Source organism: Streptomyces sp. NPDC048257 (assembly GCF_043201855.1).
Taxonomy (GTDB): Bacteria; Actinomycetota; Actinomycetes; order Streptomycetales; family Streptomycetaceae; genus Streptomyces.
Genome location: NZ_JBICZI010000003.1, coordinates 1 through 109,585, shown reverse-complemented (window position 1 = coordinate 109,585; position 109,585 = coordinate 1). Strand labels below are relative to the sequence as shown.

General features: G+C 70.8%; 113 protein-coding genes and 6 pseudogenes (1 of these 119 cut by a window edge). 61 read left to right on the top strand and 58 right to left on the bottom strand.

Annotated features, from left to right (window positions below; translation table 11 throughout):
* Positions 1-403, bottom strand: the 5' portion of a protein-coding gene (locus tag ACGFZK_RS07955; RefSeq protein ID WP_393847998.1) for a cytidine deaminase family protein. 11 nt of this gene lie to the left of the window's left edge; only the first 403 of its 414 coding nucleotides appear in the window; its start codon is at positions 401-403; the stop codon falls past the left edge of the window.
* Between the two features lie 229 nt (positions 404-632).
* Between ACGFZK_RS07955 and ACGFZK_RS07950 the strand changes: the two genes are divergently transcribed.
* Both ACGFZK_RS07950 and ACGFZK_RS07945 read left to right on the top strand, forming a co-directional pair.
* A complete protein-coding gene (locus ACGFZK_RS07950) occupies positions 633-1,937 on the top strand; it encodes a PP2C family protein-serine/threonine phosphatase (protein WP_393847997.1) in 1,305 nt (434 codons plus the stop codon).
* On the top strand, positions 1,937-2,617 hold the full coding sequence (locus tag ACGFZK_RS07945; protein WP_393847996.1) for a M15 family metallopeptidase: 681 nt from the start codon (positions 1,937-1,939) through the stop codon (positions 2,615-2,617). Before ACGFZK_RS07950 ends, ACGFZK_RS07945 begins: the two co-directional genes overlap by 1 nt.
* A gap of 26 nt (positions 2,618-2,643) precedes the next feature.
* Here ACGFZK_RS07945 and ACGFZK_RS07940 read toward each other — a convergent pair whose 3' ends face one another.
* Together ACGFZK_RS07940 and ACGFZK_RS07935 are read right to left on the bottom strand one after the other, a co-directional pair.
* Complete coding sequence (locus tag ACGFZK_RS07940) at positions 2,644-3,870, bottom strand: cytochrome P450 (RefSeq protein WP_393847995.1); 1,227 nt, start codon at positions 3,868-3,870, stop codon at positions 2,644-2,646.
* A gap of 196 nt (positions 3,871-4,066) precedes the next feature.
* Positions 4,067-5,299, bottom strand: a complete 1,233-nt coding sequence (locus ACGFZK_RS07935; RefSeq protein WP_393847994.1) for an FAD-dependent oxidoreductase — start codon at positions 5,297-5,299, stop codon at positions 4,067-4,069.
* Between the two features lie 204 nt (positions 5,300-5,503).
* Here ACGFZK_RS07935 and ACGFZK_RS07930 point away from each other — a divergent pair, with 204 nt between their 5' ends.
* Complete coding sequence (locus ACGFZK_RS07930) at positions 5,504-5,848, top strand: hypothetical protein (protein ID WP_393847993.1); 345 nt, start codon at positions 5,504-5,506, stop codon at positions 5,846-5,848.
* A 117-nt stretch (positions 5,849-5,965) separates the two neighbouring features.
* Here the strand turns inward: ACGFZK_RS07930 and ACGFZK_RS07925 are convergent, their stop codons facing one another.
* From ACGFZK_RS07925 to ACGFZK_RS07910, 4 genes are all read right to left on the bottom strand, one after another.
* Positions 5,966-6,481, bottom strand: coding sequence for a hypothetical protein (locus ACGFZK_RS07925; protein WP_393847992.1), 516 nt, complete (start codon positions 6,479-6,481; stop codon positions 5,966-5,968).
* Positions 6,482-6,621: 140 nt separating this feature from the next.
* On the bottom strand, positions 6,622-6,798 hold the full coding sequence (locus ACGFZK_RS07920; RefSeq protein ID WP_393848483.1) for a ketopantoate reductase C-terminal domain-containing protein: 177 nt from the start codon (positions 6,796-6,798) through the stop codon (positions 6,622-6,624).
* A gap of 58 nt (positions 6,799-6,856) precedes the next feature.
* Entirely contained in the window at positions 6,857-7,798 is a 942-nt protein-coding gene (locus tag ACGFZK_RS07915; protein WP_393847991.1) for a DMT family transporter, read from the bottom strand.
* 71 nt (positions 7,799-7,869) lie between these two features.
* Entirely contained in the window at positions 7,870-8,607 is a 738-nt protein-coding gene (locus ACGFZK_RS07910) for an ArsR/SmtB family transcription factor (protein WP_393847990.1), read from the bottom strand.
* 186 nt (positions 8,608-8,793) lie between these two features.
* On the opposite strand from ACGFZK_RS07910, the gene ACGFZK_RS07905 reads away from it, so the two are divergent.
* Positions 8,794-9,633, top strand: coding sequence for a class I SAM-dependent methyltransferase (locus tag ACGFZK_RS07905; RefSeq protein WP_393847989.1), 840 nt, complete (start codon positions 8,794-8,796; stop codon positions 9,631-9,633).
* 87 nt (positions 9,634-9,720) lie between these two features.
* Positions 9,721-10,029 (top strand): hypothetical protein, encoded by a 309-nt coding sequence (locus ACGFZK_RS07900; protein WP_393847988.1) that lies wholly within the window; start codon positions 9,721-9,723, stop codon positions 10,027-10,029.
* A gap of 4 nt (positions 10,030-10,033) precedes the next feature.
* Here ACGFZK_RS07900 and ACGFZK_RS07895 read toward each other — a convergent pair whose 3' ends face one another.
* From ACGFZK_RS07895 to ACGFZK_RS07885, 3 genes are all read right to left on the bottom strand, one after another.
* Positions 10,034-10,939, bottom strand: coding sequence for an oxygenase MpaB family protein (locus ACGFZK_RS07895; protein WP_393847987.1), 906 nt, complete (start codon positions 10,937-10,939; stop codon positions 10,034-10,036).
* 98 nt (positions 10,940-11,037) lie between these two features.
* Positions 11,038-11,265, bottom strand: coding sequence for a hypothetical protein (locus tag ACGFZK_RS07890; protein ID WP_393847986.1), 228 nt, complete (start codon positions 11,263-11,265; stop codon positions 11,038-11,040).
* Between the two features lie 209 nt (positions 11,266-11,474).
* Complete coding sequence (locus ACGFZK_RS07885) at positions 11,475-11,834, bottom strand: PRC-barrel domain-containing protein (protein WP_393847985.1); 360 nt, start codon at positions 11,832-11,834, stop codon at positions 11,475-11,477.
* 155 nt (positions 11,835-11,989) lie between these two features.
* On the opposite strand from ACGFZK_RS07885, the gene ACGFZK_RS07880 reads away from it, so the two are divergent.
* On the top strand, positions 11,990-12,397 hold the full coding sequence (locus ACGFZK_RS07880; RefSeq protein ID WP_393847984.1) for a hypothetical protein: 408 nt from the start codon (positions 11,990-11,992) through the stop codon (positions 12,395-12,397).
* 45 nt (positions 12,398-12,442) lie between these two features.
* Here ACGFZK_RS07880 and ACGFZK_RS07875 read toward each other — a convergent pair whose 3' ends face one another.
* Entirely contained in the window at positions 12,443-12,628 is a 186-nt protein-coding gene (locus ACGFZK_RS07875; RefSeq protein ID WP_393847983.1) for a hypothetical protein, read from the bottom strand.
* 161 nt (positions 12,629-12,789) lie between these two features.
* Between ACGFZK_RS07875 and ACGFZK_RS07870 the strand changes: the two genes are divergently transcribed.
* Together ACGFZK_RS07870 and ACGFZK_RS07865 are read left to right on the top strand one after the other, a co-directional pair.
* Positions 12,790-13,989, top strand: coding sequence for an aromatic acid exporter family protein (locus ACGFZK_RS07870; protein WP_393847982.1), 1,200 nt, complete (start codon positions 12,790-12,792; stop codon positions 13,987-13,989).
* A 44-nt stretch (positions 13,990-14,033) separates the two neighbouring features.
* On the top strand, positions 14,034-14,420 hold the full coding sequence (locus ACGFZK_RS07865; RefSeq protein WP_393847981.1) for a VOC family protein: 387 nt from the start codon (positions 14,034-14,036) through the stop codon (positions 14,418-14,420).
* A gap of 280 nt (positions 14,421-14,700) precedes the next feature.
* On the opposite strand, the gene ACGFZK_RS07860 is transcribed toward ACGFZK_RS07865, so the two are convergent.
* From ACGFZK_RS07860 to ACGFZK_RS07850, 3 genes are all read right to left on the bottom strand, one after another.
* Complete coding sequence (locus ACGFZK_RS07860; RefSeq protein ID WP_393847980.1) at positions 14,701-15,588, bottom strand: hypothetical protein; 888 nt, start codon at positions 15,586-15,588, stop codon at positions 14,701-14,703.
* Between the two features lie 30 nt (positions 15,589-15,618).
* A complete protein-coding gene (locus ACGFZK_RS07855; RefSeq protein ID WP_393847979.1) occupies positions 15,619-17,598 on the bottom strand; it encodes a hypothetical protein in 1,980 nt (659 codons plus the stop codon).
* Positions 17,599-17,941: 343 nt separating this feature from the next.
* Positions 17,942-21,235, bottom strand: a complete 3,294-nt coding sequence (locus ACGFZK_RS07850) for a hypothetical protein (RefSeq protein ID WP_393847978.1) — start codon at positions 21,233-21,235, stop codon at positions 17,942-17,944.
* Positions 21,236-21,757: 522 nt separating this feature from the next.
* On the opposite strand from ACGFZK_RS07850, the gene ACGFZK_RS07845 reads away from it, so the two are divergent.
* The 3 genes from ACGFZK_RS07845 to ACGFZK_RS07835 all read left to right on the top strand — a co-directional run bounded on the left by ACGFZK_RS07845 (position 21,758) and on the right by ACGFZK_RS07835 (position 25,091).
* A complete protein-coding gene (locus tag ACGFZK_RS07845) occupies positions 21,758-22,270 on the top strand; it encodes a hypothetical protein (RefSeq protein WP_393847977.1) in 513 nt (170 codons plus the stop codon).
* A 121-nt stretch (positions 22,271-22,391) separates the two neighbouring features.
* The gene (locus tag ACGFZK_RS07840; protein WP_393847976.1) at positions 22,392-23,543 is read left to right on the top strand and encodes a trypsin-like serine protease; all 1,152 of its coding nucleotides are present in this window, start codon (positions 22,392-22,394) and stop codon (positions 23,541-23,543) included.
* 12 nt (positions 23,544-23,555) lie between these two features.
* Entirely contained in the window at positions 23,556-25,091 is a 1,536-nt protein-coding gene (locus ACGFZK_RS07835) for an FG-GAP-like repeat-containing protein (protein WP_393847975.1), read from the top strand.
* A 23-nt stretch (positions 25,092-25,114) separates the two neighbouring features.
* Here ACGFZK_RS07835 and ACGFZK_RS07830 read toward each other — a convergent pair whose 3' ends face one another.
* From ACGFZK_RS07830 to ACGFZK_RS07805, 6 genes are all read right to left on the bottom strand, one after another.
* Positions 25,115-25,498: a DUF4440 domain-containing protein gene (locus tag ACGFZK_RS07830; protein ID WP_393847974.1), complete on the bottom strand. Its 384-nt coding sequence runs from the start codon at positions 25,496-25,498 to the stop codon at positions 25,115-25,117.
* Positions 25,499-25,559: 61 nt separating this feature from the next.
* Positions 25,560-26,390 (bottom strand): carbohydrate ABC transporter permease, encoded by an 831-nt coding sequence (locus tag ACGFZK_RS07825; protein WP_393848482.1) that lies wholly within the window; start codon positions 26,388-26,390, stop codon positions 25,560-25,562.
* 14 nt (positions 26,391-26,404) lie between these two features.
* Positions 26,405-27,766, bottom strand: a complete 1,362-nt coding sequence (locus ACGFZK_RS07820; RefSeq protein WP_393847973.1) for an ABC transporter permease subunit — start codon at positions 27,764-27,766, stop codon at positions 26,405-26,407.
* Between the two features lie 10 nt (positions 27,767-27,776).
* Entirely contained in the window at positions 27,777-29,108 is a 1,332-nt protein-coding gene (locus tag ACGFZK_RS07815) for an ABC transporter substrate-binding protein (RefSeq protein ID WP_393847972.1), read from the bottom strand.
* Between the two features lie 87 nt (positions 29,109-29,195).
* Entirely contained in the window at positions 29,196-30,878 is a 1,683-nt protein-coding gene (locus tag ACGFZK_RS07810; protein ID WP_393847971.1) for a glycoside hydrolase family 13 protein, read from the bottom strand.
* 226 nt (positions 30,879-31,104) lie between these two features.
* The gene (locus tag ACGFZK_RS07805; RefSeq protein ID WP_393847970.1) at positions 31,105-32,379 is read right to left on the bottom strand and encodes an ABC transporter substrate-binding protein; all 1,275 of its coding nucleotides are present in this window, start codon (positions 32,377-32,379) and stop codon (positions 31,105-31,107) included.
* A 168-nt stretch (positions 32,380-32,547) separates the two neighbouring features.
* Between ACGFZK_RS07805 and ACGFZK_RS07800 the strand changes: the two genes are divergently transcribed.
* The 5 genes from ACGFZK_RS07800 to ACGFZK_RS07780 all read left to right on the top strand — a co-directional run bounded on the left by ACGFZK_RS07800 (position 32,548) and on the right by ACGFZK_RS07780 (position 36,965).
* Positions 32,548-33,054 (top strand): PadR family transcriptional regulator, encoded by a 507-nt coding sequence (locus ACGFZK_RS07800; protein ID WP_393847969.1) that lies wholly within the window; start codon positions 32,548-32,550, stop codon positions 33,052-33,054.
* Positions 33,051-33,857, top strand: a complete 807-nt coding sequence (locus tag ACGFZK_RS07795) for an ABC transporter ATP-binding protein (protein WP_393847968.1) — start codon at positions 33,051-33,053, stop codon at positions 33,855-33,857. The genes ACGFZK_RS07800 and ACGFZK_RS07795 overlap by 4 nt, the downstream gene beginning before the upstream one ends.
* 2 nt (positions 33,858-33,859) lie before the next feature.
* A complete protein-coding gene (locus tag ACGFZK_RS07790; protein ID WP_393847967.1) occupies positions 33,860-36,193 on the top strand; it encodes an FtsX-like permease family protein in 2,334 nt (777 codons plus the stop codon).
* 104 nt (positions 36,194-36,297) lie between these two features.
* Entirely contained in the window at positions 36,298-36,579 is a 282-nt protein-coding gene (locus ACGFZK_RS07785) for a hypothetical protein (protein ID WP_393847966.1), read from the top strand.
* The gene (locus tag ACGFZK_RS07780) at positions 36,576-36,965 is read left to right on the top strand and encodes a hypothetical protein (protein WP_393847965.1); all 390 of its coding nucleotides are present in this window, start codon (positions 36,576-36,578) and stop codon (positions 36,963-36,965) included. The genes ACGFZK_RS07785 and ACGFZK_RS07780 overlap by 4 nt, the downstream gene beginning before the upstream one ends.
* Positions 36,966-37,008: 43 nt before the next feature.
* Here ACGFZK_RS07780 and ACGFZK_RS07775 read toward each other — a convergent pair whose 3' ends face one another.
* The gene (locus ACGFZK_RS07775; RefSeq protein WP_393847964.1) at positions 37,009-37,869 is read right to left on the bottom strand and encodes a helix-turn-helix transcriptional regulator; all 861 of its coding nucleotides are present in this window, start codon (positions 37,867-37,869) and stop codon (positions 37,009-37,011) included.
* 115 nt (positions 37,870-37,984) lie between these two features.
* Here ACGFZK_RS07775 and ACGFZK_RS07770 point away from each other — a divergent pair, with 115 nt between their 5' ends.
* Positions 37,985-39,415: an MFS transporter gene (locus ACGFZK_RS07770; RefSeq protein WP_393848481.1), complete on the top strand. Its 1,431-nt coding sequence runs from the start codon at positions 37,985-37,987 to the stop codon at positions 39,413-39,415.
* Positions 39,416-39,499: 84 nt separating this feature from the next.
* Entirely contained in the window at positions 39,500-39,682 is a 183-nt protein-coding gene (locus ACGFZK_RS07765) for a hypothetical protein (RefSeq protein ID WP_393847963.1), read from the top strand.
* A gap of 27 nt (positions 39,683-39,709) precedes the next feature.
* On the opposite strand, the gene gap is transcribed toward ACGFZK_RS07765, so the two are convergent.
* Both gap and ACGFZK_RS07755 read right to left on the bottom strand, forming a co-directional pair.
* Positions 39,710-40,708 carry a type I glyceraldehyde-3-phosphate dehydrogenase gene (gene gap, locus ACGFZK_RS07760; RefSeq protein ID WP_393847962.1) on the bottom strand — a complete coding sequence of 333 codons (999 nt, stop codon included), beginning with the start codon at positions 40,706-40,708 and terminating at the stop codon, positions 39,710-39,712.
* A gap of 129 nt (positions 40,709-40,837) precedes the next feature.
* Complete coding sequence (locus ACGFZK_RS07755; RefSeq protein WP_393847961.1) at positions 40,838-41,794, bottom strand: GlxA family transcriptional regulator; 957 nt, start codon at positions 41,792-41,794, stop codon at positions 40,838-40,840.
* A 111-nt stretch (positions 41,795-41,905) separates the two neighbouring features.
* On the opposite strand from ACGFZK_RS07755, the gene ACGFZK_RS07750 reads away from it, so the two are divergent.
* Positions 41,906-42,799, top strand: a complete 894-nt coding sequence (locus ACGFZK_RS07750; protein WP_393847960.1) for a DUF3592 domain-containing protein — start codon at positions 41,906-41,908, stop codon at positions 42,797-42,799.
* Here the strand turns inward: ACGFZK_RS07750 and ACGFZK_RS07745 are convergent.
* Positions 42,780-44,042, bottom strand: coding sequence for a hypothetical protein (locus tag ACGFZK_RS07745; protein ID WP_393847959.1), 1,263 nt, complete (start codon positions 44,040-44,042; stop codon positions 42,780-42,782). The genes ACGFZK_RS07750 and ACGFZK_RS07745 overlap by 20 nt on opposite strands.
* Positions 44,043-44,318: 276 nt before the next feature.
* Here ACGFZK_RS07745 and ACGFZK_RS07740 point away from each other — a divergent pair, with 276 nt between their 5' ends.
* A complete protein-coding gene (locus ACGFZK_RS07740; protein ID WP_393847958.1) occupies positions 44,319-45,278 on the top strand; it encodes an MBL fold metallo-hydrolase in 960 nt (319 codons plus the stop codon).
* Positions 45,279-45,332: 54 nt separating this feature from the next.
* Here ACGFZK_RS07740 and ACGFZK_RS07735 read toward each other — a convergent pair whose 3' ends face one another.
* Together ACGFZK_RS07735 and ACGFZK_RS07730 are read right to left on the bottom strand one after the other, a co-directional pair.
* A complete protein-coding gene (locus ACGFZK_RS07735) occupies positions 45,333-46,730 on the bottom strand; it encodes a hypothetical protein (protein ID WP_393847957.1) in 1,398 nt (465 codons plus the stop codon).
* A 56-nt stretch (positions 46,731-46,786) separates the two neighbouring features.
* Complete coding sequence (locus ACGFZK_RS07730; protein ID WP_393847956.1) at positions 46,787-48,682, bottom strand: ATP-binding cassette domain-containing protein; 1,896 nt, start codon at positions 48,680-48,682, stop codon at positions 46,787-46,789.
* Between the two features lie 441 nt (positions 48,683-49,123).
* Between ACGFZK_RS07730 and ACGFZK_RS07725 the strand changes: the two genes are divergently transcribed.
* A complete protein-coding gene (locus tag ACGFZK_RS07725) occupies positions 49,124-49,720 on the top strand; it encodes a GNAT family N-acetyltransferase (RefSeq protein WP_393847955.1) in 597 nt (198 codons plus the stop codon).
* A gap of 30 nt (positions 49,721-49,750) precedes the next feature.
* Here ACGFZK_RS07725 and ACGFZK_RS07720 read toward each other — a convergent pair whose 3' ends face one another.
* Together ACGFZK_RS07720 and ACGFZK_RS07715 are read right to left on the bottom strand one after the other, a co-directional pair.
* A complete protein-coding gene (locus ACGFZK_RS07720; RefSeq protein ID WP_393847954.1) occupies positions 49,751-50,305 on the bottom strand; it encodes a flavoprotein in 555 nt (184 codons plus the stop codon).
* A gap of 145 nt (positions 50,306-50,450) precedes the next feature.
* Positions 50,451-51,044, bottom strand: coding sequence for an NAD(P)H-dependent oxidoreductase (locus tag ACGFZK_RS07715; RefSeq protein ID WP_393847953.1), 594 nt, complete (start codon positions 51,042-51,044; stop codon positions 50,451-50,453).
* 208 nt (positions 51,045-51,252) lie between these two features.
* On the opposite strand from ACGFZK_RS07715, the gene ACGFZK_RS07710 reads away from it, so the two are divergent.
* Complete coding sequence (locus tag ACGFZK_RS07710) at positions 51,253-51,741, top strand: hypothetical protein (RefSeq protein ID WP_393847952.1); 489 nt, start codon at positions 51,253-51,255, stop codon at positions 51,739-51,741.
* A gap of 12 nt (positions 51,742-51,753) precedes the next feature.
* On the opposite strand, the gene ACGFZK_RS07705 is transcribed toward ACGFZK_RS07710, so the two are convergent.
* Together ACGFZK_RS07705 and ACGFZK_RS07700 are read right to left on the bottom strand one after the other, a co-directional pair.
* On the bottom strand, positions 51,754-52,305 hold the full coding sequence (locus ACGFZK_RS07705) for a GNAT family N-acetyltransferase (protein WP_393847951.1): 552 nt from the start codon (positions 52,303-52,305) through the stop codon (positions 51,754-51,756).
* A gap of 149 nt (positions 52,306-52,454) precedes the next feature.
* Complete coding sequence (locus tag ACGFZK_RS07700; protein WP_393847950.1) at positions 52,455-52,781, bottom strand: hypothetical protein; 327 nt, start codon at positions 52,779-52,781, stop codon at positions 52,455-52,457.
* Positions 52,782-52,960: 179 nt separating this feature from the next.
* On the opposite strand from ACGFZK_RS07700, the gene ACGFZK_RS07695 reads away from it, so the two are divergent.
* The 3 genes from ACGFZK_RS07695 to ACGFZK_RS07685 all read left to right on the top strand — a co-directional run bounded on the left by ACGFZK_RS07695 (position 52,961) and on the right by ACGFZK_RS07685 (position 54,309).
* The gene (locus tag ACGFZK_RS07695; RefSeq protein ID WP_393847949.1) at positions 52,961-53,302 is read left to right on the top strand and encodes a DUF5713 family protein; all 342 of its coding nucleotides are present in this window, start codon (positions 52,961-52,963) and stop codon (positions 53,300-53,302) included.
* A 110-nt stretch (positions 53,303-53,412) separates the two neighbouring features.
* The gene (locus tag ACGFZK_RS07690) at positions 53,413-53,631 is read left to right on the top strand and encodes a hypothetical protein (RefSeq protein WP_393847948.1); all 219 of its coding nucleotides are present in this window, start codon (positions 53,413-53,415) and stop codon (positions 53,629-53,631) included.
* A gap of 15 nt (positions 53,632-53,646) precedes the next feature.
* Positions 53,647-54,309: a hypothetical protein gene (locus ACGFZK_RS07685; RefSeq protein ID WP_393847947.1), complete on the top strand. Its 663-nt coding sequence runs from the start codon at positions 53,647-53,649 to the stop codon at positions 54,307-54,309.
* A 110-nt stretch (positions 54,310-54,419) separates the two neighbouring features.
* On the opposite strand, the gene ACGFZK_RS07680 is transcribed toward ACGFZK_RS07685, so the two are convergent.
* Together ACGFZK_RS07680 and ACGFZK_RS07675 are read right to left on the bottom strand one after the other, a co-directional pair.
* Positions 54,420-54,617 (bottom strand): hypothetical protein, encoded by a 198-nt coding sequence (locus tag ACGFZK_RS07680; RefSeq protein ID WP_393847946.1) that lies wholly within the window; start codon positions 54,615-54,617, stop codon positions 54,420-54,422.
* Between the two features lie 142 nt (positions 54,618-54,759).
* Positions 54,760-54,951 (bottom strand): annotated as a pseudogene (locus ACGFZK_RS07675) (hypothetical protein); the annotation flags it as partial.
* 49 nt (positions 54,952-55,000) lie between these two features.
* Between ACGFZK_RS07675 and ACGFZK_RS07670 the strand changes: the two are divergent.
* On the top strand, positions 55,001-55,696 hold the full coding sequence (locus ACGFZK_RS07670) for a DUF6882 domain-containing protein (protein WP_393847945.1): 696 nt from the start codon (positions 55,001-55,003) through the stop codon (positions 55,694-55,696).
* Here the strand turns inward: ACGFZK_RS07670 and ACGFZK_RS07665 are convergent.
* From ACGFZK_RS07665 to ACGFZK_RS07650, 4 genes are all read right to left on the bottom strand, one after another.
* Positions 55,683-56,822, bottom strand: a complete 1,140-nt coding sequence (locus tag ACGFZK_RS07665) for a hypothetical protein (protein ID WP_393847944.1) — start codon at positions 56,820-56,822, stop codon at positions 55,683-55,685. The genes ACGFZK_RS07670 and ACGFZK_RS07665 overlap by 14 nt on opposite strands.
* Before the next feature lie 26 nt (positions 56,823-56,848).
* Positions 56,849-57,364: a GNAT family N-acetyltransferase gene (locus tag ACGFZK_RS07660; RefSeq protein ID WP_393847943.1), complete on the bottom strand. Its 516-nt coding sequence runs from the start codon at positions 57,362-57,364 to the stop codon at positions 56,849-56,851.
* A 153-nt stretch (positions 57,365-57,517) separates the two neighbouring features.
* Positions 57,518-58,279, bottom strand: coding sequence for a class I SAM-dependent methyltransferase (locus ACGFZK_RS07655; RefSeq protein WP_393847942.1), 762 nt, complete (start codon positions 58,277-58,279; stop codon positions 57,518-57,520).
* A 142-nt stretch (positions 58,280-58,421) separates the two neighbouring features.
* A complete protein-coding gene (locus ACGFZK_RS07650) occupies positions 58,422-58,850 on the bottom strand; it encodes a MarR family winged helix-turn-helix transcriptional regulator (RefSeq protein WP_393847941.1) in 429 nt (142 codons plus the stop codon).
* 135 nt (positions 58,851-58,985) lie between these two features.
* Here ACGFZK_RS07650 and ACGFZK_RS07645 point away from each other — a divergent pair, with 135 nt between their 5' ends.
* A complete protein-coding gene (locus ACGFZK_RS07645; RefSeq protein WP_393847940.1) occupies positions 58,986-59,882 on the top strand; it encodes an MBL fold metallo-hydrolase in 897 nt (298 codons plus the stop codon).
* 55 nt (positions 59,883-59,937) lie between these two features.
* On the opposite strand, the gene ligA is transcribed toward ACGFZK_RS07645, so the two are convergent.
* Both ligA and ACGFZK_RS07635 read right to left on the bottom strand, forming a co-directional pair.
* A complete protein-coding gene (gene ligA, locus ACGFZK_RS07640; RefSeq protein ID WP_393847939.1) occupies positions 59,938-62,010 on the bottom strand; it encodes an NAD-dependent DNA ligase LigA in 2,073 nt (690 codons plus the stop codon).
* A 652-nt stretch (positions 62,011-62,662) separates the two neighbouring features.
* Positions 62,663-63,379: pseudogene (locus tag ACGFZK_RS07635) on the bottom strand (TetR/AcrR family transcriptional regulator); the annotation flags it as partial.
* Here ACGFZK_RS07635 and ACGFZK_RS07630 point away from each other — a divergent pair.
* Positions 63,263-63,697 (top strand): annotated as a pseudogene (locus ACGFZK_RS07630) (saccharopine dehydrogenase NADP-binding domain-containing protein); the annotation flags it as partial. The pseudogenes ACGFZK_RS07635 and ACGFZK_RS07630 sit on opposite strands and share 117 nt — an antisense overlap.
* A gap of 38 nt (positions 63,698-63,735) precedes the next feature.
* Here ACGFZK_RS07630 and ACGFZK_RS07625 read toward each other — a convergent pair.
* The 3 genes from ACGFZK_RS07625 to ACGFZK_RS07615 are packed head-to-tail and all read right to left on the bottom strand — an operon-like array spanning position 63,736 to position 65,873.
* Entirely contained in the window at positions 63,736-64,134 is a 399-nt protein-coding gene (locus tag ACGFZK_RS07625; RefSeq protein WP_393847938.1) for a hypothetical protein, read from the bottom strand.
* Positions 64,127-65,008: a heavy metal-binding domain-containing protein gene (locus tag ACGFZK_RS07620; RefSeq protein WP_393847937.1), complete on the bottom strand. Its 882-nt coding sequence runs from the start codon at positions 65,006-65,008 to the stop codon at positions 64,127-64,129. The genes ACGFZK_RS07625 and ACGFZK_RS07620 overlap by 8 nt, the downstream gene beginning before the upstream one ends.
* A 1-nt stretch (position 65,009) precedes the next feature.
* Complete coding sequence (locus ACGFZK_RS07615; RefSeq protein WP_393847936.1) at positions 65,010-65,873, bottom strand: heavy metal-binding domain-containing protein; 864 nt, start codon at positions 65,871-65,873, stop codon at positions 65,010-65,012.
* A gap of 103 nt (positions 65,874-65,976) precedes the next feature.
* On the opposite strand from ACGFZK_RS07615, the pseudogene ACGFZK_RS07610 reads away from it, so the two are divergent.
* From ACGFZK_RS07610 to ACGFZK_RS07580, 7 genes and pseudogenes are all read left to right on the top strand, one after another.
* A pseudogene (locus ACGFZK_RS07610) lies at positions 65,977-66,153 on the top strand (IS5/IS1182 family transposase); the annotation flags it as partial.
* 291 nt (positions 66,154-66,444) lie between these two features.
* Positions 66,445-67,329, top strand: coding sequence for an NADPH-dependent F420 reductase (locus ACGFZK_RS07605; protein ID WP_393847935.1), 885 nt, complete (start codon positions 66,445-66,447; stop codon positions 67,327-67,329).
* A 944-nt stretch (positions 67,330-68,273) separates the two neighbouring features.
* The gene (locus tag ACGFZK_RS07600) at positions 68,274-68,672 is read left to right on the top strand and encodes a hypothetical protein (RefSeq protein ID WP_393847934.1); all 399 of its coding nucleotides are present in this window, start codon (positions 68,274-68,276) and stop codon (positions 68,670-68,672) included.
* Positions 68,673-69,489: 817 nt separating this feature from the next.
* Positions 69,490-70,287: pseudogene (locus ACGFZK_RS07595) on the top strand (Tn3 family transposase); the annotation flags it as partial.
* Between the two features lie 216 nt (positions 70,288-70,503).
* A complete protein-coding gene (locus ACGFZK_RS07590) occupies positions 70,504-70,953 on the top strand; it encodes a spore-associated protein (protein ID WP_393847933.1) in 450 nt (149 codons plus the stop codon).
* Between the two features lie 160 nt (positions 70,954-71,113).
* A pseudogene (locus ACGFZK_RS07585) lies at positions 71,114-72,133 on the top strand (ABC transporter ATP-binding protein).
* Positions 72,130-73,002 carry a hypothetical protein gene (locus ACGFZK_RS07580; RefSeq protein WP_393847932.1) on the top strand — a complete coding sequence of 291 codons (873 nt, stop codon included), beginning with the start codon at positions 72,130-72,132 and terminating at the stop codon, positions 73,000-73,002. The pseudogene ACGFZK_RS07585 and the gene ACGFZK_RS07580 overlap by 4 nt, the downstream one beginning before the upstream one ends.
* 954 nt (positions 73,003-73,956) lie before the next feature.
* On the opposite strand, the gene ACGFZK_RS07575 is transcribed toward ACGFZK_RS07580, so the two are convergent.
* Positions 73,957-75,402, bottom strand: coding sequence for an NF041680 family putative transposase (locus ACGFZK_RS07575; protein ID WP_393847931.1), 1,446 nt, complete (start codon positions 75,400-75,402; stop codon positions 73,957-73,959).
* 719 nt (positions 75,403-76,121) lie between these two features.
* Here ACGFZK_RS07575 and ACGFZK_RS07570 point away from each other — a divergent pair.
* The 4 genes from ACGFZK_RS07570 (at position 76,122) to ACGFZK_RS07555 (ending at position 79,291) form a co-directional block, all read left to right on the top strand.
* A complete protein-coding gene (locus ACGFZK_RS07570; protein ID WP_393847930.1) occupies positions 76,122-76,682 on the top strand; it encodes a hypothetical protein in 561 nt (186 codons plus the stop codon).
* Positions 76,683-76,724: 42 nt separating this feature from the next.
* Positions 76,725-76,922, top strand: coding sequence for a hypothetical protein (locus tag ACGFZK_RS07565; RefSeq protein WP_393847929.1), 198 nt, complete (start codon positions 76,725-76,727; stop codon positions 76,920-76,922).
* Positions 76,923-78,488: 1,566 nt separating this feature from the next.
* Positions 78,489-78,908, top strand: a complete 420-nt coding sequence (locus tag ACGFZK_RS07560; RefSeq protein WP_393847928.1) for a hypothetical protein — start codon at positions 78,489-78,491, stop codon at positions 78,906-78,908.
* A 95-nt stretch (positions 78,909-79,003) separates the two neighbouring features.
* Positions 79,004-79,291, top strand: coding sequence for a hypothetical protein (locus ACGFZK_RS07555; RefSeq protein WP_393847927.1), 288 nt, complete (start codon positions 79,004-79,006; stop codon positions 79,289-79,291).
* A 444-nt stretch (positions 79,292-79,735) separates the two neighbouring features.
* Here ACGFZK_RS07555 and ACGFZK_RS07550 read toward each other — a convergent pair whose 3' ends face one another.
* Positions 79,736-80,584, bottom strand: coding sequence for a MerR family DNA-binding transcriptional regulator (locus ACGFZK_RS07550; protein ID WP_393847926.1), 849 nt, complete (start codon positions 80,582-80,584; stop codon positions 79,736-79,738).
* A 253-nt stretch (positions 80,585-80,837) separates the two neighbouring features.
* On the opposite strand from ACGFZK_RS07550, the gene ACGFZK_RS07545 reads away from it, so the two are divergent.
* The 3 genes from ACGFZK_RS07545 to ACGFZK_RS07535 all read left to right on the top strand — a co-directional run bounded on the left by ACGFZK_RS07545 (position 80,838) and on the right by ACGFZK_RS07535 (position 82,388).
* Positions 80,838-81,344 (top strand): hypothetical protein, encoded by a 507-nt coding sequence (locus ACGFZK_RS07545; RefSeq protein WP_393847925.1) that lies wholly within the window; start codon positions 80,838-80,840, stop codon positions 81,342-81,344.
* A gap of 179 nt (positions 81,345-81,523) precedes the next feature.
* Positions 81,524-81,940: a hypothetical protein gene (locus tag ACGFZK_RS07540; RefSeq protein ID WP_393847924.1), complete on the top strand. Its 417-nt coding sequence runs from the start codon at positions 81,524-81,526 to the stop codon at positions 81,938-81,940.
* Positions 81,941-82,214: 274 nt separating this feature from the next.
* Entirely contained in the window at positions 82,215-82,388 is a 174-nt protein-coding gene (locus ACGFZK_RS07535) for a hypothetical protein (protein ID WP_393847923.1), read from the top strand.
* Positions 82,389-82,661: 273 nt separating this feature from the next.
* Here ACGFZK_RS07535 and ACGFZK_RS07530 read toward each other — a convergent pair whose 3' ends face one another.
* Positions 82,662-83,045, bottom strand: coding sequence for a hypothetical protein (locus tag ACGFZK_RS07530; protein ID WP_393847922.1), 384 nt, complete (start codon positions 83,043-83,045; stop codon positions 82,662-82,664).
* Between the two features lie 169 nt (positions 83,046-83,214).
* On the opposite strand from ACGFZK_RS07530, the gene ACGFZK_RS07525 reads away from it, so the two are divergent.
* A complete protein-coding gene (locus ACGFZK_RS07525; protein WP_393847921.1) occupies positions 83,215-83,724 on the top strand; it encodes a hypothetical protein in 510 nt (169 codons plus the stop codon).
* Between the two features lie 369 nt (positions 83,725-84,093).
* Here the strand turns inward: ACGFZK_RS07525 and ACGFZK_RS07520 are convergent, their stop codons facing one another.
* Positions 84,094-84,411: a hypothetical protein gene (locus ACGFZK_RS07520; protein ID WP_393847920.1), complete on the bottom strand. Its 318-nt coding sequence runs from the start codon at positions 84,409-84,411 to the stop codon at positions 84,094-84,096.
* 459 nt (positions 84,412-84,870) lie between these two features.
* Positions 84,871-85,224: a PRC-barrel domain-containing protein gene (locus ACGFZK_RS07515; protein WP_393847919.1), complete on the bottom strand. Its 354-nt coding sequence runs from the start codon at positions 85,222-85,224 to the stop codon at positions 84,871-84,873.
* 569 nt (positions 85,225-85,793) lie between these two features.
* Between ACGFZK_RS07515 and ACGFZK_RS07510 the strand changes: the two genes are divergently transcribed.
* The 3 genes from ACGFZK_RS07510 (at position 85,794) to ACGFZK_RS07500 (ending at position 87,966) form a co-directional block, all read left to right on the top strand.
* A complete protein-coding gene (locus ACGFZK_RS07510) occupies positions 85,794-86,231 on the top strand; it encodes a hypothetical protein (protein ID WP_393847918.1) in 438 nt (145 codons plus the stop codon).
* Positions 86,232-86,477: 246 nt separating this feature from the next.
* Entirely contained in the window at positions 86,478-86,786 is a 309-nt protein-coding gene (locus tag ACGFZK_RS07505) for a DUF6247 family protein (RefSeq protein ID WP_393847917.1), read from the top strand.
* 529 nt (positions 86,787-87,315) lie between these two features.
* The gene (locus ACGFZK_RS07500) at positions 87,316-87,966 is read left to right on the top strand and encodes an HAD family hydrolase (protein WP_393847916.1); all 651 of its coding nucleotides are present in this window, start codon (positions 87,316-87,318) and stop codon (positions 87,964-87,966) included.
* A 9-nt stretch (positions 87,967-87,975) separates the two neighbouring features.
* Here ACGFZK_RS07500 and ACGFZK_RS07495 read toward each other — a convergent pair whose 3' ends face one another.
* From ACGFZK_RS07495 to ACGFZK_RS07485, 3 genes are all read right to left on the bottom strand, one after another.
* Positions 87,976-89,403, bottom strand: coding sequence for a phosphotransferase (locus ACGFZK_RS07495; RefSeq protein WP_393847915.1), 1,428 nt, complete (start codon positions 89,401-89,403; stop codon positions 87,976-87,978).
* Entirely contained in the window at positions 89,400-89,684 is a 285-nt protein-coding gene (locus ACGFZK_RS07490; protein WP_393847914.1) for a hypothetical protein, read from the bottom strand. The genes ACGFZK_RS07495 and ACGFZK_RS07490 overlap by 4 nt, the downstream gene beginning before the upstream one ends.
* A 204-nt stretch (positions 89,685-89,888) precedes the next feature.
* The gene (locus tag ACGFZK_RS07485; RefSeq protein WP_393847913.1) at positions 89,889-90,842 is read right to left on the bottom strand and encodes a GlxA family transcriptional regulator; all 954 of its coding nucleotides are present in this window, start codon (positions 90,840-90,842) and stop codon (positions 89,889-89,891) included.
* A gap of 219 nt (positions 90,843-91,061) precedes the next feature.
* On the opposite strand from ACGFZK_RS07485, the gene ACGFZK_RS07480 reads away from it, so the two are divergent.
* The 4 genes from ACGFZK_RS07480 to ACGFZK_RS07465 are packed head-to-tail and all read left to right on the top strand — an operon-like array spanning position 91,062 to position 93,025.
* Positions 91,062-91,730 (top strand): DJ-1/PfpI family protein, encoded by a 669-nt coding sequence (locus ACGFZK_RS07480; RefSeq protein ID WP_393847912.1) that lies wholly within the window; start codon positions 91,062-91,064, stop codon positions 91,728-91,730.
* A 59-nt stretch (positions 91,731-91,789) separates the two neighbouring features.
* Positions 91,790-92,116 (top strand): hypothetical protein, encoded by a 327-nt coding sequence (locus ACGFZK_RS07475; protein WP_393847911.1) that lies wholly within the window; start codon positions 91,790-91,792, stop codon positions 92,114-92,116.
* A 17-nt stretch (positions 92,117-92,133) separates the two neighbouring features.
* Positions 92,134-92,613 carry a hypothetical protein gene (locus ACGFZK_RS07470; protein WP_393847910.1) on the top strand — a complete coding sequence of 160 codons (480 nt, stop codon included), beginning with the start codon at positions 92,134-92,136 and terminating at the stop codon, positions 92,611-92,613.
* Position 92,614: 1 nt separating this feature from the next.
* Positions 92,615-93,025, top strand: coding sequence for a hypothetical protein (locus ACGFZK_RS07465; protein ID WP_393847909.1), 411 nt, complete (start codon positions 92,615-92,617; stop codon positions 93,023-93,025).
* Here the strand turns inward: ACGFZK_RS07465 and ACGFZK_RS07460 are convergent.
* The 4 genes from ACGFZK_RS07460 to ACGFZK_RS07445 form a co-directional block, all read right to left on the bottom strand.
* Entirely contained in the window at positions 92,946-94,193 is a 1,248-nt protein-coding gene (locus tag ACGFZK_RS07460) for an NAD(P)/FAD-dependent oxidoreductase (RefSeq protein ID WP_393847908.1), read from the bottom strand. The genes ACGFZK_RS07465 and ACGFZK_RS07460 overlap by 80 nt on opposite strands.
* A gap of 372 nt (positions 94,194-94,565) precedes the next feature.
* A complete protein-coding gene (locus ACGFZK_RS07455) occupies positions 94,566-94,952 on the bottom strand; it encodes an HPP family protein (protein WP_393847907.1) in 387 nt (128 codons plus the stop codon).
* 417 nt (positions 94,953-95,369) lie between these two features.
* On the bottom strand, positions 95,370-95,612 hold the full coding sequence (locus tag ACGFZK_RS07450) for a hypothetical protein (protein WP_393847906.1): 243 nt from the start codon (positions 95,610-95,612) through the stop codon (positions 95,370-95,372).
* Positions 95,613-95,973: 361 nt separating this feature from the next.
* Entirely contained in the window at positions 95,974-96,174 is a 201-nt protein-coding gene (locus tag ACGFZK_RS07445; protein ID WP_393847905.1) for an antitoxin, read from the bottom strand.
* Positions 96,175-96,386: 212 nt separating this feature from the next.
* Between ACGFZK_RS07445 and ACGFZK_RS07440 the strand changes: the two genes are divergently transcribed.
* Positions 96,387-96,851, top strand: coding sequence for an SRPBCC domain-containing protein (locus tag ACGFZK_RS07440; protein WP_393847904.1), 465 nt, complete (start codon positions 96,387-96,389; stop codon positions 96,849-96,851).
* A gap of 137 nt (positions 96,852-96,988) precedes the next feature.
* Positions 96,989-97,831 carry a hypothetical protein gene (locus tag ACGFZK_RS07435; protein WP_393847903.1) on the top strand — a complete coding sequence of 281 codons (843 nt, stop codon included), beginning with the start codon at positions 96,989-96,991 and terminating at the stop codon, positions 97,829-97,831.
* 158 nt (positions 97,832-97,989) lie between these two features.
* Here the strand turns inward: ACGFZK_RS07435 and ACGFZK_RS07430 are convergent, their stop codons facing one another.
* Entirely contained in the window at positions 97,990-98,217 is a 228-nt protein-coding gene (locus tag ACGFZK_RS07430; RefSeq protein WP_393847902.1) for a DUF6479 family protein, read from the bottom strand.
* Between the two features lie 373 nt (positions 98,218-98,590).
* Between ACGFZK_RS07430 and ACGFZK_RS07425 the strand changes: the two genes are divergently transcribed.
* The 9 genes from ACGFZK_RS07425 to ACGFZK_RS07385 all read left to right on the top strand — a co-directional run bounded on the left by ACGFZK_RS07425 (position 98,591) and on the right by ACGFZK_RS07385 (position 106,717).
* Positions 98,591-99,775 (top strand): zinc-dependent alcohol dehydrogenase, encoded by a 1,185-nt coding sequence (locus ACGFZK_RS07425; protein ID WP_393847901.1) that lies wholly within the window; start codon positions 98,591-98,593, stop codon positions 99,773-99,775.
* A gap of 82 nt (positions 99,776-99,857) precedes the next feature.
* Positions 99,858-100,982: a YihY/virulence factor BrkB family protein gene (locus tag ACGFZK_RS07420; RefSeq protein WP_393847900.1), complete on the top strand. Its 1,125-nt coding sequence runs from the start codon at positions 99,858-99,860 to the stop codon at positions 100,980-100,982.
* 95 nt (positions 100,983-101,077) lie between these two features.
* Entirely contained in the window at positions 101,078-101,494 is a 417-nt protein-coding gene (locus ACGFZK_RS07415) for a phage holin family protein (RefSeq protein ID WP_393848480.1), read from the top strand.
* On the top strand, positions 101,491-101,853 hold the full coding sequence (locus ACGFZK_RS07410; protein ID WP_393847899.1) for a DUF3618 domain-containing protein: 363 nt from the start codon (positions 101,491-101,493) through the stop codon (positions 101,851-101,853). Before ACGFZK_RS07415 ends, ACGFZK_RS07410 begins: the two co-directional genes overlap by 4 nt.
* Positions 101,850-102,116, top strand: coding sequence for a DUF4235 domain-containing protein (locus tag ACGFZK_RS07405; RefSeq protein ID WP_393847898.1), 267 nt, complete (start codon positions 101,850-101,852; stop codon positions 102,114-102,116). The genes ACGFZK_RS07410 and ACGFZK_RS07405 overlap by 4 nt, the downstream gene beginning before the upstream one ends.
* Before the next feature lie 201 nt (positions 102,117-102,317).
* Positions 102,318-103,787 (top strand): MFS transporter, encoded by a 1,470-nt coding sequence (locus tag ACGFZK_RS07400; protein ID WP_393847897.1) that lies wholly within the window; start codon positions 102,318-102,320, stop codon positions 103,785-103,787.
* Between the two features lie 64 nt (positions 103,788-103,851).
* On the top strand, positions 103,852-104,604 hold the full coding sequence (locus tag ACGFZK_RS07395; RefSeq protein ID WP_393847896.1) for a hypothetical protein: 753 nt from the start codon (positions 103,852-103,854) through the stop codon (positions 104,602-104,604).
* 376 nt (positions 104,605-104,980) lie between these two features.
* Positions 104,981-105,415 (top strand): hypothetical protein, encoded by a 435-nt coding sequence (locus tag ACGFZK_RS07390; RefSeq protein WP_393847895.1) that lies wholly within the window; start codon positions 104,981-104,983, stop codon positions 105,413-105,415.
* A 990-nt stretch (positions 105,416-106,405) separates the two neighbouring features.
* A complete protein-coding gene (locus ACGFZK_RS07385; protein WP_393847894.1) occupies positions 106,406-106,717 on the top strand; it encodes an NUDIX hydrolase in 312 nt (103 codons plus the stop codon).
* On the opposite strand, the gene ACGFZK_RS07380 is transcribed toward ACGFZK_RS07385, so the two are convergent.
* From ACGFZK_RS07380 to ACGFZK_RS07365, 4 genes are all read right to left on the bottom strand, one after another.
* Entirely contained in the window at positions 106,688-107,077 is a 390-nt protein-coding gene (locus ACGFZK_RS07380; protein WP_393847893.1) for a hypothetical protein, read from the bottom strand. The two genes, ACGFZK_RS07385 and ACGFZK_RS07380, sit on opposite strands and share 30 nt — an antisense overlap.
* A gap of 482 nt (positions 107,078-107,559) precedes the next feature.
* Complete coding sequence (locus ACGFZK_RS07375) at positions 107,560-107,832, bottom strand: hypothetical protein (RefSeq protein WP_393847892.1); 273 nt, start codon at positions 107,830-107,832, stop codon at positions 107,560-107,562.
* A gap of 47 nt (positions 107,833-107,879) precedes the next feature.
* A complete protein-coding gene (locus ACGFZK_RS07370; RefSeq protein ID WP_393847891.1) occupies positions 107,880-108,050 on the bottom strand; it encodes a hypothetical protein in 171 nt (56 codons plus the stop codon).
* Between the two features lie 348 nt (positions 108,051-108,398).
* Complete coding sequence (locus ACGFZK_RS07365; protein WP_393847890.1) at positions 108,399-108,731, bottom strand: STAS domain-containing protein; 333 nt, start codon at positions 108,729-108,731, stop codon at positions 108,399-108,401.
* Between the last annotated feature and the right edge of the window lie 854 nt (positions 108,732-109,585).

Sequence of the window (109,585 nt, the reverse complement as noted above, 5' to 3'; positions counted from 1 at the left end):
CGAGCTGGTGGTCGGCCCAGACATAGCTTTCGGGAAGCAGGTCGGTGACCAGGACGGTTCGGATGCGATCGCCCGCGCCGACGATGATCTTGAGGGCGGGAAAGTAGTCGAGGAGGACCTGGCGGCACCGTCCGCACGGAGGGACGATCCCGCGGTCGCGATCGCCCACGGCCACCACCGTGTCCAGCTCGTAGACGCCCTGGGCGGCGGCCGTGCCGATGAGGACCAGCTCGGCACACGGCCCTCCCGTGAAGTGGTGGGCGTTCACCGCGGTGACGATCCTGCCGTCTCGGGCGCGGGCCGCAGCCGCCATGGTGTGGTGGTCGCCACGGCAACGGGTGCGGGCGACGTGCGCCGCGGCCTCCACGAGCTCATGGTCGATGGGGTGGGTCTGCGAGGTCATCTTCTCTGCCTTCGTGCGGTGTCAGGCGACGTTGGCGCGGGTGACGGACGGTGCGCAAGCGAATATCGGCGTGGTGGCGGTTCCGGATTCCGGCAGGGCGGAGCGGTCGACCCGGTGGCCCTGCCCTCGGAGCCGTGCCACGGGGCACCCCACGGGGCGCGGCGTGCGTGCCCGTGACCTGTACTCCTGCTGGAATGGCTGCTTCGGAAGTCCGGGGCGAGGAGGTCTGTTGCCGCAGCGTGACGGGGAGCCCGACGGGCCCGGCGGTGGGCGGGACGGGCTGTGGAAGCGTGTCCGGGCGGCCGAGGCCGCCGTCGGGCAGATCGGTACGGCCCTCGACGCGGCGACCACCTGCGAGGAGCTGGCCGGTTTCCTGTTCCGGAACGTGTGCGACGCGGTCGCCGTGGACCTCGTCGCCGAGGACGGCGGCTCCCTCCGCGTGGCGACCGCGGGCGCCGTCCGGCTGCTGACCGCGGGGACCGCAGCGTCGCCCTCGGTACGGGCGACGGACGGTGGACATCGGCTCTCCGAGTGGGCGACCGTCGCCGACGGCGTTCCGGTCCACGTCCTCTCGGTCCCCCTGCCGGACCGGGACCGGGACCGGGCTCACGGCGTGCTGACCGTCGTACGGGCCCGGGCGGGCTTCAGCGACCACGAGGCGGCGACGATCCACTTCTCGGCCCGGCTGGCCGCCGTGCACCTGGGGCACGCGCGGCAGCTGGCCGCCACGGAGGACACGGTCTCGCACCTCCAGCGGGCCCTCGTGGCGGAACCGGGCCGGCCGCACCCCAATCTGGAGATGGCCGGCCGCTATCTGCCGGCCGGGCCCCGGGCGCTGGTGGGAGGCGACTGGTTCGAGACCATCCGCCTCCACTACGGCCGCACCCTGCTCGTGGTCGGCGACGTGATGGGCCACGGGCTCGACGCGGCCGTGGACATGAACGCGTACCGCTCCACCCTGCGGGACGTCGCGTCCACGGACCTCGCCCCGCACCGGGTGCTGCGCCGGCTCGACGCCCTGGCAGCCGGCGACCCGGCCCGCAGGCCGGCGACCTGCCTGCTCGTACGGGTCGACCCCGCGCGCGGTGTCGCGATGTTCGCCAGCGCCGGCCACCTGCCGCCCGCGGTGTTCGGGGCCGACGGCTCGGCCGCGCTGGTCGACGTGCCGGTCGGCCCACCGCTGGGCACCGGCGTCGGCGGCTACGAAGCCGTTACGCGTGCCATCACCCCGCAGGAGACCCTGCTCATGTTCACCGACGGGCTGGTGGAACGGCGCGGCGAGGACATCGACGTCTCACTGGCCAGGCTGGCGGGGGTGCGGCTGCCGGTGGGGGCGGGGGTGACCGCGGTGGTGGACGCCGTGGTGGAGGGCCTCGACGCCGACCACGCGGAGGACGACGTGGCCGTACTCGCCGCCCGGGCCCGCCCCCGCCCGCCCGCGGACCCCGAAGCCGCCCCGGGCAGCGACCCGGCAGTGACCGGGCATGCGGACTCCGGCATGCCCGGAGGGCCGGGCGAACCTACGGTGGAGTAGTGAGCCATCGCCTCGCCTGCGTCGCCCTGGCCGGCACCCTGTGTGCGACCGCGCTGTCCTGCACGGCGGCGAAGTCCGGGTCGCGCTTCCAGGTCGGGCCCGAGCCCGCGGCGAAGTCGCTCTCCGCGCAGGTCACGGCCGTTCCCCGGGAGAAGCTGGGCGCCACCTACCATGCCGGGTGTCCCGTCCCGCCGGAGCGGCTGAGGCTCGTACGGATGAACCACTGGGGCTTCGACGGCAAGGTGCACCGTGGTGAGCTGGTGGTCCACGAGGACGTGGTGGACCCCGTACTGCAGGTCTTCGGCAAGGCCTTCGCCGCACGCTTCCCGATCCGCCGTATGCGGGTGACGGCCGCGTACGGCGGCAGCGACATCGCGGCCATGGCCGACGACAACACCTCCGCCTTCAACTGCCGGCAGGTCACCGGGGACCCGGACCGGCTGTCCCGGCACGCCTGGGGCGACGCCATCGACATCAACCCGGTGGAGAACCCGTACGTCGACGTCCAGGGCACCAGCCGTCCCCCGAACGGACGCACCCATCTCGACCGGAGCCGTGTCACCCCCGGAATGATCACCCCCGACGGCGTCCTGATCAGGGCGTTCCGGGAGGCCGGCTGGTACTGGGGTGGACGCTGGAGCCCCCCGGACTACCAGCACTTCTCCGCGGGGGGCGGCTGAACCCGCCCCGGCGGCCGGCTCCGGCTTCAGCCGCCCGGGCTGAAGGTCACCGGGAGGCTCTCGGGACCGCGCAGCCCGCCGGGGCGCCAGCGGATCCCGTCGTCCGGCTGCGCGGCGAGCGCGAGCCCGGGCAGCCGGCGCAGGGCCGTACCGATGGCGATCTGACCCTCCAGCCGGGCCAGCGGAGCCCCCAGGCAGTAGTGGATGCCGTGGCCGAAGGCGAGGTGGGCGTTGTCCGGCCGGGTGAGGTCCAGGCGGTCGGGGTCGGGGAAGCGCGCCGGGTCGCGGTCGGCGAGTGCCGCGCCGATCAGTACGGTCGCGCCGCGCGGGACGGTCACACCCGCGATCTCGACGTCCTCGCGAGCGAACCGCGCGATGCCGGGGCTGACGGGGCCGTCGTAGCGGAGGAACTCCTCGATCGCGCCCGGCAGCAGCTCGGAGTCGGAACGCAGCAGCTCGAGCTGGTCGGGGTGGGCGAGCAGCATGGCGATGCCGCCACCGATCAGGTTGACCGTCGTGATGTAGCCCGCGACCAGCAGCAGGAACACCATGGCGATCAACTCGTCCTCGCTCAGCTGCTGTTCCTCGTCACGGGCGGTGATGAGGCCGCTGAGCAGGTCCTCGCCGGGGTGGGCCCGTTTGGCGTGGATGAGCCCGGTCACGTACGCGCGCATGTGCTGCCACGCCTCGTTCACGACGGCGGGATCCGGCGCCTCCGCGCCCCGCCTGATCATCCGGTCGGCCCAGTGCTGGAAGTCGTGGCGGTCGTCGACCGGAACCCCGAGCAGTTCGCTGATCACCGTGACCGGGAGCGGCAGCGCGAAGTCCGCCACGAGATCGGCGCGGCCGGCCGGGACGACCGCATCCAGCAGCTGGTCGGTGAGGGCCTGGATGCGCGGCCGCATCCCGGCCACCCGGCGGGCGGTGAACGCCTTGGAGACCAGGCGGCGCAGGCGGGTGTGGTCGGGCGGGTCGCTGCGGAGCATGTTGCTCAGCATCGACTCGCGTTCCGTTTCGGGCAGTTGCCGCAGGAGCCGGGTGTCCGAGGCGTCGCGTACGTCGCTGCTCAGGCGGGAGTCGGACAGCGCCGCGAGCCCGTCTTCGTACCGGGTGACGAGCCAGGCGTCCAGGCCGCCCGCGATGACGACGCGGCGCACGGGGCCGTCCTCGCGCAGTTGCCGGTACAGGGGGAAGGGGTCCGCGACGAAGGCCGGATCGGCGTAGGGCAGAAGGGCCGGCTGCTGCTCACTCATGGTGCCTCCCGGAGCACGTCGTCGAAGCAGGTCGTCGAAGCGCGTCATCGATCCGCATCGTCCTTGCTGTGGAGAGTGAGGCTATATGTCCACACCTTCCGATCCGTCGCTTTCCGGCCATGCCTGCCGTTTCGTACAGCAGGGCGGGGCGGGGCGGGGCAAGGCGGGGCAGGGCAGGGCAGGGCCAGAGGTCAGGTCAGCGGAGCGATTCCCTGGGCGGCCGCTCGCGCAGGGCCCCGTAGGCGAGGAAGTACGCCGGCAGCCGGTTCAGCCAGCGCGAGTCGGTGAGGAGCTCGGTCAGCCGCTTGGCCCGCCGGGGATCGCCGAACGCGACGCGGCCGGCCAGCAGCGGCTCGATGACCTGGGTGTGGGCGAGGCGCTGGAGGCCCTGGGTCGCCACGGTCGTGGGCAGGCGGCGGCGCTGTACACGGCGTACGTCCCGGAGGCCCACGGTGCCCGTGCGCAACGGGCCCACGAGGTGACGGGCCGCGGCCACCGCGTCCTGCACGGCGAGGTTGATGCCGATGCCGAAGACCGGAGACATGGCGTGGGCGGCGTCGCCGATGCACAGCAGCCCCGGGCGGTGCCAGCGGCGCAACCGGTCGAGCCGTACGTCGAGGAGCTTGACCTCGTCCCATGAGGTGACGGCGTGCGCCCGGTCGGCCAGCCAGGGGACGGCTTCGGTGAACTGGGCCATGAAGCGCTCGAGCCCCTCGGCGCGGCGCTCGGCATCGGTTCCCTTGGGGATGAGCCCCGCGCACTGCCAGTAGTCGCCGCGGTCGATGAGGGCGGTGAAGAACCGTTCCCCGAGGCCCCCCACGAGCCCGCTGGGGTCCTCCTCGCTGCGCGGCAGCCGGAACCACCAGGCGTCCATGGGGCACGCGAAGTCCTCCAGCCCCAGCTCGGGCAGGGCCCTGGCCAGCGAGCCCCGGCCGTCACAGGCCACGGTCAACGAGGCCCTGAGTTCGCCGGTGCCGCCGTCCGCGGTGCGGTACCGCACGCCCGTGACCCTGCCGCGCTCGATCAGGAAGGAGGTCGCCTCCGTGTTCATGCGCAGCCGGAAGGAGGGCTCCCGGCGCGCTTCGTCGGCGAGCAGGTCGAGCAGGTCCCACTGCGGCACCATCGCGATGTAGTTGTACTTCCCGTGCAGTGCGCCGATGTTCCCGACCGTGACGAGGGAGCGGTCCGGCCCGATGGGCAGCTGTACCGAGGTGACCCGTCGCTGTGGCAACCGGGCGAAGCGCTCGGCCAGGCCGATGTCGTCCAGCAGCGACAGGGTGGACGGGTGCACGGTGTCCCCGCGGAAGTCGCGCAGGAAGTCGCCGTGCTTCTCCAGTACGGTCACCTCCACCCCGGCCCGGGCCAGCAGCAGGGCCAGCACCATTCCGGCGGGCCCTGCGCCCACCACACAGCAGGTGGTTCGTTCCACGGCAACCACTTCCTTCACCGGCATCGGGTAAGCCCCCATGACGTATACCGCACGTACGGCGCCGGTGGCGGTCGGGGCGACGACGCGCCCGTCCCGAAAAGAGTGGATGTGGTGAAGAGTCCCCGAACATCGGGGCGTTGTCTCCCCTGCCCGCGCCCCGGCGAGGACGATGGGAGGCAAACGGTACGAACGAGGAGGATCCACATGAGGGCACGTCACTTACGCACCTTGTTGGTCGCCGGCGCCGTGGCGCTGGTCTCACTCACCTCCACCACCCCCGCGCAGGCCCTGCCCACGTGCCCCGGTAACGCCATCTGTCTGTGGCGGTACCAGGACGGGACGGGGGAGCTCTACGTCTGGCGTGGCGGCTACGTGGACCTCCCCAGCCGGTTCGTGGACCACGTGGGGTCGTTCCGGGCCAACCGGAGCGGGGCGTTCATCGACTGGGCGAAGGGCAAGGACTGCCGGCCGGTCCGTACCGGCGACTACGCCAGCAACTACAGCGGCCGCTTCGGCTCGAAGATCGACGCGGTGGGAGACAACTGCTGACCCCTGCCGACCGCCGCGATCCGACGGCGCGGGCCGGCACACCTGGTCAGATCGAACCCCGACGGGGCTGCGGACAGCCGCAGGACGTGAGCCCTGGTCGCCCGTAGCGGCTGGGGCTCAGTAACGCAGGGCCGTACCGGTCTGCGCCGTCACCGTGCCGGACAGTTTGTGGGTGCTGCGGGCCGTCCCCTGGCCCGTGCCCTTCCCGGCGACGTCCGTGACCGTCACGACCACGGTGTCGACGAGACTGCCGCCCTCGTCCTTGAACTCCACCTGCACCGCGAAGGACTTGGTCGCGTCGTCGGTGTTCTGCACGGTCACGGGGACCGTCGTGTACCCGTCGGTGCCGGTCGCCACCGTGCCCAAGGACACCTGGCCCTTGGCATCGACCCCGCCCTTCACCTCGGCGAGCTTGTCCTTCGCGACGGCAGCCGCGGACTCGGCGGCCCGCGCGGCCTCGGCCGCGGCCGACGAGACCGCTTCGCCGGCCGATTTCACCGCCGACGCGGCGCTCGACACGGCCCCGGACGGATCGCCGTCGCCGCCGCCCGAGCAGCCCGCGGCGCCGAGCGCCACCACCGACAGCGCCACCGCACCTGCCGCACCACGCATCCACGCGACCGCCGTCACCATGCCTCCACGGGTATCTGCCGGACCTGCGACTCACCGGACCGTCCCAGTCAAAGGCCCGGCGGCCCGGATGCCCACTGGACCGGGCATCCGGGTGAGGCCGTACGGAGGGTCCGGCTCCGGCTCCGCGGGGGCGAGGCGCCTCAGCGGCCTCCGGTGGCCAGGCGGTGTTCGTGCATCCGCAGCTGCAGGGCCGCGAGGTCCAGCAGGGGAGTGGCCACGCCCAGCGCGCGGGCGCGCACGGTGAGGTCGGTCAGGACGTGGTCGGCCTCCGTCGGCGCCCCCGCGACGAGGTCCCGGTACAGGGACGGCGTGAGCAGAGGTGATGCGGGAGCGGAAACGACCGTGCGGGAGGGGCGCCGTTCGGTCAGGTCCGGGTCAGGTCCGACCGGCGCCGAGGGGACTGTCCTCGGCGGGAGTGCGCGGGGAGCGCGGTGCGTAGCGGGACACCGCCACCCCGGCCAGGCAGAGCGCCCCGCCGAGGAGCGTCAGCCATGCGGGTACCTCGCCCAGGAGACCCCAGCTGAGCAGTACGACGATGGCCGGGACGGCGTACGTCGTCGCACCCAGCTTGCCGGCGGGCATGCGGGCCAGGGCGTAGGTCCACGTGGTGAAGGCGAGGGCGGTCGGCACCACGCCCAGGTAGACCATGTTCAGGGTCGCGGACACCGGGGCCCCAGGGATCTCCGCGAGCAGCCGACCCGTGAAGGGGAGGCAGGCCACGGTCCCCGTGAGGCAGGCGAAGGCGGTGACCTGGAGGGGGGTGCCGTAGGAGAGTGCGGGCTTCTGGGCGATGACGCCGGTCGCGTAGGCCACGGCGGCGAGCAGGCAGAGGACGACCCCCAGCACCGAGGTCGAGCCGCCCTCGCCGGAGGACATCGACAGGCCCACGACCACGGCTCCGGCGAAGGAGACGGCCATGCCCACCAGGAGGCGCGGGGGCAGCGCCTCGCCGAGGAGGCGGGCCGCGAGGAGCGCCATGAGGATGGGCCCGATATTGACGAGCAGCGACGCCGTACCCGCGTCGACCAGTCGTTCACCCCAGTTCAGTGCGATCGTGTAGCCGCAGAACCACACCACACCGGACACCAGGATTCCGCGCCAGGCCTCGCGCGGTGGCAGGCCCTGCCGGCGTACCAGGAGCAGCACGGCGAGCACGAGGGAAGCGGCCAGCAGCCGGCCGAGGGCCAGGGCGCCGGGTGAGTACGCGGCCCCCGCGCTGCGGATGGAAACGAAGGCGGAGGCCCAGGCGAACACCGTGAAGGTGACGGCCCCGACCGTGAGGACGCCGGGCGGGATCGGACGAGAGCGGAACGTCATAAGCCCAGCCTACGACGCCAACATTTCGGTGTCGACCGAATTAACCACGGTGCGTTTCTCGAACCCAGGGCTCAGCTCCACGCCTCCGGCGTGATTCCCAGCAGGTCGTGGAAGGCCCGCTCCCCGGCATCGGTCACTTCCAGTCCCCGCCCGCCGCCCGCCGGACGCACCACCCACTTCTCGTCCGAGGCCCGCGCGCACAGGCGCGCCGCGGCGAGGCCGCCCAGGTGGCGACGGCGCTCGGTCCAGTCCAGGCAGGAACTCGCCAGCCGCCTGCGCCCTTCGCCGGCGAGGCTGATGCCGGCCTCCGCGCACCAGGCCCGGCCGGCGTCGGTCAGTTCGAACACGTCCTCCGTGCGCAGCAGCCCGCGCCGCTCCATCGCGTCGGTCACCGCCATGCCGAACCGCCCGGCGAAGTGGTCGTAACAGGTCCGGGCGCGGGCCAGCGGGTCCGGAGCGGAGACCACGGGCACGGCGTGCGCCGCGTCCCGGTCCGGAATCGCGTGCGAGGCGAGTGCGTCGAGCAGGCGGGCGGTCGCGGCGTCGGCGATGCGCACGTAACTGTGGCGCCCCTGCCGTTCGGTCGCGCAGATGCCCGCCTCGAGCAGTCGGGTGAGGTGGCCGCTGATGGTGGAGGGCGCCACCGAGGTGATGCGGGCCAGCTCGCCCGCGGTCCAGGCGCGCCCTTCCAGCAGCGTCATGCAGATCGCGGCCCGCGTCTCGTCGGCGAGCGCGGCGGCGAAGGCGGCCAGCAGGGCCCCGGGGGCCGGCCCGCACGTGGGCGCCGGCCCGGGATGCGTCTCGTTCATACGTCCAGGATGCCCCATGATTTCGGTAAACAGCGAACCATTCGCACGGGCTGAGGTGTGAAGGGCTGCGGGCTTCCGCCTCGACGATCGGGGTCGGGCGGGGGCGGGTCCTCTGTCGCGACCGGGGGTCCACCGGCCACACTGAGGACTTCGGGGTACAAACCCCCGTCACGAGGAGGTGGTGGGGTGTCGTCGTCGGGTGACCCCACGGAGCAGTCCGCTCCGGTCGTGCGGCCCGAGGTGTGGGAGACGTACGGGCCGGCCGATCTCAGCGCCGTTCCGGTGTTCGCCGGAGGGTTCATCAACTTCGGCTACTGGAAGGCGGTCGATCTCGAACGGCCTCTGTCGCAGGGCGACCGGATCCGCAGCGAGCAGGACCTCTACCGGCACGTCCTCGACGCGGCGGCCCCCGGGGGCGGCCGGGCCGTCGAGGTCGGCTGCGGTCTCGGCCTCGGGTGCGCCCTCGCGCTGGAGGAGTACGGGCCTTCGGTCATCACGGGGGTCGACATCCACCCCCAGCAGCTCCAGCGGGCCCGTGAAGCCAACTCCTCGCTCCTCGAAGCGCAGCCCGCCCGGCTGCGCTTCGTGCTCGGGGCCGCGGAGGACCTGCCGCTCGGCGACGCGGAATTCGACTGCCTCTACAGCGTGGAGGCGGCCCAGCACTTCCCGGACCTGCCCGCGTTCGCGCGGGAGGCGGCGAGGGTCCTGCGCCCCGGCGGCCTGGTGGCGGTCACCAGCTTCTTCACGGTCGGCGGCGCGCTCGAGCCCGCGGAACGCCTCGCGGGGCTGCTCGACTCGTTCGCCAGCGGCCTGGACATCGCCCGCCCCGTGTCGCGGCTCGAGGAGGCCCTCGCGGAAGCCGGTTTCGCCGACGTCCGGGTCGCCTCGATCGGCCCGCAGGTCTGGCCGGGCTGGGACCGCTGGCTCTCCCGCCTCTGGGCACCGGGCACCTGGCCCCGGAACTTCCTGGCCGCTTGGGAACAGCAGATCCTGGACTACTACGTCGTGACAGCCACCCGCCCCTGAGGGCCGGCCCGTACGGGCTGCACGCTCGCCCCGGCCCCGCTCGTGACGGGCAGGTCGCATGTCAGTGGCTCCGCCTATTCTTCCGGCATGTCAGTGAACATCGATCTTGCTTTCACCGTCACCAGGGTCGCCGACGAGCCGCAGGCCTGGCAGATCGTCCGCGCCCTGCAACAACTGATGGACGAGGAGGACATAGCCGACCAGGTCACCATCGGGGTGGCCGTGGACGACGACGGCTCGTCCTTCGTCTCCGGGGACTCCGACTTCCCGCTCGGCATCTCCCGCTTCTACCTCTGGCAACCGCACTTCGAGGGACTCTTCGCGTCGACGGTCGCCGACGTCGCGCCCGCGGCCAAGCCGGAGATCCGTTGGGGCTACCCCGACGAGGAGTACTGAGAGGTCACCCCCGGCCGGGCGGGAGCGAGCGCGGGGGCGGTGGGGGAGCAGGGGGCAGTGCCCAGCGGATCGCCCGGGTCACGGCGTGGCCGCCGGCGCGAGCGGCAAGGGGCGGAAGCCGGGCGGCCGCGGGCGCGTCGGCGGCCACGGCGGTCCTCGCCCAGGGCGGTAGCAGATCCACCGCTGCCGCCGCCAGCAGCGCGTACGGAAGCCGGGCGGCCCCCGGCAGCGGCGGATCGGTCAGCAGAAACCGGGCGGTGTCCCGGGAAGCCGCCGTCGGCCGCAGATCGGGCCGGTACCGCGCCATCCGCAGGGCCAGCTCGTGTCCGCTCTCCGGCGGCCGGTCCGCGCCCAGGGCGCGGGCCACGCGCGCCGTGTCGGCGAGGTACGCATCGCAGCCCGCGGAGTCCAACGGGCGCCTTCCGTACCGCTGATGGGCCCGCAGGAAGCAGTCCGCCTCGGCGATGTGCACCCAGGTCAGCAGCTCCGGGTCGTCGGCCCGGTACGGTACGCCGTCGGCCGTCCGGCCCCGGATACGCGCGTGCACCTCCCGTACGCGGGCCACGGCCGCCTCGGCGTCGTCGCTCGTGCCGAAGGTGGTGACCGCCAGGAAGGTACTGGTCCGGTGCAGGCGCCCCCAGGGGTCGCCCCGGTAACCCGAGTGCGCCGCCACGGCGGCCATCGCGACGGGATGCAGGGATTGCAGCAGCAGGGCGGCCAGCCCGCCGACGAACATCGACGCGTCCCCGTGCACCCGCCGCACCGGCCGGTCCGGCGCGAACCACCGTGGCCCCGGGGTCGTGTGGATCCGCGCCCTGTTCTCCCGCCCGTCCGGCCCGGCGACGCGCAGGAAGACCGCCTCGCCGGCCTGCCGTCTGATCCGCTGGACGGTGGCCCTCGCCCTTGCCATGCGCCCAGTATGAGCCGTGCTCGTACCGGTGCTCCAGGCCCTGGAACGCAGAGGTCCGTGCGGGGCGCGGGCCCCGCATGCCCGAAGTGCCAGGGCGTTCAGATGATGTGGATGCGCTCCAGGGCGCCGGAGGTGTCGCGGATCATCAAATCGTTGCCCTTGGCGCGCTCCTGCTCGATGAATCCGAGGAGGAGCACCGCCCGGTTGATCACGTCGGACTTGCTGACGCCGCTCGCGGCCGTCAGCTCGGAGACGACGGTGACGGCCGGCGGGCACAGGGTCACGGAGTACCGCTCGCTGTCGGGGTGAGGGGGAAGCTGATCCATGGCGAATGCCCTTCCTGTGGTCGAGAGGTGCACCATGGTTGCATCACTCGCGCGCGCTGTCGCACCAATTATGCGCACCACGATCGACGAAGAAGAGGAAGGGCCTTTGGGCAGGCGCATGGGGGCGACGGCTTCAGCCGCGCGCTCGCCGGGCCGCTGTCACGGCCCGGCGCCTCCGGTGACCGGCGAGGGGTCTCTCCGGCCCCCGATCACCGCCAGCGGGGCGGGACGAAGCCGTAGTAGCCGCCGAGCAACTGCCGGTAGTCGACGTCCTGCAGGTGCTGGTCCCGTACGAACTCGGGGGCGTCCTTGACCTGTTCCCTGGTCAGCGCGACATGGATCCTCTCGTCCTCCACATCGATGGCGGTGACGGTGCCCGCCGGGAGGAGGACCTCCTTGCCGAAGATCCACGGGCCGGTGTCCACGACCAGATAGGCGGATCCGGCCTCGTCGGAGTGCTTGTCGACCTTTCCGATGCTGCCGTCGGTCGCCTCCACCTTGTAGCCGGACAGGTCCACATCCTCAAGGCGGCCAACGGTGATGTGGTAATCCCAGACGTTCTCAGACATGGGTGAAACAGCTCCCTTCGTCGATCCGTGCTCCGTCATCGCGCGCCTGCCCCGCGGCGTCGCGGCTACACGCCCGCGCCGCCCCGATCCGGGCTGACGCCCCGTGAAGGGGAGCCGGGGCAGGGCCTGGTGGGGGCGCGGGCTACGCTCCGCAGATGGAACGCGCAGAGGTACTCAAGCGAGTGATCGGCATCCTCACCGACGCCCAGGACATCCGCCGGGCTGCCGAAGCCGGAGAGAACGGCGAGGGAGAGAACGGGGAGAACGGCGGGGCCGGGGAGGAAGGCGCCGGCCCGGAGCCGACCGCCGGTGTGGCCACGCTGCTCCTGAACGAAATGCTGCCGTCGATCAGGGTGCCGGCCGACGCCTCCCCCCAGCAGGTGGCATCCCTCGTCGCGGAGGCCCTCGGCCCCGCCCTGCACACGATGGTCTCCGGTTTCAGCCTGGCGTTCACCAGCCTCGCGATGGTGCACGACAGCGGGCGGACCGACATGTCCTCGCTCGCCGTCCTCCAGGAGCTCGCCCTGGAGATCGAGGCAGGGACCTACGACGAGGGCCCGTAGGGCCTCGTCGTAGGTCCCTGCCCCGGAACCTACGGCCGGAGGTCGTTACTCCGAGTCGTCGTCGCCCGTACGGGTCATCTTTCGCTCCTGCAGCCGCCTCAGTTCCTCCGGCGTCTTGCCGGCGACAGGCTTGCTGGCCTCGGGGTGTACGGGATCCGGACCGGGGTCCTTCTGCACCTGCTCCTCACGACCCTTTCCGGGCTTCTGACGCTTGCTCTCCATACCGCTCATGGCTGCCGCTCCCTCGCAGATCTCATGGACAGGGAATCCGGACACCCTCCGCCTACCCGCGAACGGCCCGGTCACCCTGCTCGTACGACCCATCCTGAAGTGATCGGACCCGGGCGGCCACGCGATGCGTCATCCGGCTCAGCAGCGGGAAGGCGCCCGGCATGCCGGAAACGATCACCAGCCTCGCCACCCGTGTCGCACGCCGCCGCCGCGAGCCGGTCGCCGTCCAGGCCCTGCGGTCCACCGCCGCGGCCGTCATCAGCTACGTCGTCGCGCTGCGCCTGAGCAGCGAGCCGAATCCCCTGACCGCGCCACTGACCGCCCTGCTCGTCGTCCAGGTCACCCTGTACTCCACGCTGACCACCAGCATCCGCCGGGTGAACTCCGTGGTCGTCGGAGTGCTGATCGCGATCGGCTTCAGCGCGCTGGTGGGGCTGACCTGGTGGAGCCTCGGCCTGTTGATCCTGGCGTCCCTGGTCGTCGGCCACCTCGTACGCGTGGACGAGTTCGTGCCCGAAGTCGCGATCAGCGCCATGCTCGTCCTCGGCGTCACCCAGGTCACGGACACGGCCTGGGACCGGGTGCTGGAGACGATCATCGGAGCGGTGGTCGGACTGCTGGTCAACCTCCTCCTGGCGCCACCGCTCTGGGTCGGCCCGGCGGGCGCCGCGATCACCGACCTCGCCCAGCGCATGAGCCGGCTGCTCGACCACCTCGGCGAGGAACCCTCCGCAACGGGCAGGGTCGAACAGGCCGCGGCCCGGCTGCACGAGGCACGCCGCCTCGACAACGACATCGCCCAGGTCGACGCAGCCCTCCGGCAGGCCGAGGACAGTCTCCGGCTCAATCCGCGGGTCAAGGAGGGCCTGCTCTTCCGGCTGGTGCTGCGCACCGGCCTGGACACCCTGGAGATCTGCGCGGTGGTCCTCCGGGTCGCCTGCCGGACCCTGACCGACCTGGCCAGGGCCCGCCCCGACGGCCCGCTCTTCGACCCGGGGGCCGCGGACGCGCTCCGGCAGGTGCTGCGGCACACGGCCATCGCCGTGGAAAGCTTCGCCCAGCTCATCACCGCGCAGGTCAGCGCCAACGCGGAAGAGGCGGAGGCCCGCCTGACCGGTGAGCTGGCCGTGGCCCGCGCCCACCGCGACCGGCTCGCGGACCTGCTGCAGGCCTCCGCCCGCGAGGACCCGGCGCACTGGCAGCTGTGGGGCGCGCTGCTCACCGAGATCGACCGGGTCCTCGACGAACTGGGCGTGGACAAGCGGTCCCAGCGCCTGCTGGAAGAACTCGACCAGCACACCCGCACACGGCGCACGGGCCGGCTGGGCCGACTGCGCCGGCGTCGGCAGGACCGTGCCTGACCGCGTACGGCCGCGTACGACCGCGCATGAGGAAAGGCTGAAGAATGGTGCACGTACTGGGCAGCAGAGTTCTGCTGCGCCCCACGGACCCCGAACGCTCGCGAGCCTTCTACGGAGACACCCTGGGCCTCGCCGTCTACCGCGAGTTCGGCACCGGCCCCGAGCGCGGCACGGTGTACTTCCTCGGCGGAGGCTTCCTCGAACTCTCGGGGCGAGCGGAGGCGCCGCCGGCGCCGGGCCTGCGGCTGTGGCTCCAGGTCGCGGACGTACAGGCGGCGTACGAGGAACTGCGCGGCCGGGACGCCGAGGTACTGCGGCCTCCCCAGCGCGAACCCTGGGGCCTGATCGAGATGTGGATCGCCGACCCCGACGGCGTACGCATCGTCGTGGTGGAGGTCCCGCCGGACCACCCCCTGCGCTTCCGCCCCTGATTCCGCGCCTAAGGGCTGTCCCGTAGTCCCCGGCGGGCGCACGACGCATGCGGGGGAGCCGCGTGGCCGGACTCCTCCGCAAGCGCCCAGCCGTTCTTGCGTTCCAGCGGAGCTGTCAGGCGCCGCCGCTCCCCTGGTAGGGCCTGCCCAGGGGTAGCCGACTGCGGAGGCGGAGCACCCTCGGCCGCCCGCTGCCGCACCGGACCGGCGCCGAGGGGAAGACGGCGGGCCGAGGTGCGCGTCCGTGCGGCAGCGGGAGCCGCTCAGTGCGGAGGTTGACTCACTGGATCAGGTCGGTGTGAGGATGGTCCGGCGATTCCGGGCAGACGTAGAGCTGCAGGCGGTTGCCCCGGGAAACCTGAACCTTGGGCGGGTTCGCCACACGGGCGTCGTCGAGGGAGGCGAGGGCTTGATCCTCGTACGGGACCCAACCCGTGTTGCTGCTGTCCCATTCGTTCGAGGCGATGGTCAGCAGGGGGACCATCCTGGTGCCACAGCCGGTGCAGAACCGGGCAATGGGATCGGTGAGACCCCACCGGGGCCAGCCGCCGACCTTCCAGCCCGGGGCGACGGACAGCTCGCTCCCGTAGAACGAATCCGGGTAGGGGGCCCACGAGCTGTCCACAGCGGATCCGGCTGCCTGCCAGTTGCTCCAGTCCCCCAGCTGCTGTTGCAGCTCCTTGCTCACATCCATGGGGTTGGGGTACTCGGTGATCTGCTCCGGCGCAAGCACGCACGGCTCCGGCCTGTAGCCGTCGTACTCCTCCTCGATCGGCTCGGGCGGCTCGGCGAGGATGTCGCTGACTTCGGCAGCAGAGCGCCAGAACAGCGCGGTCGGAGGCTTGTACTCCGGCTCGTGCTCGAAGGGACACCACAGGACCTGGAGCAGATCGGCCTGGCCGGGCGGTCGCAGCAGGGGTATGTCGCGCACGTACAGCTGCGCCACGGGCAGCATGGCGTTCGGGCCCTCCTCCAGCCACCCGTGCGGCTCTTCGCAGTGGGGCCACGGCTCGTCGGCGGGCCACAGCAGCGGCCCGCCGACGGAGCTGTCGTGCGGTGTCGGAGACCCGGGGCGGGGATGCAGCCGGATCGCCGGACGTGCCAGCGGGGCCAGTTGAGGAAAGACCGCGGTGACGTCGACCGGCCGCGGCGGGGTGGTACGGCTCATTCCGGCTCCCGAAGGCGCGAATCAGGTGGGTTAGTTGCCGAGGTTCAGCAGCCCGGTGTTCTTCTGCGTGTTGGTGATGTAGACGTCGGGGAACAGCGGCGCTGACGTTCCGTCCGACCGTTCGACCCTAGCGCTCATCGTGACCCCCTGCGGAATCGTGCTGTCGCTGTTCCGGTAGTCCGGCGTCACCTGGTAGAAGATCGCGTCGTTCGGCCCGAGGATGCCGCCGTCCTTCACCTCCCTCACCGCCTTTTGAGCCGCGGCCTCGTAGGTCCGCATGCTGGGCGTTCCGGTGTTCGTCCCCGACTGCCAGCAGGGGAAGAGATTGTCCGGTCCGCCGTCGTTCTTGCCACCCTTGCCGCCGAGGACGTTGGGTATCAGATGACACCGGGCGAGCCCGGCTGTGGTCGAGTTGGCTTGGCGGAACAGGTCGGCGTCCGCCCAGCCGGTGATGTCCCCCTCCGCCTCGCTACCCTTTGGCGGCACGGTACCGAGGCACGCCTGCGCCTGGGCCGCCCGAGTACCCGGCGGACCCGGTGGGGTGGTTTTGATGTTGACGTGGGGGACCGCTTCGGTGGTGTTCTTGATCCACCCATTGCCGGATGTGACCGATCCGGCGGGAGCGCGCTGACGGCAGACGGCCTGCGGCTCGGCGATCGAACCGGATATCTCGACCTTGAACTGGTCGTCTTCCACCACTCGCTGGTTCGCGAAGCCTTCGGCGAGCTGGGCCTCAGCAGCCTGCTTGTCCGCGAGCGGGACATGAGCACGCGCGCAAGGGCTGCTCGTGCCGCCGTCCAGCACATCGACGACCCAGCCCCCGCGGGTGCTGTGACGGGGGAGGATCTCGGCGCACTGAGCGCCGTCGGTTCCTCCTTCACGGGTGACCGCGAAGGGGAACTCTCCGCAGTTGTCGGTCGAAACGAGGTCCGTTCGGGCCTGGAAGGTTCCGCAGGTCCGGGCCGTCCGGCCGGCTATGTCGCCCCGTGCCCGGGTCAGCGGCTTGGCGCGTCCCCAGCCGTCGGGGAGGTTGCTCTGGGCCCACAGGTAGCCGGCCGCCGCGGCCCCCGCGCCCGCCGGGGTCGGCTGGTCGCTCATCCTGACGACCGGCATGATGCTGGGCACGACGCAGCCGGGGTCGGCCGTGCCGGTGGTGGCCGCATCCCGTACGTCGTCGTCGCAGCGGATCTTCTCGGGGTTGCTCCAGGAGGCGCTCGGGTCCGTGATCTGGGCGCCGGGAGACGTCACGAACAACTCGTACGACGTCGCAAAGTCGACCTTCGTGCCGGGAGCCGGGGTGGATTCGTAGACCACGTCGCCGGAGAGGACCTGGTCCTTGACTATGGTCTTGTTCGTCCACCGGGGAGACTTGGTGACCTTGCAACCGGCCGAGCACGCAGGCCTGAACCGCACACTCAGGGCCGTCACGGCCTGAGTCGCACCGGTCATGGTCACCCTGACGAGCTCGCTCCACGTCGTGCCCTTGGCGGGCAGCACGGCGCTGCTCGAAACGTCCAGTGTTCCGGTGCCGATCACCTTGTCGTTGCTGTCCTTGAGCGTGTACAGCACGGTCAGGCCGTGCACGCAGTAGGCAAAGCGGTTGTGGTACCACGTCCTGGGGGCTGCGAGTGCGCAGCTGCCCGAGTCGGCGGCGGCAGCGGGGGCTGCCGCCGGCGGCGCGGCGGCGAGGGACCTCGGCCCGGCCGGGGTCGCCGGGGTGGCGATCGTGGTGACGCAGCCCTTCACCGCTCCCGCCTTGCGCTCGCGGGAGCCGGCGGGCGTGGGCTCGCAGTTCTCCCCGGGAGTCACCGTGGCGGGTTGGGTCTTGCTGGGAGTGTGAACGCCGGTCAGACCGTTCGGGTCGGCGCTGCCTGCCTTACGGGCGGACGCCTGCGCCGTCGGCGCCTTGCCGGCGGCGCCCTGGCCGTCGGCGGCGGCGGTACCGGTCGCGGTGAGGCTGAAAGCGAGGAGGAGACCGGGAAGTATGCGTCTCCAGCGTGGTGAAATCATGTCTTCTCTCTGTAGGAGGTCGACCCGGGCGACATCTGGCCGAGTGTCCGATCGGTCGTGCTGAATCGCCTTCTGTCACCCAGGGCGAGAAATGCAATGGGGAGGTATCTCGGGGCAATGCGAGGCGGGTCGAAGGGGTCGTCGCGCCGAGGGATCCGGCTCCCGGAGCGGGTTCGGACACAGATCGCCGTCCAGGAGCCGGCCGGCGAGTCAAGCCCGCCGTGTCGGGTACCCCGACCAGCCGAAACGTTCCTTCGCCAGCCGGTTCGTCAGCCCCAACCTGTGACCGGAGACCGGAGGCGGAAGGTCAGCACGGCGGGGGGAGGAAGTGACGGTTCGGCTGTCAGGAGACGAGGTCGTAGAGCAATTTGGATGCGGCCCCGGCGGCCTTTTCCACGGTGCGGACGACCGGCTTGGCCACGGTGACGGCGGCACGTCCGCCGCCGCGGGTGAGCAGTCCCAGTGCTGCGCGGCCGGCGGACGATGCGAATTCGCCGCTGGTGAAGCCGTATTCGATGCCGGTGGCGATCGCGCTGACTCCGGCGGCGAGTACGGAGACGCCGAGGCAGACTGCGGCGATGCTGCCGAGAACGGGTGCTGCCGGGAAGAACACGCACGAGACGGCGAAACCTGCCGCGAGGAGTCCTGCGGCCGTGCTCACCTTGTCGGCGGTGTCAGCCCACCACTTGGCGTCGTTCCACCATTCGTCCTTGCCGGACTGGCTTCCCTTGGGGTTGACCGTGTCGTTGTGTGTCGTGTCGGAGGGGTTGCGGTTGGCGTCCCGGTCCTTCTGTGCCTGTTCGGCGGCCACGCGCGCGGCTTCGCGCACCTCGGCCGTCCGCTTGTCCGCGGCGATCTGGCGTGCTTCGGCGGCGGCGGTGGCAGCGGTCTTGGCGTCGCGGCCGGCGGCGAGCTCGGACTGGTGGGCGTTGGCGGCGGAGGCCTGGGCGTTGTAGGCGGAGGTCAGGGCGCTGCGGGCCGCGTCGACGGCGCGGTTGGCGGAGTGGTTGGCCGCGCGGGAGGCGCTCTGGGCGGTGGCGGCGGCGTCCTTGGCCTTGTTCGCCGAGGCCTGGGCATCAGCGGCTGACTTGTCCGCCGAGTCCGCGTGCTGGCGGGCCTTGGCCGCGAAGTCGTCGGCCAGTTTCGCCGAGTCCAGCGCCTTCTGCGCCCACTCCTGGGCCTTCTCGCCGGCGTCCCGGGCCAGTGCGGCGACCTCAGAGGCGAGTGCCGCCTCCTTCTGCGCCCCCTGGGCGAGCTTGGCCGCTGCGGCGATGGTCGCCTGCATGGCAGCTGCGTGGCTGAGGGAGTCGAAGTCGAGCTGGGCCGCTCGGTGCTGGACGGCTTCCACGAAATTCCGGCGCATCCACGCGGGGCCCGACATGGCGACCTCCGCGTAGGCCTTGGAGTACGCGTCGCCGCTGGCGATGACCTTCATGGTCCTGACGGCGTCGTCCTCTTCGACCGCCTTGGGCAGGTCCTCGTCGAAGAACTTCTGGAGGGCTTCGGGTGTGTTCGCGTTCAGCGCGTCGTTGGCGGCCTTGGTGACGGCATTGCCGGGCTTCTGGTGCAGGATCTTCAGGATGTTGACCCGGTTGTCCTGGGCGCGCGACTTGATCACGCCGGAGGTGTTGAAGTCGCCCACCGCGGGGGTGCCGCCGGTGAGGGCCTGGGCCGCCGCCTTCGCCACGGCCGGCTCGGCGACCTGTGCGATGAAGAGGGTGGTCTCGCGGTCGTCCTGGGCCTCGGCGAGCTGCCGGTCGAGGTCGATCCAGGAGTGGACGTCGTAGTCGGACCCGGCGAGTGCGAAGCGGGCGGCCTGACGGGTCCAGGTGCCGTGGGAGTCCAGCAGCACGACGGCTGCCTGACGGCCGAGGGTGGCGGCGACGGTGAGGTCGTCGTTGCCGAGGGCCTGCTCGGCCCTGGCGATCAGGTCCTTGGTGGCCTGGGCGGTCTGCTGCGCCTGGGTGCGCTTGTTCAGGGCGGCCGCACGCTCGCTCTTGTCCAGGAGGGCGAGTTGCGCGGCATCCTTCATGCCTTGCAGCTTGTCGGCCGCCAGCGCGGCCGCCTCGGCGGCGCGGGCGTTCTTCTCCACCGCGATGGCGTCCGCGATGGCCTGGGTCGCGTCGTTGGCGGCCTTGACCGCTTCGTTGGCGTAGGCGGTCGACTTGTTCGCGAAGTCGATGGCCTGGCCGGCGTACTTGACGGCCTCTTCCGCGGCGTCGGCGGCTTTCTCGGCATGCCCGGCCGCGGACTTGGCCGCGCTGTTGGCGGTGCGTGCGGCGCGTGCGGCGGTCGAGGCCAGCGCCTGGGCCGAGGAGGCCGCGTTGGTCGCCTGGTTGGCGGCGGAGGAGGCGATCTCGGCCTGGCGCTTGGCCTCGGCCGCCTCGCCCTGGGCGACACCGGAGGCCTCGGCCGCCTGGGAGGAGGCCCTGGCGGCGGCAGCCGCGTCACGCGCCGCGTCCGCAGCGGCCAGGCCGGCGTTCGCGGACTGCTCGGACGCGACAGCCGCATCATCGGCCGCCTTGGCCGCGGAGTAGGCCTTCGCGGCAGCGTCGCGCGCGGCGACAGCCGCGTTCTTCGCCTCGTTCGTCTTCGATGCGTCCTTCGACGCGGCGATCGCGGCGTTGTAGGCGCGCGTGGCGGCCGATCCGGCTGCGGCGGCAGCCTGGGAAGCGGCCGTCGCCGCCCAGGAAGCACGCTGCGACGCCTGGACCGCCGCGGACGAGGCACGAATCGCCGTACGGGCGGCGGACGCCGCGCCGCTCGCGGCGGTGGCGGCCTGGCGGGCGGCCTCGGCCGACCTGCGTACGTCGTCCTTGGCTGCGGCGGCTTCCGCCGCAGCCTTCTCAGCGGCTTCCTTGGCCTTGCCCGCGGCCGTCGTCGCACGCTCCGAGGCCTCGACGGCCAGATCCGTCTGCTCCCGTGCGCGCGCACTCTCGCGCTCGACGACGGCCACCAGCTGCGCGATGGTGGCGGACTCCTGGTCGCGGGCCCGCGCGATGTGCTGCCCGGTGTCGAGGTACCACTGCACGTCGTCCGCGGTCCCGCTCAAAGCCCGGTTCGCGTACTTCTTGAGCTCCGGGCCCGCCGTGGCGAGGCTGCGGACGATCTCCACCCGCATGTCCTCCAGCCGGGCGTTGAACTGGCCGGTGAGCAGGAACTGCTCCAGCGCCTGGTCCGTGCCGGCGCTCAGCGCGGCGTTGCCGTCACGCTTGACGCTCTTTCCGCTGTTGGCCATGACGCTGAGGGTCGAGACCCGCATGTCCTCGGTGACCGAGGAGCGGAAGCCGTCCTTGACGAACGTGGATATCGCCTCGTCACCACCGCTGAGGGCCGCGTTCACGTCCCTGCGGACGCTCTTGCCTCCGAAGCCCAGGTAGGTGAACGCGGCGACGCGGTTGTCGATCCGCGTGGCCTTCGGCAACTGCTCGGTGAGGAAGGTCCTGATCTCCTGGTCGGTACCGCCCAGTGCGTAGGCAGCCGCCTGCCTGACCGAACGGCCGCCCAGAATCCACGCCTTGACGACCTTGGCCCGGTCCGTGTCCGGCAGGCTCAGGGCGTCGCCGGCCGGAACGGCTGCTCCGGGGGCCGCCCGGACCGGGGTGGTGAGCAGCAGCGGGGTCGATGCAGCTGCCACGCCGGCCGCCATCGCGGTCGCGAACCGGCGCCGACTCCAAAATGTTTCCTGCACGGAAGAACCTCTCTGGTTCGTGATTCCTCGTCGAGGCCGAGGCTAAAACCCGCCCGAGATTCTTCATCGGACGGCGATGACTCGACCATATGCAGCACACACGGCCGGAACACACTCGAATAGAAGCCGACTGGCGCTGCGGCCGAAAGATGGCTGGATCTCGTCCACGGATTTTCGAAAAATCGGCACAACCATTCCGGAGGGTGGCGCAAGTCACGCCCACGGTGGCAGATATGTCCCGATGTGGGATATTTATTCCATTGGCTGGAGCGCGAATGTCTTGGTTTCATTCAGAAGATCGTCAGCCACTCGCCAGAACCGAGAAGCAATCTCGTTTCGAGTGCGCCGATCAGCCGCGCCCGGGGAAAATCGCATTCACACACGGGCTCTGAATTCAGGCTCAACGATTTCACTCGCAGCGCGCTTGCGTGCGCTCGCGAACCACCTGGATCGACACTAAGGACGAATATGAAGGCACGTAGCGCAATCCTGCGGATCGTCGGCGCAGCTCTGGCCGCCGGGGCTCTGACCTGGGTTGCTGTGGGCGGAGTGACCGGCGGAGCGGGCGCGGAGGGTCTCGCGACGAAGGCCATCGCCGATGAGGGCCCGGGCTACGCCATCGAGGACGGTGCCTACCCGAACGCCGACAAAATCCTCGCGGAGCAGAAGATCAAGCTCAAGAGCGGAGACGGCCACATTCTCCTCACCGAGTGCACGGGCGCACCCGAACAGATGGAGGTCTTCTCCCACAAGAACGAGAAGGTGTGCTTCCGCACAACCGGAAACAAGGGATACCTGAGCCTGGAGATTCCGTCGGTGTTCGGAATCAAGGGAAATGAATACGCCTCGCAGGTCAACATGACCACGGGCGCCGAGGAAAAGACCTTCAACGTCGACAAGAACGCCTGGACGGCAGTGGGCGAAACCGCGGACGAAAAGGGCCGCGATTTCATGCTTCTGGAAATCCGCACCAGCAAGTAGTACCCGGCAACGCGCCCGCACGGCGCCCTTCCTCACCACTTCCCTGGCCCCGTCGGCCGAAAGGCCGACCCGCAGCGTTCGCGATGCCATTCCCGCGCGCCCTGTCCTCGAAGGAACACACGTGTCTGCACTCCGTCCGCGCGCCGCGCGGATCTCCGGCCTGCTGGCCACCTCCGCCTTGCTGTCGACGGCCCTGATGACCGCTACCCCCGCCGTCGCGGTCTCGGGTCCGGAGGCTGCCGCCGGCTCGTACCCGTACGCCGTCCGGCTCACCATCGGCGACCAGGCCAACTTCCGCGCCTGCACCGGAACCCTGGTCGACCGCTTCTGGGTCCTGACCGCCGCCAGCTGCGTCGCCGCCACCCCGGGAACCACGGTCCCGGCCGGCAAGCCGGCCCTCAAGACCACCGCGACGCTCAGCGACGGCAAGGTGGTCGAGGTCACCGAAGTCGCGCCGCGCGCCGACCGTGACGCCGCCCTCGTACGACTGGCCGCTCCGGTCACCGGGATCACGCCTGCACCCCTCGCCGGCGCGGCCCCGGCCGTCGGCGGCGATCTGACTGCCGCCGGGTTCGGCCGTACGAAGACCGAGTGGGCGCCGGACAAGCTCCACACCGGCGCCTTCACCCTCGACTCCGCGACGTCCACCGCCCTTGCCGTCACCGGCAAGGGCACGGCCGTGATCTGCAAGGGCGACACCGGCGGCCCGCTCCTGAACGCCTCCGGCCAGATCGTCGCGGTGAACTCCCGCTCGTGGCAGGGCGGCTGCCTCGGCGCCCCCGCAGCCGAGGCCCGTACAGGCGCCATCTCCACCCGCGTCGACGGCCTCTCCGAATGGCTGCGGGAGGTGCGCCTGACGACCGCCTCGATCCAGAACGCACTGAGCAACCGCTGCGCGTACGTCGGCTGGCGGACCCCCGACAACGGGGCTCAGGCGCAGGTGGTCGATTGCGACCCGCAGTACGCAGACCAGCTCTGGAAGCTCGAGCCGGTCCAGGGGGGCTACCAGATCCGCAACCACAACAGCAACCGTTGCCTCGTGGTCTCGTGGCGCACGCCCGAGGACGGTGCGCCCGTCACGCAGTTCGACTGCCACCCGGAGTTCGCCGACCAGGTGTGGAAGCTGGAGCCGGTCGCCGGCGGCGGCTACTCCATCCGTAACTCGGTGACCGACAAGTGCATGTTCGTCTCGTGGCGCACGCCGGAGTGGGGCGCACCTCTGACCCAGATCGGCTGCGACTCACGGTACGCCGACCAGGTCTGGAAGGTCTGAAGGGTGCATCGCATGACTGAACTCCGTCCGCGCTCGGCGCGGATGACCGGGCTCGTGGCCACCGTTATCGCAGTCACCACAGGCCTCATCACCCCCGTCCATGCCCTCACCGGCCCAGAGGTCACCTCCGACCGACACGCCGCCGTCGTGAAACTGAACTTCGGCGACGAAACCTCCGGTCGGGCCTGCACCGGCACCCTCGTGGACGAGTGGTGGGTCGCCACCGCCGCCAGTTGCTTCGCCGCCGTCCCGGGCCAGCAGGTTCCCGCAGGGACGCCTGCTCTGGGGGCCACCGTCACCCTGGCCGGCGGCGAGACCCGCGAGGTCACCGAAATCGCCCCCCGCGCTGAGCGCGACGTGGTCCTGGCCCGTCTCGTACTGCCGGCCAGGGGCACGGCCACGGTCAAGGTCTCCGCCTCGGCCCCGGCCGCCGGTACGAGCCTCAACGCCGCCGGCTTCGGCCGGACGAAGGCCGAGTGGGTACCGGGCAAGGTCCATACCGGCACGTTCACCCTCGACTCCGCGGCCGCCACCACACTGGCGATCACCGGCAAGGGAACCGACGCCATCTGCAAGGGAGACACCGGCGGCCCCCTCCTCAACGCCGCGGGTGAACTCGTCGGCATCAACAGCCGATCCTGGCAGGGCGGCTGCCTGGGCGCCGATCCGGCCGAAACCCGCACGGGCGCCATCGCCGCCCGCACCGACGACCTCGCCCAGTGGATCGCCAAGACCACCGAACCGCGGCGTTCCGCCGCGGCGAACGAGGTCGGCGGCGCTGACCAGGTGCGGTGGGCCGACTGGGACGGTGACGGCAAGCCCGACTACATCAGCATCGCCGCGAACGGCAACGTCAGCGTCTGGCTGAACCGCGGCCCCAATGCCTGGGGTACCGCCCGCAAGGTCGCAAGCGGCACCACGACCGACCGTTCGCGCGTACGTCTCGCCGACTATGACGGCGACGGCAAGGCCGACTACTGGGTCATCAACCCCGACGGCTCCGTCAACGTCCACATCAACCGCGGAGGCGATGGCGGCGGGGGCTGGCAGAACCGTGGCCTCGTGGCGTCGGGCATCACCACCAATCAGGAACAGGTCCGTTTCGCCGACTGGGACGGTGACGGCCGGTCGGACTACATCACCATCCTCGACAACGGCAACGTCAGCGTCTGGCTGAACCGCGGCGACAACGCCTGGGTGGGCCTCGGCAAGGTCGCCTCCGGTACGACCACCGACCGCTCGCGGGTGCGCCTGACGGACTGGAACGGTGACGGCAAGGCCGACTACTGGGTGATCAACCCCAACGGCTCCGTCAACGTCCACGCCAATCTGGGCGGCGACGGACACGGTGGCTGGGACAACCTGGGCCAAGTCGCCTCAGGAGTCACCACCGAACACGGCCGCGTCCACTTCGCGGACTTCGACGGTGATACCCACGCCGACTTCCTCCTGCGAGGCAGTGGCACCAGCACCGCCTACAGCGCCTGGCTCGGCGACGGCAAGGTCAACGGATGGAACGGCCTCGGCCAGATCGCCAGCGGCGTCTGACCACACCAACTCGCCATCTGCCGTTAGGCACAGCTGCGTCCGTCCGGGTCCACACCGGACGGACGCAGCCGGCGTGACATCGCGTCCAGCTTCCGCCAGATCGAACTCCTGCGCGCTCGCTGTCCGTCGATCGTGGTCTCGTACGTCAGGTGCACCATGCCCGGCGCCAGCGCGGTGCCCACCATGTCGACGGGCTCATGACGCGGACCGTCCTCCGACCCGCCCTGCATGCCCGCCAACGCATCGAGCATCGCCTGCCGGTCCCACCGGCGGCCCGAAGCCCCGACTTCTGTGAAGTCGGGGTCCAGGAGCCGCCCGGCAAGAGACCTCGATGCCCGAACGTCAGGAGCCATCAGCTTCAGCTCCCCGGCCATGGCCTCGGCCACTGCGTCTGTCTCCGTGCTCATGGAGCCATTCTGACCCGTCCCGCCAACTCACCCGATGCCGGCGGCAGGAGCGGTGGGGCGGCTACTTCACCGAGCCCGCCATCACCCCCTGCACGAAGTGCCGTTGGAAGGCGAAGAAGACGATCAGCGGGACCACCAGGGACAGGAACGCACCCGGCGCGAGGACGCCGATGTTGCTGCCGAACTGCCGCATCTGGGACTGCAGCGCCACCGTGAGCGGCTGGGACTCGCTGTCCGCGAACAGCAGCGCCACGAGCATGTCGTTCCAGACCCAGAGGAACTGGAAGATGGCCAGGCTCGCGATGGCCGGGCGGCCGAGCGGCAGGACCAGCCGGGAGAAGATCCGCCACTCGCTGCCGCCGTCCATCCGCGCGGCTTCCAGCATTTCGCGCGGTATCCCGGCGAAGTAGTTGCGCAGCAGGAAGATCGCGAACGGCAGTCCGTAGGCGACGTGGAAGAGGACGACGCCCGCGACCGTGCCGAACAGCCCCACTGCGCCGAAGAGTTTGGCCACCGGCAGCAGCCCGATCTGCACGGGTACGACCAGCAGTCCGACGACCACCAGGAAGACGGCGTCCCGGCCGGGGAAGTCCAGCCACGCGAAGGCGTATCCGGCGAGTGCCGCGATGGCGACCACCAGCACGGTAGTCGGCACGGAGATCAGGACGGTGTTCCCGAAGGCCGCGGCGATGCCCGAGTCCTTCAGGAGGGCGCTGTAGTTGTCGAGGGACAGCTGGGACGGGTCCGTGAGAGAGGTCCACCAACCGTCGGAGGCGTTGTCACCCTCGGAGCGCATCGAGGAGATGAGCAGCCCCGCCAGCGGGGTGATCCATACGAGGGCGACCAGGATCAGCACGCCCTGGACGAGGGAGCTGCTCAGCAGGCGCGACATGGTGCGGTGGCCGCTCATGCTCCACTCCTTCGGAAACGCCGGATGTTGAAGATCATCGCCGGGACGACCAGCAGGAGCAGCACCACACTGAGCGCACTGCCGAGCCCCTGGTCGTTGCCACCGCCGAACGAGACGAGCCACATGCGGGTGGCCAGTACGTTCGCCTCTTCCTGGACCGGTCCGGGCGCGATGATGTAGACGAGGTCGAAGACCTTCATCACGTTGATCACCAGGGTCACGAAGACGACCGTGAGCACCGGTGCGAGCAGCGGCACGGTGATCTTGCGGAAGATCTGGCCCTCGCTGGCACCGTCCATGCGCGCGGCCTCCAGGGCGTCCCGGGGGATGGCCGCGAGGCCGGCGCCGATCAGGACCATCGAGAAGCCGGTCCACACCCACAGGTAGGCACCGATGATGGCCGGTGTCACCAGCGCCGGACCGAGCCAGTTCACCCCCGTGTACGGGGCTTCGAAGTTGGCCGCGGGCAGTCTGACGGTGTACTCGCCGTCGGCCAGCCCCGGGAAGCGGAACGACCCGTCGTCGGCGGTGCGGGCCGTTGCGGCCACGCGGCCGTCCCGTACGGCCTCGACCGTCATGCCGGGCAGTCCGTTCTCGCCCGGGTCGATGCGGCCGGGGGTGCCGGCGCCGCCGGGGGCGAAGTCGAGGTAGACGACGCCCCCGATCCCGTCCGCGCCGGGCTCGGTGGTGGCCGCGGCCTTCGTTCCGGCGGGCAGCGCGCCGGGCGCCACCCCGATGAAGCCGAGACTGACCGAGTGGCCGGGACGTACGGCCTCCGTGGTGCTGTAGGGGCCGCCCGCGCCGCCCGTCATGCCCTGGTCCTCACGGGCCCGGGCCGTCGGATAGGCGGCGGTGTCCTGGAAGCTGTCGTGGACGCCGACGACGGCGGCGTTGAGCACGCCCCGGTCCGGGTCCTGTTCGTAGGCGAGCCGGAAGATGATGCCCGCGGCGAGGAACGACACGGCCATCGGGAGGAAGAGCACCAGCTTGAACGCGGTCGCCCAGCGCACCTTCTCGGTGAGCACGGCGAGCATCAGCCCGAGCCCGGTCAGCAGGGTCGGAGCGACGACCACCCAGATGGCGCTGTTGCGGACCGCCTTGAGGGTGGCCGGGTCCTGCACGATCGCCGCGTAGTTCGCGGCTCCTACGAAGCGGTCGCCATCGGCGTCGAAGAAGCTGCGGCCGAAGGAGAAGAGGACCGGGTAGACGACCAGCGCGCCGAGCAACAGCAGTGCCGGCAGGACGAAGACGACCGCGAGGCGGCGCTTCCTTCGCCGGGCCAGGCGCCGCCCGTCGGCCGTGGCCCGAGCGGTGCCGGCGACGGCGGTGCCGGCGCGGGCGGTCACGGTGTCAGCCATGGGAGTCGCCTCAGTTCCCGTAGGCCTTGGCGGCCTCGGCCTCGAGCTTCGCGGCCGTGCCCTGCGGGTCCGACGGGTCGCGCAGGAAGTCCTGGAGGAGCTTCCACTCGCCCGCGCCCTTGGTGCCGCCGAACGCGGCCGGGGCCTGGTCCGACATGTCGAAGCGGATCGAGTCGCCCGCCGCGATGAGCGAGTCGGCCGTGCTGCGGGTGATGTCGTCGCCGTACGAGGCGATGCCGACCTCCTTGTTCGGGGACAGGAAGCCGCCCGCGCGCGCCCAGACCTCGGCCGCCTCGGAGCCGGCCAGGAATTCGAGCAGCTTCATGCCGGCCTTGCCGTTCTTTCCGTCCTTGAGGACCACGGCCGCGTCGCCGCCGCTGACGACCGGGGCCTTGCCGCCGTCGACCGCGGGGAACGGGAAGAACTTGGCGTCCGTCCCCAGCTTCTTGCCGAACTGGTCCTTGGCGACGCCGCCGACGAAGTCCCCCTCGTAGACCATGCCCGCCTTCGCCTCGGGCCCGAAGACCTGCGCGACCGACGTGGGGAAGTCGGTGCCCAGGGCGCTCTGGGCACCGCCGGCGACGAGCTGCTTGTCCTTGAACAGCTCTCCGAGGGTGGTCAGCGCCTTGACGACGCTGTCGTCGGTCCACTTGAGCCGGTGCTGGGCGAGCTGGTCGTACTTCTCCGGCCCGGCCTGGGAGAGGTAGATGTTCTCGAACCAGTCGGTGAGGGTCCAGCCGTCCTCGCCGGCTATGGCGAAGGCCGGGCGGCCGGAGTCGGCGAGGGTGCGGCCGGCCTTCAGCATGTCGGCGTAGCTCTTGGGCTCGTTGACGCCGGCCTGGGCGAAGGCCTCGGGGGCGTACCAGACGGTGGACTTGTGGGCGGCCTTGAAGTAGAGGCCGTAGTACGTGCCGTCGACGGTGCCGTAGTTGCGCCACACCGGGGAGAGGGTGGAGCCGGCCGTCTGGGCGGCCTGGCCGGACAGGGGCTGGAGCCACCCCTTCTTGGCGAACTGCTGGAGCACGCCGACCTGGGGAACCATCACCACGTCGGGCGCGTTGCCGCCCTCGATCTTGCTTCCGACGAAGGTGGAGACGTTGTCGCCGGAGGGCACGAAGACCGTCTTGGCGCCGGTCTTCTCGGTGAAGGCGTCCAGGACCTTCTTGAAGTTCTGCTGCTCGCTGCCGGTCCAGACGCCGGCCACGGTCACGGTCTGGCCGCTCAGTTCACCGCCGCCGGCAGGTCCGGTGGTGCCGCCGCAGGCGGTGGCGCCGAGGGCGAGGGCGAAGGCCGCCGATGCGGTGGCCGCGGTCCGTCGGGTCGTCTTGCTGGGTCGTCGCATGATGAGGTCCACTTCTGGGGGTGGGAGGTCGGCACGTGGGGGTCGGCAGGCGGGGAGGTCCGCGGGAGGGGTGGTCTGCGGGCGGGGTCAGGGGGCCGGGCAGTCGGCCGTCCACCAGGCGGCGGTCGCCGCGGGGAGCACACCGTCGGGACACGGGCCGCTGGCGAGCAGCGGGATGCCGGGGACCGGAGCGGGTACCGGCTCCGTACCGAAGTTCACCGCGCAGACCAGGCCGTCGCCGCGGGTGATCGCCAGTACCTGCGCAGGCGCGTCCAGCCAGCGCAGGACGCCCTCGCCGAGTTGCGGCAGGGTGCGTCGCAGCTGGAGGCCGTCGCGGTAGAGGTGCCAGAAGGAACGGGTGTCGGCCAGGGCGCGGTCGGTGGCGTGTTCGGCGAACCACTCGGGTTGCGGCAGCCACGGCTGGGCGCCGCCCGCTTCCCGGGTGAAGCCGAAGGGGGAGGCGTGCCCGGACCACGGCAGCGGCACGCGGCAGCCGTCCCGGACGTGTTTGCGGCTGCCCGTGCGGCGGAAGATCGGGTCGGTGAGGACCTCGTCGGGCAGGTCGAGGACCTCGGGGAGGCCGAGTTCCTCGCCCTGGTAGACGTAGGCGGCGCCGGGCAGCGCGAGCATCAGGAGGGCCGCGGCGCGGGCGCGGGCGGCTCCCAGTCCGCTGCCTTCCACTCCGGGCTCGCCCGCGTAGCGGGTGACCGTACGGACCTGGTCGTGATTGTTGAGGACCCAGGTGACGGTCGAGCCGGTGCCGGCGATGTCGCGCATCGCCTCGGTGATCGTGGCGCGGAAGGTGTCGGCGTCCCAGGGCGCGCTGAGCAGGTCGAAGAAGAACGCCTGGTGCAGCTCGTCGGGGCGGACGTACTCGGCGTGCTCGCGTGCGGTGGGCACGGACACCTCGCCGACCAGCAGCCGCTCGCGGCCGTCCCGGGCGGTGTACTCCTCGCAGACCGCGCGCCAGCGCCGCCACACGTCGTGCACCTCGGGCTGGTTCCAGGCCAGCTGGTTGACGGCGTCGCGGGCGCGCTCGTCGGCTCCGGGGTCGTCCGAGTCGGGCAGTTCGGGGTGCTTGAACAGTCCGGCGGCGACATCGATGCGGAAGCCGTCGACCCCGCGGTCCAGCCAGAAGCGCAGCACCCGCTCGAACTCGTCGCCCACGGCCGGGTCGCGCCAGTTCAGGTCGGGCTGCTCGGGGGTGAACAGGTGCAGGTACCACTCACCGGGGGTGCCGTCGGGCTCGGTGATCCGGCTCCAGGCGGGACCGCCGAACATGGCGCGCCAGTTGTTGGGGGGCTGCGACCCGTCCGGGCCGCGGCCGGGCGCGAAGTGGAAACGGGAGCGCGCCGCGCTGCCCGGCTCCGCGGCGAGCGCGCCCTGGAACCACGGGTGCTCGCTGGAGCAGTGGTTGGGGACGACGTCGAGCAGCAGCTTGAGCCCGAGCCGGCGGGCGTCGGCCACCAGCCGGTCGAACTCGGCGAGGTCACCGTAGACGGGGTCGACACCGCAGTAGTCGGCGACGTCGTAGCCGTGGTCGTGCTGCGGCGACGGGTAGAAGGGGCTGAGCCAGATGCCGTCGACACCGAGCTTGCGCAGGTAGGGGAGCCCGGTCCGGACGCCGGCCAGGTCGCCGATGCCGTCCCCGGTGCTGTCGAGGAAGCTGCGGACGTATACCTGGTAGATCACCGCGTCGCGCCACCAGGGGGCGGACGGGGCGGCGGTGGGGGAGGGGCGGCCGGTGTCGGCCCGAAGGGTGCTGAGCATCTCGCGTCGACCTGTCTGCTGAATGCGAGAGCGCTCCGGATCGGTGCGCTGTTATGCATGCATGTTAAGTAGCAGCGACTGGAAGGTGTCAACGATGTGTCCAGAAACAGCGAAAAGCTGGGGTGGTTTGCGGGTCAATGTCCACATGCATAACGAAGGGCCTCTACTTAACATGTAAGTAGAGGCCCTTGAGGGAGTGGAGAAAGAGAGGAACGGCGGAGTGCGATCAGCCCTTGCGGGAGAGCGGCCCGAGCTCGCGCGCGAGCCGCGCCGCAGCCTGCTCGGGTGTCTGGCGCAGCGCCATCACGTCCTGCGCCACGGCCTGCACGGCCAGGCTCACCTGGTCGTAGCGCGGGCTCTTGGGGCGCGGCACCGCCGACAGCACGCTCTGGCGCAGTGTGGGCAGGTACGGATACGCGCGGATCAGCTCGGGGTCCTCGTACAGTGCGGCGCGCACCGGCGGCAGCGAGCCCTTGGTGAGGATCTGGCGCTGGACCCGTTCGCTGGTCAGGTAGGAGATCAGATCGGCGGCCGACGCCGGATGCCGCGCATGGCTGCTCACGGCGAGGTTGGAGCCGCCCAGCACGCTGGTGCCGGGCCCGTCGGGCCCGGGCAGCGGCACGGCGCCGAACCTGCCCGCGACCTTCGACCCCTCCGCGCTCGCGTCCGCGTACACGTAGGGCCAGTTCCGCAGGAAGAGCAGCCGGCCGTCCTGGAAGGCCTGCCGGGACTCCTCCTCCTTGTACCCGAGCGCCTCGCGGGAGATCCAGCCGTCCCGCACGCCGTCCGCGAGGGACCGCAGTCCGGCGCGCGCCGCGTCGGAGTCCACCGTCACGCGGGCGCCGTCGTCGCGCAGGATCGATCCGCCCGCCGAGTGCACGGCCTCGGTGACGTTGACGGTGAGCCCCTCGTACGGCAGGAACTGCCCGGCGTAGCCGTCCAGTCCGTACCTCGGGGCGATCGTGCGCGCCTGACGGGCCAGGTCCTCCCAGGTGCGCGGGGGTTCCTCGCCCTCCCGGTCCAGGACGTCCTTGCGGTAGTAGAGCATCCCCGCGTTGGTGACGTACGGGACCGCGTACAGCCGGCCGTCGAAGGTCGCGGTGTCGACGACCGGACGCAGGAAGGCGTCGAGGGGGAAGCGGTCACGCCGGAGTGGGGAGATCCATCCGGCCGCCGCGAACTCGGAGGTCCAGGCGACGTCGATGTTCAGCACGTCGAACCGGTCGCGGCCCGATCGCAGTTCGCTGATCATCTGGGCCCGGGTCTCGTCCGCCGAGTCGGGAAGTTCGACGAGCGTGACGCGCTCGTCGGGATGCGCGTCGTTCCAGTCGTCGAGGAGCGGGGGAAGGTAGTCGGTCAGATCGCCCGCCGTCACGAGCGTCAGGGGGCCGCGGGCCCCGGAGGCCGCGCCCGCGTCGGCGCGGACGCCGAACCCGGCATAGCCCGCCAGTACGACCGCTCCGACCAGGAGAGCTCTACCCGCGGCACGCATCCACCGCATAGATTCCTCCCAGTGCACGACCCGGCTGCGCTGCCGACCATCGTGGCCTATATATACCCGTTAGGCATGGGCGATACTAGACGCCCAGGCAGACGAGACGGACGGCGGCGCAACTCGGCCCGCTGCCGAGTGAACCGTTGACTACGGAGCGGGAAGGAGGGGGAGCGAGTGCGGCTGGCGCTCCTTGCGCTCCTCACCCGTAGCCCTGCGCACGGTTACGAGCTGAAGCAGGACCTTGAGAAGCTCCTGGGCGCCGCGTACCCTCAGCCCAACGTCGGCCAGATCTACGTCACCCTCGGCCGGCTGGAGAAGAGCGGCCTGATCGAAGGCGAGGACGTCGAGCAGGCGGGGCGGCCCAACAAGCGCACGTACAGGCTGACGGACGCGGGGCGCGAGGCCGTGCTGGCCTGGTTCGAGGACACCGCCGAGGAGCCGCGGGTACGGGACGAGTTCTTCATGAAGCTCGCGCTCGCACCGCAGTCGGGTCTCGCCGATCCGGTCGCACTGATCAACAAGCAGCGGCGGCAGTACCTCAACAGCATGCGGGACCTGTCCAAGCTGGCCGCGGCGGAGGACCGCGACAACAAGATCTCCCAACTGCTGATCGAGGGCGCCATGCTGCACCTGCAGGCCGACCTCGACTGGCTGGAACGCTGCCAGGAGGAGCTGGAATGAGCGACGGCGCCACCACCGCTGCGGCCGTACCCGTCGAGCCCGCCGAGAGCGCCCCGCCCATCGTGCGGGCCGAGGGCCTGACCAAGACGCACTACGGCGAGGGCGTGCCGGTGCACGCCGTGCGCGGGGTGGACCTGGCCGTCCGGCCGGGCGAGTTCGTCGCCGTCACCGGGCCGTCGGGAGCCGGCAAGTCCACGCTGCTCCACCTGATGGGCGGCCTCCAGCGCCCCGACAGCGGCAAGCTGTGGATCGCTGGAGAGCGGGTCGACGAGTACCGCGAGGCCCGCTGGGCGGTCCTCAGGCGCCGCAGCATCGGCGTCGTCTTCCAGTTCTTCAACCTGGTCTCCAACCTCACCGTCGCCGACAACGTCGAACTGCCCGCCCTGCTCGCCGGAGCCTCCCCGAAGGCCGCCCGCGCATCGCGCGCCGAACTGCTCGCCGAACTCGGCCTCGAAGGCCGCGAGCGGTCGATGCCCGGCGAACTGTCCGGCGGCGAGCAGCAGCGGGTCGCGCTCGCCCGCGCCCTGGTCAACCACCCCGCACTGCTGCTCGCCGACGAACCGGCCGGCAGTCTCGACAGCAAGGGCACCCGCGAGGTGCTGCGACTGCTCTCCCGCTTCCACCAGCGCGGCCAGACGATCATGATGGTCACCCACGACGCCCGGATGGCCAGTGCCGCCGACCGCGTCATCAGCTTCTTCGACGGGCGCATAGCCGACGACGCGCAGCTCGGCGGCGGCCGCCGCGGACCGGCCCGCGGTGTCTCCGGCGTACTGGACCTGGAACTGGAACTGAAGGAGTGACCGTGCGGGCCACTCTGCGCTGGGCGCACGCCGACTTCCGCGCACACCGCGGCGAAGCCCTCTTCGTCGTGCTGGCCAGCGCCGGGATCATCGCCTCGCTCCTGCTGGCCGGCGCGCTGTTCGGCTACGCGGCCAACCCCTGGCAGCGGGTCTTCAACCAGTCGCGCGGCGCGCACATCTGGCTGCACACCCGCGCCGGCGCGGACATGGCCGCCCTGTCCCGCGTGGACGGGGTCGAAGCGCTTTCCGGGCCCTACCGCACGGCGGCGACGACGGCCGAATCGCGCGGCGCCCGCGTCGGGGTCACGCTGCGCGCGGCCACGGCGGCGCCCCCGCAGACCGGGCGGCCGCTCGTCACCGCCGGCAGCTGGCTGCCCCGACCCGAGGCCGACGCCGGAGCCGATGCGGACGTGGCCCTCGTCCTGGAGGCCTCGGTCGCGCGGGCGCTCTGGGCGGAGCCGGGCGACACGGTACGGGTCACCGGACCGGACGGCGCCCCGCACGCCCTGCGGGTGCGCGGAATCGCCGAGGTGGCCGAGCCCCGCTACCACCCGGGCGGCGGACCCGGCATCGGCTGGGTGCTCCCCGGCACCCTCGACGCGATCGCCCACGGCGACACCGGGCAGAGCGTGGGCCTGCGCCTGGAGGACCCGGACGACACCGACTTCGCCGTCCAGCGCGCCGTGACCGTCCTCGGCGCCGACCGGGTCGCGCAGGTCACCAAGTGGCAGCAGGCACGGGCCGAGGCGGGCGGCGACGACCGGCTGCTCGGGCAGATGTTCGCCGTCTTCGGGCTCGGTGCGCTGCTCGCGGCCGCCCTCGCCGCCGCCGGCGCGATCGGCGCCCGGGTCCGCGGCCAGCTCAGGGACATCGCGATCCTCAAGGCCGTCGGTTTCACCCCGGGCCAGGTGACCCGCGGCTTCCTCGTCCAGCACCTGGCCTTCGCGCTCCTCGGCGTGGCCCTCGGCACGGCGGCGATCGCCCTGCTGGGCGCCCGGATACCCGGGCGGATCGGGGAGGCGGCGGCGGTGTGGCAGGACCTGCCCGGCCACACCGCGCTCATGATCGGGGTCCCCTGCGGCGCGGTGCTGCTGATCGCGGCCGCCACCGGGCTCTCGGCCTGGCGGGCCGGACGGGTCCCACCGGTGCCGGTGGCCCGTGCGGCCCTGCCCTCCGCCGCGCCGATGTCCGCGCTCGGCAGGCGGGCTCTGGGCGTACGCGTACCGCCCGCGCTGGTCCTGGGCTGGCGCGCGGCCTTCCCGCGGCGCGGCCGGACGCTCGTGCCGGTGGCCCGGCTCGCCCTGCCGCTGGTGCTCATCACGGTCGCGCTCGTCGCCTGGTCGACGCTCGACCAGTTCCGCAGCCACCCCGCACAGATGGGACTGCCCGCGGCACTGACCGTACGGGCCGCGCAGCCCGCCGCCTCGTCCGAAGCGGAGGTGGAAAAGACGCTCGGGGCGGTCCCGGACATCGCCTCCGTCCACCCCGGCGCCGAGATGGCGGCCCTGGTGCCAGGGCAGACCGGCACCATCACGCTCCGCGGGCTGGGGACGGCCCGGGACCCGTATCCCGCCATGGTGGTGGAAGGCCGTGCGGTCAGCGGCCCGGACGAGGCGGTGGCCGGTCAGGGGCTGCTCGACCTCCTCGGGGTGAAGGTCGGCGCGTGGGTGCGGATGACCGTCGAGGGACGGCCGCAGATCCTGCACGTCGTCGGCCGCACCATCGAACCCGAATCCGGGGGCCGGGTGATCACCACGACCATCGACGCACTGCGGGAACGCGATCCGGAGCTGCGGCCCGACTTCCACGCCCTGGTGCTGCGCGACGGCGCCGACCCCCGGGAGGTGAGCGACGCACTCGCCGCGGCGGCGGGCGGAACGCTGGAGGTCCGGGAGACGCCGAACCCGGTCGACCGGCTGGAACCGGCGCGCGGAGTGATCGCCGCCCTGATCGCCGTCCTCGCACTGATCGGGCTGATCGAACTGCTGACGCTGATCGGTACGGGCGTACGGGACCGGGGCCGGGACCTGCTCGCACTGAAGGCCATCGGCCTGACGCCACGCCAGATCGGCTCCATGATCGTGACGGCCGCCGGACTGACCGCGCTGGCGTCCGCCCTGGTGGGCACGGCGCTGGGCGTGCTGTCCGGCCGGTGGCTGGTGGACACCCAGGGCGCATCGAGCGGCATCGGCGCGGGCATCGCCCGGCTGCCCGCGCCGCCGGTGATGTTGACGGTGATCGTCGCGGCGGTGCTGGGTGCCGTCCTGGCGGCGGTGCTGCCGGCGACACGGGCGGCGCGGCGGCGGCTCGCGGACTCGCTGAGCGAGACGCTCTGATCTCCGCGGCCAGGCCCGGCTCGCGTCACCTGGCACGCACGCGCGCCGCGTTCTGGTAGGCCCGGACCCTGACACGGCCGGTATGGCATCGGTATGGTGCTGGTATGGCGAAGAAGAAGGTCACCATCACGCTCGACACCGACAAGGTGACGGCGATCGAGGACATCCTCAAGTCCAGCCCGTCGGGATCGATCTCCGGCTGGATCGAGGACGCCGTCTCCGCGAAGCTCGACCAGGCCGAGCGGGCCGCCCGTGCGCTGGACTGGCTCGTCGAGCGAGCCCGGCAGGAGAACCCGGGGGAGTGGGAGAAGGCCCTGGCCGCGGTCGAGGACGCCGACCGCCGGCGCGGGCACACCGGTCCCGGGCAGGAGCAGAGCGCCGCGTGAACGCCGGCTACATCCTCGACCACACCGCGATCACCGCGCTGGCGCACGGCGACGTCTACATGGCCGCCCGTGTCTTCCGCTCCGCCCGGCAGGCGCAGCCCCTGTACGTGCCCGCGGCAGCATTCGCCCAGGGGCTCACCGCGGTGGTCCAGGGGGAACTCGCGCAGATGCTGCAGGACGCCCTGTCGGCCCCCTGCTTCGTCTTCCGTGCCCTCGACGAGACCGGCTGCTGGGCCGTCGCCCAGATCGCCCGCGAACGCGCCACGGACCTTCCCACCGCGCACGCCGCCCACCTGGCGCTCGGATCGGGACTCCCCGTCCTCACCCGGCAGCCCGGCACGTACAAGCAGATCGACTCCCGGATCGACGCCGAGCCCATCGGCTGAAGCAGGGCGGCCGCACCGGCCGAGCGCCCGCCCCGATCGTCCCTCAGACCGTCACGGGAACCCCGGTACCGGCCAGTTCCTCCAGCCGCTCCCGCGTCTGCGGATCCAGCGGTACGTACGTCACCAGCCTCGGCCCGGTAGACGGCCCGAGCCACAGGTTGGTGTGCTCCAGGTGCAGCAGGCCCACGTGCGCGTTGCGGACGTACTTCGACTTCGAGACCTGGCCGCCCACCACCTCGTGGCGCGCCCACACCTCCCGGAACTCCGCCGACGCGCCCTCCAGCCGGGCCAGCAGCGTCGTCCACGCGGACTCCATCAGGTGCTCCGCCATCGCCGCCCGGAACCGCGCCGCCATCAGCCGGTGCGTGGCCGGAAGATCCACCACCGCCTCCCGCCACTCCGGGTCGGTGAAGGCGAGCCACATGCAGTTGCGGTCCTCCGGCCGCTTGCCGTCCAGGTCGCAGAGCAGGCGCCCGTACGCGGCGTTGTACGCGACGATGTCGTACCGGCTGTTCTGGACGCACGCCGGGATGTGGCCCAGCTGGTCGAGCATGGCCCGCAGGGCCGGCGTCACACTGGGGCAGACCGCAGGCGGCGCCGGGTCCAGGCTTCCGGCCAGCGCGAACAGGTGCTCCCGCTCGCTCACGTCGAGCAGCAGCGCCCGCGCGACCGCGTCCAGCACCTGCGCCGACACCTGGATGTCGCGCGCCTGCTCCAGCCACGTGTACCAGGTCACGCCCACCGACGACAGGTGCGCGACCTCCTCACGGCGCAGCCCCGGGGTCCGCCGACGCGGCCCGCGCACCAGCCCGACCTGCTCGGGGGTGATCCGCTCGCGGCGGCTGCGCAGGAACTCGGCCAGCTCGTGCCGACGGACATCGCTTCCAGGGGCCACAGTGGTCATGCTCCCAGCCTGCCGCACCGCTCATCCTGTTGCCAGGTAGTGCTGGTACCCGGATCAGCACCCTCTGGTACCCGTCCGGCGGTTGCGGGACGGTCGGAGGGTGACCCAAACCCCTCTGCGCGGAACCGCTGCACACAGCGCCCCAGCACCCACCATCACCGCCGCCCCACCCCACCTGGGCGGCCTCGGCCTGTTCACCGTGCTGCTGGGCGCGGCCCTGCCCCTGATCGACTTCTTCATCGTCAACGTCGCGCTGCCGTCCATCGAGCACGACCTCTCCGCCGGCCCCGCCCTCCTGGAACTCGTCGTCGGCGGCTACGGCGTCGCGTACGCCGTCCTGCTCGTCCTCGGCGGACGCGTCGGCGACAGCCTCGGCCGCCGCCGGCTCTTCCTCATCGGCATGGCCGCGTTCGGCGTCACCTCGCTCGCCTGCGGTCTCGCCCCGAACGCCTGGAGCCTGGTCGCCGCCCGCGTCGCCCAGGGCGCGGCCTCCGCGCTCATGCTGCCGCAGGTGCTCGCGACCATCCAGGCCACCACCGAGGGCCCGCGCCGGGCCCGGGCCATGAGCCTGTACGGGGCCACCGGCGGCCTGTCCATGGTCGCCGGGCAGATCCTCGGCGGCGTCCTGGTCGCCGCCGACCTCGCCGGAACCGGCTGGCGCGCGGTGTTCCTGGTCAACGTGCCCGTGGTGCTCCTGGGGCTGGTCCTGGCGGTGCGCAGCGTCCCCGACACCCGCGCGGGCCGGCCCGCCGCCGTGGACGTACCGGGCACCCTGCTGCTCGCGCTGTCGCTGGTCTCGCTGCTGCTGCCGCTGACCGAGGGGCGGGCCGCGGGCTGGCCGCTGTGGACGTGGATCTCGCTCGGCGTGTTCCCCGTCGCCGCAGCGGCGTTCTCCTTCACCGAGCGCCGGGCCGACCGCAGGGGCCACACCCCGCTGGTGCCGCCGAGCCTGCTGAGGCTGGAGTCGCTGCGGCGCGGTCTGGCGGTCCTGATGCCGTTCTCGATCGGGTTCGGCGGCTTCATGTTCGTCCTCGCCGTCACCCTCCAACAGGGCCTGGACATGGGCCCGGTGGCAGCGGGTCTGGCGCTGGCCCCGATGGCCGTCGCCTTCTTCGGGGCCTCGCTGGCCGGACCGCGCCTGGTCGCCCGCTTCGGCAGCCGGATCGTCACCGCCGGAGGCGTCATCCAGGCGGCCGGGATCGCCCTGCTGCTGGCCACCTTGCGCTACGGCTGGCCGGACCTCGGCCCGGCGGCCCTCGCTCCGGGCATCGCCCTGGCAGGACTGGGCCAGGGCTTCCAGATGCCGGTACTGATGCGCCTGATGCTCTCGGACGTGCCCGCAGACCGGGCCGGAGCGGGCAGCGGCGTCATGATCACGGCCCAGCAGTCCGCCGTCGCGCTCGGCGTCGCCACGCTGGGAAGCCTCTTCCTCGCCCTGGTCCCGACCGCAGGTGCGCGCGACGCGGTGTCCACCACCCTGCTCGTGCAGATCGCCCTGATCGCGCTGACCGTCCTCCTCAGCCGCCGCCTTCCCCGCATGCGCTGAACGCGCCACATGAGTAGGAGGCACCGGGGCGACTGAGTACGTACGCCGAGGCGCCGCGCGCGGTCGGCCGGTTCACTGGGATCCATGACCGAGACAAACCGCACGCGGGCGCCGGGCTCGCCCGCACGACGCACGAAGCCGTGCCAGTGGTGCGGGCGCCCGGTACCGCAGCCCTTCCCGGTGGTGCGCAAGCTGCACTGCAACACCCGTCACTGGATCAGCGACGTGCGCGACAACTTCTGGCGCAGGCTCTGGGACAACCTCTGAGCCGCCCCACCGGGCGCTGCTGTCGGTTCAGCCCGCGGCGAGCAGCGTGAGCGTGTCGATCACGCGGTTCGAGAAGCCCCACTCGTTGTCGTACCAGGCGACCACCTTGACGTGGCGGCCGTCGACACGGGTGAGCTCCGAGTCGAAGATCGACGAGGCGGGGTTGCCCGTGATGTCGGAGGACACGAGCGGGTCGTCCGAGTACTCGAGCACGCCGGCCAGCGGCCCCTGCGCCGCGGCGCGGTAGGCCTCGAGGATCTCCTCGCGCGTCACCTCGCGGGCGACGGTGGTGTTGAGCTCGACGATCGAGCCCACCGGGACCGGCACGCGGATCGAGTCGCCCGACAGCTTGCCGTCGAGCTGCGGCAGCACGAGGCCGATCGCCTTCGCGGCGCCGGTCGAGGTCGGGACGATGTTCACGCCGGCGGCGCGGGCACGGCGCGGGTCGCGGTGCGGGCCGTCCTGGAGGTTCTGCTCCTGGGTGTACGCGTGCACCGTGGTCATGAAGCCGTGCTCGATGCCGGCGAGCTCGTCGAGGACGGCGGCCAGCGGGGCGAGCGCGTTGGTGGTGCAGGACGCGTTCGAGACGATCGTGTGCCGGGCCGGGTCGTAGGCGTCGGTGTTGACACCGAACGCGAGCGTGACGTCGGCGCCGTCGGACGGGGCGCTGACGAGCACCTTGCGCGCACCCGCCTTGATGTGGCCGCGGGCGGCCTCGGCCGAGGTGAAGCGGCCCGTCGCCTCCAGCACCAGGTCGACACCGAGCTCGGCCCACGGCAGCTGCTCGGGTTCGCGCTCGGCGAGCACCGTGATGCGGTGACCGTCGACGACGAGTACGTTCCCCTCGACGGTCACGGGGCGGCCGAGCCGGCCGGACGTGGTGTCGAAGGCGAGCAGCCGCGCCAGGGTGGCGGGCTCCGTCAGGTCGTTGACGGCGACGACCTCGAGGTCGGTGTCGCGCTCGAGGAGCGCGCGCAGCACGTTGCGGCCGATGCGGCCGAATCCGTTGATGGCAATGCGAGTCATGAGCGATGTCCCTTTCGTTCGCCATCAGGTTCGCGCCCGATCTCCGGCCGCGACAGCGGCGAGATCGCCACGGTTCGTAAGGATCTCGCCACGGGGGACGGGATGGGCTGATTTCGGGCCGGTGGCGGCCTATTCGCCCTGGGTGAAGGTGCGCCGGTACTCCGTCGGGGTGGTGCCGAGGATCCGGTGGAAGTGCAAGCGCAGATTGGCCCCGGTGCCGAGGCCGACATCGTCGGCGATCTGCTCGACACTCCGCTCCGAACGCTCCAGCAGCTCACGGGCCACGTCGATCCGGGCCCGCATCACCCACTGCATCGGCGTGTACCCGGTGTCCTCGGCGAAGCGCCGCGAGAACGTCCGGGGCGAGACCCCCGCGTGCTGGGCGAGGGCCTCCAGGGTGAGGGGGTCGCCGAGCCGGTGCAGCGCCCACTCGCGGGTGGCGGCGAACCGCTCGCCCAGCGGCTCGGGGACGCTGCGCGGCACGTACTGGGCCTGACCGCCGCTGCGGTAGGGGGCCGCGACCAGGCGCCGGGCCGCGTGGTTGGAGGCGGCCACACCGAGGTCGCGGCGCAGGATGTGCAGGCACAGGTCGATGCCGGAGGCGGCGCCGGCCGAGGTCAGCACGCTGCCCTCGTCGACGAACAGGACGTTCTCGTCGAGCCGGACGAGCGGATGTTTCGCGGCGAGGGCCCGCGCGTAGTGCCAGTGGGTCGTGGCGCGCTTCCCGTCGAGCAGACCGGTGGCGGCGAGGGCGAACGCACCCGTCGAGATGGCGGCGAGCCGCGCGCCCCGGTCGTGCGCGGCGACCAGCGCGTCGAGGACGGCCCGCGGCGGGTCTTCGCGGTCGGGGAAGCGGTAGCCGGGGACGAAGACGATGTCGGCCCACGCGAGCGCGTCGAGCCCGTGGGTGACGTGGTACGACAGGCCGTCCCCGCCGGTCACCAGACCCGGCGCCGCGCCGCACACCCGTACCTCGTACGGCATGCTCGCGCGGGTCGTGAACACCTGCGCGGGGATACCGACGTCGAGGGGCTTGGCGCCCTCGAGGACGAGGACGGCGACACGGTGGAGGCGGGAGGGCGGCACGGGGTTCAGGGTACGGCGGGGAGAGGCGGGGCGGGGTCGGGGTACCAGGGGGCTGGGGTGTTCGCGACGGCCGTGTTAGACCTTGCGCGACGACGACTGGGGGGTGCGGGCGTGGACTGGCACGGATTTCTGCTGCTGTGGTGCGCGGTGTGCGGTGTGTGGGCGCTGTTCGGGTACGGGCGGTCGCTGATCGGAGCGACCCCGGCGCAGCGCGCGGTGCGGGTCACCGGGCGGATCGTGGAGGTACGAACCCCCGCGCACGGCAACCCGGGCACGGACGGGATACCCGTGGTGATCGCCTTCCCCGACCCCGCGACCGGGCGGGAGCACGCCCTGCCGTACGAGGCCGAGCGCGGCATCACACTGGACACCGTCTGGTTGGGGCAGGAGGTCGCGGTGCTCCACCCGCCCGGCGAGCCGCACCGGTTCGAGGTCACGTACGACCTCCAGGACGGCCGGCACGGTCGGGGATGGCCGCACTTCGCGGTCTTCCTGCTCTACGCGGGCCTGGTCGCCGACACCGCGCTCCGCCACGGCTACCCGTGGGCACTGCTGGGCGCCGGCGGGCCCCTGGCCGTGGCCATGACGTCCGTCCTGCGCCACGACCTGGTTCTGATGCGCCGTGAGGCCGCCCGGCTGGCCACCGCCGTCCGCGTTCCCGGCCGTGTCGCAGCCGTCCTCGAGTCGGTCCACGAGGACGGCGAGGGCAGCTGGACCAGCCACACCGCAGTCCTCGTGTTCACCACCCGGGAGGGAACGGCCGTCACCGCCCGCCTCCGCTCGGGGATACCGGATCCGGCCCACGCGTACGGACGGGAACTCACCGTCCACTACGTGCCCGACGACCTCGCTCTCTTCACCCTGGATCCGGCCGCCGCCCGCCGCTCCGCCCGCTGGGACATCGCCTTCGTCGTCCTCGTCCTCCTGCTCGGAGCGGCGGCGGCCGTCGCGGGCGCGGTCCTGCTGTGGGGCCAGGGAGCCGACGTCACAGCTGCCGGGCGATGAGGTCCAGGTCGCCCCGGGTGAAACCCGGACCGTCGGGGCCGTCCGGCGCGAACGACTCGATGACGGCCTGGACGGCGGGAGCGGCGTCCGTACCGTTCACCTCGGTGAACTGCACGTTGTAGAAGACGAGCCGGCCGTCGACGTCCTCGTGGGAGATCTCGAGGACCTCGTCGAGCCAGTCGGCCGCCTTGGCCACGTTGCCCAGCGCGCGGTCCAGTTCGCGCAGACAGCTGCGGCCGATGCCCGGCAGCAGGGTCGTGGTGAGGGCCGTGGCGTCGGCGAAGGTGCGCACGTCCGGCCAGAAGGTATTGATGGGCCGCGGCCGGGACGCGTCCGTGAAGTCGAAGAACGTGAGCGTGTGGCGCACGCACACGTGGTGCACGTTCTGCTCGGCCGCGGTCAGCGTCAGGGTGACCTGCCGCCCGCTCACCGTGGTGCGGACCGTGGCGGTCGCGGCAGCGGCCGCGGAGTCGGCGTACGCCGCTATCGAGGGCGCGTTCAGCCGCGCCGCGGCGAAGAGGCGCAGACCCTGCTCGGGCGTCGGGAACGGCGTCAGCCCCTTGCGCAGGTTCTGCTTGGTCTTGGAGTCGTACACCCACTGCTCGCGCAGGGGCGGGTACAGCACCCGCTTGTCCCGGTCGACGCGTTCGGCGGCGACATGAGCGGTCTGCAGGTGCCGGTGCAGGGTGGTCCACACTGCGGCGTCGTACACGCCGCGCCCGTTGTCCGCTTCGGCCGCCCCCAGCCAGGCGGTCTCGAGGTCCTTGAGCGCGAGTGACACGGCGTCCATCCGACGGGTGCCCGGACCGCCCGGCACCGGCTCGGTGTCGGGGTCGAAGTTCATGCCCGGGTCGTTGGCCGGGCTCTGCGGGCCGAGCGAGACCATCAGCGGCAGGTTCCACAGCAGCCGGTGCGGGTTGGGGCTGCCGCCGTGACCTGCCATGGCCACGGCCTGGGCGACGCTGTCGCCGGCCACCGACCAGCACAGGTTCCAGAACGCCCGGGCCGCCCCCTGGAGCTGCGGGTTCTTCGAGTTCCAGGCCGGGGTGATCTGCTCGGCGATCGAGCTGAGACGTTCCTTGGAGATCTTGTGGTGTAACGCGCCGCTCTTCCACTCGGTGGGCAGCGCGTAGGCCGCCTTGCCGTCGTTCAAGGGCTTGACGGCCCACTTGGTCTTGTCCGGGACCTCGCGGGCACTGCTCGGGGGTGGCGCCGGCCTGCCGGCCACCGGAGACGTCGTCATGACACTCCCTTCACGGCCCACCGAGCGCGGGCCGCGCTCATCTTCAGGTCCCCGGCGAGCGGGCGTCCACCGGTTCCGGGGCATTGGGGCGGGTGGGAAGGACGGGTACCGCAAGCCATGCCGCCGGCGGCCCGTACGCCCCACCCGGCACGCTCGATGACGATCCGTGAGGCGGTGGCCCCGCGCCTCGCGCCCCCGAAATCCAGGGGCCGTGCCGGGGCGCCGCCCGCTACGATCGGGCCTTCATCCGATCATGACGGTCCCACGGAGGCACCGATGACACCGGCCCCTTCGCGGACGGCCGCCCACCCCGAACGGCTGGACCGAGGACATCCGTTCCGGCAGTGGAAGACCTGGCGCATCCCGGGCACCGAGCTCACCCTCACCGGCTACTCGCGCGCCAACGACAAGACCTTCTTCCACATCCCCGAACTGCGCTGTGCGCTCGACGCCGGACTGGCGGAAGGCCGCCAGACGGAAACCGTCTTCCTCACCCACACCCACCACGACCACTCCAAGGACCTCGACCACCTCGCGGCCCGGCCCGACGGCGTCGACATCCACGCGCCCGCCGCGGCGCTCCCGTACGTGGAGACCTTCCTGCGGGCCTCCGCCGAACTGAACCACGGGACCGCCTACGACCCCGGCCTCGCGGCGAACTGCCGACTGCACGGGGTGCGCGGCGGCGACGAGTTCACCTTCGGCCGCCGCGGCCACCACGTACGGGTCGTGGAGTGCGTCCACAAGGTGCCGTGCGTGGGCTACGCCTTCTCCGAACGCCGCAAGGCACTGCTGCCCGAGTACGAGGAACTGCGGCGCGGCCTCGCCGAACAGGGCCGGGGCGCCGAGTTCGGCCGTGTGCTCGCGCAGCGCCGCAAGGAGGGCGCCGAGGTCGAACGAGAGGTGCGCAGACCGCTGTTCGCCTTCCTCGGCGACACCCATGTGAGCGTCTTCGAGGACAACCCGTGGCTCTTCGAGTACCCGGTGATCATCACCGAGTGCACCTACCTCGACGACGCCGAACGGGAGCGCGCCGACCGGGTCGGACACACCGTCTGGAGCGGGCTGAAGCCCGTCGTCGAGGCCCACCCGGCCACCCTCTTCGTCCTCACCCACTTCAGTCTGCGCCACTCGGACCAGGACGTCCTCGCCTTCTTCGGCGACGAGCGGCCCGACAACGTACTGCTGTGGGTGCACCCGGACAGCCGGCTTCCCGAACAACACCAGCACGGCTGACGGCCGCCGACCGCCCGCCGACCGCCCGCCCGGCCGCCGACCGTCGTCCCCCGGTCAGAGTCCGGCCAGCGTGTCCCGCAGCCGCCGTGCCTCCTTGAGCAGTTGGGACGATCCCGTTCGCCCGGCGAGAGCGGATATCCCGGGCAGCTCACCGCGCGCACCCGAGAGCCGGGCGGCATCCGCGGCGACCCCCAGCAGCGCCCCGTGCGCCTGCGGCCGGGTGCAGGCCAGCAGGCCGGGGAGCGCCGTACCCAGGACGGCCCAGACCGCCCCGGCGCCCCGCGGCGTGGCGGCCGCCGCCCGCAGTGACCCGGTCAGCAGGGGCACCTTCAGCGTGCCCAGCCCGACGAGTTCGGTGAGCTCCCGGCCCAGCAGCGCTCCGTCCAGCCGGCCCCTCGAGTCCAGCCGAACCAGCGCCCGCACGGCCGCCTCCCGGTCGGGCTCGGGGACGGAGGCGAGTCCGTAGGCGACGGCCAGGTGCACGGCGGGTCCGGCCGGGCCGTCGGTCGCGGCGAGCGCCCCGAGAAAGGCGGGGGCGCCACTGCCGTCCTGGTCGGCCGCCGAGGCCACACCCGTCAGGAGCCGGGCCGCGGCTATCTCCGGGTGCCAGGGCAGGGTGGCGACCGTGTGGGCGTCCCGGTAGTCCGGCAGGGACCAGTGCGGACAGGAGAGGTGCGGCTCGAACTTCCGGAACAGCGACCAGAAGCGCCGGGGAAAGGCGCCGCGGCCCTCGATCGCCTCGTGGCCCACCAGGATCCGGCGGCCGATCCGTGCGCCCCGGCGCCTGCTGGGACGCTCGGGTTCACCGGCCTCGCGCTCCCGCCACCACGTCGGGTGGGGCAGACCGCCCTGCCGCAGCCAGGCGGCCACCCGGGCCCCCTCCGGCAGCTCCAGCTTCTCCGCGGCGCGCACGGCCTCGGGATCCACCCGGCCGCCGACGCGCAGCAGTGCCTGTCCCAGATCCGCCGGTCCCGGCCGGACGCCGAGGCGCGCGTACTGCGCGAGGCGCTCGACCAGGTCGTACGGCCCCACCGCGCCGGTCGGGCTGCTCGGCACGGACAGCAGGAACGGCACGGGATCACCAGCCCGCAACCGCGCCGTGACCTCACCGACGCGAGCCCCGGCTATGTAGTCCGGCGCCACGTGCTGGCACAGTTCGAGCCAGCCCGCCCCGGCCTTCTCCCAGGGCTCGTCCGCCCGTACCGGACCCACCGCGGCGCCGACGATGCCCGCGAGGCACCGCACCTGTGGGTCCGGCTTCATCGTGAACTTGCGCGGGACGGAGCCCAGCGCCGCGGCCAGTGCCTCCCGGTCCCGGAAACTGTGACCCACCACGGCGTTGAGCACGCGTTCGAACGTCTCCACGCCCGGGTCACGGCCGTCGGCCAGCACGGCCGCAACCTGGTCTGTGAGCGCACCCGTTGCCGGTGCGGCGAACACCCCTTCGATCATGTGATGCAGGCTAGACGGTCCCACTGACATCCCCGCCCTTGCGGGCGGGGAGGACCTCAACGGTCCTGGGAGAGCCGCACGAGCTCGGCGAAGGAGCCGTCCAGCCGCACCAGTTCCTCATACGTGCCGTGCTCCGTGATCCGTCCCGCGTCGAGGACGACGATCCGGTCGGCGAGGCGGCAGTTCTCCATCCGATGGGTGACGATCACCGTGATTCGGTCGTCCTTCATGTCCCGCAGTCCGGAGAAGACCATGTGCTCCCCGCGCGGGTCCATGGCCGACGTCGGCTCGTCCATGACGAGCAGACCCGGCCTCCGGTGGAACGCGCGCCCGCACGCCAGGCGCTGCCACTGGCCGCCGGAGGGCTCGTGTCCGCCCCAGACCGAGCGGGCCAGGAGGGTGTCCAGGCCGTTCGGGAACTCCTGGACGGTCGTCCGCATGCCGACCGCGTCCAGGGCGTCCCAGACGGCCTCCTCGCCGCGCGGGCCGGGCTGGCCGAGCGTGATGTTCTCCCGGGCGGAGAAGGGCCAGTACCCGTACGACTGGGTGACGAGGCCGACGTGCCGCCAGGCGGTGCGCTGGTCGGCGTCGGCGGTCGGCACCCCGTCCCAGGCGACGATGCCGGAGGTCGGGACCGTCAGCGAGGTGAGCAGCCGGATCAGTGTGGACTTGCCCGCGCCGTTCTCCCCGACGACGGCGATCACCTCGCCCCGGGAGAGGGTGAGGGAGACCGGCCCGAGCGAGGGGACGTCCTTGCCGGGATAGGTGTACGTGGCCTCCTCCAGGCGGATCTTCTCCGGTGCGGCCTCCATCACCTGCGGGCCGCGCGGGCCCGACTTCTCGGCGGCCTCCGCGACGAAGGCGGTGTAGTCGCCGAGGTAGAGGGCGTGCTGGAACATGGCCGCCCCGTAGACGACGAGCTGCGACAGGGCCGCGGTGGAGGTCCGCATGGCGACGATCGCCGTACCGGCGGCGGCGATCGCCATGTACCCGCCGACGACGAGGCCGGCCAGGGCCCCGTAGGTGGCGACGACGAAGACCCCCGAGGCGGTGGCGGCGATCAGGTAGACGGTGAGGTAGCGGGGCGCGGAGCTGACCATCCGGGCATCGATGCGCTCGCAGACGGCCGCGTACCATTGGTGGGCGTACGGCCGCATGCTGTTGCCGCGCAGCTCGTCGGCGAGCTTCGGCGTGGTCAGGTGCCAGCGCATCATGTGCTTGATGTTGCGGGAGGCGATCGTCTGGTTGTGGAGGCGGTAGTCGAGGCGGGCGGCGTAGACCGACCCGAGACCGCGGGGGATCACCGACAGCAGGAGCAGCGGCAGGAGCACGGGGTGGACCACGGCGAGGACGGAGGCCACGGCGACCATGTCGATCAGGCCGCCGGTGAAGCCGAGGGCGTCCTGCAGCAGCATGGCGGAGCGGGCGGATCCGGTCTCGGCGGCCTCGGAGCGCTCGGTGAAGTCGGGGGCGTTGTAGGCGGCGAGTTCGACGTCCATGTGGGCGTCGACCATGGCGAGGTCGGCGAGGGTGGCCATACCGGGATTCAGACGGCGGGCCGCGCTGCCCGATGCGATGGAGGCCAGCGCGCCGAGCGCCGTCATCGCGGCCGCGACGACCAGCGGCCAGGCCGCCGCCGAGATCCGTTCCTGGACACCGTCGCCCGTGAGGAGCGGGACCAACGCCCGCGAGATCGCCGTGAGCGCTGCGGCCGTGCAGATCCCGCCGAGGATCTGGGCGGCGACCAGCACGTGGAACGCGGTGCGGTTGACGGCGAGGGCGAGCCGCGCGGTCTGCCGGAGGGCGGAGGGGACCCGGCGGGCCATCTGCCCGAGCGACAGCGCCTCCATGGTCTCGTTGTGCTGGCCCCAGGTGTACTTGAACTCCGGCGGGGCGGGTGGTGCGGGGGGCGGTGCGCCGGTCTTCTGGTTCTCGGTCTGTGGCTCGGTCATGCTGCGTCTCCTTCAACTGGGTGGTGTCGGAGGCCGGTTCGCCCGCTCGCGACGCATGGCGGAGAAGCCCGGCTCCGCGGTGAGCGGAGGGGCGGGTGCGCGGTCGCGGGAACTGGAGGGAGTGAGTAGAGCGCAGCCCGACGGCCGGAGCAGCTGGATCTGGCCGACCTCGTGGCGGCGGCTCCCTTGCCGTGGCCGCTGATCGTGTGCGGGTGCCGCGGGGCTCCGGGGCGGAGCCGGACGACAGGTTGGCCGGAACCGGCCGGTACGGGGCCGGCTCGCCGGAAACCACTTGCGGGCCGGCGACGTGGCCGGGAGAAGGGCGGCACGTCCATCCTGCTCGACCTGCCAGTGCCGACGGGAAGGCCACCGGAAAGGACGCCGGAAGGACGCCGGTAGGTCGAACGGTGTCTCCGGTCACGTCGTGGCATCGTGGTAGCCATGGTCATCAGCGTTCGCCCGGCCTCGGTCTTCGAGGACGTCCGTCTCCTGCTCGGACCGAAGTCGGCCGGAGCCAACGTCTGCTGGTGCCTGAGCTACCGGATCCCGTCCAAGCTCAACAACGAGCTGCGCGGGCCGGCACGCGGTGAGTACGTGGCCGGGCTGTGCGGGAGCGAGCCCCCGCCCGGGGTGCTCGCGTACGACGGTGACGGTGACGGTGACGGTGACGGTGACGAACCGGTCGGCTGGGCCGCCGTGGCGCCGCGTGCGGACACCTCGTTCGCACGCAGTCACAGGATCCCGCTCGTCGACGACCTACCGGTCTGGTCGCTGTGGTGCATCCGCGTACGCCCCGGCCACCGCGGGAAGGGGATCTCGCACGCCCTCATCGCCGGTGCGGTCGACTTCGCCCGCGCCCACGGCGCACCGGTGGTCGAGGCCTACCCCCTGGACAACGGCGCCGCCAAGGTCGACCTGACGATGGCGTACGCCGGGATCCGGAAGAACTTCGAGCGCGCCGGGTTCGTCCACGCCGCGGACACCACCTCGGTGCTGGCCGGCCACCCCCGCGTCCTGATGCGGCTCGACCTGCGCTGACACACCGGCCCGTGGCCGCGGCCCCGCGCTCTACGCCAGCGGGGAGGGGCGGCTCAGGGCGTTGAGAGCGGCAAGGGCGGTCGGCCACGGGAAGTGGAGCGGGGCGTCGGGGGCGGCGGGGTCCGGCGCGTAGCCCGTTTCGCCGTGGAGGAGTTCGACCCCGGCGCTGCGCAGGGTGTTCAGGGAGGCTTCGAACTGGGGGTGCGCGGCGAGGCCGGTGTTGGTGCAGGGCATCGCGATGACGGGGGTGCGGTTGCCGGTCGCCTCGGCGGCGAGGCCGACGACGAGGTTGTGGGTGAGGCCGAGGGCCCAGGCGTTGATGGTGTTGAAGGTGGCGGGAGCGAAGAGGAGCGCGTCGGCGGCAGGCCAAACGTCGGGTTGGCCTGGGAATTTGTACTGCCAGCGGACCGGGTGGCCGGTGAGTGCGGCGAGTCCGTCGAGGCTTTCGGACAGCCAGTGGGCCGCCGTGGGGGTGAGGCCGAGGCACACGTCCCAGCCACGGGCCTGGGCGTCCTCGATGACGTGGGCAACGTCGAAGACGGGCGGGGCGGCGGAGCAGAGCAGGTGGAGAGTCCTCGTGGTCATGCCGCAATATGATCACACTGTTTGACCTTGATGGGATCTTGGGACGGTCAGCCGCCGCAGCGGAGCCGGGGCGCCGCCGCGATGTGCGGCGCCCGCCCGGCCGCTGAACTCTTCACCGTCCTCGCCGTTGACCGTCGCACCACGGTCAGGCCGAGAGCGCCGCCGCCTGCCGACGCGCCTGATCCAGCCATGCCGCCCGTTCCTCGTCGGAGGAGTCGGTGACCGTCCGGAAGACCGTGCGTCGTACGTCGGTGATCCCCGCATACGGGAGGACACATGCCGCCCAGATCCTCTGCAGCGGGTCGCCGAACTCCGCCTCCTCACGGTCGAGAGGAGTGTCCGAGGTGTTCAGGACGAGCGCCCTGGTGGCCTTCAGGAGCGGCGCCGGCTCCCCGTCCGCCGTACCCAGTTTGTACGCGACCCCCGGCGCGAGTACGCGCTGGACCCAGCCCGCCAGGACCGCGGGCGGCATACCCCACCAGTTCGGGTGGACGAACACCATGGCATCAAGGGTGGCCAGCTCCCTCTGGTGCAGCGCCACCTGTGCGTCGTGGGCCGGCGGCGCCGAATCGACCGTGCCGGTCTCCTCGGCGGACAGCAGCGCCGGGAATTGCTCGGCACAGAGGTCGTGCGCGATGACGCGACACCCCCGGCCCCGCAGCCCGTCCACAACGGCATCGAACACGGCGTGGTTGAAGCTACCCGGCCGCGGGTGTGCGAGGTACACCCCGATCTGCATATCCGTCCCCCTGGTCGGTCCGCGTGGGCCGCCCGTCCGCCGCGCCACTCGGTTCCTCCCCATTATCCGGTCAGCCGCTGGTCACGGGGCCGGAATCGCGATCACGAGGCCAGTACCGAGTGCTCCTGCGCGTGCGAGGCCCGCCCATATGGGGGAAGCTGGGCATATCCGCCGCGCCGACGGTGGGCGCACGGGCGAGGAGGGCTTCGTGGATACATCAGCAGACGGCCGACCCGTTCACGCACTCCGGTCCAGACTGCGCACCGCCACCCTGCTGTGTGCAACGGCGGCGCTCGCCGCGGCCACCGTCCCCGCCTCCGCGCAGACCCGGACCGTATCGGCGCCGGCGCCCGCGCCGGAGCAGGTCGTGGTCGTCGACTGCTTCTCACAGGGTCAGATCCGCCCGGAGGAGTACTTGCTGGCCTGTGGGGACGGCAACAACCGCCTCGTCGGCCTCCGCTGGAACACCTGGGGTCCGCAGGCCGCGAAGGCCACCGGCACGGACATGGTGAACGACTGCAAGCCCTACTGCGCGGCGGGCCGCTTCCGGTCCTACCCGGTGACGGTCACCCTGAGCAGTCCGGAGCCCTGGCCGGACCACCGGGACGTCCAGCGCTACACCGTGATCCGGCTCGTCTACACGGACACCGCGCCTGCCCCGGTCCCGAAGGACGTGACCTACAAGATCGCGTACTGACAGATCGGCGTATCAGAGCCGCAGGGGCTCCGGGTCTGTCGCCAAACGGGCGTGGAGTTCGACGTCGTATCGGCTACCGCCGTATGCGAGCTTCTGGCGCTGCAGCCCTTCCACGGCGAAGCCGGCGGCGTGAGCGACTCTGCACGAACCGGGGTTGTTCACCCGATGTCCCAGCTCCAGCCGGAACAGTTCGGCCTCGCGGAACGCCCAGAGAGCGAGAGCCCGGCAGGCACGAGAGGCCACGCCCCGGCCCCGGGCCGCCGGTGTGGTCCAGTAGGAGACCCAGCCCACGGAGTGCCGTCGACTCGCCGCGCCGACCGATACGTGTCCGAGCGCGGTGTCGTAGCCGTCGCCGTCGACGACGGAGAAGGCGAAGGCAGAGCCCGCATCCCACTCGGCGCCGCGATCGGCGATCCACCGCTCGGCGGCCTGCACTGTCGTGACCGGCTCGTTGGTCTGCTCACGCATGAGGGGATCCGCGAACGCCGTCATCACTGATGCCACATCGCGCGTGGCCCACCTACGCAGCACCAAGCCTGAGGAATCTTCGACACGTTCGCGCATACCGCGAGTCTTTCTCCCCGTCCACGGCGCTGTCACCGGGTTTATCCCCATGCTGTCGGACAGGGAGGGGCAGGAGCGACCTGGCCGAGGAAGGCCGGGTGGTCGTCCTGGCCGAGCCACTGGTGGGCCGGCCGGGCCAAGAGGTCTTTTCATGGGGTGGAGTTGGGAACGGAATCCGAGACGAGTTGAGCCAGCCGGCGCAGACGCTGGAAGTAGGCGAGATCGTCCGGTTCGTTGATCAGTGGCAGAACCTGATCCAGGTCGGCGATGCAATCGTCGAGGATCCTGTGGCGCTCTGCGTCGAGAGATCCGCCGTTGTGCAGGAAGGCGGACACGCATCCGGCGGTGTAGAAGTCGAGTTCCACCATGCCGATACCCGCCAGGTCCTTACGGCGCAGTCCATCAGGGTAAGGAGCGTACCGGTGCTCCTGCCACAGAGGCGCGACGACGGTCAGGTAGTTGCTTTCTCCATTCACGGTGTCATCTTCCCCCGAGGCAGGCCGTCGGGCTCACTCCGCATGGACCATGCAGACCTCCGGCAGCGCCGGGTCCGTCTCACCCTCCGCTGCCAGGACTGCGCGCGCCCGGTGGCGCCGTTGTCAGTGGTGCTGTGCATGATCGGCGCGCCAGCCATTCTCCGAGGTAGGGAAGCGTCATGCCGATCACAAACCAGCAGGTAGCGGGACACGCGTTCCTGCGGCAGATGTACGACGACCCGTACTTCCCTGATGACGTAGTCGACCAGGGGAGGGCGGTCCTGCTGCGGCTGTGCGAGCGCGTTGAGGCCGAGCAGCCGTCGGATCTGGAAAGCCTGTATGGGCTCACCCAGGCTGCGACGGAGGAGTTCAACCTGCTGGACAGGGAGTTCGTGGCGGCTGGGAGCGGGATCGAGACGGTCGCGCGCGAGTGGATCTGCGACGAGTTTTGTTTTGTCGCGTCGGCATACGGGTTCACGGACGCGGATGCGGAGGTGCTGACCGCCGGCCGGGACTGGTGAGCGAGGACGGGAAGGCCACCTCCATTCACTGGCGGGACGGGCCCTGAAGGTGAGCGTGCACGGCGTGGCCGGTCATGTGGGTCGGATCGGTCGACAACTGGCTGAACGTCATGCCCACCAAAGATTCCGTGTCCGTGAGCCGCGCGGGCAACGCGTATCCGGACATGGAGGTCGTGCAGGACCGGAAGCACCAGAAGCCTCGGTGGATCGCCCACGACAGCATGGCCCATACCAGCGGCTACGATGCCCGCGACGGTCTCGACGGCCTCTTCTCCGAGGACCGTGACGACCGGACGTGGGTTAATGGCACCTGTACGAAGAGCTGCTGAGATGAGGAAGCTGCCATGAGTACGGGAAGATGGCTGTGGGTCTGCCTACAGCGCTACGTCCTGAGCGCCGCTCTCGGCTGGGTGGCCGCGGCCCTGGTGCTGCCCGTTCTGGGCGACGATCCCTTCTGGGCGTCGTTCGGCGCGGGGCTGGGAGCGGGGCTGATCGTGGTGCCGCTCCTGACGGTCGTGACCATGTTCGTACTCGTCCTGCTGGCCGGTCGGCGGTTCGAGCCGCCGACCGGCGGTCCCTCGCGGATCCGGGGCGGCTGGCTGATCGTGCTGCCCCTGGTCCTGCTGCTGCCCGTGGCCCTGCTCGTGCCACTGCAGTACCTGATCGTGCTCGCCGCGCAGCTCGTGTACCTGGTGTGGGTGCTGCCCTGCCAGGACGCCCGCGACACGGCGGACGTGCTGCGCTCGCTCGCCGACCCGGCGGTCCCCGCGGAGCAGCGGGCCCGGATGGCACAGGCGGTCGCGGGACTGCAGGGCAGGCCGGTCGTCGAAGCCCTGGTGCAGACCTCGGCCGACGCGGAGCCGGAGGTCGCCGAAGCGGGTCTGGAGACCCTCTGCACCATCTGGCGGCGCGACGGAGTCGTCGGCGAGGACCTGCTGCTGAAGCTCGACCCGCAGGCCCAGGACCGCGTCCGGGCCCTCGGCGTCAGGGTGCGGAGCCCTTGGTGAGAACGGCGGCGATCGGCCGCGCATGACACGGACCCGGCCCTCCCGCGACCACTCGGGAGGGCCGGGCCCCTTTTCTCTTCCCGGGGTCGAGGACACTGTCGGCCGCGGGGTCATGCGCCCCCGCGCGCCTCCCCGAAGGCCCGTAATCGTGCGCCCCGTTCGCCGAGTCGGCGCTCCTCCAGTGCGGCGACGCCGAACCGCAGGTACCGCTCGTCGGAGGGCGTGAAGAGGGAGCCCGGGAGCACGGCCACGTCCTGTTCCCGCACCAGGGCGCGCACCACCGCCTTGTTTGCGGGCTCCGGCCGCATGCTGATGGGCTCGACAGACCGTGGAGTCGACGCTCAAGTCCCACGTGATCGCACCCTTTGCGTCGGCCAGGGACTGGCGCCGGGTGAGAATCCGCTGCCAGGTGCCGTTCCGCTGCCACCGGTGGAACAGGTCGTGGACCTGGCTCCACGGTCCGTACCCGACGGGGACATCCCGCCACGGCACACCGGTCCGGACCCGGAAGCGCTGCTGTCGATCAACCGCCGCCGAGGCCGGACGGGCGGCCGCCCCGCCCTGGCACCCGTCGGCAACAGCGGCTCCAGTGCCGCCCACTGTTCGTCCCTGAGATCTCCCCGACCCATGAACCGTGATCATTCACAGCCCAAGATCTCCTTTCGCTACAGGGCCTCATAGGGTCATGGGCATGACTATGGTGAATGAACAGTTCAGTGACGCGTTTCTCCTGGAGGCAGAACGGCACGCAGCCTGGGGCGCCGCGCAGCTCGAGGCCCTGACCGCGTTCATGCCGGAGGGCCCGTGGACGGCCGACCTGCCGTCCTGCCTGTACCGGCAGGGCGATCTGGAACTGCGGATCTCCGTCCTGGGCACTTATGACATCGGCGAGCGGTCCTGGATGTGGGGCTGGGCCAACCCGGGGCTGCGGGGCAGCGAGGCGGTGGCGTTGAGCCGCGCGGTCGAGCGGTACGGACGGGTGCACGGGATCGCCGAGTTCACCGAGGAAGTCCTGGACCTGTCCGGCTTCGCCGATCCCCGGCGCGCGGCGGAGACGCTGGCCTTCGCGGGCATGGGCGTGGCCGAGGCCCCGGGGTACCTGGGCCTTGCCGCGGGGCCGGACACGCAGGTGTACTTCCTGCCGGACGACCCCCAGGTTCCGCGGGCCGCTCTGGACACGATCGCGCTGCCGAGGGAACTGGTGACGGGGGCGGGCCTGATCGGCCACTCGGCCCGCAGGGTGGTCACCGGCTACCTGGAGTACCACGCGCTGGCCTGGTGGGAGGACGGGAACCGGATCCTCACCGACCTCCCGGGGGGCGGCACGGCGGCAGTCGAGTTCGATTCCGCGAACCGCATCGCAGGCGTGCACCTCACCGCGGTCTGACCGGCCAGCGACCGGCCAGCAGCCGCTCGGCCTCCGCGACGATGGCTCCGGCCGACAGTTCACGCCGGTCGCTCCCGGTCGTATCCGAGCCGTTGTACGCGTCGACGAGGTCGACCAGCGGCCGCAGAGTCCGAGGCTGGGCCAGGGCGTCCCAGCCTTCGTACACGATGACGTCGCCACCGGCCGCGGGAGCCGTGCTGCCGTTCACGATCAGCCGGAGCCACCAGCGCACGAGCTCCCAGCGGGCCGCTTCCCACGGGAGGCCGGTGTCATCGGCGGGAAGGCCCTCGACCAGGCCCAGTTCGGCCAGTGCCCGGTCGAACAGCGCATCGGCCTTCTCCTGCTCGGCATGCGTCAGGCCGGCGAGCAGCGCCAGGGACTCCGTCTCGACGTTGAGGACCAGCGCCGCCAGCGCGGCTTCCATCAGGTGGTGCGGGCGGTGCCGACGGCCGATCAAGCGCTCCAGCGCCAGCATCCGCAGGTACTCGACCGCCTCGTGCGCGGTGGCGGCGTACGGGGTGTGAGGCGTGGGCGCATCGACGTCGGTGCCCGGCCCGCAGTTGACGAAGTACGACCAGAAGCCGACGGTCGACCGCGGGGCGGGAAGGCTGCTCGCCCGGCCGGCGAATTCGTGCCGGACGTAGTCGGCGAGGTCGTTCCCGTAGAAGATGATGTCGGTTTGGTGCACGGACAGTACGGAGTGTCCCCATTCGCCTGCCGTGCCGGGCAGGTAGCGGTGGCTGTACACGGGAACCAGTGGGGGAGCCGTCGCCAGTTCGGCCCGTGCGAGCCGTACCGCTGCGGATGTCCCTGTGGGCCTCGGGCCCCAGGCAGGATGCCAGAAGCCGTTGCGCTCCACATCGAAGAGCACCCCTTCGACCGGCCACGAGAGTCGCTCGGCGAGGTCCGCGGGGTCGCCGTTGCGCCAGTCGGGCCAGCTCCGCGAGCCGTACGGGAGCCCAGCGGAAAGGAAGACGCGGTGGTCCACCGCGAACGTGAAACCGAACCGCTCCTCGATCCCGTCGAGTTCGCGCTCGCTGAGGCCCGGCCCGATATCGGCCGGGAGCAGCCTCTGGAGCCTGCCGGCCTCGTCGAGGGACAGGACCGGGGGACTCGATGCGGGCATGCCCGAAAGCATAGTGACCGCCACGATCACGGCTGACGGGCGGCCCTGTCCGGGGCGAGCGTGAGCTTGGCTACGCGTTCGTCGCCGACGAGTTCGCCGGTGGGGAGGAAACCGAGGCCGAGGTAGAAGGGTTCCGGGCTGTTCGCGCCCGGGTGCCAGCTCACGTACGCGTCGCGGATGCCGCGGGCGCGGATCTCTTCGGTGGCGGCGTGGATGGCGAAGCGGCCGTAGCCCTTGCCCTGGTGGCGCGCGTCGACGTTGAGGCGCCAGATGCCGCTGCGCCGGTCGCCGGCGTCGGCGGCCGGGTCCCAGACGATGTCGTGGAAGGCCATGATGAAGCCGACGACTTCGCTGCCGTCTACGATGGCCCGCGGCCAGGCGGTCGTGGGATGGACGTACGCCTCGGCGAGTGACTTCATCACGGGGGAGACCAGGTGGGTCTGGTCGGGGCGTACCCGTATCGCGCAGACCGCGTCGAAGTTGCCGGCGGTGACGGGTTCCAGGCGCAGCGGGCCCGGTGCGGGGGTGTTCAGGGCTGGCATGGCCTCAGCGTATCCCCGGCTCCGGCACTTCCTCGACGGGATTCGTTCGGCATCGGGCCTGCCCCGGTGGCGCACCGGGCCCGGACGCCGGGACGTGATGGCACATCACGTCCCGGGTCCGGCGCCGCCATCGGCAGAGCAGGCGGTGGGGCTCTACGGCTTGCGGGCGTGCAGTACGCGCATGCCCCGTTCACCGGGGGCGTCATGGGAGAGGTCCAGGCCGGCCTCGCGGCACAGGGCGGCGAGCCGGTCGGCGGGTATCCGCAGCTTGGGGTAACTGCTGGTGCGCAGGGTCCACTCGCCGTCCACGCGGGTGTGGAGGATGTCGTGGACCATCACGGTGTCCTCGTCGACGTACTCCAGGAAGCAGGTCAGCAGCCGGTTCTCGTCGCTGCGCACGGGCAGGAAGCGGTCGGTGCCCTCCAGGGGCCGGCTGAGATCGCGGTAGGTGATGACCAGGTGCCCGCCGGGAGCCAGGGCCCGCTGGACGTCGGCGAGGAGGGCCGGTACGTCGGAGAGCGCGGGCAGGTGGGGGAGGGTGTCACCCATGCAGAGGATCACAGCTGCCGTCCCGGGAGCTGCGATCCGGGGAAGGGCGGTGCGGATGTCAGCGTTCAGCGGGCGGATCGGCGCGTCCTGACCGGCGTACCGGGTGAGTTCGTCGAGGAGCTTCCCGCTCGTGTCGACGGCCGTGACGGGACCGAATCCGAGCCCGGCCAGGGCGAGGGACTGCACGCCGGGGCCGCAGCCGAGGTCGATCGCGTGCCTGTCTGCTTCCTCCTCCCCGCCGGGGAGGACGCCGAGGCTCTTCAGTAAGCCCGCCTGTGCTTCGGCGAGGGAGGCGATGTCCCCGCCGAGCATCCAGGTGTACTGGTCGGCGAGGAGGTCTTCGTAGTGGTCGGACACTGTTGCCATTGCGGTCTCCCGTGGTCGGGCGGGCGGCGCGTTCACGCGCGTTCCGCGTCACCTTCACGGCGGGGTCCGGGCAGGATCCGAAAGTGCTGACCGCCTGACACCTCGCCGCTGGGGAGCCTACTGCGCCGCTTTCGACGCCGAATCACCGGCGGGTGACGGCCTGTTCCAGCAGGCCGTGCAGCACACGCTGATCCTGGGGGGTGAGCCCGGACAGTGGTGAGTCCACGGCGAGGAGCGCGAGGAGGCGTTCGCGCAGTGCGGTGCCCTCGGCGGTGAGGACGAGGTGCTTGGCGCGCCGGTCGGTGGGGTGCGGGTGGCGCCCGATCAGGCTCTGCTTCTCCAGCTTGTCGACGACGAAGGTGGTGTTGGAGGGCTCGCAGCTCATCCGCTCGGCGAGCTCCCGCATGGTCATCGGCCCGCTCATCTCCCGCAACGCGGTCGCCTGCGCCGCGGTGAGGCCCAGAGTGGCCGCGCGCTCCCGTACGTGCTCGGCGATCCGCTGGGCCAGCCCGTTCACCAGGCCGCACAGCTGTCGCTCGGCGATGGCCTGCAGCTCCGGGGGCGTCGTCATGCCACCACTCTAACAAATCCGTCAAGCAGAAACATTTCTAGCTTGAATGATTCGAACTTGATGCTTATGGTGAGCGTCGTCGCCGAGGGAAGAGACGTGCGGCGACACCTGACGACGATTCATAGGGATGTATCCATGGCAGATGTGACGATGGCTCAGGACGTACGGCTGCGCCGACCGGCGGGAATCCGCTCCATACGACTGGGGGATACGAAGGTCTCGTACGTGCCGGACGGCGATGTACGGCTCCGGCCGCTGCAGCTGCTCCAGGACACCACCGAGGAGGTGTGGTCCGCACATCCGGAGTACCTGGACGCCACGGGCCACCTCGTCGGGAGCGTCGGCGGACTGCTCGTGGAGCACGGCGACCGGGCCCTGCTGATCGACGCGGGCTTCGGTCCGCAGACGCACGAGGCTCCGGACGGCCCGCTCGCCACGATCCGGGGCGGCGCGCTCACGCGCAGCCTGGCCGAACTCGGCCGCCGCCCCGAGGACATCGAAGCGATCGCCTTCACCCACCTGCACGCCGACCACCTCGGCTGGGCCTGCCACCGTGCGCCCGGCGGCGACCGGCCCGTGTTCGCCCACGCCGACTACCTGATCTCCGAACCCGAGTGGGAACGGCGCGACCTCCTGGAAGCACAGGGCATGAACGAGCAGGTCGCGGCCCTCGCACCGCACGTGCGTACGATCACGGACGGGCAGGAGGTCTTCCCCGGCGTACGCGCACGGATCACCCCGGGCCACACCGTCGGGCATGCCGAGTACGTGATCACCGGGGGCGGACGGCGTCTGATCGCCTTCGGCGACGCCCTGCACTCGCCGATCCAGATCGACCACCCGGAATGGTCCTCGGGCTTCGACCACGACGGCGCCCTGACCGCCGAGCACCGCCACCGCCTCGTCGCCGAGCTGGCGGAGCCCGGAACCATCGGTTTCGGCGTCCACTTCGCCGACGTGGTGTTCGGACACGTCCGCGGGGACGGGGACGGGGGCGGGGTCGGCCCGGCCTGGCAGCCTCTGGACGTCTGACCCCGTCGCCGGTCCTGACCCCGCCCCGGGGCCGGGACCCCGTCCCCCGGGCCGGTCACGCCAAGAATTCGGCGACCAGTTCGGCAAAGGCCTCCGGCGTGAGGACCTCCACGCCGAGCTCGGCGGCCTTGACCGCCTTCGAGCTCGGCTTACCGCTCGCCGACGGGGCGGAGACCAGGATGGCGGTCTTGGCGCTGACGCTGCTGCCCGCGCGCCCGCCGGCCTTCTCGATCAGTGCGTTCATCGCATCCCGGCCCTGGCCCTCCAGCGCTCCCGCCATCTTCCCGGTCACCACCACGACCTTGCCGGCGAGCGGCCCCGCGTCCAGCGCCGCCGCGGGGTCCTGGGGCTCGTTCATGTTGACGCCCGCCGCGGCGAGCTTGTCGATGACCGGGGCCAGGCCGGCGATCTGGTCCACGATCACCGGGGCCTTCTCCGGGCCGATGCCGTCCACGGCCTGCATGGCCAAGGCATCGGCCCGCCGGACGGCGTCCATCGTGCCGAAGTGCCGGGCGATGCGGCGCGAGATGCTGCGCCCGGTCCCCAGAATGCCCAGCGCACAGACGACGCGGCTAAGCGGGCGGGCCTTCGCCGCCTCGATCTGCTCCACGAGCTTCGCGGCCCGCTTGGCGCTGCCGGAGGCGCTGGTGAGCTGGTCCAGGGAGAGGACGAACAGGTCGGCGACGTCCACCACGTCACCGGCGTCGACCAGGGCCTTGACGTACGTTCTGCCCAGGCCGTCGATGTCGAGCATCTCGCGCCCGGCGGCGTACTCGATGAGGGCGGGGAGGGCGCAGGCCGCCCCCTTCGCGCAGCGCCACCGCTCCTGGGTCTTGTTGATCTCTCCGCCGCAGTGGGGGCACTCCTGCGGCAGCGGCACCTCCGTCGCACCGGCCGGGCGGAGCGGCACCACGGCGGCCTGGACGCGCGGAATGATGTCGCCCGCCTTGTACACCGTCACGGTGTCGCCCAGGTGGAGATCGCGGCGGCGGATGTCGGCGGGGTTGTGCAGCGTGGCCCGGGTGACCGTGGACCCGTCGATCAGCACCGGGGCGAGTATGGCGGTCGGGGCGAGCACTCCCGTCCGGCCGACCTCCCACACCACGTCCTCCAGCACGGTCTGCCGTTCTACCGCCGGGAGTTTGAAGGCGACCGCGAAGTAGGGGAACCGGCTCCCCAGTCCTGCCGCTTCCTGCTCGGCCGCGTCGTTCACCTTGATCACGACGCCGTCGATGCCGAACGGCAGCCCGGCCCGCATCGCGGCGATCTCGTCGACCCTCTGCTGGGCCTCGGCGAGTGTGTCGACCACGTGCAGCCCGGCCGGGGTGTCCGCGGTCGTGTGCACTCCGGCCCGGGTGACCGCGGCCAGCACCTCGGCGTGCGTGGCTCCGGCGGGCAGGAAGGCCTCCCCGTCCAGTCCGACCGCGCCGTAGGTCCAGAACGTCATCGTCAGCCGGTACGGGCGGTCCTTCGCCCGCAGCGTGCCGGCCGTGCCGTTGCGGGGGTTGGCGAAGACCTGCGCGCCGTGGGCGGTGCGGACGGCGTTCGCCGCCTCGAACTGCTCCTGGGTGAAGAGCACCTCTCCGCGGACTTCGAAGGTGGCGGGCACCGGCAGCTGCTCCGGCAGGCCCTCGATCTGCCCGATGACGTGGCTGACGTCCTCACCGCTGCTGCCGTCGCCGCGCGTGATGATCTGCACCAGCCGTCCGCCCCGGTAACGGGCCGCCACGGCCGCGCCGTCCAGCTTCGGCTCGACGGTGAACCCGCCGACCGGTGCACGGCCCAGCCGGCGCTGCAGGGACTCGCCCCACGACACCAGCCCGTCGGCATTGAAGACGTTGTCCAGGCTGAGCAGCCGGGTGGTGTGCGCGACGTCGCCGGCCGGGGCGGCGCCGTCACCGACCTGCCCGGTGGGGGAGTCGGCGGCGACGTCCTCGGGGTGCTCCGTCTCCCACGCCAGCACTGCGAGCCGGAGCTGGTCGTAGGTGGCATCGTCCATCGGGCTGTCGCCGTCGGCGTAGTACGCCCCCGAGGCCGCACGCAGGCGCTCGAGCGCGACCTCGTACGCGGAGCGGCTGGACACGATGGGCATGCTGGACAGCGCCTCGACGGCGGAAAGGTTCGTCATGAGAGTGATCCTCTCGCGAGGCACTGACAATCGCCCTCGGCCCGCAACCCACCGCGCGTTCCGCCTCGTACTGCGGGACCGGCAGGCCGGGCCCCGGTGCTTTCCGGATGCGGTGCGGGGCCCTCACAGGCGACCGGGCGCTCCGCCCAGAACACCCCGGACACCGCTCGATGGGCGAGTATCACGAGCAGTCCCACGAGGCCCGGGCCGAGGGCGATGGCCAGGGGAGGGCCGAGGCCGAACCCGGACGTTCCGTCCGAGGAGTCGGCGGGGTCCGCCATGTCCGCGACCGCCTCCTCGAGCAGCCGGACCGGCATCGCCACCCCGATCACGGGACCGGCCCCGATGAACCGGAACGCGTATGGCGATCCCCCAACCGCCCAGCCGGCCAGCCGTGGGCCCGCCGCAGTCGGGGGCGGGCCGGTTCAGGTAGTAGAAAGCGGAAGCGATGAGCAGCATCGGGGCGAAGGACGCGAGGCGTGCATGCGATCAGGAACCCGTGCGTCGCGGCCAGGGTCAATGGCGTAGGCATAAGCGCGCCCGATCAGCCGCGCCGCTCTCCGCCCAGCCCCCGGGCGGCCGGCGCGCCCCCGGACCCCTCGCCGTCGGCCCCCTCGCCCCCGGACTTCCTGCCCTCGGACCTCCTGGCCGCGTCTGCCAGCTGCCTTTCCGCCGTATCCAGCAGCATCTCCAGGGTGACCGGGTAGGCGCTGTGGGGCATGCGGGCGGCCAGCAGACCGGCCGTGGCCGCGATGTTCGGGTACTCGTCGGCCGGCAGCCGGGCGTACGTGGACTCCCACCTCTCCTCGTCCGACTCGCGCGCCTTCTCCGTCAGGGCGAGGGGCCCCGCGTCCAGCGCCGCGAAGGCCAGCGACTGGTCGATGTAGGCGTGGTAGATCCGCACGGCGTCCGCGTCCGCGAACCCCGCGCCGCGAAGGCTGCCGAGGATCGCCTCGTCGGCGGCGATCTCGCGCGGCCGGCCGGTCACCCGGCTCGCCGTCAGCAGCGCGGCCTGCGGATGGGCGAGGTAGGCGCCGTGGATGCGCAGCCCGAGTGAGCGCAGGTCGTCGCGCCACTGCCCGGTGGGGACCCACCCGTCGAGCGCGCAGCCGATCAGCTCCTCGCCGATGGCCAGGGTCAGGCCGTCCATGCCGTCGAAGTACCGGTACAGGGTGCTGGGGTCGGCCCCCAGGGCGGCGCCCAGCCGCCGGGCGGACAGGCCCGCGCTGCCGTGCTCCCGCACCATCCGCAGGTGCGTGTTCTGCTTGTGAGTGCCGGCGGTGTGGGGAGCGCGATCATCCGGATCCCCGCCCGCCGCGCCTTCTTCGACCACTTCGTCGTCGCCGACTACGACCTGGCCCGCGCCCAGGCCGCCGTAGCGGCCCTGGGCGGCGACGAACAGCGCTTCAGTGCCTGCCGCGGCGACGCCTCCGACGAGGCTGCGGTCACCCGGCTGCTCACCGAGCGCGGCTGCGACGTCCTGATGAACGCCACCGACCCGCGCTTCGTGATGCCCCTGTTCGACGCCGCGCTGGCAGCGGGCCGCCACTACCTCGACATGGCCATATCGCTCTCCCGGCCGCACCCCGACCACCCGCACACCACATGCGGGGTGAGGCTCGGCGACGAGCAGTTCGCGCGGGCCGAGGAGTGGAGAAGTCCGGCCGCCTCACCCTCGTCGGTGGCGATGAGGCAGTACCAGCGCACGGACCGCGGGGGCGGGGGTCAGGCCAGGAAGCGCTCGACGGTCTCGCGGGCACGGGCGTTCGAGGCCGCGGCTCCGGCCAGGGACCGGGCCAGGGCGCCGATCCACTCGTCCAGGCCCGCGGGACGGCGGGAAAGCACGACGCCCCGTACCTCGTGGCTGATCTCCCCGGCCACCTGCCCCCGGTCCATCCGCAGCGAGAGCCGCTGATCCCCGAGGGCCACGTCCAATTCTGCGACCGAACCCTCGCGCCCGGCCAGCCGCTCCGCGACGGAACGCCTGCGCCTGATCCGTACGGCGCCGGGTGGCAACGAGTCCGCCAGGTTCGCCGACAGCACGTTGACGTAGAGGTTCAGGTCCGTGCTGTCCCGGCGCAGCGCCGCGGCCAGCAGCTCCACTTCCCGCTCGGGCTCAGGCATCGAGGCCCAGCACCGTGGTCGGCCGGTCGATGACGTGGTCCTCGCGCAGTGGCCGCACCGCCGTCCCGATGGCGAAGAACTCGGTGGTGTGCGATCCCCAGCTGTGCGAGTGCTGCCTGAGCTGGACCGCCACGATCCCCTCGGCGTCCAGGGCCCTGCCCTCCGCCTGCATGCGGCTCATCGCCAGCCCGCGCGCGTCGTAGAGGGCCTGGGTAAACGGTTCGATCTCGACGTTGCGGCCCGCGGTGCTCAGCGCCTGGCCGAAGCGCTGGTGCGCCACGTGGTAGACGCACGAGCCCATGACCATGTCCAGCGGCGCGTACCCGGCCCGGATCAGCGTCCAGAAGTCCTGGCCGGACAGGTCCGAAGTGAACGGCTTGCCCTTGTTGTTGAGCCAGGTCCCGCCCGGTCCCGGGTCCGCGCCGTCGGCCTTGATCGCCGTACCGACCGCGATGAACTCGGCGATGTCCGAGCCGAACTCCTTGAATTCGATGTCCAGCCGCACCCCAACGATCCCGTCGGCCCCCAGCGCACTCGCCTCGGCCTCCATCCGGCTCATCGCCAGATCCCGCGCGTGGTACATGGCCTCGGAGAGCTTGGTCAGCTCCTGGTTCTTCGTCCACCTGCCGAGCTGAATGCCTACGTGGTAGACCGAGCAGCCGAGGACCAGTCCGAGCGGGCGGAAGCCGGCCTCGCGCACCAGCAGGAACTCGTTCACCGTCAGGTCCGAGGTGAAGAACGAGCCCTTCTCCCCCGGCTGGAGCTGCGCGAGCCGCCGCATCGCGTCCTCGGATATCTCCTCGGCGACCGGCTGCGCGGCTGCCCCGGCCGGTTCCCGTCCCGTTCGCCCGGTCATCCCCGTTCGCTCTGTCATGTCAGTGCTCGCGCTCCAGTCTCATGATGGTCAGTGGTTCGGGCCCGGCGGACCGCCGGGAGCGGCCGAACCGGGCGATGGAGGTGCCGACGAAGACCGCCTCCGCGATACGGTCGCGCGCATACGCGCCGCCCCCGATCCCGCCGACGCCCGGGCATTCCCTCCCGTGCACCGTCAGCTCCGCGTCGTCCACGACCACTCCGTCGGCGCCGTGCTTCGCCACGTCGATCGCCAGCTGCTTACGGGCCCCTTGACGGGCCCGGCTGATCAACTGGGTGTAGCCCTCGACCTCCTGGTTCCCGGCGGTCCAGGAGCTCTGGAGGGTGGACCAGTCGTCATGCCGAGTCTCCATCGCGATGCCGAAGGCGAGTCCGGTGGGAACCCATCCGGTGTTCAGGAGCTTGGCGAAGTCCTGGCCTCTCAGGTGCGAGGTGAAGGGCGCGCGGGGCCGGATCCTCGACCGGGCCCGGACCGCGGTGCCCAGCACGGTGAACTCCACTGTGTGTGACGCGAATCCATCGACCCGCAGGTCCACCCCGACGATCCCGTCGCCGCCGAGCGCGCGGCACTCGGCCACGGCTCGGGCCAGCGCCAGCCGACGGGCCGCGTAGAGCGTCCCCACCAGCGGGGCGAAGGATGAACCCATCGGCGGGGAAGGCTCCTTGACCCCGTCCGTGACCGTCCAGGCGCCCGGACAGCCCCAGAGGCCCTCGTACCCGATGTTGAAGACGGCCGTACCGAGCACCTGCCCGACCGGCTCGAACCCGACCCCCTTGACCGCGGCGAACTCCCCGGCCGACAAGGTCGAGTCCCAGGTACGACCGGCAGCGCCCCCCGGCGACCCGGCGTCCCGTCGGTGTGTCATCGGCTCCTGTGCCATCGACCTCTCGGCTCCCCCGTGCGGATCATGCCGCTCCTTGCGGCAGCGTATGTCATCGCAGGGATCATCAGCGACCGGCGACCCCGAGCGAGGCGGCCGCCCACCGGGCTTCGACCGGGAGGTCTACAAGCGGCGGAACACCGTCGAGCGGTGCATCAACCGGCTCAAGCACTGGCGCGGCCTGGCCACACGAACCGACGAGCTCGCCATCGCCGACCAGGCCGCACTCCACCTCGCCGGCATCCTCATCTGGACCCGACGTTGACCAAGGAGACAGAACCCAGTCCCGTGCTGTCGGCACCGGCGCAGCGGGCAGGGATGGCGAAGCCCTTGCCCTGACGTGAGGAGATCGTCGTGCTGGAGCGCACCCGGCGCAAGAACCGGACCGAGATCACGTGTGTCCTGCCCGCCGGACATCCGGCCGGTGAGGTCAGCGTCGTCGGCGACTTCAACGACCGGCGGCTGCCCAGCTCAGCCCTGCGACATCACAAGATCCCCGACAGCGCCCGTAATTCCCCAGCCGCCGCGTCGCTCATGCGATCACCTGCCCGGCCCGATGCACACCATGTGGTGTGCATCGGCGCGCCTAGCGTCCTTTCCGTCACACCTCGCACATCTCGCCGACAGGAGCAAGCACATGCGCATCGGCATTCTTGGTACAGGGGCGATGGCCACGGCCCTCGGCGCGGCCTGGGTACGCGCCGGCCATAACGTTCGGGTGGGCGGTAGGGACACCGTGGCGGCCTCCCACACCGCCCTGCTCACCGGCGCCTCCGAGCACGGCAGCCTCGCCGCGGCCGCGGCCCACGGGGACGTGGTACTCATCGCAGTACCGGCGGACGCCGCCCCGCAGTTGTCCAAGGAACTGGCCCCCCTGCTAGCCGGGCGGACGGTGATCGACTGCACCGTTCCCATGTCGCCAGGCGAGGACGGCCCTGCCCTGACCACGGGCGGCACCACCTCCGTCGCCCGGCTCATCGCGGACGCCGCCCCCGGCGCCCATGTGGTCAAGGCGTTCGGGGTGTGCCACGAGAGCATCTGGACCCTGGACCGGCCGGCCTTCGAAGGGGCCCTGCTGGCGGTGCCGTTCTGCACCGACCAGCCGGGCGCCGCCGAACGGGTGACGGAGATCATCACCTCCATGGACTGCTCGTCTCTGCCCTGCGGCGGGCTCGATCGCGCTGCCCTGCTGGAGGCCACTGCCGTCTTCGCCGTCGGCGTCTGGTGGTCGGGCGCCGTGGCCCGCTTCGCGTTTCCGGTCCCGGGCCCTGGCCCCGGGGGCCGTGGACGACTAGCCAGGACTTGTCCGGCCGATCCCGCGTGGGGCTGTGGGTCGAGTGGGTCCTGCCAAGGCCGTTGCGGTGCGCACGTGAGCACAACCACGGTCCCGAAGCAAGCACCGAGGTGTTCTCGGGATTCGGCGACATCCCTTTCCGGATGAGGCGAGTGTTCCTGCTGCCGGACAACAGACGTTCTCTGAACCCGGCTACAAAGCCAGGCTACGGCCGAAGTCTGTGAGGTCGAGCATCCGGGTCTCGTTGCGCCGCAGCCCGTAGGCGTACGCGGTCTTGAACAAGGTGGCATCCCGAAAGGCCGCCGGCAGCCAGCCCTTGCGACCCTTACCGTAACGCGCAGAACCTCTGCGTCGGCGTGGTCGAAGAACACCTCCAGTTCAGGCCGAGTGAAGGCCCGTCGTTCCGGCTCGCCCTCCACTTCATCCGCGTGCGCGGCCGCGTTCCACTCGTAAACCACCTGAACCGGATGCGTCGAAATGCCGCAGGCACTCGTCGGTCCATCCGTAGGCCGGGTTCGTCAGGAAGTCGCAGAACTGCCTCACGGCGCCCTGATAGTTGCGCAGGGTTGAGCGGACGCAGCCGGGCACGGCTCGCAGGTCGGCCGACCACTCGTCGACGGGCTGCGGCGTTCATTGCCACGGCATCGCATCAGCGTGGCGAGTGAAGGCCCGTACCGTACGCTCCTGATCGCCGATGTACCCCGGCGAGAGATTCCGGGCGACCTGCTCCTCCGGCCGCAACAGCGGCGGACCGTCGACCAAGTGCAGTCGAGCAGACCCCGGTACAGGACCGTCCCCATGCATCCGCCATCACCCTCCGTCTATCGCATCTGACGCGAGAATTTCGCATCAGACGGAACCCGGGGGCGTCTTCGCAGCTCAATCGCCCGATGGAGAAGCGCCCATCAAGAGATCGTGGCCACCGCTACCGTTGTTGGGTGCCAGGCCGAGGTCAACGTCCCTGGTAGAGCAGCTCCATCTCGATTCCGGGCCGGCCTCCAGGACAGGCGTCACCTATTCGCATCCGATGCAATTGGCGTCGGTAGGAGGATCGGAACGGCCAGTAGCGACATGACCCGGCAGTGCAAGGCGTGGGCCTTGAACTGGCAGGCCAGCGCGAGCGCGTCGGCGTGCCCGCGTACATCACCGTCGAGGGCGGGAGAACGCAGCCCTCGGAGTGCACGGTGTTGGTGACGGCTGACCTCATGGAGCCGATGTGGACGGTGAACTACCCCGAGGTCCCGTCGCACCGGCTTCCCGCCGAGCCGCTCCCGGAACAGCCGGGCTGGAAGCTCCAGCTCCCGGAGACCGGCGCGGAGCCGTCGTCCACGAGACCAAATGCGAGGAGGTGGCAGGCGGCGGGAAGGAGATGGACACACACCATGCAGGCGCTCGACGCCCTGATGAGGACCGGCGACGACGCGTGCCACGACTGCGCCGCCGCCGAGGTGCTGATCCAGGCATTCGAACTGGGCTCGGGGTACGCCTAGATAGGGTCAAAGAGAGCCCACCGCGTGCCCGTGAGCTGGGGCGAGCTTTGCCGAAGCTGCACACTCCCTTGGTCTATCCAGCCGTCGAGGAGTCGCGGCGCATCGGCAGGACCTCCGTCACCGAGGCAGGTAAAGGAAATGTAGTCGCCCGCGTTAGAAGTGAACCATCGGGTTCCCGAGGATTCTTGGGAATCTACGAGCTTCACCTCGGCATTAAAGACGTTCCCGTCGAGGTAGCGAGTTTCATCAGTCGGGTTCGGAAAGATAATGTCGTCGGGCCCCCATGCTTCCCAGCACGTGAGCGTCCACTCATCGTCCCCGACTGGCCTCATGCGCCACACCGCGCCTGGGTCTGTTCCCGCCCCTAGGGATACGTGACCAGTGTCGATGTCACCCACTAGGAAGCGATTCCCGTTGCCGCCACCCTCACAGCGAAGGCGACGGAATTTTATTTCAGCCATGTCTTACCCCCAACGTAGCGTGATTTCCGCCCCCAAGGGATCCCCCCTCCCCCTGTCGCGCCCCTATACCAGGCTGGTGCATGGCTTACCGCCACGCAACTCGAATCATCCCGTCCGGGGTTCACGCAAAGCGGGCGCGCCGTCAGCCGGCGCGGCCGCCGCCTGCGCGCCAAGCGGCCCGGCGAGGAGGCCAGGGCCAAGGCGTGGGAGACCATCCGCGACAGCGAGTACGCCGAGGCCTTCGGCGCCGGCCGCTTCGCCCCGAAGGAGTTGCACGAGATCGCCGAGAAGTTCGCCGACATGCGGGCCGCCCTGCCGCAGCAGGGGCACCGCAAGGACGAACCGGACGAGAACGAAACACGGCGAGCGCCGGTAAGCAGGTCCTGGTCGGAGTGCGCGGCCTGCCGGCGCTGGCGCGGCGGAAGACGGGGGTCAAGCCGCTGCTGCCGCGCGAGGTGGACGACAAGCTGGTGCCCCCCCGAGTGGCGCAAGGCGGTCGATGCCAACCCCGATCTGCCGCAGGGCGCAGTGGACCGGGACGCGTACGTGGTGTGCGTGCTGGAGCCGCTGCACCGTGCCCTGAACAACCGTGACGTCTTCGCCTCGCCCTCGCACCGCTGGTCCAACCCGCGGGCCCGTCTGCTGGACGGGCCCGACCGGGACGCGGTCGAGGAGGACGTGCTGGCCGGGCTGAGCCTCGACATGCCCGTCACCGAGCACCTGGCGGAGCTGGTGCGCAGCCTGGACGCCGGGTGGAAACAGCTCGCCGAACGCCTGGAAGAGGCGGGGCCGCGGCGAAGGTGTCCATCGAGGTGGAGGACGACGGGCGGGTGAAGCTGAACGTCGACAAGCTCGGCGCACTCGGCGAGCCGAAGTCCCTGACCTGGCTGCGCCAGCGGGTCGAGAAGATGCTCCCGAAGATCGACCTGCCGGACCTGCCGGACCTGCCGGACCTGCCGGACCTGCTGTTTGAGGTGAACGCCTGGACCGGCTTCCTCGACGCCTTCGTCCATCTCAGGGACGGCACGACCCGGAAGGACCTGCCCACCTCGGTGGTCGCGCTACTGGTGTCGGAGGCGTGCAACATCGGCCTGGCCCCGGTGGTGAACCCCGGCTACGAGGCCCTGACCCGGGCCCGGCTCGTGCACAGCGACTCCGCTAGGCGGGGGCGGGCGTAGCCGTCGACCGCTGGCGCAACGCGGCGAAGTCGGCCTGCGTGGCCTCGACGCCCGCGTGGCCGTCCGTCGGCCGGCGGGCGGGGTGGTAAGGCGGCGCGGTCACATCCTGTGCGGACGATGCGCAACCGTTCCGCCGTCTTTCATGTCCCACCATGCAGGAGCGACCAACTCCAATGACGACCAGGGGGAAACATGAGATTCACCCGTTCCGTCCTTACCACCACCGCATTCGCCGCCCTGGCCCTGGGGGCCACGACCGCGCTGGCGGCGCCCGCCACCGCCGCGCCCAACACCACGCCGCAGAAGGTCTGCGGAAACGCCTACAAGACCGTGAACTCGGCCGCCATCGGCTCGCTGGGCACCGTCTACCTGACGTACAACGCCTCGAACGGCAAGAACTGCGTCGCGACCATCCGCAACAACCCGGGTGCGGCCGTGGACATGGCCCTCTGGATCGAAGTCCCCGAAACCTGGGAGCGGGGCGAGGACTACGGCCGGTACACGTCGTACGCGGGCCCGGCCTACGTGTACGGCAAGGGCCACTGCGTCGACTGGGGCGGCGGCATCAGCAACGTGCACGTGCAGGTGTACAACTCCAACTGTGGCGCGCGCAAGGAGCACCGGGTCACCGAGGTCCGCTGACCCGAGCTCCTCCTGACCGCGACGCTCTGTGCCGTCGCGCGGTAGTCGGGGGGCAGGACCTACGACCCGACGACCGCACGGGAACCGCCGTGGTCCGGCTCGCCCCGGCAGACTCGCCGAGTTCTGCCGGGGCGAGGGCGCGTCCGGCCTCCTCCCTCGGATGCGCGGCCGTCCGGTCGGCGCGTCGCCGCAACCGGGGCACCTGGCGTGCTCGCATTCTTCGGGTTCATGTTCTGGCTCAACCATGCCTGAGCTGCCCCGCGACACGGCAAGGGACGCCAGCCGGCCCGATGCCGTGCGTGCCGACGGCCTGACGTGGCAGCACAAGGGCAAGCGGGTCGTCGACAACGTCCACCTGAACGTGCCGGCCGGGGTGGTCACCGGTTTCCTCGGAGCGAACGGCGCGGGGAAGACGACCACACTGCGCCTGATGCTCGGCCTGACATCCGGCCAGGGAACCACGACCTACTTCGGGCGGCCTCTCACCCAGTGGCGAGACCCGGCCCGGATCGTCGGCGTGGTCATGGGCGGCGTCGCAGGCCACCCCCGCCACACCCTCACCGCGCACCTGCGCATGGTCGCAGCCGGTGCCGGAGTACCCGACAGCCGTGTGCCGGAAATCATCGACCGGGTGGGCCTCACCGGCACCGCCGACTAACGGCTCGAGGAACTGTCGCTGGGCATGGCCCAACGCGCCGGGATCGCGCAGGCCCTGCTCGCCGACCCTGCCGTGCTCTTCCTGGACGAACCGGCCAACGGACTCGACCCCCACTCGATCCGCTGGTTGCGCGACACTCTGCGACAGCTGGCCGACGACGGGAAGGCGGTACTCGTCTCCAGCCACCTCCTCGCCGAGATGCAGCAACTGGCCGACCGGGTCGTGGTGCTGGCCCGAGGACGCGTCGTCGCAACAATCTCGATCGAGGATCTGGCCCGCCTCGGCACCGAAGTAACCCTTCAGAGCCCCCGCGCCAGCGAACTCCTCGAGCCAGTGGAGCGGCTGAACGGCACATTCCGGCTTATCGCCGACGACAGGGCCAAGATCCGCGGTATCAGCCGGTTCCAAGTCGGAGACCTCGCCGCCGAACGAGGCATCCCAGTCCACTGGCTCGACGAGCAGGCACCCTCCCTGGAGGACTACTACCTGTCAGTGGCCGAAGAGGAGTTCCGGATCTCATGAGCCAGACCAAAACCCCCCTGGACGCCAGCGTAGCCCCGGTCAGCCGGACAACCGCACTGCGGCGCGCCATGCGATACGAGTGGCGCCACCTTGCGGCACTGCGCTCTACCTGGATCCTCCTCGGTGCCGTAGCGGCACTGAGCCTGCTCAGCGGGTCGCTCTCGTTCATCGGTCTGAAGCCAGGAACGGCACCGTCTTCGTGGACGATGGTGACCGCCTTCAACATGGACGCCATCTCGATGCAGCTGCCGCTGAGCGCCTTCCTTCTCCTGCCGCTGGCAACCGGCCCCCTCACCACGGAGTTCTCGCGCGGAACAGCCCGAACCACATGGCTCACCCTGGCCAGCCGCCGCACCGCTTTCACAGCCAAGCTCTTGGTCGGCGGGGCGCTCGGAGCCGTGAGCGCGGTGAGCGGCATGCTCCTGGTCGTCCTGTCCGCGACGCTCTCCCTCGCGCTGAGCGGGAAAGCGCAGCCCGCATGGACGCAGACACTTCCCGGAGCCCTCGGATACACGATCTTCCTGACCTGCTGGCCAGTCATCGCGGCCTCGGTCGCAACCCTGGTCCGCGGACGCGTCGCCGCAGTACTCCTGCTCGTCCTCTGGCCGCTCCTCGGCGAACGCATCGCAGGAATTCTCCTGAGCCTCCTCCCCGGGACGGCCACACTCGCCGGATGGCTCCCCATCAGCGCAGGTCGGGCAGCGATGGCAGCGAACATCGACACCTTGCCCGAAACAGACCGCGCCCTGGTGCAGACTCTCGTGGGAAGCGAACTGTCAACCGGCGCAGGAACCGCAGTACTCATCGCCTTCACCGCTGTGATCGCGGCCCTCGGCGCGTGGTCGTACATAAAGAGGGACGCACGGTAGAGAGCTTCGATGCGAAGCGGCTCACGAGGCGTCCCCCTGGACCGCCTGCTGAGGATGCTACGGCTGTCTCGAAGGCCAAGCAGGGTCACAGTGAGTTCCGGTTCTGGATCGGCAACCAGCACTGGAGTGCGCAGAGGGCCTGGTGGTTGCTTATCGCCATCACTCAGACGTGGGTCATCGACACGTTGGCCAGCCACCTCTAACGCCTGTGCCGCCCTCCCGCGTTCCTGCGGGAGGGGTCGTCACGCCCCTGGCTCGACGACCCCTGAAGGAGCACGCATGCCCACCGGAGCATCCGGATTCACCCCGGTGGACCGCTTCTTCGCCGTCCCCATGGTCTTGCTCGCCCTGACCGGCTATCACAGCGGCAGTGGCGGCGACGGATACTGCAGGTAAACAGACCGGCGGCCAAGTGGTACCGGACAGGGAGTACGGCTGACCGTGGCGGCCGGAGAGACACATGTCGACTTCCGATTTTGAAAGGTTGCGGAATGAATGCTCTAACCGCTCTGGCGTCGGCCGCTTTCGGCTCCACCGTGTATCTCACGACTCTCTCGACTGTGAGATGGCTCAACCAGCTAGCCCCGTGTGTTAGGGTCACGGGCCTAGTTGTGACCGGCATGGTTCTGTGCGCAATTATCGGGATTATCGCGGTCGCGAGCCAGAGCGTCGCGCTCGGATTCCTCGTAGGCGCCAGCCTGACACCGCCCGTACACCGGTGGATCCTGCAACGACGCAAGCGCGTCGCCGGTTTTTGACCTTCGATGAACTCGCAGCCTAAGAGCTGTCCCGTAATCCCGGGTGGATCAGCGCGCGGCGTCAGATGCGGTGCATCGCACGGCGGAGGCACGTCCTCATACTGGGCGTATCTGGACGTTGCCGACAACGCGGCGAGGTGCCGTAGCTGTCGTCGTGCGCCCGCCGGGGATTGCGGGACAGCCCTTAGCTTGTTCTTTATCTACCAAGATCTTCCAGGCTTGCCATGGCCTTGAGGGTCTCGGGGCGTTTGACGGTTTTGCCTACGTCGTAGCGGGTGGCGGGTCGGCGGTTCTTCGAGCCGAGGGGTCGTCCGGGCCCGGTTCCGGTTGCTTGAGGAACACGGGCCGGGCAGGCGAGGTGAGCGCGGATGTTTCTGAACCCTCTGCGGACTCGGGCCGGGGTGAGCCGGTCGGGGGTGGTGGGTTTGTCCCAGGGCCGGCGAAGGTCTTTGGCGAGGGGGCGGGCGAGTCGGAGCTGGGTGTGGGCGACGAGCAGGATCCAGGTCCAGCGGTCCGCCGCCTCGGGCGTGCGGAGTTTCGGGGTGGTCCAGCCGAGGGTCTGTTTCGCGAAGCGGAAGGTGTGCTCCAGGTCGAAGCGGCGGAGAAACGCCTGCCAGCAACGGTCCACATCGTCGGGGGTGGCGCCGGTCTTCGAGGACCACAACCACACCGGTGGCGCGTCCCGTTCCTTCGACAAGTGCTCGACCTTCAGCCGGATCAACGTTCCCTCGACCAAAGGAAGTTCACCGTCGTGGTCGAGCCAAGAGGAACGGTGAGTGAGCCGGGGGTGGACCCGGTCCCATGCCTGAGTTTCAGCCTTGCCGTAGTTGCTGGTGTCGGTGGCCGTGGTGATCGCGGGCTCGGGCCAGGTCTCCGGCTTCTTGAAGCGGAACTCCGGGCCGTGCTTGGGCGGCCGGCCGTTGACGCCGTGCATTCTCGGTGGCTTCGGCAGGCGCATGACGCGGTCAGAGCGGACTCGGCCGACCAGCTCGACAGGGAGGTCGCGCAGGACCCAGGCCAGGCGGGTGACGTCGTAGCCAGCGTCGCTGACGATCACGATGTCCGGGTCTCCGGCCTGCCACGGGCCGGTGCTGATGAGCCGTTTAACGACTCCTCGGAGCTGGGCGGCGGTGATCGCGGTCGCATCGTCCTCGGGTCCGAGCCGGACCGGGTCCAGGATCGCGGTCCATGACGTGGCGCCCGGCTCCAGCACGGCCACGAAGGAGTACGGCCAGCCGGGGATGAACTGCGAGGCCGTCTTCGCGCGGCCATAGAGGTGGCAGAACAGCCGATCGGCCGAGCACGGAGCGTCCGAGCGGAGCCACGGCGAGACATCGACGGCCAGGACCAGGCGTCCGCCGTCGAACCGCGGCAAGGGCAGCCCTGCCAGCAGCGTCCGTAGCCGGTCGACGTCGATCCGGCCGTGGTTCAGGCCGCCGTACATCGCTCCGTGCCCACGACGGTGCTCGGGCAGCAGCGTCAGGTCCACCGGGGATTTCACTGGGCCGTCCGCACACAGCACCGCGTCCACGAGCTCGAACAACTCATCGCGCCGGGCGGTCAGACACTCGTAGAACTCGCCCCGGAAGCGTGACGCTTCCGCGAACGCTTCCCTCCGGACAGCATCAGGCAGCAGACTCACCTCACGGCCTTCGCCGTGGTCACGTGCACCTTGGTCGGAGCACATGATCAGACGAAGGCCGCCCCCACGTCCGGCGAATCCCCAGGTGAGCGACCCAGTTCGATGGATGATTCGAGCGGGACATGAGGTGCGGATCTACGCTTCAGGCTCTTGCTCGGCCCGTAGGTAGCGACCCCAGATCTGGGCCTTGCGAAAGGGGCCGGCCCCGTCGCAGTCGTAATTGCGGCGCGTCGAAGGTCACCCAGTACAGCAGCTCGCCGCTGAGTGACTGGGCATGTTCGTTGGGTTCGGGTGCACCCATCGCATCGATCGTTCCAGCAAACTCGACCTGCCAAGGACCATCCCAGTCCTGGTCGCGAACGACCGTGACCCGACTGCCCGGTGCCAGTGCATCCGTCGGCCATGCCTGGCGATGGGGACGACCGGAGATGTGCTCTATCGCCTGGCGGTTGTCTACCTCCGCAGGAACAGAGCCGGAACTGTCTGTCATGCCGCCTACTCTGCCCGCACCACTTCCGGGGCGCCAGAAGATAAAGAACAAGCTTAGGGGCTGTCCCGCTATCCGGCGCGGGGCTGGTACGTCACCGCCCCCAAGGCGGGCGGTGTCAGCTGCTGGACTTGGTGCTTGCGCTCGGCGCCCGCCCCGGGAAGAGTTCCGTCCTGCGGACACCGTTCGGGGCGATGCCGGGTAGCAGGGGCAGGGCAGAGAGATGTGTGTGATGGATGAGGCGGTCAAAGAGGCCGCTGTCGCCCGGTTTCTCCACGAATATTCGCAGATAGAGCGAGCTGCAAGCGACCACCCCGCGCTGCTGGGCTGCGCCGATGTCGACTGGTCGCAGATTCCCGGGTGCCCTGCCGGGATCCCGGTCCTGCTGCGAGGTCTCCTAGATGAGGTAGCCGGCACCGAGGCCTTGCGCGTGCTGGGCAATGTCTTGATGGACAGCATCTTTCACGCCAGCGCCGCGATGCCGGCTGCGCTGCCCTTCCTGATCGGCCTGGCTTCTGTCCCCGACATCGCGGTGCGGCCCGGCCTGGTCGAGCTCTTGGTCGTTGCCGCGGAGGTATCTTCGCCCGTCGACGCAGCCAACGAACGCCAGGTGCTGTTACTCGGGAACGACTGCGATTACCCCGAACGCGAAAGAGTCAGGGCCGCCTTCGCCGCACACGCCTCTGCGCTGAGCGCGTTGTTGGAGGACGAGGCTCTTCCGGACGGACTGATCAGTGCAGACGACCGCGAGTGCCTGCTCAAGGCTGTGGAACCGCAGCGGCACCCCTCCTGACTACCCATAGGCCAGCCATGCGGCGGGTGAAAAGATCTTGCGGTGTCTGGTGTGATTGCGGCGTCGGAGCCTTCCTGGATAGCCCCGTTCACCGGGCTGATCGCCTACCTCAAGGCCTCCGGCAAGGACATCGATGCCGCCTTCGAACCGTGGCGCGACCTGATCACCGACAGCCGAGCCCTGCGCCTGACCGTGTACGACGTCGCCGACCGGCTCCGCTCACTGCGCCCGGCTTCCTGATCGGCGGGTGACCAGCAGCGGCCTTGTGCTGCGTGCGGCGGACGCGAGCTTGGGAACGGCGGCCCCGGTACAGGTGGACCAGGGCGACCATCAACGAGGTCACGGCGCCCTGGACCGGGGGAACCCCGGTCCAGTCCAAGGACGGCATCAGAAGTCGTTCTCGATCTGGGATTGGTAAGGGCACCGTTCGAGCCCACACATCCCTGACAGCCGACCCGCCCCCCTTCTCCCTCCAACACCGCCTGGATCACCCGTTTGAGTGAGTGATTTCGTTTCTTTGGACACGTCGGTCCCGAAGTGGTTTAGGGCGAGCACGGCATCGTCGGTGCCAGCCACGACGATGGGGAAATGAGCGCCGCCACTGCCCCTGAAGGCCGGCACGGGCATCAACCGGCTGTACGAGCAGATCCGGGGCGCTCTCGCCGAGTGGGCGCCCTGAATCACGGCATCCAAGTCCACCGGCGGTATCCGGCCCGACAGAGGTGCCGGGGTTCACCGAAGAATCGGCACCCCATCAACTCCCGGAAACGGCACCCTCTGTGTCCTCCGGCTTCGATACTGACCGGACGTCTATGTGGAGGAGCCGACCGTGACCGACGACGAGCAGCAGTTCGCCGCCCTCCTCAACGGCCTTCCCGGCCACGACGACGCCCGGTCTGGCGCGGACTCAAGGAAGCCGCGGGCATCTACCGCATACGCTCGACCATGTCTTCCGCCGTCCAGGACGCCCAGGACGGCGACTTCGAACCGCTCGCCGCGTTCGTCCTCGACGTCTTCAACCGCGACGCCCGACTCAAGGACATCGCCGCGGCCCTCGCCACCCATCTCGGCAGCACCCTGCGCGCGCGCGTGGATCACCGACGCCATCGCGGCCGCAGACCGCATCAACCGTGCCCACGTCGAGGACCCCCTCGACGAACTCGCCGCGAAGTGGTGAAGGCGCCGAAATTGCCGCTGCACGGGGACCAGGCGACCCCGCGGCGGTCACGTCGCCTGGTCCGTGAGGGGTTCAATCCGCAGTTCGCTCGGCGTCCCCTGGTGGCCTGTCCGGCCAGGCAGCCTGTTGGTCTGCCTGGCCGGTTGTTCCGAGCCGCGTTCGACGATCCTGGACAACCTGGTGCCAGCGGTAACGCACGGAATCCCACCGACCGGACTTCGCCCGCAGCGCAGCCCTTCGATCGATCCGTTTGTTCTTGTTTGTTCTTGTCGGTTTGCGACACGTGGACGGCCGTTACGGATTGGCTCGAAGGCGGTGACGGTGTAGGCGATTGCGTGGCTATGACCGATTCGAGGGGGTAGAAATGGTCAGTACAACGTTGCAATGAAGGGCTCGCGATCGCCCAGGCAGCGTCAAACGTTTGAGCGCGATGAGCGAACTGGGTTACGTTCCTGGCGCAGCCGCGGGGGCCTCACCAGGCCAACTCGCCGGCTGTAGACCGTCGTTCGCACAGGGGGGCAAGCCGGGCGCGGTTGCGGGCCTAAAGTGTCCAAGCCGTCGGCCGGCAACAGATGCCTGGACTGCACCCCCCTATGTCTTCATACAGGGGAACAATGACGTGAATCGCCATGTCATCCGCATCGGTGGGGCTGTTGTCCTCGCCGCCCTGGCGGTCGGACTCGGCGGCGGCGTCGCCAAGGCCCGCCCGCACCACCGCTCCCGTACCGGCGGCCACGGTCTCCGCGCCGGCGCTTCAGGAGCAGAAGGTCCGCATCGTCGCCCAGGCCCTGCTGAACGGACCGATCGAGTTCACCGCGGCCGAGCGGACCGAGCTGCAGGCTGTCGCGAACGGTGAGGCGGCCACCGCGGGCAAGTGGGACGCGATCAAGAAGCTGTTCGAGAAGATCCCCGGCGCCGCCCGGGCCGTAAAGGGCAGCTACGACGACTTCGCCAAGTGGTACAAGGCCCTCCACTGGAAGTGGAAGGCTCCGCTGGTCATGTCCGGGATCGGCAGCGACCTGTACACCCTCTGGCAGATGTTCCGGTAAGACGCTGAGGCGTAACTGAGGGCGCGCCGCACCCACCGGTGCGGCGCGCCTTCGGCCATCCCCGGACGCACCCCCGGCATGAAAGGCGGTCAGCCATGAACACCTCCACCACCGACCACACCGACGCCACTTCGCGGACGCCTTCCTGGTCACTGCCCGTGCCACTCACCGGGGCAACCTGCGCCGTACTCCACTTCGGCGGCGTCTGGACCTGGTGGGCACTGCTCTGGGTTCCACTACTGGTCGTCAGCGTCGTGTGCATCGCCTACGAATGGCGGGCATCGGCACGCAACCGCTGTCGCATGGGATTCGGCGCGTGGCTGCTGCTGACCATCGCGCACCTCGGATGCGTTGCCGCCCTCGCGCTGATCCTCGGCAAGTAGCGGCACAGGACGGTAGAGACCTTGCGGGCCACCGAGCGACCCGAGTTCCACGCCGGCCCGCAGATAGCGGCCCGACTATGACGGCGGCGGCGGGTGCTGTGCCGAGGTAGAGGTGCCCCCGCTTGGCAAAGCGGGTGGCCGCCACCCTACGCGCCCGGTGACGCCGGCGCAGAGTGATCGGGAGCCGCGGGGCGTATGTCCCTGCAGGCGTCCGCTTCCAATGGAAACGAGCCTTGCCCCTTCAGCAGGGCAACGTCGCCGCAGGGAATTCCGGCGGCGCGCGGCCGGCGCCTTTCCCTGTTGTCAGCGGCCAGTTCGGAATCTCCACGTACGGCCAGTTGCGATGTCACTCTTTGCTACGGCCCGGGCTCGACGCCTGACGCGACCAGCCGGGTGCGGATGGACGCGACCGGCTGTCGGCCACATCGGTGCCGGCGCAGGCGATCAGTGGTCTGCGGAGTGGGCGTCGGTGAGGAGTTGTGCCGTGAGTTCCATACAGCGCATCCGGGCGGGCGAGAAGTCGTAGGGCATTTTGGTGATCGCTTCGAAGGCGCTCATCTGTGTGTCCTCCTCCCCTTTGAGGTCGGCGTCGTAGATCTCGAAGAGCTTCTCCTCTGCCGCATCCAGCCCGGCTGCCTCGATGGCCTGCTCCAGGGCCCTTTGTTGGGCGCATCGCCGTACGGCGAGCTCTTCGACGCGTGGGTCGAGGGTATCGACGCCGTCGTCGAGGGCGGCCTCGGCGGCGTCGAGACGGTCGTCCTCGGCCCTCAGGTCGGGGTGGGTGGCCAGCACGATGAACACGCTGGCTTGGATGGCGGCGCCCAGCGGGCCGAAGACCCGTTCCGTGACCAGCAGGGCGTCCAGGTCGGAGGGGCGCAGTGCGCCCGGGGGCAGGTGGCTGAGCCGGTCCGTGACCAGTTCGGAGAGCAGCCCCAGCGGGTTGCCCACAGCCTGCAGACGCTGGACAGCCGCGCGCTGACGTTCGATTTCGGCCTCCCGCGCCGCCAAGGTTTCCTCCAGCCTGCTCAGGATCTCCTCGATGTCCCGGGCTTCGTCGAAGGCGGCCCGCATATCGTCCAGGCTGATGCCGACCGCTGCCGTCTTGCGGATCCACAGCAGGCGGATCATGTCGTCGTAGCCGTAGCCGTAGCGGCGGCGGCCGTCTCCGCCTCGCTCCGGCTCCGGCAGCAGGCCGATTTCGTGGTAGTGGCGGATGGCACGTGGGGTGGTCCCGGCGAACGCGGCCGCATCACCGATCTTGACCTGGCGGGGAGGCGTGATGGAGGGGTACATAAGACGGAGCCTTTCGTGCAGTGGTGCCTCGACCACATCACATGCCGCTACGACAGGTGCAACAACACCATCCAGGTTCCACCAGAGCCAGGCCCGGGCTGCCGCCGGAACCGATCAAGAACGACGAAAGATCCGGCAACGCAGAGTGACCGTCGGCAGCCAGATACCTCCCCACCAAGTGGCCACTGGGGATTTCCAACTGGCCGCCGACATTCGATCCCGTGGTGCTTGCGATCAGCTGAGCGGAAAGCGAATGCCAGAGCTGCGATCAGGCAAGAAGGACCCGCAAGAAACCGAAGAGCCCGGGTCGCGCCGGGGGCTAGGCACTCTCCTGGCGATCAATCCAGATCCTCCGCTGGGGGCAACGGTGTTGGAAGGCCGCAGAAGCAGCGTCGGGACCGCCACGCCCCCGGACGGTGGCGAGAAGAAGCAGAAGGGGCTGGCTCTGCTCAAGTTGCCCGGGCAGGCGATGTCGCTGAACGTCGGCAGAGACAAGCTCTTCGAAGTCCTGGATCCGGAGGTGATCGACCGGGAGGCACTGGCTGTCGTAGCGTCCATCGAGGCTGAGTTGAATGACTGGGCCGTCGACCACTACGCAGAGCTGATGCGTGGCAGGCGGGGGGTGCGCTCTTCCCGCCTGGCCTTGGGGGCATTGACTTGCCAGCCGCTGCATATCACCAGATCATCTGCGGCCCGCTCCGGCCTGGTCGCGCGCTTGTGGCGGCGTGGCACCCCAGAACTTGAGGAACGTTGGAGTTGATCACTCAGCCTTCGCTGGGAATCGCTCAAGGTCGGTGCGATAGGACACGGGCATGATGTCCTGTCGCATCGGACCTTGACCGGGTCTCACCGAAGCTTGACGACCATCTCCTTCGTCTCATCGGAGCTTGATCACCGGGCGGGGGTGCCTTGTGGATCAGGCCGCGTACCCTCGGCTGCGTGCCTCGGAATGAGAAGGAGCCCCGCCGACTGGTCGCCGACGGGCGCGTGTACATGTGGAGGATGCGCCACAGTCACCGAAGGGACCGCGATGGCCGGGCCGTGGACTGCCGCCAAATCCTCACCCTGTCCCCGCAGCCGGCCGGGACCGGCAGCACGCTGCGCATCGTCTTTGCCGACGGGCCCGGCCGGTACGTCCCGGGCAGCGCCTTCGGCTCCGGGGACATGGGCTTCACCCAGGGCGCGGACCTGAACCTGCACGAGCCGGGCGCCGTCCGGGCGCTGCTCGACGTGGTGCTGGCCCGCGGGTGGCAACCGACGGATCGGCGGCCGGCGGAGGTCGACGGCTGGCCGCTGCTGGAGGCGGCGGCCGCCGCGCGCGTAGGGCCCGCCGGCCCGGAGGGCCGCAGGAGGTAACCCTCTTTGCCTGACTTCATCAGTCCTCGGACGAGCCACCGCGCGGCGGCCGAACTTCGGTGAGATCGGTCCGCTACTGGTCAGCAGGTTGCCGGGGCTTCCGGGGTCGGTCCATCAACGTCAGCCGCTGGATCACCGAAGCCCGCAAGGGTGGGCACCTCCCCACGGCCTGAACACTGAGACGGACCCCTCTGAGGAGGCGGGCCATCTCGACTCCACCGCTGGCCACGATCACGAGGCACCGTCCAGGAGTCCACGCAGCCGCCGCACATCTGTGGGCACCCTGCTGCTGCTCTACCAGCTCGGGGAGTTCCAGCGGCTCGACCACCTCGTTCCCGGCTGCCAGTCGCACCTCCTTGACACCGAGGGACTGATGCCGCCGCCCACCCGCGAGCTCCTCCAGGACCTCATCAGCCGAAACGCGCCCCATGCCGGGTCTGGGGGCTGATGTCAGACTAGCCTCGTAGCCTCGAAGGCGAGGGTCCGGACCGGGACCGTTGAGACGTGCGGAGCAGGCCATGGGCGAGATTGGTGTCGTCAGGGAGCACCTTGACCAGCTGCTGGCCGCAGCGCGAGCACGTACGGAGCCCCCTACCAACGGGCCTTCGCAGAACTCGCCGAGGCGCGTCGCGGCCGGCCCATCGCCGAAATCCTCCCGCTGCTTCGCCGGGCCGCCGACGAGGCCCGCTGAAGCCGTTGGGGTCGGCAGATTGCCGCGTCGTTACACCGCACCGAGGCGGCGGAATTCATGCGCGGCCAGGGGGAACAGCGACGAGAGGATGTTCGACTGCAGCTCTGCGGAGAGGGCGGACGCAAGGAATTGCGTGCACGATACGGAGTAGTGTTCCCATAGGGGGCCGCTCGCCTCGTTCACCATGATGGTCCATTCGTTCGGCTCAACGCCCGGAAGAACGAGCCAGTACAGGCATTCTCCGTTGTCCGTGGTCGCCCATGGGATGACCAGGGATCCCTCGGTCTCCAGTTCTTCCGGTTTCTTCTCGACCCCGGCTGCGGATTCAGCGGAGTCCCTGCGGGAACAGGACCGCTCGGGGTCGGCGTGTGCATGATCGCTGCGGCCGACAACAGCTACCAGGGCGGTACCCACACTCAGTTCTTCCGCAGGGAGCGAGTCCTCCAGACCGACCCCTTCAACGTGGTCGTCCAGTAACCTGCAGCTGCCCGGCGGCAGGCTTGCCGACGGTGCGCCACCGTTGCGCACCGGCCGACCCAGTGGTTACCTCGTCGCGGCGGCAGCGCCGTAAGGAACAGGAGCGGTGACGACGCACCACGAGTCCAAACTCTTCATCAACGAGGGCATCTTCGGGATCTTCGACAACGGTGAAGTACCCGTCGAAACCGCGGACTGGTCCGCCGGACTGATCGCTCCGATGGCCGCGGGCGCCATGGTGCGAACCGGTATCAACACCGGAAACGTCCGTGTGGAGGTGGAGACGGGCGCCCCGGCGAGTACGCCGGGAGAGTGGGAGGAGGAGGCCGCAGCACTGGTCTGGTCGCCCACGGGAAGCCTGCGTATCGAGTCGGTCGTCGAGGGCCCCGGGTTAGACCTGCCGATCCTGTCGACCTTCGGCCCCGGCTGGTACGAGGTAGCAGTCAAGGCCCGCGGGCGCCGGGAGAACCCCGACGCCTCGATCCTCGACTCCGCCGAGGCGTACCAGGTCCGGCTCCGGCCGGCCCCCGGCACCACACCTCCCGTGCCGGGCAGCACGTCGAGCGAGACCGACCCCGACGAAGAGGCCAGAAGGCGACGCCTCCTCCAGGAATGAAGCGCGAGGCGCGCGGACTGCTCGCCCCGCCGAGCAGTCTCGTCCGCCACGGCAGCGCGAAGATCGCCCACGAGACGGAGCTGACTCTCGCCCGGCGGCGGCTGAGGTGGCCCAAGTTCGGACGCTGGCTCACTCGCGGTACCGCATCCGTCGCTGCCAAGGTGGTAGACGAGAACCGGAGTCGGGCATGGCTCGCCGCTTTCGAGGGCCACCCCGAAAGCGGGCGCCCGCTGAGCCCGAAAGCGGCTCGCTGGCACGCGTACGGACTCCTCCTCGCCGCGCTCAGGATGCGTCTGCGCCGCCTGGCCCAACCGTTCTGGGTGCCGATCGACTGGCTGCTCGCAACGGCGAACCGCACGAACGGCTTCATCACCGTCGCCCTGGGCACCCTGGCCGTCTACCTTCAGTCGACCGGCGGGCTGCACTCGCTGGTGACGGACGGCGGCAGTGCACGGCGGGGGCGGGCATCCATGTGGCCGGGTCCTGGTCGGACTTCTGGCGGTTGGAGCGGGCGGTGACGCCGACGAGGGTGACGTCGGAGCCGAGGTCGTTGGCGTAGCGGCGGCGGCGTTCGGTGGTCCAGCTGTAGCCGCCGCTGTCGTGGACTTCCGCGAGCGGGACCATGTGGTCGATGTCGACGCCGGAGGGGCCCTGGACGAGGACGTCGTCGTAGTAGGAATGCCACACCCCGCCGGTGAGGAAGCAGTTGGCCCCGAGGGCCGGAGCCTCGATGGCCTCGGCGATGAGTACGTCGTTGCGGGCGGTGCAGCCGTTTTGTCGTCGTCCTTCCAGTGCGGGTACAGCTCCCGCTTGTACCCGTCGCGGATCTCGTCCGCGACCGCCAGCGCGGTGATCCCGTCGATGAGGGTGACCTCGTCGGCCTGGGCGGGGAAGGCGGGTGCGAGGTCAGGGGCGGCCGGAGGCTCCCGCCCCTGACGGCAGGGAGGCCGCCCGTCTTGGTGTCGGCCGCGTATGAGGGCAGCCTGCGGCTCCGGCCCGGTCAGACCGGCCGGCGTGGACACGACCGCCGGCTCACTCTCCCCGCCGCACACGCCGAGGTGCTGCGCCTGGTCGAGTACATCGACAAGGACGTGGCTGCGTGGGTCGGACAGAACAGCCGCGTATCGGCGACGAGGGCTCCACCCTCTACATGGGGGGCCGGCCGTAGTACCGCCCGAACCGCTCCAGGTAGTTGGACTCGCCGGCCTGTTTGGCCTCGTCGTACTCCGGCGCGTCCTTGATCTGGTCCTTCGTCCGGTTGACGTAGACCTTCTCCCCGATCACGTCGATGCGCTCGATGGTCCCGGCCGGCAGCAGCACATGCTTGCCGAAGATCCACACCCCCGTGTCCACGACCAGGTAGGAGGCGCCGACATCCTCGGAATGCTTGTCGATCTTGCCGATGCTGCCGTCGGTGGCCTCGACCTTGTAGCCGACGATGTCAGTGCCCCGCAGGTATCCCGCGTTGGGGTGGTACCCCCAGATGTCGAACCCGCTCACAGCGACGCCTTTCGGTTGTCAATGACTACGGACAACTTGACCGGATCGCACCGAACACAAAACCCAAGCACGGGAAAGCCACTCCGCTGCCTGCCGCTCGCGGGCTCCCGAACGCGACGACGGCCCTACCGTCAGGCGCGGTAACAGGACATCGACGGGACTGGTCCATCTTCCCCGTCTCGGAACTCCGTCAAGGCTGACGCGCTCCTGTTCGACCGCCAGGAGCCCCGAGCCTCACATACGCGCTGTGCGCCTGAGCTGGGCAATCAATCTTCGCTGACACAACTCGTGGAAGTCGAAGTTCGGGGCGCACGACGGCACAGGACACCCGCTGCCGTGAGCGGCACAGGGTTCGGGTGTCGTGTTTTCGGGATGTGTCGCGTGGCCGGTACCCAACTGCACTGGTTGTTGGGGCCGCCGGGGTGTGGGCGTGTGCGGGGCCGGGGCAGGGTCGCAGACGGGATCCGGCCGGACTGCCCGGCGGGGCAGGGATGTGGGAGTGGGTGGCGTGCTGGTGGACTGGGACTGGTGGACGGTCGATTTCGGGGACGCGCACGCGGGCGCGGCGGGTGTGCTGGTCGGCGGCAGCGAGCCGGGCCCGCCGCCCGGGCGCGGTGGCCTTCCGGGCGGTGTGCGCGTGCGGATGGCGCAGCGCCGCTCAATACCCCCTGGACTGGGGCACGATCGACGACCGGCCCCTGTACGAAGCGGACGTCGACCTCGCGGGGCCGCTCGACGACTGGACCGCGCACCTGTCCGTTGTCCGTGAGGCGGCCGTGCCGCTGCCCGAGCCGCTGGCCGCGCTCCTAGTCGAGATGACCGGGCAGCTGACCGCCGCGGCCGCGGACGCGCCGGTGGCCGCGCTGCGCGCCGCCGGTGTGCTGGAGCGGATCGCCGCCCGGGTGGGCCGGGATGCTGCCAGCGCGCTGTGCGACGACGGCATGTCGGCCGAAGCGGTGGCCACCGCGCTCGGGACTACCCGTTCCAAGCCCTGGTCCTGCTCCTGACCGCGCAGGACCGGTAACGGCAAGCACCACAGGGGGTCCAGGAGTGGGCGGGTCGGCGGGTGAAGTCGGGTTCTCACCAGAGCGGCCGACATTCCGAGGGAGAAGGTCGCGACAGCTTGGGCACGAGCGAGGCCGCGGCCTGCCGCTACGTCCAGACCTGCCTCCACCGGTCGTGAGAGCTGAACCCCCTCCTCCCTCCACTGCTGTGGCGGCTACCGTGGCGGTACAACCGGCCTGGAGGAGCCCGTGAGCGCCCAACCCGCCGACCACGTACCCGTCCCGCCGTACGCACCCGCGCCCGGCGCCGCGGCCGAACTGCTTGCGCAGCTGCGTGCCGACCGCCGTGCGGACACGTGGGTGCCGGCGTTCGAGCGGGACTGGGCCAAGGCCCTGGAGGACGCCCGCGACTCCTTCAGCCTCACCCCTTTGCACGAGGTGGTGCGCACCTGGCAGCTGCGCGTCGCCACGGCCCCGGCCGTCGACGCCTTCATGGACTCCGGCCGAGACGACTCCGGCTTCGTGGGCCTGGACGACGTCCTCGGCAGCCGCGGGTGACCGGTCAGGCGTGGGCGGTGCGTCTGTCCCCGCAGGGCGTGAAGACGGTAGCCGAGCTTCCCGAGCCGGCCAGGGAGAGGGGCCGAGATGTCCTGGACATCGTGGTGCGCTCCCCGTGGGGCTGGCCCCAGAGGAACGCCGGCGACCCGAAGGGCGAGGACGTCCGGGCCGCGTCCGTCGGACAGCTGCCCGTCGTCTGCGTGGCCAACCGCCTCACCCGCGGCTTGTCCGTCCTGAGTGTTGTCTGGCTCGGGTAGCAATGCCTTGCCCTCGGCCGTACCGGCCGTCTTCTGGAGCACTGACGCCAGGCCACTGCGCCCCTGATGTCCGGATGAGCCGGTGCCGGCCACGAGAGTGCGCTCGCACGAGCCGCACGCTGCGCGGCCTGTGGCGAAAGGCCCGCCGGGGTGGGCACGGTTGCGATTCTGCCCTGGTCGGCGATTACCGGGGCGGGCGGGGCTCCACGGAGCACGGACCGGCGGTCGATCGAGCCGGCCGCCCGAGCCCGCCGGCCGCCTATGCTGCCGGGATGATCAAGCCGATTGAACTCGTGATATTCGACTGCGACGGGGTCCTGGTCGACAGCGAACGCATCGCCCTGCGCATCCAGGTGGCCCTGGGAGCGGAACTGGGCTGGCCGCTGACCCCCGAGGAGGTCGTCGACCGGTTCATGGGACGCTCCAGGGAGGCCATCCGCGAACAGATCGCCCAGCAACTGGGCCCGGAAGCAGCCGCCTTCTGGTGGGAGCAGCTCATCCAGCGCCATCGGGACGCAGTGGACTCCGGCCTCGAGGCGGTCGATGGACTGCCCGAGGCGCTGAGCGAGATCACCCTGCCGGTCTGCGTCGCCTCCAGCGGCTCGCACGAGAAGATGCGCCACACCCTTGGCGTCACCGGTCTCTACGAACGCTTCGAGGGCCGCATCTTCAGCTCCACCGAGGTGTCCCGGGGCAAGCCTGCCCCCGACCTCTTCCTGCACGCGGCACGGCAGATGGGCGCCGACCCCGCCGCGTGCGTGGTCGTCGAGGACAGCCGCCCCGGTGTCCAGGCCGCCCGCGCCGCCGGGATGCGCGCCTTCGGCTACGCGGGCGGGCTCACCCCGGCCGAACGGCTCGCAGGTCCCGACACCATCGTCTTCCACGACATGCGCAAGCTGCCCACCCTCATCGCCGAGCAGTAACCACCACCCCTACCACCCCGCCCTGCCGGCGTGGAGGGCGTGGAGCCGGACCAGGGTGCGGTGGCCGCGCTCCGTCACCTCGGGGTCGTCGTGGCCGGCGCCGTAGGCGATTCCGGAGACCGCGTCGAAGGCCGCCTCGCAGTCCAGGCGGAACTCCTCGACAGGGGTGAGCGCTGCGCCGTACCCGTCGAGGAAGGCGGTGCGCAGGTCGGGCCGACCGGTCCAGGTGTCACTGAGGCGCACCATGTCGCGGGTGGCGGTGGCGTACTCCGAGCGCTCGAAGTCGAACAGCCCCACCTCGCCGTCGTCGGAGAGCAGGACGTTGCGGTACTGGAGATCGCCGTGCGTGGGTACGTGTGCGGCCTGCGGCAGGTCCTCGTACGCGCGGGCAAGGGCGAGTACCAGTTCCTCGTCCCCGTCGGCCAGGTACGGTCGGGCCTCCTCCAGGTGGCGCTTCACCTTGGCCGCGGCCGTGTGGGCCCCGGCCGTACCGGCAGCGGCCGTGGGAGGCGCGGCGGGCCGGGCCGGGGAGCAGCGGTGCAGAGCAGAGGCGAGGCGGCCCAGCTCCTGCTGGAGGCGGAGCTCGGTCGCCGCGTCGAGGACCATGCCGTGCGGCGACCGCCCCGCCAGCGCGGTGACGACGACGGCCCGCGCCGCCGTGTCGGCTGCGACGAGGCGGGGAGCCTGGCGCCCGAGCCCCGGTACCCACGCGCGGTACGCGGCCACCTCGCGGTCGTGGAACCGCGGCCCGCGGTGCCGCTTGAGGTACCACGTGCCGCCGCCGGCCCCGGTGAGCCGCCAGACCCGGCTCCCGGCGCGCGCCCAGGAGACGTCGACCGCCTGCGCGATCCGGCCGACGGCCTGTTCGGCGAACCCGCGCAGCCGGTGGGGCAGGTCGATCCCGTGGGGCGGGGGCGGAGCGGCCAGGAGGTGGGTCCGCTCGATGCCGTCCGCGGCGTACCGGACGAGGTCGCCGGGCTGCTGGAAGTGCACGGCGGCGGGCATTCCGGCCCGGTACGCGTCCAGGCCGGCCCGGCAGTACGCCACCATGGGCTCCGGCAGGCCGTCCAGGCGGTACCAGCCCATGCCGTCGCACCGGTCCGGCTCCCGCACCTGCGGCAGGCCCGACCACCGCCGTACCTCGAAGAAGACGCCGATCCGAGAGCCGGCGCCCTGAGGAGGGCGGTGATGGACGGTGACCGCCGCGGCCACGTCCTGCGTCGCGATGAGGACGCCGGTCTCCTCGCGGGCCTCCCGGACCACGGCCTCGACCATGTCCTCGCCCGGGTCGAGGTGCCCGGAGGGCAGGTGCCACAGGCCGGTCGCGTACACCGGCCCGGCCCTGCGCGAGAGCAGCACTTCGGGGCCCGCATCGCCGTCGCGGCGCAGGACGAGGTGGACGTCGACCGGCACCGTGTGCCGGGGACCGCCGCTCACCGCGCGCCGTCGTGGGTCGGCCGCGTCCGGTACCGGACGCGGCCGGCGGACGCAGAGTCGAACAGGGTCACGTGTCTCCGATCGTGGGCGTGGGCGTGGGCGTGGGCGTGGGCGTGGGCGTGGGCGTGGGCATGGGCATGGGCATGGGCGGGGGCGGGGGCGGGGGCGGGGGCGGGGGCGGGGCCGTCCATGCCGTGTGCGAAGCGGCCGGCGGGAAGGGGAGCGTGGTGGCGGTGTTCGGACGCGTTGGGGGTGGTCGTGAGGTGGGGCACAAAGGCCACGGCGTGTCCTCCGGATGGATGCGCGGCTGGCACTGGTGCTCCAAAAAACGGTTCGGGATCGGGGCGGTCACGGCCCGAACGGGGGGCCTTGCGCGAACGGATGTTCTCGTAGGGGTCGCGGGCCCTGCGGGCTCGGGACGGCCGCTGCTGAAACTCGCTCGAACAGGACGGTGTCACTCGTACGGGGTGCCTGCCCCGACCCGGCTATAGCCCCTTCTGCGTCTGGAAGTTGCGTCGGTAGGCGTACGGGCTGGTGCCGGTCAGGCGTTTGAAGCGCTCCCGGAACGCGGTGGGCGAGCCGAAGCCGACCTGTGTGGCGATCCGTTCGACGGGGTGTGCGGTCGTCTCCAGCAGATGCTGCGCCTGGCGGATCCGGGCCCGGTGCAGCCACTGCAGCGGTGACGTGCCGGTCTGCTCGCGAAAGCGCCGGTTCAGGGTCCGCACGCTCATGCCGCTGTGCCGGGCGAGGTCGTCGAGGGCGAGGTCGCGCCGGGCGTTGTCCTCCATCCAGCGCATGAGCGGCTCCAGCACCGATCCGCGCGGGGCCGGCGGCTGGTCGTGCACGATGAACTGGGCCTGCCCACCGTCGCGTTCCAGGGGCATGACGGACAGTCGGGCGGTGTCCGCGGCCACCGCCGAGCCGAGGTCGCGCCGGATCATGTGCAGGCACAGGTCCAGCCCGGCAGCGGCGCCGGCCGAGGTGAGCAGCCGGCCGTTGTCCACGTACAGCACGCCCGGGTCCACCTCGACGGCGGGATGGAGCGCGGCCAGCAGATCGGCGGCCGACCAGTGCGTGGTGGCGCGCAGGCCGTCCAGGAGGCCCGTGGCGGCCAGCACGAAAGCGCCGACGCAGATGGAGGCGACCCTGGTTCCCCGCGCGGCCGCCTGCCGCAGCGCGTCGAGCACCTCCTCGGGTACGGGCGCCGTCGGATCGGCCGTGCCCGGCACGATGATCGTGTCCGCTTCGGCCAGCGCCGCCAGCGGCCACGGCGCGCGCAGGGCGAACGCCCCCGCGTCGACCTCCTCGGCGGCCGCGCACACCCGGACCCGGTAGGCCGCGCGACCGTCGGGAAGGCGGGTGCGCGCGAACACCTCGATGGGGGTCGACAGGTCGAACGGGATCACTCCGTCCAGGGCGAGCACGGCCACGGTATGCATGGCCCAACCATAGCCATCCGCGGCGGGGCCGCTCCGCGCAGCCCTGCCACTTCCACCCTGTTCCTGCAGGTCAAGGCAGTCGTGTAGCTCCGGATCCGGGTTGGCCATAATCCGTTGACAGGTGGCATTCCAGCCTCTTCCGAGCGCTGTGGACCGTGACTAGCGTCGGAGTCGGCGCCCCACCCGGGCGTTTCTCACAGAGACGAGGAACCCTGTCCGATGCTGTGTCAGATCGTGCTGTTCGACGGCTTCGACCCCTTGGACGCGATCGCCCCGTACGAGGTCCTCCACGCCGGCTCCATGGCAGCCCCGGGGGCCCTGCGGGTGGAGCTGGTCACCGCGGAGGGTCCGCGCGACGTACCCAGCGGCGCGGGACCGGTCTCGCTGCGCGCCACCGCCCGACTCGACCCCCGGCGGGCGGACCTGGTCGTCGTACCGGGCGCCGCCGGCCCACTGGGCGACCTCTCCGATCCGGACGCCCCGGTGAACGCCGACTCCATCCCGGCCCTCCTCGGCCGCTCGCTGGAGACCGGCCTGCCCGCACTCCTGAAGGAGGCGCTGGCCCGGCCGGGGCTGACCGTCGCCACGGTCTGCGGCGGCTCCTTGGTGCTCGCCATGGCCGGGTTGATCGAGGGCCGGCACGCGACCACCCACCACCTCGGGATGGACCTGCTCGACGCCACGGGCGTCGTGGCGATCGACGCCCGCGTAGTGGACGACGGGGACCTGGTGACCGGCGCAGGCGTCACCTCCGGCCTGGATCTCGCTCTGCACCTGCTGGAGCGCGAACTCGGGCCGCGGATCGCGCACGCGGTGGAGCGACTCTTCGCGCACGAACGGCGCGGCACCGTCTGGCAGGCCAAGGGTCCGGTCCCCGCGGCCTTCTGAAGCCCACCCCGCCCACCAGCCAACCAACGGCAAGCCACCGAGGAAGCGAAGCGCACCGCATGTCTGCTGACGGCACCTGGAACCTCGTCATCGCCACCCCCGTCGGCAGACAGCAGGTCGTACTCCGCCTGTTCCTGCACGACGGGGACCTGCGCGGAGTCGCCACAGGAGATGCGGAGGAGGTTCCGCTGACCGGCATCGAACGCCACGGAGACCGCTTGACGTGGCGCCAGTCGATCACCAAGCCCATGCGGCTGCACCTGGCATTCGACGTCACCGTGACGGGCGACGAACTGACCGGCACGGCCAGGGCCGGCCGCCTGCCAACCACCAAGGTCACCGGCCGCCGGTCCACGCCCTCCTCATCTTCTTCTCCCTCCTTCTGACCTCCGGGATCACCCACGTGACCAAGTTCCTGCTCGCCATCCACGTCCTGGCGGCGATCATCACGATCGGCCCAGTCACCGTCGCCGCCAGCATGTTCCCGGCCGCCGTGCGCCGTGCCGTGACCGATCCCGCCACTGCGGGGGACCTCTCCGAGGTCCGTACGTTGCACCGCGTCTGCCGGGTCTACGCCGTGATCGCGATCGCGGTGCCGGTGTTCGGCCTGGCGACCGCCAACAGCCTCCAGGTGCTGAGCAGTCCCTGGCTCCTCACCTCCATCGCCTTGACGGCGGCGGCCGCCGCCGTGCTCGGCGGTCTGATCCTGCCCCGCCAGGCCGCCGCGATGGCCGGCCTCCGGGGCGCCCTCGATGCAGGGGCGAGCTCCGCCCTCGGACGGACAGCCGGGCAACTGGGCATGTTCACCGGGCTGTTCAACCTGCTGTGGGCAACGGTGACCGTCCTGATGATCGTCCGCCCCGGATCCACCACAGGAGCCTGACGTGCCTGACCTGCATGAAGCGTCTGACCTGCATGAAGCAGCTGACGTACCTGAAGCAGCTGACGTACCTGAAGCGTGCGGCACCAGCCGGCTCCTCCGAATCTCCGCTCCCGTCGAACTCGTCACCCTGGCGACCCTGCTGGCCAACGTCGGCGTCCTGCACCTCGACGCGCTCGCCTCGGTGGTGGGTCCCCTGCACGGCTGCGCCTACCTGATCGTCATCATCGCGGCCGCCCGCGAGGCCGCCTCGGACCGAACGGCCTTCGCCCTGTCGGCCGTTCCGGGCATCGGGGGTGTCATCGCCCTGCGCCGGCTCAACGCGCACCTAGAGGTCAGCGCGGGAGCAGCGATTCCAGCGGAACCTGCGGGTCGGCGAGACGCGTGGGGTCAATGGCCGCGCGGGAGCGGATGAGGGCCTGGATCGGCTCGGTGACGTCCCAGACGTTGACGTTCATACCGGCCAGGACGCGGTCGCCGGCCAGCCAGAAGGCAATGAACTCGCGGGCCGCGGTGCTGCCTCGGAAGACGACCCGGTCGTAGCCGCCGGGTTCCACGTACCCCGTGTACTCCATGCCCAGGTCGTACTGGTCGGTGAAGAAGTACGGCAGCCGGTCGTAGACGGTGTCCTGGCCGAGCATGGCCCGGGCCGCGGTCTGCGGCTGGTTGAGGGCGTTGGCCCAGTGCTCGACGCGGATGTGCCGTCCCAGGAAGGGATGGTGGGCGTTGGCCACGTCGCCCGCTGCGTAGATGTCGGGGGCGGAAGTACGCAGGTGCTCGTCGGTGACGATGCCGTTGTCGACGGTCAGCCCGGCGCTCTCGGCCAGGCCGGTGTTGGGCGTGATGCCCACGCCGACGATGACGGTGTCGGCCGCGATGCGGGTCCCGTTGGCGAGCTGGACACCGTCGACGGTGCGGCCGTCGCCGTCGCTGTCACTCGTGATGGCGGTGATCTGCACGCCGAAGCGGAGGTCCACGCCGTGCTCCCGGTGCAGGTCGGCGAAGACCTGGGCGACCTCACGGCCCAGCACCCGCAGCAGGGGCAGCTCCGCGCTCTCCAGCACCACCACCTGGGCTCCCGCCGCACGGGCGGCGGCAGCGGTCTCCAGGCCGATCCAGCCCGCGCCGATGACGACGACCTTGGCGTCGGGCCGGAACGCCGCCTTGAGCCGGTCGCTGTCCTCGAGCCGCCTCAGGTACAGCACCCCCTCCAGGTCCGCGCCCGGAACGCGCAGTCGGCGCGGGGAGGAGCCGGTGGTCAGCAGCAGCTTGGCGTAGTCGATCCGGCTGCCGTCGGCGAGCGTCACCTGGCGGGCTGCGGGGTCGAGGGCGGTGGCCGTCCTGCCCAGTCGCAGGTCTACGTCGTGTTCGGAGTACCACTGATCCGGGTGTACGTAGACACCCTCGCGCTCCTGTGATCCCAGCAGGTAGCCCTTGGAGAGCGGCGGGCGCTCGTACGGGCGCTCGTGCTCCGCTCCGACGAGGACGAGCGGGCCGTCGTAGCCCGCCTCGCGCAAGGTCTGCGTGGCTTTCGCCCCGCCCAGTCCTGCTCCGACGATCACGTAGGCGCTGTTCGTGGTCATGGCGGTTGCTTCCTTCACTCGGTGCTTCGCGCAGCGGTGGGCGGTGCGGTCCGGACCGATCCAGATTTCCACGGCTTCGCCGTTGCGCGTGGGTGCGAGGGCAGGTCCGGGGCGTGTCGTCGCTCAGGAGGCGGTCGAGGTCGGTGCGAGGAACTCCCCGCGGGAGCGCGGGTCGTGGCGCCGCCTTCTCGGCAGCAGCCAGATCGTCCCTGCGCGCTGCCCGCTCACACGGCCACGAGATCGGATCGGTGGATCCGGCCGAACGCGGCCGGATCCACCGAAGCCGGCACCCCGTCCGCGGAGGCGGAGGCCGCGTGCGGCCGCGGGTAGACCGAATCCGTCACGGAACCCGGGCTGCACTCTCAGCCGCCGCTACCACCAGGAGACGGGGTAGCGCGGTGCCCCGCGGCGTACGCGGGAGGCGGCGACGCCGGCGAGCGTGAGGACCGTCGTAGCGCCCAGCAGCAGGGGGACGAACCGGGCCGGGGCGGGGGTCTGGAGCACGACGATCACGGACGTGGCGACGGCGGGGGAGTGCGGGGTACGCGCGAGGGTCGTTGCGGCGAGAGTGGCTCCGCCTGCCAGTGCCGCGGTCCAGGGACTGCTGTGTGACAGCGCGAGGACCAGGTACCCGGCCGCGGCGCCGAGCAGGTGCCCGACGATGACGCTGCGGGGCTGGGCCATGGGCAGGGTGGGGGTGCTGTGGAGTACGGCGGCGCTGGCGGCCAGGGAGGGTATGAGGACCGGTTCGTGGATCATGGCGCCGATGGCCACGAGGCAGAGAAGAGCCGTGGTGACCGCGCCGATGTTGTGCAGGGCCGCGGCTGCGGAACCGATCCGCCGCCTGAACTCCCGGCGCCCCCGACCCCGCCCCTGTCCATGTCCCCGGCCCTGTCCCGCAGGTCCCGGTACGCCCTCGGCCGGGCGTCGGGACGCCTCACGGCTGGGAGCAGGCTGGTGGGACAGGACGGAATCATGCTTCACGATGGCGGTTTCCTGGCGCGGTCGGCAGAAGGACTGGATCCCCTGCTCGCACCTGCGCGCCGGCCGTCAGGGGGGCGGCGCGTGCCAGTCAATCAAGAGCCCGCCCCACCGAGCAACTGGACCGGTGAACGAACCGGACGCCTGGCACGCCCCCGCTTGTGGCGGATCATCCAACGGACGAATCCGACAAACCTACCCGACAGCGAATCCGACAGAAGAATCCGTGGACACAGCGCGCGCCGGGCCGCACGTCCGGCTCGCACGGAAGACCCGCCGCGCCACCTCGGCGATCCGGGCATCCACCCGGCGCTCCGTGCGACCGGGTGCGATCAGACCGCGCCCCGTCACATCGGCGAGCACCGCCTGGGCCATCCGCTGCGCCTCCACCAGGCCCAGCGCCCGTAGACGCTCGTCCATCCGGTCGGGCACCGCCATCGTGACGTACTCCCCGTCGCCCTGCCGTCGGGGGCGCGCTCACGTGCTCCCCGAGAACGACGGAGGGCTCACGGCAGTCACCATCGCGGCTCCGCGAAATGGCAGTGGTCGCCTCACCGATTCCCGACTCGGGAGCGCCGCCACGACCTGGCGATACCGACGGGCCGCCACCCGCACTACGGTGGCGGCCCGGAGAGGTCGTCAGGTTCGAGCCGACGGCCGACGGCCGCGAACTGCGAACTGCGAACTGCGAACTGCGAAGGGTTGCCGGGGTATTCGGGCTCGCCCCGGTCCCCGACCCCCGCTCGGCCCGTTGCGCGGGCCCGGTGCAGCGAAGGAGGGGATCCAGCGGGGATGATGCCTAGGTCTGCGGCGGGCGGCGGTCCTCGGGCGGCCTCGTGGTTCCCAGCTGCTCATTGAGCTTCTGCTGCGCCGTGTCGACCTGGCTCTGGTATTTCTTGCCGGTCTTCGCGTCGAACGCGTCGCCGGCCTTCTCGACGCCCTGGCGGGCTTGGTCCGGGTGGCCCTTGATCAGGCCCTTGAGCTTGTCGAGCATCGACATCCTGGCCTCCTTGAGGGTACTGCTGGCGCATCCAGCATCCCGGCATCCACCGGGATCCGCATCCCCAGCTCCCGGCGCTCGGGTGACGATCGGCAGTCGCCCCCGCGGGGCCCGCACGCCGGCTTCGTCTCCCCTGTGGCCGGCACGGAGGCGAGCCCAGCCGCCGAGGGGCATTCTTGAGGCCGGAACGAACCGTGAGCGAGGAGAAGCCGATGACGGGAACGAATCCTCTGCCCGGACCCGACGTGGCCGCGCGCCCGCACGGCCTCGCGGTGGAGCGGGTGATGAAGGCGTCGCCCGAAGCGCTGTACCGGGCGTGGACCGAGGGCTTCGACACCTGGTTCGCCGAGCCGGGCATGGTCCGGATGCGTGCCGTGGTCGACGAGCCGTTCGTGTTCGTCACCCGGCACCAGGATCAGCTCTACCCCCACTACGGGAGGTTCCTGGAACTCGAGCCGCAGAGGCTGGTGAGGCTCACCTGGGTCACCGGCGCCAGGGGCACCGACGGCGCCGAGACCGTCGTCACGGTCGAGCTGGATCCTTCCCCGGAAGGCGGGACGCGGCTGCGGCTGACCCATGCCGGGTTCTACGACCGGGCCGGAGCCGAGCGTCACGACAACGCGTGGGCCGATCACGTCCTTCCCCACCTCGATGACGTCCTGACCGCGAGCGGCTGAGGCCCTGCCCCCGGAGCGGGCTGGGCTCGACCGGCATCCAGCCGTGCGGGCCGGCCGGGCAGGCCGTGTCCGGCAGAACCGTGCGGGGGGCCGTTTCGCTCACCATCGGACGCCGCCCTCGGCACTACGCTCAGCCCGTGGGACAGCCCGAGCAGCGCATCGAAGGCGCAGGACCGTTCACCACCCGGCGCACCTGGAAGCACCCCGAAGGGGAGACGGTGGTCTGGGACTCGCGGCTGGCACGCAGGCGCGGCACGCTGTCGCTCCACCGGCCGGGGGACACGGTCGACCGGCCCTCGGCCGCCGGCCCCGAGGCGCTGCGACGTCTGCGCAGGGTCAATGCCGTGGCCTCCGTCGCCTTCGTCATCGGTGGAGCGCTCTTCGCCCTCGGCGCCGCGGTGTCCCAGTTCGGCGCGGGCGACCCGCTCCAGAGTGCCTGGATCTACTTCGCGGGAGGCCTGTTCTTCAACACCGGGGGATACGCCTCGCTGTTGCAGGTACTGAACGGGCCCCGCCACGCCCCCGGGGGCGGTTTCCTGGCCACGGCCGACTGGAAGTGGTGGGGGTACGAGCCCATGCGGCTGGACTGGCTGAGCACGTTCGTCCTGTTCGTCGGGACGCTCGTATTCGGCGTCAACCTGCTGGACTCCTTCCTGCAGGGCCTCACCGCCCAGCAGACCAACCGGCTGGTCTGGACTCCCGACACCATCGGATGCCTGCTGTTCCTGGTCTCGGGGCATCTCGCGATCGCCGAGATCTGCCATCGGGCCCGCCCCTGCTTCCGCTCGCGCAGCCTCGGGTGGTGGGTCGTGGCGGTGAACCAGTTCGGATCGGTGCTGTTCATGGTCTCGGCGCTGGCCGCCTTCACCAGGCCTGCGACCGGCAGCCTGGTCAACGTCGGCATCGCCAACTGGGCGACGCTGACCGGCGCGCTGTGCTTCTCGGTCGGCGGCGTGCTCCAGCTCTACGAACGGCCGTAGCCCGCCCGTGTCCCGCCGTACGCCCGCATCGCTCCGGCGGACGTGACCCGGTTGCCCCCGACGGCGTGAGCGGGCGGCCGGGGAGGGGGCGCAGGTCGACTCACGGCCGGGGAAGGGCCGCACGTCGACTCACGGGCCGGGAGGGGTCGCACGTCGACTCACGGGCGGGGCGGGGCGGCGGGACCGGTGCCGGAGTCGTCCGGTGTCTGCCAGGAGTCCTGGCGGGCCCGCGCGGCCCGATTCTGGTCCGCCGGCCGCGCACCGGGATCCTTGCGGGCCGCGGCGCGGCGGCTGCCGTACCAGAAAGCGCTGATCAGGAGCGCGGCCACGACCACGCCGGCCACGATCAGGAGGAGGGACGAGGAACCGGAGGCTGCGAGAGGCATTGAAGCGATCATGGCCCGCGCTTACCCCCTGTCTGACGATTTGCACGTGCGGGACAGGCGGTATGCCGGTCTCACTCGTCTCGGCGCCGGATCGGGGGAGTAGCCGCCCGGCCACGCTCGTGGGAGGGGCGAGCCGTAACCGCTCCCGGCTCCGGCCAGGCGCCGGGGCACGCAGGCCCGGCAGGGCGGCGGACCCGTGCCACCGGATCAACCTGCACGTTTCTCGATCCGCGCCGCATCGGCGCGCAGCTCACCCACACCGGGGTGAAAAGTGTGGATCCCCACGAATCCCCCGCGCCACTCGGGGCACCTGGGAGGTAGGGCTCACGAAACCACGCCCGGTTCGCCAGGTACCAGCCTGCGAGGAGGCGCCATGAGGGCACTGACATGGCACGGCAAGCGGGACGTACGCGTCGACACCGTGCCCGACCCCACCATCCAGGCCCCCGGGGACGTCGTCATCCGGGTGACGACCACCGGACTGTGTGGCTCCGACCTGCACCTCTACGAGGTCCTCGGCCCCTTCCTCGACCCCGGGGACATCCTGGGGCACGAGCCGATGGGCGTCGTCGAAGCGATCGGGCCGCAGGTCACGGCACTGAAGGCGGGGGACCGCGTGATCGTTCCCTTCAACGTGTCGTGCGGCACCTGCTTCATGTGTGCCCAGGGCCTCCAGTCGCAGTGCGAGACCACCCAGGTCCACGAGCACGGCACCGGCGCCTCGCTCTTCGGCTACACGAAGCTCTACGGTCAGGTGCCGGGCGGCCAGGCAGAGTACCTGCGCGTCCCCTTCGGCGACACCCTCCCCGTCCGGGTGCCGGAAGGACCGCCCGATGACCGGTTCGTCTATCTGTCGGACGTACTGCCGACGGCATGGCAGGCCGTCGATTACGCGGCCGTTCCGCCCGGCGGCAGCGTGGCCGTCCTGGGACTCGGACCCATCGGGGACATGAGCTGCCGCATCGCTGCGCAGCGTGGCGCCGGCACGGTGATCGGCATCGACCTCGTCGCGGAGCGCCTCGACCGGCTCCGGAGCCGGGACGTCCACACCATGGACCTCAAGGAGTACGGTGACGGCCTGGTCGACGCGGTCCGCGAGCTCACCGGAGGCCGCGGCCCGGACGCAGTCATCGACGCCGTCGGGATGGAAGCCCACGGCAACCGCGCCGTCGCGGCGGCTCAGAGCATGACCACGCTGCTGCCCGACGCACTCGCGACGGCGGTGATGAAGCGTGCCGGGGTCGACCGGCTCTCCGCCCTCACCACCGCGATCGACCTCGTACGCCGCGGTGGCACCGTCTCGGTGGCCGGGGTGTACGGCGGCGCCGCCGACCCGCTGCCGCTCCTGACGATGTTCGACAAGCAACTCCAGCTGCGCATGGGGCAGGCCAACGTCCGACGCCGGGTCGACGACATCCTTCCCCTGCTGACCGACGGTGACCCACTGGGTGTCGACGACTTCGCGACGCACCGGTTGCCGCTGGAGCAGGCGCCGGACGCGTACGAGGTGTTCCAGAAGAAGCAGGACGGGGCCGTGAAGGTCCTCTTCAACCCCTGACGTCCCTGAACCTGAAACGGCAACCTACGGGTTGGGCCCGACGTACGCGCATGAGTGCCGCCGAGACGGAAAGCCGCAGGGTATGAAACGCATCGCGAAGCCGCATCCGCAGCAGGAGCCGCAGCGAGAGCCGCAGCCGACACCGAAGCCGACGGCGGACCGTGGCGCGGAAGACGAGCGTCCGGGCATCGGTGCGGACGACGTCGCCGGTCCCGACGCCCAAGTACGCGAGCGCGCCCCCGACCGGCCCACCGACCTGCCCAAACACTCGTGGCGAGCCGTGCTGCGCGGCACGGCGAAGGAGTTCACGAACGACGAGCTGGCCGACCGGGCAGCGGCCCTGACCTACTACGGGGTGCTGGCACTCTTCCCCGCCCTCCTGGTCCTCGTGTCCCTGCTGAGCATCGCCGGCGAGTCGACGACGCAGCGGGTGCTGGACAACCTGCAGAAGCTGGCGCCCGGCTCGGTCCGGGACGTGATCGGCGACGCCGTGACGCAGCTGCAGGGCCGCAGCGGCATCGGCTCCGTGGTCGCGATCATAGGCCTGGTCGTCGCCCTGTGGTCCGCGTCCGGCTACGTCGCGGCGTTCATCCGCACCTCGAACGCCGTCTACGACGTGCCCGAAGGCCGGTCGGTGTGGAAGATCCTTCCGCTCCGCCTGGCACTGACCGTCACGCTCATGGTCCTGGCCTGTGTGAGTGCGCTGATCGTGGTCTTCACCGGAGGCGTGGCCCGGCGGGCCGGCGAGGCACTCGGCATCGGCGACAGCGCGCTCACCGTGTGGTCGATCGCGAAATGGCCGGTCCTGGTGCTGCTCGTCACGATCATGATCGGGCTCCTGTACTGGGCCGCGCCGAACGCCAAGGGGCGCGGCATCACATGGATCACCCCCGGCAGCCTCCTGGCCCTGGTGATCTGGATGATCGCCTCGGCCGGCTTTGCCGTCTACGTCGCGAACTTCGCCTCCTACAACAAGACGTACGGCACGGTCGCGGGCGTGATCGTCTTCCTGGTGTGGCTGTGGATCACCAATCTCGCCATCCTCCTCGGGCTCGAGTTCGACGCGGAGATGACCCGCCAGCGGGCGATCGCGGGAGGACTGCCCGAGCACGAAGAACCGTACGTACAGCCCCGCGACACCAAGGCATGGAGCGACGACGACCGTCGCCGCATGGAGCGATCCTCGCTCCCGCCCCAGCGGCCGTGAACGAGGTGAACCGGGTGAACGAGGTGAACCAGGTGAACCAGGTGAACCAGGTGAACGAGGTGCATCCGATCGACGTGAGGACGAGGTGGAACATCGTGAGCAGCACGATCGAACAGCGGGACCGCGCCGCCGATGACTCGGTGGGCGTGCTGGTGTCCCGGGCGTCCCGGCAGATCTCGGAGCTGGTGCGCCAGGAGATGCAGCTGGCGCGGGTGGAGATGGCGCAGAAGGGGAAGCGGTTCGGGACGGGCGGCGGTCTGTTCGGCGGAGCCGGACTCCTCGGGGTGCTGGCGGCCCAGGCCCTGGTGGCGGCGGGGATCGCCGCGCTGGCTCTGGTGCTGCCCTTCTGGGCCTCGGCCCTGATCGTCGCCGCGGTGCTGGCCGTGACCGCGGCCGTGGTCGCCCTCGCCGGCAAGAAGCAGATCGCGAAGGCCGGTACACCGGCGCCCGAGCAGACCATGGACAGCCTCAAGGCCGATGTGGCCGAGATCAGGGAAAGGGCACACCGATGAGCAGCCAGTCCGCCAACCAACCCACGCCCAGCCAACCCGCAGGCGGCGAGCCCACGCCGGGGGAACTGCGCGAACAGATCGAGCACACCCGCGACGAACTCGGCCGTACCGTCGAGGCGCTGGCGGCCAAGGCCGACATCAAGGCGCAGGCCGCGGACAAGGTGGCTCTGGTCACCGGACAGGTCCGGGGCAGGATCGAACACGCGGCGCACCTGGCGTCCGAGAAGACACCCGACCCCGTTCTCGAACAGGCGAGTCGGGCCGCGGGCGCGGCCCGCGCCAACCGGACCGCACTGCTCGCGGTCGGCGCCGCGCTGATCGTGTTCCTGGTGGTGCGACGTAAGAGGGGGCAGAGGTGAAAGCGTCGGCGATCGCGTACAAGCCGGTCGGGTGGACGTTGGGCGCCGTCAGCGGCGCGCTCGCCGGACTCGTGTTCAAGCAGGTCTGGAAGCTGCTCGAAGGGGCGGACGACGCACCTGACGCGACCGACGAGGGCCGCTCCTGGCGGGAGATCCTGATGGCCGCGGCGCTGCAAGGCGCGATCTTCGCTGTCGTCAAGGCCGCCGTCGACCGCTCCGGAGCGGTCGCCACGCGGCGCGTCACGGGCACGTGGCCCGGCTGAACGACCCAGGCGAGCGGCCTCTAGCCCTGGCCCCGTCCGGCGTGAACGACGCCGGTGCGTCGTGCCGTTGCGCCGTGGCGCACCGTCCTGCCCGCCACAGCCGATCTTCATGGCGTAGTCGATCTTCATGGCATAGTGGTGCATAGTGGTGCATTCCTTTACGTACCGGGCTCTACGGCCCCCTGGCCGAGGAGTGCTGCTGTGCCGTCAGTCGGGGCAACGCGACCCAGCGGGCTCGGCTGGAACCGCGAGACGGCGGCCCTGGCGCTGCTGTCGTTCTCCATGTTCACCGTGTCGCTCGACCAGTACATCGTCGTCGTCGCACTCCCCGACATCGCCCGCGACCTGGGCTACTCCGCGCAGACCCTGCAGTCCGTGATCAGTGCCTACGCCGTCGCCTCCGCCGGCTTCCTGCTGTTCGGCGGACGGGCCGCGGACCTTCTGGGGCGCCGCCGCGTCCTGGCCACCGGCCTCACCCTGTACGCGGCCGCAGCGTTCGTCGGCGCACTGGCGACCGGACCCGGAATGCTGCTGGCCGCCCGTGCGGTCCAGGGTCTCGGCGGCGCGCTCGTCTTTCCCACCACGCTGGCCCTCATCAACGTCACCTTCCGCGAAGGCCGCGTACGCAACCGCGCGCTGGGCATCTGGGGTGGTGCAGGCGCCGCCGGACTGGTCATCGGTGTACTCCTCGGAGGAGTGCTGACCCACGCCTTCGGCTGGGAGGCGGTGTTCCTCGTCAACGTCGCCCTCGCGCTCCCCGCACTGCTCCTCGCCTTCGTGCTGATCCCCGAGGACCCGCCGCGCGACCGGAGCCGCCGGTTCGACCTGCCCGGCGCGCTCAGCGTCACCCTCGGGGTCACGCTGATCGTGTTCGCGCTGGTCCAGGGACCGGCACTCGGCTGGCTCTCGCCCGGCATCCTGGTCAGCGCGGCGGCCGGACTCCTCCTCCTGGTCGTCTTCGCGCTCGTCGAACGCCGCAGCAGCGACCCGCTCGTGCCGCCGCGGCTGCTGGCCAACCCGAGCCTCGTCACGAGCGTCGTCATCGCCTTCATGTTCATGGCGACCTTCGGCTCGGTGCTGTACTTCCTCTCCCTCCACTTCCAGCTGATCCTCGGCTACGACGCCCTCGAGACCGGCGCCGGCTTCCTCGTCCCGACAGCGGTGGTCGTCGCGGGGTCGACGACCGCGGGGCAGCTCGCGACGCGGTTCGGCCTGCGGCGCACCCTGCTCGGCGCCCTCGCCGTCGGTGCGCTCGGCGCCGTCCTGCTCGGCGTGGCGGTCTCCCCGGACGGCTCGTACGCCGAGCTGGTCCCGGGGCTCGTCGCGCTCAGCGTCGGTGACGGCATCGTGTTCACCGGCATGTTCATCGCCGCCGGGACCGGGGTGTCCGACCGGGATCAGGGCATCGCCTCGGGAATCGCCTCCACCGGCTCCGGCATGGGCGCCGCCGTGGGCCTCGCCCTGCTGGTACTGGTGGCGACGGCGGGCCTGGGCGGCCTCACGGGCGAGCGGCTGCGCGCCGGTACGGCGCAGGGGATCAGCAACGCCCTGTTCGCGGTGGCGGCCGGCATCGCCCTGACCTTCCTCGTCGCCCTGTTCCGGTCCGAGGGGCAGCCCGAAGGACAGCCGGCGCCGACCCCCCTACCCGCGTGCCAGGGCCGCCGCTGCTGACAGCCGTTGCCAGGCGCGCGCCCGGGCGCCGCCGTCAGCCGTGGCGGCTTGTCATACTTCCCCAATGGAGATGCAAGCGATGGAAGCGGCGCGGCGTTGGCTGACCGATCAGGGCATAAGCCAAGTGCGGGACGGATGGGTGAACGCTGAGGCTCCGGACGTGCTGCTCACAGCCAACCAAGTGGCGCATTCCTGGGCCGGCGACGTGTTCGCCGAAGACCTGGACGCGGCCGACCAGACGCGGTTGGCCTTCGGGCTGCTGGATCTCCTCGACGAATACTGGGTGATGTGCGAGGTCCGGTTCGCGAACGAGGGCGCAGAGGGTCCCTTGCCGGCCGACGTGCTGTGGGGCAGTTGTCGTCAGAGGCTGGAGGCGGACAGAGACGCCGAGGCACTCACCTACTCGCTGTGGGTCGACTGGTTCGAGGACCGTAGTACTGCCGCGCAGGCCTTCGCCGAAGTGCTCGGCAACGACATCGACCGAGTGGTGGCCGAACCATCGGAAGCCCTGCTCCGCCGAGCCCGCCGGGTCCTGGAGTGTTCGGGCCCCGTGCCCTGGCCGGTGAAGGAGCCGACGTACCGCACGGCAGTGCTGCTCCCGGCCCTGCACACAGCCCTCTTCAAGGGCCTCCGGGCGAGCTACCACGACGTCTACGGCGACCTGGAGCCAGCCGCTGGGCTGGCCCTCCTCGACCAGCTGGATCTCCCGACGGGCACCCAGCACCTCGCGGAAATGCGCCACGTGCTCACCGCAGGACACAAGAATCACTACGGCAGTCCCCGCGCCTGGGACGACGCGATGCGATCCTGCTCCTGAGCCGGCTCTCCGTCGGACCAGGACGGGAAGGTGGCGCGGGAGGCGTATGCCTACAGCCGACACGCCCGCCCCACGAGCAACCGGAACTCCTGGGCGCCTCCTCGCCGAGTGGCTCGCGCGCCGGGAGGTCGAACTGCCCCGAAACGGGCTCGGGCTCGGCCCACATCCGCCAACCATGGCCCTTGCCCGGGCCCTCGAACGATCAACAACGAAGCCGTACCGATGGCGTCACCGGCAGGCACCCCAGTGGCGGCTTCACCTGCACTGACCTGGTGAGAGATCTGCGCGCTGCCGGGGCACCGACGCCCGGCTTGACATGGTTCGAAGGCGTGCCAGGGTTGTAGGTGGGGTCGGGGTCGATGTTGGGAGGTTCCGCATGACTTCCTGTTCGGCATGGGGTTCCCTGGCGAGGCAACTTCCGCTGAGGCTGACGGTCGGCACGTTCTTCCTGAACTCCGGCCTCTCGAAGCTCCGCGCGGACGAGGCGACCGCCGAGGGGCTGCACCAGTTCGCCGCTACCACCTACCCGTTCCTGGGGAACCAGGACGCCCAGAAGTTCGTCCGGCTGCTCTCCGCCGGCGAGTTCGCCATCGCCGCTGCGCTGCTCGTGCCGGTCGTCCCCGCCGTTGTCGCCGGGGCTGCGCTGACCGCCTTCTCCGTCGGCACGCTGGGCCTCTACCTGCGTACGCCGGGGATGCGGGAAGAAGGCAGCCTGCGCCCCACGGAGCAGGGAATCGCGCTGGCCAAGGACGTTTGGCTGCTGGGCATCGGCGTCTCCCTCATCGTGGACGGCGTGAACGAACACCGGTGACACACCACGAGCGCGTCGACCCCTGTCCCTGACGCGTGCCAGCCGGGCCCGGCCGGTCACCGGCCCGGGGTCCGGCAGCGCTCCCCCTCGCGAGTCGTACGAATCGAGGCCAAGAGACCGTCTGCCGAACCGGACGGCTCCCGGGCGCACCGTGCGCGAAGACGTGACGGCCTACCAGCCGGACCAGGCTCGGCCGGTGACGCCTGGTGCAGGGATGTGCGAGGAGCCACGGGGTGCCCTGCCTTCCGGGGAAGAGGAGTTGTGCCCCGCCCCAGGCTGCCCGGCTGCTGCCTCTCGCCCATCGGGGCGGGGTCGTTTGCTCGACGTAGCGTGCAGGTGCGGGCCTCGCCGCCGGGACGACGTCGGGCCGGAGCGCCGCATCGCCCGACTCATACGAGAGGCACGCGTCGAGGGCCGGCGCTGCCCACGCCGACACCGCGCCACCGTCCCCGACTCGCAGGCAGCCGCCCGACCTGATCCGGACCGACTTCCGCACCGATCCAACGGCCACCGACACACGCTGGTGCCGAGACATCACCTACATCGATACAGGTCAAGGCCGGCTCGACCTCGCCTCCCTCCCACCAGCGGTTGCACGCTGATCGTGCCCGCCGTAAACGGTGCCAAGCTCACCGGCACATCGGCCTCTCACCTACGGCGGACAGGCACCGATCCCCGTACAGCGGGCGATGAGCAGTCGGTTGGGGGACGTACGGACGCGTGAGGCTGTGCCGCACCGTCACCGACACGGTGCCGGTGACACGGACTGCCGGCCAACTTCCCAAAGAAGACGGGGCTGAGCTGTATCCCGATGGGTCGGCCGGACGGCTGGATCGGGCACACCAGCGTGATGGAGGGACGCCAGGCGTTCGCCCTGCCGGGCCTGCCCGCCGGACACCCGCCCGCACCCGGACTGGTGTCCGGCGTCGGGCGGGTGAACTCGGGGCAAAGCCCGCCGGCACGCGAGGCCGACCGAGATACTGGCTGCCCATGACCAGCACCCTTGCCACACCGGCCCCGTTTTCCCGGATCAAAATCCGCACCGGGGCGCTGGTGTTCTGCGGCGACGACGTCGCCCTCATCCGCCGCGACTGCGCCGACTCCACCCACTACACCCCGCCCGGCGGCAACGTCGAAGACGGCGAAGACCTCTACCAGGCCCTCGCCCGCGAACTCGCGCTGGGCAAGGACGTACCTTGCTGCGGACCAGTTGACATGGTTCTCGTCCGGGACCCAGTACGGGACGGCGCGTGCCACCAGCCCTGCCACCGGCTACAGGATGCCGAACCGCTCTTCCAGTGAGGTGAGCATGGCGGCGTGGCCTGCCCGGACGGTGAGCCCTCCGAGGGAGACCTCCTCGACGGCCGTGTACCTGTCGTCGTTGACGAGACGGTGGATGGGCGGGCCCACAGCGCCCGTTCGCCGGCGCAGTTCCTCCTCCTCACCCGCCTCGAACCAGTACCGCGCGAGGTCGAGCAGCGGCTTCCGGGCGCCCTCGGTGAGCCGCAGCTGCGGACCGTTGTCGAGCACGGCGTCGACCAGTGCGTCCGAGCCGAGGCCGACGGCCCACACGAGCGGTGTCGTGCCGTCCGGCAGCTCACGGTCGGGGTCGGCTCCGCCGCCCGTCAGGGCTTCGGCGGTCTCGTGGTCGAACCCGGCCACGGCGGCGCAGAGGTTACGGCTGCCACGAGCCGGTCGGTCAGCTCGTGTTGCGATGTTGGCATCTGCCCCCGGTGATCCGTCGGCACGATGTCCGAGCTGGAGGAGGGCACCGATCCTCGGTTCCCTGCGGCGTGATCAACGGGCACGGTCCAGTCGGCGGTCATCTGCCGAGCCGGCTCGCTTCGCCATTGGGCCTGGCTGGCTTTGGGCGGTCCCTCCCAGGCGCCCACTCGCGGCTCTGCCCCTGGGCGGGAGCACACAATCGAGTATCTCTGGGGCACCGCCGAGCAAGAGATGGCCCATTTCAAAGAGCGCCATCAACGCCGATGGCGCAGGTACGGAACGGATACTGCCCCTCGACCGTGCCCCTCGACCCGTCCACGCGTCCCGCTGGGACGGGAAGGCCGAGCACGCCTGCACAACGCCCGCGAGAGTCAGAGCCGGGGGATGCCCCCCAAGTCTTCCGACTTCCCCGTCAAGATCTACGGCGCGTCCGGCGCCGCGTCGAGCAGGGGTTGCACAGCGTCGGGGGCCTTCTGGATCGGATGGACCTTTACCTCTCGGGCCTCTGACGACCAATCGGTGTCGTCCTGGCCGAGCTCGATCGCGGCAGCGACGATCTTTCCCGGGTCGAGACGGTAGGTGCCGTCCTCGTCCGGTTCCGTCTGCATCACCGCGGCGCTGAGGGGGACCGAGACGTACCGCTCCGCGACGCTCGTACGCTGCAGTCTGACCGATACCGAGTACGTTGCCATGATCTCCCCCTGACTCTGCTGCCGCTTCCGGCAAGCCTGACGCCAACTTATGACAGCTCTCGCCGTTTGGGGATGGGGAAGGCGAAGGTAAGGGCGTAGGCGGCGGGGATCCACTGCACCGCCGCGCTGGTAGCGCCGGTGTCCGTCCGGATGGGCGACAGCGCGGTATGGACGATCGAACCGCCGAGCGCGTTCATCAGCTCGACGATCAGCACCACGACCAGAGTGATCGTGGCAGTCGGCCGGCCCCGGTTGAGACGAGAAAGATTCCTGTTCGCGTACAGAAGGGAAAACGGGGCAGGGGCAGGTCTGGGCATGCCCCCGCAGGCCTTCGGCGCGACGGGGAAAGCAGGACGCAACGGCGTCGGGCCCCGGAAAGGGCGCCGACGGAACTGCAGGACGCCAAAGGGTCCCGGACGTCCGCGTAGCGCAGGGTCACGGTGCGCTGCTTGCGTTCGAGCTCCTTACGTAGGGGCTGCCAGGGCTTCGGCTCTCCGCCGGGGTCTGCGGCTGAGCCCCGGGCGCGGATGATCGGGCGGGCTCGGCCCGTCCCTGGCTGTCGGCCGTCATCGGGTGCAGGCGCTGGTGAGGTCTGCGGTGATGTTGAGGACGGTGTCGACGCCGGTCATTTCGAAGAGCCGCGCGATTTGGGGTGCGAGAGGACCGGCGAGGACGAGGTGCTGGCGCCTGTGGGCAATGAGCAGCGTGTTGAGTACGGACGAATCGGCGAAGGAGACGTGCTCCATGTCGAGGACGGTCCGTGTGACGCCGTCGCGGGCGGCGGCGTGCAGAGCTTGGTCCAGGGCGCCCCGGGTGTCGATGTCGAACTCTCCGGAACAGACGATGATGCGGCTGCCGTCCTGGTCGGGCAGCGCCTGCACGTAAGTCGTGTCACCCACATCTTCTCCCTCATCGCTACACCCCTGCCCAGGTACCGGGAGGGAGTAGGTCGTGTCGAACCTCAGCTGCACCTCTGGCGACTGTGGCAGAGCGAGATTACATACAGGTCATGAACAAAAAACCTACGCTCGCGAACATAGAAATTACACGATGCTGCCCGGGGTCGGGCCCCGGGTGGCCTACCGGGCAAGGGTGGTCGTGATCCGAGGTGGGGGCGCGTCGCTGTCCGCCCCAGCCGTCCGTGTGGGGAGCCCTGGCCCGGCTTCCTTCCCTCGTGTGACTTGATTGCCTGAACGGCCGGCACCCGGAAATCTGTGCTGACGGAAGTAGACATTGCGCGATGGTGTGGTTATGGTTTCTCTCGTAACCCAGAGAGACCGCAGGGCTCGGCAGAGATGGACTGCCGGGCAGTAATACCCGCAGTACAGGCAGTGCGGTGCGGTGGTGGAGTGTCGAAGCCAGAGCGGTTGAAGGACGGCGACGGGACTGACGACCGGACCGGGTGGCCCGCAGTGATCAGGGGCCGCCGAGAGAAGTACCGCGGTTGACGCAGTGGCAGTACCCAGCAGTGAAGACAGTGAGCAGCACCTCGGTGAAGGCGTCGGCTGCGGGCGCGCGCACCGGGAAGTTCGGCAGTGGGGTTCCAAGCCAGAGCAGACGCACGATGGGCGACGGGGCTGGCTGCCGGAGAGCGGCGCTGGGCGAGGCCGCTGAGCAGTACGCATCACCAGCAGTACGCAGTACGCAGTACGCAGTACGCAGTACGCAGTACGCATGAGATGGCAGTTGATCACCGAGGGAAGAACGGAGGAGCGGAGCGCCATCAGGATCGCCCGGGCGGAATGTTGGGCCC

What these genes read in the sequence shown, in the direction of transcription:
- ACGFZK_RS07605 (WP_393847935.1), top strand. Translation starts at nt 66,445, where the DNA reads ATGCACACCATGTGGTGTGCATCGGCGCGCCTAGCGTCCTTTCCGTCA.
- ACGFZK_RS07440 (WP_393847904.1), top strand. Translation starts at nt 96,387, where the DNA reads ATGACGGGAACGAATCCTCTGCCCGGACCCGACGTGGCCGCGCGCCCG.
- ACGFZK_RS07845 (WP_393847977.1), top strand. Translation starts at nt 21,758, where the DNA reads ATGAAGGCACGTAGCGCAATCCTGCGGATCGTCGGCGCAGCTCTGGCC.
- ACGFZK_RS07450 (WP_393847906.1), bottom strand. Translation starts at nt 95,612, where the DNA reads ATGGCGGTGCCCGACCGGATGGACGAGCGTCTACGGGCGCTGGGCCTG.
- ACGFZK_RS07545 (WP_393847925.1), top strand. Translation starts at nt 80,838, where the DNA reads ATGCCAGAGCTGCGATCAGGCAAGAAGGACCCGCAAGAAACCGAAGAG.
- ACGFZK_RS07660 (WP_393847943.1), bottom strand. Translation starts at nt 57,364, where the DNA reads ATGCCAGCCCTGAACACCCCCGCACCGGGCCCGCTGCGCCTGGAACCC.
- ACGFZK_RS07620 (WP_393847937.1), bottom strand. Translation starts at nt 65,008, where the DNA reads ATGACAGAGCGAACGGGGATGACCGGGCGAACGGGACGGGAACCGGCC.
- ACGFZK_RS07775 (WP_393847964.1), bottom strand. Translation starts at nt 37,869, where the DNA reads ATGACCACTGTGGCCCCTGGAAGCGATGTCCGTCGGCACGAGCTGGCC.
- ACGFZK_RS07445 (WP_393847905.1), bottom strand. Translation starts at nt 96,174, where the DNA reads ATGTCGATGCTCGACAAGCTCAAGGGCCTGATCAAGGGCCACCCGGAC.
- ACGFZK_RS07940 (WP_393847995.1), bottom strand. Translation starts at nt 3,870, where the DNA reads ATGAGTGAGCAGCAGCCGGCCCTTCTGCCCTACGCCGATCCGGCCTTC.
- ACGFZK_RS07580 (WP_393847932.1), top strand. Translation starts at nt 72,130, where the DNA reads ATGAGCCAGACCAAAACCCCCCTGGACGCCAGCGTAGCCCCGGTCAGC.
- ACGFZK_RS07730 (WP_393847956.1), bottom strand. Translation starts at nt 48,682, where the DNA reads ATGACCGAGCCACAGACCGAGAACCAGAAGACCGGCGCACCGCCCCCC.
- ligA (WP_393847939.1), bottom strand. Translation starts at nt 62,010, where the DNA reads ATGACGAACCTTTCCGCCGTCGAGGCGCTGTCCAGCATGCCCATCGTG.
- ACGFZK_RS07900 (WP_393847988.1), top strand. Translation starts at nt 9,721, where the DNA reads ATGTCAGTGAACATCGATCTTGCTTTCACCGTCACCAGGGTCGCCGAC.
- ACGFZK_RS07805 (WP_393847970.1), bottom strand. Translation starts at nt 32,379, where the DNA reads ATGCGGTGGATGCGTGCCGCGGGTAGAGCTCTCCTGGTCGGAGCGGTC.
- ACGFZK_RS07550 (WP_393847926.1), bottom strand. Translation starts at nt 80,584, where the DNA reads ATGTACCCCTCCATCACGCCTCCCCGCCAGGTCAAGATCGGTGATGCG.
- ACGFZK_RS07915 (WP_393847991.1), bottom strand. Translation starts at nt 7,798, where the DNA reads ATGACGTTCCGCTCTCGTCCGATCCCGCCCGGCGTCCTCACGGTCGGG.
- ACGFZK_RS07825 (WP_393848482.1), bottom strand. Translation starts at nt 26,390, where the DNA reads ATGTCGCGCCTGCTGAGCAGCTCCCTCGTCCAGGGCGTGCTGATCCTG.
- ACGFZK_RS07785 (WP_393847966.1), top strand. Translation starts at nt 36,298, where the DNA reads ATGGCGAAGAAGAAGGTCACCATCACGCTCGACACCGACAAGGTGACG.
- gap (WP_393847962.1), bottom strand. Translation starts at nt 40,708, where the DNA reads ATGACTCGCATTGCCATCAACGGATTCGGCCGCATCGGCCGCAACGTG.
- ACGFZK_RS07705 (WP_393847951.1), bottom strand. Translation starts at nt 52,305, where the DNA reads ATGCGCGAACGTGTCGAAGATTCCTCAGGCTTGGTGCTGCGTAGGTGG.
- ACGFZK_RS07455 (WP_393847907.1), bottom strand. Translation starts at nt 94,952, where the DNA reads ATGATCCACGAACCGGTCCTCATACCCTCCCTGGCCGCCAGCGCCGCC.
- ACGFZK_RS07615 (WP_393847936.1), bottom strand. Translation starts at nt 65,873, where the DNA reads ATGACACACCGACGGGACGCCGGGTCGCCGGGGGGCGCTGCCGGTCGT.
- ACGFZK_RS07925 (WP_393847992.1), bottom strand. Translation starts at nt 6,481, where the DNA reads ATGGTGACGGCGGTCGCGTGGATGCGTGGTGCGGCAGGTGCGGTGGCG.
- ACGFZK_RS07735 (WP_393847957.1), bottom strand. Translation starts at nt 46,730, where the DNA reads ATGATCGAAGGGGTGTTCGCCGCACCGGCAACGGGTGCGCTCACAGAC.
- ACGFZK_RS07725 (WP_393847955.1), top strand. Translation starts at nt 49,124, where the DNA reads ATGGTCATCAGCGTTCGCCCGGCCTCGGTCTTCGAGGACGTCCGTCTC.
- ACGFZK_RS07670 (WP_393847945.1), top strand. Translation starts at nt 55,001, where the DNA reads ATGACTATGGTGAATGAACAGTTCAGTGACGCGTTTCTCCTGGAGGCA.
- ACGFZK_RS07795 (WP_393847968.1), top strand. Translation starts at nt 33,051, where the DNA reads ATGAGCGACGGCGCCACCACCGCTGCGGCCGTACCCGTCGAGCCCGCC.
- ACGFZK_RS07680 (WP_393847946.1), bottom strand. Translation starts at nt 54,617, where the DNA reads ATGCGGCCGGAGCCCGCAAACAAGGCGGTGGTGCGCGCCCTGGTGCGG.
- ACGFZK_RS07890 (WP_393847986.1), bottom strand. Translation starts at nt 11,265, where the DNA reads ATGGATCAGCTTCCCCCTCACCCCGACAGCGAGCGGTACTCCGTGACC.
- ACGFZK_RS07695 (WP_393847949.1), top strand. Translation starts at nt 52,961, where the DNA reads ATGCCGATCACAAACCAGCAGGTAGCGGGACACGCGTTCCTGCGGCAG.
- ACGFZK_RS07480 (WP_393847912.1), top strand. Translation starts at nt 91,062, where the DNA reads ATGCTGTGTCAGATCGTGCTGTTCGACGGCTTCGACCCCTTGGACGCG.
- ACGFZK_RS07910 (WP_393847990.1), bottom strand. Translation starts at nt 8,607, where the DNA reads ATGAACGAGACGCATCCCGGGCCGGCGCCCACGTGCGGGCCGGCCCCC.
- ACGFZK_RS07865 (WP_393847981.1), top strand. Translation starts at nt 14,034, where the DNA reads ATGGTGCACGTACTGGGCAGCAGAGTTCTGCTGCGCCCCACGGACCCC.
- ACGFZK_RS07625 (WP_393847938.1), bottom strand. Translation starts at nt 64,134, where the DNA reads ATGCCTGAGCCCGAGCGGGAAGTGGAGCTGCTGGCCGCGGCGCTGCGC.
- ACGFZK_RS07820 (WP_393847973.1), bottom strand. Translation starts at nt 27,766, where the DNA reads ATGGCTGACACCGTGACCGCCCGCGCCGGCACCGCCGTCGCCGGCACC.
- ACGFZK_RS07655 (WP_393847942.1), bottom strand. Translation starts at nt 58,279, where the DNA reads ATGGCAACAGTGTCCGACCACTACGAAGACCTCCTCGCCGACCAGTAC.
- ACGFZK_RS07485 (WP_393847913.1), bottom strand. Translation starts at nt 90,842, where the DNA reads ATGCATACCGTGGCCGTGCTCGCCCTGGACGGAGTGATCCCGTTCGAC.
- ACGFZK_RS07685 (WP_393847947.1), top strand. Translation starts at nt 53,647, where the DNA reads ATGAGTACGGGAAGATGGCTGTGGGTCTGCCTACAGCGCTACGTCCTG.
- ACGFZK_RS07460 (WP_393847908.1), bottom strand. Translation starts at nt 94,193, where the DNA reads ATGACCACGAACAGCGCCTACGTGATCGTCGGAGCAGGACTGGGCGGG.
- ACGFZK_RS07870 (WP_393847982.1), top strand. Translation starts at nt 12,790, where the DNA reads ATGCCGGAAACGATCACCAGCCTCGCCACCCGTGTCGCACGCCGCCGC.
- ACGFZK_RS07810 (WP_393847971.1), bottom strand. Translation starts at nt 30,878, where the DNA reads ATGCTCAGCACCCTTCGGGCCGACACCGGCCGCCCCTCCCCCACCGCC.
- ACGFZK_RS07665 (WP_393847944.1), bottom strand. Translation starts at nt 56,822, where the DNA reads ATGCCCGCATCGAGTCCCCCGGTCCTGTCCCTCGACGAGGCCGGCAGG.
- ACGFZK_RS07425 (WP_393847901.1), top strand. Translation starts at nt 98,591, where the DNA reads ATGAGGGCACTGACATGGCACGGCAAGCGGGACGTACGCGTCGACACC.
- ACGFZK_RS07570 (WP_393847930.1), top strand. Translation starts at nt 76,122, where the DNA reads ATGGATGAGGCGGTCAAAGAGGCCGCTGTCGCCCGGTTTCTCCACGAA.
- ACGFZK_RS07645 (WP_393847940.1), top strand. Translation starts at nt 58,986, where the DNA reads ATGGCAGATGTGACGATGGCTCAGGACGTACGGCTGCGCCGACCGGCG.
- ACGFZK_RS07390 (WP_393847895.1), top strand. Translation starts at nt 104,981, where the DNA reads ATGACTTCCTGTTCGGCATGGGGTTCCCTGGCGAGGCAACTTCCGCTG.
- ACGFZK_RS07560 (WP_393847928.1), top strand. Translation starts at nt 78,489, where the DNA reads ATGTCATCCGCATCGGTGGGGCTGTTGTCCTCGCCGCCCTGGCGGTCG.
- ACGFZK_RS07895 (WP_393847987.1), bottom strand. Translation starts at nt 10,939, where the DNA reads ATGGCAAGGGCGAGGGCCACCGTCCAGCGGATCAGACGGCAGGCCGGC.
- ACGFZK_RS07930 (WP_393847993.1), top strand. Translation starts at nt 5,504, where the DNA reads ATGAGGGCACGTCACTTACGCACCTTGTTGGTCGCCGGCGCCGTGGCG.
- ACGFZK_RS07815 (WP_393847972.1), bottom strand. Translation starts at nt 29,108, where the DNA reads ATGCGACGACCCAGCAAGACGACCCGACGGACCGCGGCCACCGCATCG.
- ACGFZK_RS07385 (WP_393847894.1), top strand. Translation starts at nt 106,406, where the DNA reads ATGACCAGCACCCTTGCCACACCGGCCCCGTTTTCCCGGATCAAAATC.
- ACGFZK_RS07880 (WP_393847984.1), top strand. Translation starts at nt 11,990, where the DNA reads ATGGAACGCGCAGAGGTACTCAAGCGAGTGATCGGCATCCTCACCGAC.
- ACGFZK_RS07885 (WP_393847985.1), bottom strand. Translation starts at nt 11,834, where the DNA reads ATGTCTGAGAACGTCTGGGATTACCACATCACCGTTGGCCGCCTTGAG.
- ACGFZK_RS07475 (WP_393847911.1), top strand. Translation starts at nt 91,790, where the DNA reads ATGTCTGCTGACGGCACCTGGAACCTCGTCATCGCCACCCCCGTCGGC.
- ACGFZK_RS07430 (WP_393847902.1), bottom strand. Translation starts at nt 98,217, where the DNA reads ATGCCTCTCGCAGCCTCCGGTTCCTCGTCCCTCCTCCTGATCGTGGCC.
- ACGFZK_RS07555 (WP_393847927.1), top strand. Translation starts at nt 79,004, where the DNA reads ATGAACACCTCCACCACCGACCACACCGACGCCACTTCGCGGACGCCT.
- ACGFZK_RS07740 (WP_393847958.1), top strand. Translation starts at nt 44,319, where the DNA reads ATGACACCGGCCCCTTCGCGGACGGCCGCCCACCCCGAACGGCTGGAC.
- ACGFZK_RS07875 (WP_393847983.1), bottom strand. Translation starts at nt 12,628, where the DNA reads ATGAGCGGTATGGAGAGCAAGCGTCAGAAGCCCGGAAAGGGTCGTGAG.
- ACGFZK_RS07720 (WP_393847954.1), bottom strand. Translation starts at nt 50,305, where the DNA reads ATGACCACGAGGACTCTCCACCTGCTCTGCTCCGCCGCCCCGCCCGTC.
- ACGFZK_RS07830 (WP_393847974.1), bottom strand. Translation starts at nt 25,498, where the DNA reads ATGAGCACGGAGACAGACGCAGTGGCCGAGGCCATGGCCGGGGAGCTG.
- ACGFZK_RS07765 (WP_393847963.1), top strand. Translation starts at nt 39,500, where the DNA reads ATGACCGAGACAAACCGCACGCGGGCGCCGGGCTCGCCCGCACGACGC.
- ACGFZK_RS07375 (WP_393847892.1), bottom strand. Translation starts at nt 107,832, where the DNA reads ATGGCAACGTACTCGGTATCGGTCAGACTGCAGCGTACGAGCGTCGCG.
- ACGFZK_RS07835 (WP_393847975.1), top strand. Translation starts at nt 23,556, where the DNA reads ATGACTGAACTCCGTCCGCGCTCGGCGCGGATGACCGGGCTCGTGGCC.
- ACGFZK_RS07420 (WP_393847900.1), top strand. Translation starts at nt 99,858, where the DNA reads ATGAAACGCATCGCGAAGCCGCATCCGCAGCAGGAGCCGCAGCGAGAG.
- ACGFZK_RS07855 (WP_393847979.1), bottom strand. Translation starts at nt 17,598, where the DNA reads ATGATTTCACCACGCTGGAGACGCATACTTCCCGGTCTCCTCCTCGCT.
- ACGFZK_RS07745 (WP_393847959.1), bottom strand. Translation starts at nt 44,042, where the DNA reads ATGACGACGTCTCCGGTGGCCGGCAGGCCGGCGCCACCCCCGAGCAGT.
- ACGFZK_RS07395 (WP_393847896.1), top strand. Translation starts at nt 103,852, where the DNA reads ATGGAGATGCAAGCGATGGAAGCGGCGCGGCGTTGGCTGACCGATCAG.
- ACGFZK_RS07410 (WP_393847899.1), top strand. Translation starts at nt 101,491, where the DNA reads ATGAGCAGCCAGTCCGCCAACCAACCCACGCCCAGCCAACCCGCAGGC.
- ACGFZK_RS07500 (WP_393847916.1), top strand. Translation starts at nt 87,316, where the DNA reads ATGATCAAGCCGATTGAACTCGTGATATTCGACTGCGACGGGGTCCTG.
- ACGFZK_RS07690 (WP_393847948.1), top strand. Translation starts at nt 53,413, where the DNA reads ATGCCCACCAAAGATTCCGTGTCCGTGAGCCGCGCGGGCAACGCGTAT.
- ACGFZK_RS07650 (WP_393847941.1), bottom strand. Translation starts at nt 58,850, where the DNA reads ATGACGACGCCCCCGGAGCTGCAGGCCATCGCCGAGCGACAGCTGTGC.
- ACGFZK_RS07715 (WP_393847953.1), bottom strand. Translation starts at nt 51,044, where the DNA reads ATGCAGATCGGGGTGTACCTCGCACACCCGCGGCCGGGTAGCTTCAAC.
- ACGFZK_RS07590 (WP_393847933.1), top strand. Translation starts at nt 70,504, where the DNA reads ATGAGATTCACCCGTTCCGTCCTTACCACCACCGCATTCGCCGCCCTG.
- ACGFZK_RS07860 (WP_393847980.1), bottom strand. Translation starts at nt 15,588, where the DNA reads ATGAGCCGTACCACCCCGCCGCGGCCGGTCGACGTCACCGCGGTCTTT.